108 protein-coding genes, 3 pseudogenes and 1 other annotated feature (2 of these 112 running past the window's edge) are annotated in these 115,343 nt (G+C 38.7%); of the genes and pseudogenes, 105 read left to right on the top strand and 6 right to left on the bottom strand.

The features are described from left to right. The 36 genes from spoVE to J2S74_RS05600 form a co-directional block, all read left to right on the top strand. Positions 1 to 206, top strand: partial view of a stage V sporulation protein E gene (spoVE, locus tag J2S74_RS05775; protein WP_307322961.1) — the final stretch only. The gene continues 895 nt to the left of window position 1, outside the view; 206 of the gene's 1,101 nt are visible here — the last part of the coding sequence; its start codon lies beyond the left edge, outside the window; its stop codon occupies positions 204 to 206. Between the two features lie 260 nt (positions 207 to 466). Next, entirely contained in the window at positions 467 to 1,567 is a 1,101-nt protein-coding gene (murG, locus tag J2S74_RS05770) for an undecaprenyldiphospho-muramoylpentapeptide beta-N-acetylglucosaminyltransferase (RefSeq protein ID WP_307322958.1), read from the top strand. Between the two features lie 16 nt (positions 1,568 to 1,583). Further along, entirely contained in the window at positions 1,584 to 2,498 is a 915-nt protein-coding gene (gene murB / locus J2S74_RS05765; RefSeq protein ID WP_307322955.1) for a UDP-N-acetylmuramate dehydrogenase, read from the top strand. 228 nt (positions 2,499 to 2,726) lie between these two features. Then, on the top strand, positions 2,727 to 3,506 hold the full coding sequence (locus J2S74_RS05760; protein WP_307322952.1) for a cell division protein FtsQ/DivIB: 780 nt from the start codon (positions 2,727 to 2,729) through the stop codon (positions 3,504 to 3,506). Then, positions 3,490 to 4,191, top strand: a complete 702-nt coding sequence (locus tag J2S74_RS05755; RefSeq protein WP_307322950.1) for a DUF881 domain-containing protein — start codon at positions 3,490 to 3,492, stop codon at positions 4,189 to 4,191. The genes J2S74_RS05760 and J2S74_RS05755 overlap by 17 nt, the downstream gene beginning before the upstream one ends. A gap of 5 nt (positions 4,192 to 4,196) precedes the next feature. After that, positions 4,197 to 4,895, top strand: coding sequence for a DUF881 domain-containing protein (locus J2S74_RS05750; RefSeq protein ID WP_307322947.1), 699 nt, complete (start codon positions 4,197 to 4,199; stop codon positions 4,893 to 4,895). Then, entirely contained in the window at positions 4,896 to 5,267 is a 372-nt protein-coding gene (locus J2S74_RS05745) for a small basic family protein (protein WP_307322945.1), read from the top strand. Positions 5,268 to 5,410: 143 nt separating this feature from the next. Next, a complete protein-coding gene (ftsA, locus tag J2S74_RS05740) occupies positions 5,411 to 6,706 on the top strand; it encodes a cell division protein FtsA (RefSeq protein ID WP_307322944.1) in 1,296 nt (431 codons plus the stop codon). A 43-nt stretch (positions 6,707 to 6,749) separates the two neighbouring features. Further along, positions 6,750 to 7,892: a cell division protein FtsZ gene (gene ftsZ / locus J2S74_RS05735; protein ID WP_307322941.1), complete on the top strand. Its 1,143-nt coding sequence runs from the start codon at positions 6,750 to 6,752 to the stop codon at positions 7,890 to 7,892. A 150-nt stretch (positions 7,893 to 8,042) separates the two neighbouring features. Continuing rightward, positions 8,043 to 9,029: a sigma-E processing peptidase SpoIIGA gene (spoIIGA, locus tag J2S74_RS05730; RefSeq protein WP_307322938.1), complete on the top strand. Its 987-nt coding sequence runs from the start codon at positions 8,043 to 8,045 to the stop codon at positions 9,027 to 9,029. A gap of 34 nt (positions 9,030 to 9,063) precedes the next feature. Continuing rightward, complete coding sequence (sigE, locus tag J2S74_RS05725; protein ID WP_307322937.1) at positions 9,064 to 9,783, top strand: RNA polymerase sporulation sigma factor SigE; 720 nt, start codon at positions 9,064 to 9,066, stop codon at positions 9,781 to 9,783. 88 nt (positions 9,784 to 9,871) lie between these two features. Continuing rightward, on the top strand, positions 9,872 to 10,699 hold the full coding sequence (sigG, locus tag J2S74_RS05720; RefSeq protein ID WP_370875974.1) for an RNA polymerase sporulation sigma factor SigG: 828 nt from the start codon (positions 9,872 to 9,874) through the stop codon (positions 10,697 to 10,699). A 99-nt stretch (positions 10,700 to 10,798) separates the two neighbouring features. Next, entirely contained in the window at positions 10,799 to 11,074 is a 276-nt protein-coding gene (locus J2S74_RS05715) for a YlmC/YmxH family sporulation protein (protein ID WP_307322931.1), read from the top strand. A 309-nt stretch (positions 11,075 to 11,383) separates the two neighbouring features. Continuing rightward, positions 11,384 to 12,064: a YggS family pyridoxal phosphate-dependent enzyme gene (locus J2S74_RS05710; protein WP_307322929.1), complete on the top strand. Its 681-nt coding sequence runs from the start codon at positions 11,384 to 11,386 to the stop codon at positions 12,062 to 12,064. Positions 12,065 to 12,268: 204 nt separating this feature from the next. Next, a complete protein-coding gene (locus tag J2S74_RS05705; protein WP_307322927.1) occupies positions 12,269 to 12,676 on the top strand; it encodes a cell division protein SepF in 408 nt (135 codons plus the stop codon). A gap of 26 nt (positions 12,677 to 12,702) precedes the next feature. Next, on the top strand, positions 12,703 to 12,969 hold the full coding sequence (locus tag J2S74_RS05700; protein ID WP_307322925.1) for a YggT family protein: 267 nt from the start codon (positions 12,703 to 12,705) through the stop codon (positions 12,967 to 12,969). Between the two features lie 28 nt (positions 12,970 to 12,997). After that, on the top strand, positions 12,998 to 13,771 hold the full coding sequence (locus J2S74_RS05695; protein ID WP_307322922.1) for a YlmH family RNA-binding protein: 774 nt from the start codon (positions 12,998 to 13,000) through the stop codon (positions 13,769 to 13,771). Between the two features lie 111 nt (positions 13,772 to 13,882). Beyond that, positions 13,883 to 14,386, top strand: a complete 504-nt coding sequence (locus tag J2S74_RS05690) for a DivIVA domain-containing protein (protein ID WP_307322920.1) — start codon at positions 13,883 to 13,885, stop codon at positions 14,384 to 14,386. A 107-nt stretch (positions 14,387 to 14,493) separates the two neighbouring features. Further along, positions 14,494 to 14,732: a binding site (T-box leader), on the top strand. A gap of 117 nt (positions 14,733 to 14,849) precedes the next feature. Next, positions 14,850 to 17,612, top strand: coding sequence for an isoleucine--tRNA ligase (ileS, locus tag J2S74_RS05685; protein WP_307322918.1), 2,763 nt, complete (start codon positions 14,850 to 14,852; stop codon positions 17,610 to 17,612). 328 nt (positions 17,613 to 17,940) lie between these two features. Further along, positions 17,941 to 18,402, top strand: coding sequence for a signal peptidase II (lspA, locus tag J2S74_RS05680; RefSeq protein WP_307322915.1), 462 nt, complete (start codon positions 17,941 to 17,943; stop codon positions 18,400 to 18,402). Position 18,403: 1 nt separating this feature from the next. Next, positions 18,404 to 19,321: an RluA family pseudouridine synthase gene (locus tag J2S74_RS05675; protein WP_307322912.1), complete on the top strand. Its 918-nt coding sequence runs from the start codon at positions 18,404 to 18,406 to the stop codon at positions 19,319 to 19,321. A gap of 243 nt (positions 19,322 to 19,564) precedes the next feature. Continuing rightward, positions 19,565 to 20,110, top strand: a complete 546-nt coding sequence (gene pyrR, locus J2S74_RS05670; protein WP_307322909.1) for a bifunctional pyr operon transcriptional regulator/uracil phosphoribosyltransferase PyrR — start codon at positions 19,565 to 19,567, stop codon at positions 20,108 to 20,110. Positions 20,111 to 20,254: 144 nt separating this feature from the next. Further along, the gene (locus J2S74_RS05665; RefSeq protein WP_307322907.1) at positions 20,255 to 21,574 is read left to right on the top strand and encodes a solute carrier family 23 protein; all 1,320 of its coding nucleotides are present in this window, start codon (positions 20,255 to 20,257) and stop codon (positions 21,572 to 21,574) included. 442 nt (positions 21,575 to 22,016) lie between these two features. Further along, positions 22,017 to 22,928 carry an aspartate carbamoyltransferase catalytic subunit gene (locus J2S74_RS05660; RefSeq protein WP_307322905.1) on the top strand — a complete coding sequence of 304 codons (912 nt, stop codon included), beginning with the start codon at positions 22,017 to 22,019 and terminating at the stop codon, positions 22,926 to 22,928. Beyond that, positions 22,912 to 24,213 (top strand): dihydroorotase, encoded by a 1,302-nt coding sequence (gene pyrC, locus J2S74_RS05655; protein ID WP_307322903.1) that lies wholly within the window; start codon positions 22,912 to 22,914, stop codon positions 24,211 to 24,213. Before J2S74_RS05660 ends, pyrC begins: the two co-directional genes overlap by 17 nt. Beyond that, complete coding sequence (locus J2S74_RS05650; RefSeq protein ID WP_307322901.1) at positions 24,210 to 25,298, top strand: carbamoyl phosphate synthase small subunit; 1,089 nt, start codon at positions 24,210 to 24,212, stop codon at positions 25,296 to 25,298. The genes pyrC and J2S74_RS05650 overlap by 4 nt, the downstream gene beginning before the upstream one ends. Then, positions 25,291 to 28,503: a carbamoyl-phosphate synthase large subunit gene (carB, locus tag J2S74_RS05645; protein ID WP_307322899.1), complete on the top strand. Its 3,213-nt coding sequence runs from the start codon at positions 25,291 to 25,293 to the stop codon at positions 28,501 to 28,503. Before J2S74_RS05650 ends, carB begins: the two co-directional genes overlap by 8 nt. Continuing rightward, the gene (locus J2S74_RS05640) at positions 28,500 to 29,276 is read left to right on the top strand and encodes a dihydroorotate dehydrogenase electron transfer subunit (RefSeq protein WP_307322898.1); all 777 of its coding nucleotides are present in this window, start codon (positions 28,500 to 28,502) and stop codon (positions 29,274 to 29,276) included. The genes carB and J2S74_RS05640 overlap by 4 nt, the downstream gene beginning before the upstream one ends. Then, positions 29,273 to 30,184 (top strand): dihydroorotate dehydrogenase, encoded by a 912-nt coding sequence (locus J2S74_RS05635; RefSeq protein ID WP_307322896.1) that lies wholly within the window; start codon positions 29,273 to 29,275, stop codon positions 30,182 to 30,184. Before J2S74_RS05640 ends, J2S74_RS05635 begins: the two co-directional genes overlap by 4 nt. Further along, positions 30,181 to 30,897, top strand: coding sequence for an orotidine-5'-phosphate decarboxylase (gene pyrF / locus J2S74_RS05630; protein WP_307322893.1), 717 nt, complete (start codon positions 30,181 to 30,183; stop codon positions 30,895 to 30,897). The genes J2S74_RS05635 and pyrF overlap by 4 nt, the downstream gene beginning before the upstream one ends. Next, positions 30,894 to 31,523, top strand: a complete 630-nt coding sequence (pyrE, locus tag J2S74_RS05625) for an orotate phosphoribosyltransferase (RefSeq protein WP_307322890.1) — start codon at positions 30,894 to 30,896, stop codon at positions 31,521 to 31,523. The genes pyrF and pyrE overlap by 4 nt, the downstream gene beginning before the upstream one ends. Before the next feature lie 5 nt (positions 31,524 to 31,528). Then, positions 31,529 to 32,191: a class I SAM-dependent methyltransferase gene (locus tag J2S74_RS05620; RefSeq protein ID WP_307322888.1), complete on the top strand. Its 663-nt coding sequence runs from the start codon at positions 31,529 to 31,531 to the stop codon at positions 32,189 to 32,191. Next, positions 32,172 to 32,360 (top strand): hypothetical protein, encoded by a 189-nt coding sequence (locus tag J2S74_RS05615; RefSeq protein WP_307322886.1) that lies wholly within the window; start codon positions 32,172 to 32,174, stop codon positions 32,358 to 32,360. The genes J2S74_RS05620 and J2S74_RS05615 overlap by 20 nt, the downstream gene beginning before the upstream one ends. Positions 32,361 to 32,721: 361 nt before the next feature. Beyond that, entirely contained in the window at positions 32,722 to 34,473 is a 1,752-nt protein-coding gene (locus J2S74_RS05610; RefSeq protein WP_307322883.1) for an ABC transporter ATP-binding protein, read from the top strand. Positions 34,474 to 34,485: 12 nt separating this feature from the next. Continuing rightward, positions 34,486 to 36,318 (top strand): ABC transporter ATP-binding protein, encoded by a 1,833-nt coding sequence (locus J2S74_RS05605; protein ID WP_307322881.1) that lies wholly within the window; start codon positions 34,486 to 34,488, stop codon positions 36,316 to 36,318. A gap of 117 nt (positions 36,319 to 36,435) precedes the next feature. Beyond that, positions 36,436 to 36,585, top strand: coding sequence for a hypothetical protein (locus J2S74_RS05600; RefSeq protein WP_307322879.1), 150 nt, complete (start codon positions 36,436 to 36,438; stop codon positions 36,583 to 36,585). Positions 36,586 to 36,851: 266 nt separating this feature from the next. Here the strand turns inward: J2S74_RS05600 and J2S74_RS05595 are convergent, their stop codons facing one another. Then, a complete protein-coding gene (locus tag J2S74_RS05595; RefSeq protein WP_307322876.1) occupies positions 36,852 to 38,567 on the bottom strand; it encodes an Rqc2 family fibronectin-binding protein in 1,716 nt (571 codons plus the stop codon). Positions 38,568 to 38,890: 323 nt separating this feature from the next. Between J2S74_RS05595 and J2S74_RS05590 the strand changes: the two genes are divergently transcribed. The 14 genes from J2S74_RS05590 to spoVM all read left to right on the top strand — a co-directional run bounded on the left by J2S74_RS05590 (position 38,891) and on the right by spoVM (position 54,162). After that, positions 38,891 to 39,772 (top strand): YicC/YloC family endoribonuclease, encoded by an 882-nt coding sequence (locus tag J2S74_RS05590; protein WP_307322873.1) that lies wholly within the window; start codon positions 38,891 to 38,893, stop codon positions 39,770 to 39,772. Between the two features lie 76 nt (positions 39,773 to 39,848). Beyond that, on the top strand, positions 39,849 to 40,112 hold the full coding sequence (gene remA, locus J2S74_RS05585) for an extracellular matrix/biofilm regulator RemA (RefSeq protein WP_307322871.1): 264 nt from the start codon (positions 39,849 to 39,851) through the stop codon (positions 40,110 to 40,112). Between the two features lie 775 nt (positions 40,113 to 40,887). Beyond that, positions 40,888 to 41,499, top strand: coding sequence for a guanylate kinase (gmk, locus tag J2S74_RS05580; RefSeq protein ID WP_307322868.1), 612 nt, complete (start codon positions 40,888 to 40,890; stop codon positions 41,497 to 41,499). A gap of 7 nt (positions 41,500 to 41,506) precedes the next feature. After that, positions 41,507 to 41,716, top strand: coding sequence for a DNA-directed RNA polymerase subunit omega (gene rpoZ / locus J2S74_RS05575; RefSeq protein WP_307322866.1), 210 nt, complete (start codon positions 41,507 to 41,509; stop codon positions 41,714 to 41,716). A 110-nt stretch (positions 41,717 to 41,826) separates the two neighbouring features. Then, entirely contained in the window at positions 41,827 to 43,038 is a 1,212-nt protein-coding gene (gene coaBC, locus J2S74_RS05570) for a bifunctional phosphopantothenoylcysteine decarboxylase/phosphopantothenate--cysteine ligase CoaBC (protein ID WP_307322864.1), read from the top strand. Next, a complete protein-coding gene (priA, locus tag J2S74_RS05565; RefSeq protein ID WP_307322863.1) occupies positions 43,035 to 45,464 on the top strand; it encodes a primosomal protein N' in 2,430 nt (809 codons plus the stop codon). The genes coaBC and priA overlap by 4 nt, the downstream gene beginning before the upstream one ends. Positions 45,465 to 45,634: 170 nt before the next feature. After that, complete coding sequence (gene fmt, locus J2S74_RS05560) at positions 45,635 to 46,576, top strand: methionyl-tRNA formyltransferase (protein WP_307322861.1); 942 nt, start codon at positions 45,635 to 45,637, stop codon at positions 46,574 to 46,576. A gap of 1 nt (position 46,577) precedes the next feature. Then, positions 46,578 to 47,927, top strand: coding sequence for a 16S rRNA (cytosine(967)-C(5))-methyltransferase RsmB (gene rsmB, locus J2S74_RS05555; protein ID WP_307322858.1), 1,350 nt, complete (start codon positions 46,578 to 46,580; stop codon positions 47,925 to 47,927). Positions 47,928 to 47,966: 39 nt separating this feature from the next. Beyond that, the gene (gene rlmN / locus J2S74_RS05550; RefSeq protein WP_307322857.1) at positions 47,967 to 49,055 is read left to right on the top strand and encodes a dual-specificity RNA methyltransferase RlmN; all 1,089 of its coding nucleotides are present in this window, start codon (positions 47,967 to 47,969) and stop codon (positions 49,053 to 49,055) included. Positions 49,056 to 49,060: 5 nt separating this feature from the next. Continuing rightward, positions 49,061 to 49,816, top strand: coding sequence for a Stp1/IreP family PP2C-type Ser/Thr phosphatase (locus J2S74_RS05545; protein WP_307322855.1), 756 nt, complete (start codon positions 49,061 to 49,063; stop codon positions 49,814 to 49,816). Further along, positions 49,809 to 51,821 (top strand): Stk1 family PASTA domain-containing Ser/Thr kinase, encoded by a 2,013-nt coding sequence (pknB, locus tag J2S74_RS05540; protein WP_307322853.1) that lies wholly within the window; start codon positions 49,809 to 49,811, stop codon positions 51,819 to 51,821. Before J2S74_RS05545 ends, pknB begins: the two co-directional genes overlap by 8 nt. A 160-nt stretch (positions 51,822 to 51,981) precedes the next feature. Beyond that, entirely contained in the window at positions 51,982 to 52,866 is an 885-nt protein-coding gene (gene rsgA / locus J2S74_RS05535; protein WP_307322851.1) for a ribosome small subunit-dependent GTPase A, read from the top strand. Position 52,867: 1 nt separating this feature from the next. Next, on the top strand, positions 52,868 to 53,518 hold the full coding sequence (gene rpe / locus J2S74_RS05530; RefSeq protein WP_307322848.1) for a ribulose-phosphate 3-epimerase: 651 nt from the start codon (positions 52,868 to 52,870) through the stop codon (positions 53,516 to 53,518). 563 nt (positions 53,519 to 54,081) lie between these two features. Beyond that, positions 54,082 to 54,162 (top strand): stage V sporulation protein SpoVM, encoded by an 81-nt coding sequence (gene spoVM / locus J2S74_RS05525; RefSeq protein ID WP_307323171.1) that lies wholly within the window; start codon positions 54,082 to 54,084, stop codon positions 54,160 to 54,162. A gap of 614 nt (positions 54,163 to 54,776) precedes the next feature. Here spoVM and rpmB read toward each other — a convergent pair. Further along, positions 54,777 to 54,965, bottom strand: a complete 189-nt coding sequence (gene rpmB, locus J2S74_RS05520) for a 50S ribosomal protein L28 (protein ID WP_217066652.1) — start codon at positions 54,963 to 54,965, stop codon at positions 54,777 to 54,779. A 250-nt stretch (positions 54,966 to 55,215) separates the two neighbouring features. Here rpmB and J2S74_RS05515 point away from each other — a divergent pair, with 250 nt between their 5' ends. The 13 genes and pseudogenes from J2S74_RS05515 to J2S74_RS05455 all read left to right on the top strand — a co-directional run bounded on the left by J2S74_RS05515 (position 55,216) and on the right by J2S74_RS05455 (position 67,995). Continuing rightward, complete coding sequence (locus J2S74_RS05515; RefSeq protein WP_307322845.1) at positions 55,216 to 55,581, top strand: Asp23/Gls24 family envelope stress response protein; 366 nt, start codon at positions 55,216 to 55,218, stop codon at positions 55,579 to 55,581. A gap of 19 nt (positions 55,582 to 55,600) precedes the next feature. Next, a pseudogene (locus tag J2S74_RS05510) lies at positions 55,601 to 57,290 on the top strand (DAK2 domain-containing protein). A 31-nt stretch (positions 57,291 to 57,321) separates the two neighbouring features. Continuing rightward, positions 57,322 to 58,179, top strand: coding sequence for a DegV family protein (locus J2S74_RS05505; protein WP_307322842.1), 858 nt, complete (start codon positions 57,322 to 57,324; stop codon positions 58,177 to 58,179). Between the two features lie 300 nt (positions 58,180 to 58,479). After that, a complete protein-coding gene (gene sdaAB, locus J2S74_RS05500) occupies positions 58,480 to 59,142 on the top strand; it encodes an L-serine ammonia-lyase, iron-sulfur-dependent subunit beta (RefSeq protein WP_307322839.1) in 663 nt (220 codons plus the stop codon). A gap of 27 nt (positions 59,143 to 59,169) precedes the next feature. Further along, the gene (sdaAA, locus tag J2S74_RS05495) at positions 59,170 to 60,057 is read left to right on the top strand and encodes an L-serine ammonia-lyase, iron-sulfur-dependent, subunit alpha (RefSeq protein WP_307323169.1); all 888 of its coding nucleotides are present in this window, start codon (positions 59,170 to 59,172) and stop codon (positions 60,055 to 60,057) included. 8 nt (positions 60,058 to 60,065) lie between these two features. After that, positions 60,066 to 62,099 carry an ATP-dependent DNA helicase RecG gene (recG, locus tag J2S74_RS05490; protein ID WP_307322837.1) on the top strand — a complete coding sequence of 678 codons (2,034 nt, stop codon included), beginning with the start codon at positions 60,066 to 60,068 and terminating at the stop codon, positions 62,097 to 62,099. Positions 62,100 to 62,117: 18 nt separating this feature from the next. After that, the gene (gene fapR, locus J2S74_RS05485; RefSeq protein WP_370875970.1) at positions 62,118 to 62,735 is read left to right on the top strand and encodes a transcription factor FapR; all 618 of its coding nucleotides are present in this window, start codon (positions 62,118 to 62,120) and stop codon (positions 62,733 to 62,735) included. A 19-nt stretch (positions 62,736 to 62,754) separates the two neighbouring features. Continuing rightward, positions 62,755 to 63,768, top strand: coding sequence for a phosphate acyltransferase PlsX (plsX, locus tag J2S74_RS05480; protein ID WP_307322835.1), 1,014 nt, complete (start codon positions 62,755 to 62,757; stop codon positions 63,766 to 63,768). A gap of 2 nt (positions 63,769 to 63,770) precedes the next feature. Beyond that, positions 63,771 to 64,712 carry an ACP S-malonyltransferase gene (fabD, locus tag J2S74_RS05475; RefSeq protein WP_307322832.1) on the top strand — a complete coding sequence of 314 codons (942 nt, stop codon included), beginning with the start codon at positions 63,771 to 63,773 and terminating at the stop codon, positions 64,710 to 64,712. Between the two features lie 7 nt (positions 64,713 to 64,719). Beyond that, positions 64,720 to 65,457 carry a 3-oxoacyl-[acyl-carrier-protein] reductase gene (gene fabG / locus J2S74_RS05470; RefSeq protein ID WP_307322831.1) on the top strand — a complete coding sequence of 246 codons (738 nt, stop codon included), beginning with the start codon at positions 64,720 to 64,722 and terminating at the stop codon, positions 65,455 to 65,457. Positions 65,458 to 65,518: 61 nt separating this feature from the next. After that, positions 65,519 to 65,749, top strand: a complete 231-nt coding sequence (gene acpP, locus J2S74_RS05465) for an acyl carrier protein (protein WP_307322829.1) — start codon at positions 65,519 to 65,521, stop codon at positions 65,747 to 65,749. Positions 65,750 to 66,110: 361 nt separating this feature from the next. Continuing rightward, positions 66,111 to 66,761, top strand: a pseudogene (gene rnc, locus J2S74_RS05460) (ribonuclease III); the annotation flags it as partial. A 352-nt stretch (positions 66,762 to 67,113) separates the two neighbouring features. Next, entirely contained in the window at positions 67,114 to 67,995 is an 882-nt protein-coding gene (locus J2S74_RS05455; RefSeq protein WP_307322824.1) for a GNAT family N-acetyltransferase, read from the top strand. A 145-nt stretch (positions 67,996 to 68,140) separates the two neighbouring features. Here the strand turns inward: J2S74_RS05455 and J2S74_RS05450 are convergent, their stop codons facing one another. Then, on the bottom strand, positions 68,141 to 70,189 hold the full coding sequence (locus J2S74_RS05450) for a peptidoglycan D,D-transpeptidase FtsI family protein (RefSeq protein ID WP_307322822.1): 2,049 nt from the start codon (positions 70,187 to 70,189) through the stop codon (positions 68,141 to 68,143). 257 nt (positions 70,190 to 70,446) lie between these two features. On the opposite strand from J2S74_RS05450, the gene J2S74_RS05445 reads away from it, so the two are divergent. Next, positions 70,447 to 70,896 carry a hypothetical protein gene (locus J2S74_RS05445; RefSeq protein WP_307322820.1) on the top strand — a complete coding sequence of 150 codons (450 nt, stop codon included), beginning with the start codon at positions 70,447 to 70,449 and terminating at the stop codon, positions 70,894 to 70,896. 157 nt (positions 70,897 to 71,053) lie between these two features. Further along, a complete protein-coding gene (locus J2S74_RS05440; protein WP_307322818.1) occupies positions 71,054 to 71,773 on the top strand; it encodes a YebC/PmpR family DNA-binding transcriptional regulator in 720 nt (239 codons plus the stop codon). 41 nt (positions 71,774 to 71,814) lie between these two features. Here J2S74_RS05440 and J2S74_RS05435 read toward each other — a convergent pair whose 3' ends face one another. Together J2S74_RS05435 and J2S74_RS05430 are read right to left on the bottom strand one after the other, a co-directional pair. Beyond that, positions 71,815 to 72,420 (bottom strand): CBO0543 family protein, encoded by a 606-nt coding sequence (locus J2S74_RS05435; protein WP_307322816.1) that lies wholly within the window; start codon positions 72,418 to 72,420, stop codon positions 71,815 to 71,817. 154 nt (positions 72,421 to 72,574) lie between these two features. Further along, positions 72,575 to 77,224 (bottom strand): right-handed parallel beta-helix repeat-containing protein, encoded by a 4,650-nt coding sequence (locus tag J2S74_RS05430; RefSeq protein ID WP_307322815.1) that lies wholly within the window; start codon positions 77,222 to 77,224, stop codon positions 72,575 to 72,577. 651 nt (positions 77,225 to 77,875) lie between these two features. On the opposite strand from J2S74_RS05430, the pseudogene J2S74_RS27390 reads away from it, so the two are divergent. Continuing rightward, a pseudogene (locus J2S74_RS27390) lies at positions 77,876 to 78,423 on the top strand (transposase). Positions 78,424 to 78,697: 274 nt separating this feature from the next. Here the strand turns inward: J2S74_RS27390 and J2S74_RS05415 are convergent. Next, positions 78,698 to 78,925: a DUF1128 domain-containing protein gene (locus J2S74_RS05415; RefSeq protein WP_307322809.1), complete on the bottom strand. Its 228-nt coding sequence runs from the start codon at positions 78,923 to 78,925 to the stop codon at positions 78,698 to 78,700. 190 nt (positions 78,926 to 79,115) lie between these two features. Here J2S74_RS05415 and smc point away from each other — a divergent pair, with 190 nt between their 5' ends. The 39 genes from smc to J2S74_RS05220 form a co-directional block, all read left to right on the top strand. Continuing rightward, positions 79,116 to 82,685, top strand: a complete 3,570-nt coding sequence (smc, locus tag J2S74_RS05410) for a chromosome segregation protein SMC (protein ID WP_307322806.1) — start codon at positions 79,116 to 79,118, stop codon at positions 82,683 to 82,685. A gap of 38 nt (positions 82,686 to 82,723) precedes the next feature. Next, complete coding sequence (gene ftsY / locus J2S74_RS05405) at positions 82,724 to 83,722, top strand: signal recognition particle-docking protein FtsY (RefSeq protein WP_307322802.1); 999 nt, start codon at positions 82,724 to 82,726, stop codon at positions 83,720 to 83,722. An 84-nt stretch (positions 83,723 to 83,806) separates the two neighbouring features. After that, positions 83,807 to 84,136: a putative DNA-binding protein gene (locus tag J2S74_RS05400; RefSeq protein WP_307322800.1), complete on the top strand. Its 330-nt coding sequence runs from the start codon at positions 83,807 to 83,809 to the stop codon at positions 84,134 to 84,136. Positions 84,137 to 84,147: 11 nt separating this feature from the next. Further along, positions 84,148 to 85,497 (top strand): signal recognition particle protein, encoded by a 1,350-nt coding sequence (gene ffh, locus J2S74_RS05395; protein ID WP_307322798.1) that lies wholly within the window; start codon positions 84,148 to 84,150, stop codon positions 85,495 to 85,497. 100 nt (positions 85,498 to 85,597) lie between these two features. Further along, on the top strand, positions 85,598 to 85,870 hold the full coding sequence (rpsP, locus tag J2S74_RS05390) for a 30S ribosomal protein S16 (RefSeq protein WP_307322795.1): 273 nt from the start codon (positions 85,598 to 85,600) through the stop codon (positions 85,868 to 85,870). Positions 85,871 to 85,908: 38 nt separating this feature from the next. Continuing rightward, a complete protein-coding gene (locus tag J2S74_RS05385; protein ID WP_013489117.1) occupies positions 85,909 to 86,136 on the top strand; it encodes a KH domain-containing protein in 228 nt (75 codons plus the stop codon). A 670-nt stretch (positions 86,137 to 86,806) separates the two neighbouring features. Further along, entirely contained in the window at positions 86,807 to 87,223 is a 417-nt protein-coding gene (locus J2S74_RS05380) for a YlqD family protein (protein ID WP_307322788.1), read from the top strand. After that, positions 87,216 to 87,740, top strand: coding sequence for a ribosome maturation factor RimM (gene rimM, locus J2S74_RS05375; RefSeq protein WP_307322785.1), 525 nt, complete (start codon positions 87,216 to 87,218; stop codon positions 87,738 to 87,740). Before J2S74_RS05380 ends, rimM begins: the two co-directional genes overlap by 8 nt. Next, a complete protein-coding gene (trmD, locus tag J2S74_RS05370; protein ID WP_307322783.1) occupies positions 87,737 to 88,486 on the top strand; it encodes a tRNA (guanosine(37)-N1)-methyltransferase TrmD in 750 nt (249 codons plus the stop codon). The genes rimM and trmD overlap by 4 nt, the downstream gene beginning before the upstream one ends. Before the next feature lie 109 nt (positions 88,487 to 88,595). Beyond that, entirely contained in the window at positions 88,596 to 88,946 is a 351-nt protein-coding gene (gene rplS, locus J2S74_RS05365; RefSeq protein WP_307322780.1) for a 50S ribosomal protein L19, read from the top strand. A 305-nt stretch (positions 88,947 to 89,251) separates the two neighbouring features. Next, on the top strand, positions 89,252 to 89,797 hold the full coding sequence (lepB, locus tag J2S74_RS05360) for a signal peptidase I (protein ID WP_307322777.1): 546 nt from the start codon (positions 89,252 to 89,254) through the stop codon (positions 89,795 to 89,797). Positions 89,798 to 89,813: 16 nt separating this feature from the next. Next, entirely contained in the window at positions 89,814 to 90,659 is an 846-nt protein-coding gene (gene ylqF / locus J2S74_RS05355; protein ID WP_307322775.1) for a ribosome biogenesis GTPase YlqF, read from the top strand. A 149-nt stretch (positions 90,660 to 90,808) separates the two neighbouring features. After that, a complete protein-coding gene (rnhB, locus tag J2S74_RS05350) occupies positions 90,809 to 91,585 on the top strand; it encodes a ribonuclease HII (protein WP_307322772.1) in 777 nt (258 codons plus the stop codon). 21 nt (positions 91,586 to 91,606) lie between these two features. After that, the gene (locus J2S74_RS05345; protein ID WP_307322770.1) at positions 91,607 to 92,893 is read left to right on the top strand and encodes a hypothetical protein; all 1,287 of its coding nucleotides are present in this window, start codon (positions 91,607 to 91,609) and stop codon (positions 92,891 to 92,893) included. Further along, the gene (locus J2S74_RS05340; protein WP_307322767.1) at positions 92,890 to 93,180 is read left to right on the top strand and encodes an EscU/YscU/HrcU family type III secretion system export apparatus switch protein; all 291 of its coding nucleotides are present in this window, start codon (positions 92,890 to 92,892) and stop codon (positions 93,178 to 93,180) included. Before J2S74_RS05345 ends, J2S74_RS05340 begins: the two co-directional genes overlap by 4 nt. Positions 93,181 to 93,228: 48 nt before the next feature. Next, positions 93,229 to 93,405: an alpha/beta-type small acid-soluble spore protein gene (locus J2S74_RS05335; protein WP_307322765.1), complete on the top strand. Its 177-nt coding sequence runs from the start codon at positions 93,229 to 93,231 to the stop codon at positions 93,403 to 93,405. Positions 93,406 to 93,409: 4 nt separating this feature from the next. Beyond that, positions 93,410 to 93,673, top strand: a complete 264-nt coding sequence (locus J2S74_RS05330; protein ID WP_307322762.1) for a DUF3905 domain-containing protein — start codon at positions 93,410 to 93,412, stop codon at positions 93,671 to 93,673. 299 nt (positions 93,674 to 93,972) lie between these two features. Next, positions 93,973 to 95,136, top strand: coding sequence for an ADP-forming succinate--CoA ligase subunit beta (gene sucC, locus J2S74_RS05325; protein ID WP_307322760.1), 1,164 nt, complete (start codon positions 93,973 to 93,975; stop codon positions 95,134 to 95,136). A gap of 59 nt (positions 95,137 to 95,195) precedes the next feature. Continuing rightward, complete coding sequence (sucD, locus tag J2S74_RS05320; RefSeq protein WP_307322758.1) at positions 95,196 to 96,104, top strand: succinate--CoA ligase subunit alpha; 909 nt, start codon at positions 95,196 to 95,198, stop codon at positions 96,102 to 96,104. 110 nt (positions 96,105 to 96,214) lie between these two features. Next, positions 96,215 to 97,102 carry a DNA-processing protein DprA gene (gene dprA, locus J2S74_RS05315; protein ID WP_307322755.1) on the top strand — a complete coding sequence of 296 codons (888 nt, stop codon included), beginning with the start codon at positions 96,215 to 96,217 and terminating at the stop codon, positions 97,100 to 97,102. Positions 97,103 to 97,507: 405 nt separating this feature from the next. After that, on the top strand, positions 97,508 to 99,580 hold the full coding sequence (topA, locus tag J2S74_RS05310) for a type I DNA topoisomerase (RefSeq protein ID WP_307322752.1): 2,073 nt from the start codon (positions 97,508 to 97,510) through the stop codon (positions 99,578 to 99,580). A 235-nt stretch (positions 99,581 to 99,815) separates the two neighbouring features. After that, the gene (trmFO, locus tag J2S74_RS05305) at positions 99,816 to 101,120 is read left to right on the top strand and encodes an FADH(2)-oxidizing methylenetetrahydrofolate--tRNA-(uracil(54)-C(5))-methyltransferase TrmFO (RefSeq protein ID WP_307322749.1); all 1,305 of its coding nucleotides are present in this window, start codon (positions 99,816 to 99,818) and stop codon (positions 101,118 to 101,120) included. A 297-nt stretch (positions 101,121 to 101,417) separates the two neighbouring features. Further along, the gene (gene hslV, locus J2S74_RS05300) at positions 101,418 to 101,963 is read left to right on the top strand and encodes an ATP-dependent protease subunit HslV (protein ID WP_307322747.1); all 546 of its coding nucleotides are present in this window, start codon (positions 101,418 to 101,420) and stop codon (positions 101,961 to 101,963) included. Between the two features lie 41 nt (positions 101,964 to 102,004). Continuing rightward, complete coding sequence (gene hslU / locus J2S74_RS05295; protein WP_307322744.1) at positions 102,005 to 103,408, top strand: ATP-dependent protease ATPase subunit HslU; 1,404 nt, start codon at positions 102,005 to 102,007, stop codon at positions 103,406 to 103,408. A gap of 18 nt (positions 103,409 to 103,426) precedes the next feature. Next, the gene (gene codY / locus J2S74_RS05290; RefSeq protein ID WP_307322742.1) at positions 103,427 to 104,206 is read left to right on the top strand and encodes a GTP-sensing pleiotropic transcriptional regulator CodY; all 780 of its coding nucleotides are present in this window, start codon (positions 103,427 to 103,429) and stop codon (positions 104,204 to 104,206) included. A 463-nt stretch (positions 104,207 to 104,669) separates the two neighbouring features. Next, positions 104,670 to 105,074: a flagellar basal body rod protein FlgB gene (flgB, locus tag J2S74_RS05285; RefSeq protein WP_307322740.1), complete on the top strand. Its 405-nt coding sequence runs from the start codon at positions 104,670 to 104,672 to the stop codon at positions 105,072 to 105,074. Positions 105,075 to 105,078: 4 nt separating this feature from the next. Further along, positions 105,079 to 105,531 carry a flagellar basal body rod protein FlgC gene (gene flgC, locus J2S74_RS05280; protein WP_307322737.1) on the top strand — a complete coding sequence of 151 codons (453 nt, stop codon included), beginning with the start codon at positions 105,079 to 105,081 and terminating at the stop codon, positions 105,529 to 105,531. 30 nt (positions 105,532 to 105,561) lie between these two features. After that, entirely contained in the window at positions 105,562 to 105,867 is a 306-nt protein-coding gene (gene fliE / locus J2S74_RS05275) for a flagellar hook-basal body complex protein FliE (RefSeq protein WP_307322735.1), read from the top strand. Positions 105,868 to 106,112: 245 nt separating this feature from the next. Beyond that, complete coding sequence (gene fliF, locus J2S74_RS05270) at positions 106,113 to 107,696, top strand: flagellar basal-body MS-ring/collar protein FliF (RefSeq protein WP_307322732.1); 1,584 nt, start codon at positions 106,113 to 106,115, stop codon at positions 107,694 to 107,696. Positions 107,697 to 107,711: 15 nt separating this feature from the next. Then, positions 107,712 to 108,722, top strand: coding sequence for a flagellar motor switch protein FliG (gene fliG, locus J2S74_RS05265; RefSeq protein ID WP_307322728.1), 1,011 nt, complete (start codon positions 107,712 to 107,714; stop codon positions 108,720 to 108,722). Further along, a complete protein-coding gene (gene fliH / locus J2S74_RS05260) occupies positions 108,715 to 109,527 on the top strand; it encodes a flagellar assembly protein FliH (RefSeq protein WP_307322726.1) in 813 nt (270 codons plus the stop codon). Before fliG ends, fliH begins: the two co-directional genes overlap by 8 nt. Next, positions 109,502 to 110,827: a flagellar protein export ATPase FliI gene (fliI, locus tag J2S74_RS05255; protein ID WP_307322723.1), complete on the top strand. Its 1,326-nt coding sequence runs from the start codon at positions 109,502 to 109,504 to the stop codon at positions 110,825 to 110,827. The genes fliH and fliI overlap by 26 nt, the downstream gene beginning before the upstream one ends. Continuing rightward, complete coding sequence (fliJ, locus tag J2S74_RS05250) at positions 110,824 to 111,264, top strand: flagellar export protein FliJ (protein WP_307322721.1); 441 nt, start codon at positions 110,824 to 110,826, stop codon at positions 111,262 to 111,264. Before fliI ends, fliJ begins: the two co-directional genes overlap by 4 nt. A 12-nt stretch (positions 111,265 to 111,276) precedes the next feature. Further along, positions 111,277 to 111,837, top strand: a complete 561-nt coding sequence (locus tag J2S74_RS05245) for a MotE family protein (protein WP_307322719.1) — start codon at positions 111,277 to 111,279, stop codon at positions 111,835 to 111,837. A gap of 35 nt (positions 111,838 to 111,872) precedes the next feature. Then, a complete protein-coding gene (locus tag J2S74_RS05240) occupies positions 111,873 to 113,048 on the top strand; it encodes a flagellar hook-length control protein FliK (protein ID WP_307322718.1) in 1,176 nt (391 codons plus the stop codon). Positions 113,049 to 113,061: 13 nt separating this feature from the next. Further along, positions 113,062 to 113,517: a flagellar hook assembly protein FlgD gene (gene flgD, locus J2S74_RS05235; RefSeq protein WP_307322716.1), complete on the top strand. Its 456-nt coding sequence runs from the start codon at positions 113,062 to 113,064 to the stop codon at positions 113,515 to 113,517. A 13-nt stretch (positions 113,518 to 113,530) separates the two neighbouring features. Then, positions 113,531 to 113,917 carry a TIGR02530 family flagellar biosynthesis protein gene (locus tag J2S74_RS05230; protein WP_307322714.1) on the top strand — a complete coding sequence of 129 codons (387 nt, stop codon included), beginning with the start codon at positions 113,531 to 113,533 and terminating at the stop codon, positions 113,915 to 113,917. Positions 113,918 to 114,027: 110 nt separating this feature from the next. Beyond that, positions 114,028 to 115,245 (top strand): flagellar hook protein FlgE, encoded by a 1,218-nt coding sequence (locus J2S74_RS05225; protein ID WP_307322712.1) that lies wholly within the window; start codon positions 114,028 to 114,030, stop codon positions 115,243 to 115,245. Between the two features lie 86 nt (positions 115,246 to 115,331). Beyond that, positions 115,332 to 115,343 carry the start of a flagellar FlbD family protein gene (locus J2S74_RS05220; RefSeq protein ID WP_307322710.1) on the top strand. 210 nt of this gene lie beyond the right edge of the window, so the window shows 12 of its 222 coding nt (coding positions 1–12); it begins with the start codon at positions 115,332 to 115,334; its stop codon lies off the right edge, out of view.

Below are 115,343 nucleotides of genomic sequence, written 5' to 3'. Positions count from 1 at the left end.
ATGCACCTGATTTATATGGTACCCTACTTGCCACAGGAATCATTGGGATGATCGCAATTCAAGTAATGATTAATATTGGTGTTGTGATTGGCTTGATGCCAGTTACTGGAATTACTTTACCGTTTTTGAGCTATGGAGGTTCATCATTAACACTTATGTTAACTTCCGTTGGTGTTTTATTAAATATAAGTCGACATATGCGTTAGACAGACGGATAATGGGCGCATGAGGAATGTCTTAAGGGGTGAGTGACCTTAAACATATCCTTGTGCGTATTTTTTATTTCATTTTCATATGCATTTTTTTCATTTTTAAATGAAATCCTTTATAATTAACGGTATTGGATGTTTACTAAAATTTGGAGATATATTTCCTTAAAAAAATCCTTATTATTGTAATCATCAAGACATACATTTTTACGATATAATATAAAAGATAGGAAAAAGCTTTATGCTGGAGGTAAAAAATGAAGGTATTAGTTACAGGAGGGGGAACAGGAGGACATATTTATCCTGCCCTAGCATTAATTCGTGCAATCCGAAAACATAATGAAAAAGCAGAATACTTATATATTGGTACGGAAAAGGGACTAGAGTCCAAAATCGTACCTAAAGAAAATATTCCATTTAAAACGGTCAAAATAACAGGATTTAAGCGAAGTATATCCGTAGAAAATGTAAAAACTGTTATGCGATTTTTAAAGGCAGTTAACGTTGCTAAAAAGTATATTCAGGATTTTAAGCCTGATGTGGTAATTGGGACCGGGGGGTATGTATGCGGGCCGGTTGTTTATGCTGCAGCTAAAAGAGGAATTCCTACTATTATTCATGAACAAAACAGTGTCCCTGGTTTAACGAATAAATTTTTAAGTAGATATGTGGATAAAATTGCAATCTCTTTTGAGAGTTCAAGACCATTTTTTCCAGAAAATAAAATTGTCTTTACAGGAAATCCCCGTGCCCAAGAAGTGGTAGAAGCGGCGAAGTCAACTAATGAGGATAGCTTAACATCCCTTGGTCTATCACCTGATAAAAGAACTGTATTAGTAGTGGGAGGCAGCAGGGGAGCGAGACCTATTAATGAAGCTATCATAGGTACATTAGATCAATGGGAGAATAAAGAGTATCAATGTTTGTATGTAACGGGTGAGGTTCATTATGAAAGAGTTAAAGAAGAAATGGAAAAGCAAGGTGCTGTTGAAAATGTAGTTTGTGTTCCTTATATTCACGACATGCCGAAAGTTCTCAGCAAAGTAGATTTAATTGTTGCTAGGGCTGGAGCCACAACCTTATCGGAGATTACAGCGTTGGGCCTACCTTCTATTTTGATTCCTAGCCCATATGTTACAAATAATCACCAAGAAAAAAATGCCCGGTCATTAGAACAAGCAAAAGCAGCAATAGTTATTCTTGAAAAGGAGATGTCTCCTGAGCGTCTCTTTACGGAAATGGATACTGTATTATCAAGTCCCTTTGTGTGGGAAGAAATGCACAAAGGTGCATTAAGTATTGGGAAGCAAGATGCGGGGGATGAACTCTATCGGTTGATCACACAACTTGTGAAATAAAATGATGGAGGTTAATATGGATCATTTAAAAGCAAAATTAGAAGAACTTAATATTGGAAATATAGTGGAGAACGAGCCTTTAAAAAACCATACAACATGGAAAATTGGCGGTCCTGCTAAATTGTTTTTTGAACCGTTTTCGATAGAGGGTTTACAAAAGGCAATAAAGGAAATCGTTAATGCCAATGTAACTTGGTTTGTGATAGGAAGGGGCTCTAACCTCCTTGTCTCTGATAAAGGAATAAATGGGGTAGTAATTAAGCTTGGCGAAGATTTAGCCCATTTAGAAGAAGAGGGAGAAGTTATAAGGGTTGGAGCAGGCTATTCTTTAATCAAGCTTGCTACCATCATCAGCAAAAAGGGTCTCTCTGGTTTAGAATTTGCAGGTGGTATACCAGGGACTGTTGGTGGCGCAGTCTTTATGAATGCTGGCGCCCATGGTTCCGATATATCACATATTTTAAGAAGGGCCCACGTTCTTCTTCCGGATGGAACTTTTACATGGTATTCCAATGAGGAAATGAATTTTTCTTATCGGACTTCCCGACTTCAAAAAGAACGGGGGATTTGTTTAGAAGCGGAATTCCAGTTAAAGGCGGGAGACAAGGAAAAAATAACAAAGGAAATGCAAAAAAATAAAGATTATCGAAGGGAATCGCAGCCTTGGAAATCCCCAACCTGCGGCAGTGTTTTTCGAAACCCGCTCCCTCAGCATGCAGGTAAACTTATTGAAGATGCAGGGTTGAAAGGTTTTTCTATTGGTGATGCTCAAATATCTGAAATGCACGCAAATTTTATTGTTAATAAAGGCAACGCTACTGCTCAGAATGTGTTAGACTTAATTAATCATGTCCAACAAACCATATATATTAAATTTGGAGTTAAAATGGAAACCGAGGTTGAATTGGTTGGGGAAACGAGTATTAAATAGCGGAATAAATAAATTCAGGATCTTCCAAAAGGGCAGGGTTCCTCCTGCCTTTTCAATATTCCTCGAAATATCGACTTAGGTTGTAACCGTCAGAAGTGTGACTATCGATGGAAGTAGAAAAGACTAGAGGAAAGTATCAGTTACACAGGTATTTTGTCTCTTTTTGGAGATTAAAGTAAAAATTTGTTTTCTCATTTGATCCCTTGCTATACAATGGAGGAAAGGCCTATGAGTCAAAAAAAGATCATAGAAATTGAGGAGAGAATCCCTACTCTTAAAGAACGGCGCCGACAACGTACTAATCGCAGACTAATTATTTATATTTCCGTGTTTTTTTTATTAATGACAGTGGTGGCCTATTTCCAATCGTCCTTTAGTCATATCAAACATGTAGAAGTACATGGAAATAATAATGTTACCGAAAGCTGGGTCATTGAGAATTCAGGGCTTTTCCCTGATGTAAGTATGTGGCTTTACAGAGGAGAAGATGTACAAGCTACTCTTTTAGAGCATCCGGAAGTTGCTGATGTAACAGTTACAAGACAATGGCCTAATACAATTTCTATAACGATAGAGGAGTATCAAAGAATTGCCTATATAGAGGAAGAAGGGAGATATATTCCCCTTCTTAGTAACGGATATACATTAAAAGAAGCAGATAATACTTTTGTTCCTTATGATGCACCTATATTGGTAGGTTTTTATGACAGTGATGTAAAAGCGGAGATTGCTAAAGAACTAATGGAAGTAAGTTCATCTTTAAGACTTCGTATGTCTGAGATATATCTTTCCCCGGTAGATAACGACCACCAAAGGTTAACTATTTACATGAATGATGGATTTATTGTAAGCTCCACTGTTCGCAGATTTGCAGAAAGAATCGCCCCTTATCCTTCCGTCGTGGAACAATTAGATCCAAGTGTAGAAGGCATTGTTCATATGAGAATGAACCCGTATTTTGAACGTTTCGAATCTGAGGAGGAAGAAGCAGGTGAGAGTGAAGGGTAGTCATGTCATTTTTTCATTTGTGCTATTAGTCACAGGCTTTATTATTGCCTTGAGCTATCAATTTACCAATGAAAATAATCCGGGGAATCAACTTTCAAATTCCCAGTGGAGAGCGGAAGATGAACTTAGAAATCAAGTGCTCATGGAACAAGCCGTCAACAGGAGTTTGGCAGAGGAACTCCGAGAGATACAAAATCAGATCAATGAAATTGAAGAAGTTGTGGCAAACGATGAGCGCCTTTATTTTAACTTAATCGAAGATTTGGACCGTCTAAGGATGGTTACTGGTTCCGTAAGGGTTAAAGGTGAAGGTATAAGTGTTACCTTAAGGGATGCGGAGTATGTCCAGGAAGGGGAAAATCCTAATAATTATATTGTTCACGAGCAGCATATTCAAAAGGTTGTAGATGAATTACTCGTAACTGGGGCGGAGGCGATTGCAATTAATGGTCACAGAATTAATCATCAATCTTATATTCATTGTATCGGCCCAGTAATTGAGATTGATGGTCATGTTTCCTTTGCACCGTTTGAGATAACAGCTATAGGGGATAGTGAAACCCTTAATGGTGCTCTAAATATGTTTGGTGGAGTTGTGGATCAACTTTTAAGTGACAATATTGAAGTAAGAATTGAAAAGAGAAATGAAATTGTATTAGATCCTTATTTTTCTGAAAGAGGGTGACGGCCATGAAGGATCGTATGATCATTTTTACATGTGTTACGACGATCATAGGGTTTATGGTCGCCATTCAGTTCCAGTCAACAAAAGAGCCAGAAATTCGTGATACTAGAAATATACATGAGTTGCGGCAAGCACTTACCTTTGAAAAGGAAAGACAAAAGGAATTGAATGAAGAATTGGAAAACCAGGCGGAAATGCTCTATCAGCTCCAACAAACAGAGGACCTTGAACCTATTATGACAGATGCAATAGAAGAATTAAAGGTTAGGGCAGGGTTAACGGAAGTTAGTGGACAAGGCATCATCATAGAAGTTTCTCCAATATTTGAAGAAGATTACGGTGGAGGTGCTATCAGATCGGTCCCACCTTATTTACTCCGAATGCTACTGAATGAATTAAATATTTATGGAGCGAAGGAAATTGCAGTAGCTAATCAACGGATTATTTCCACAACACCAATACGGGAAGCTAATGGCGTTACCCTTATTAATAGCAATAGAGTGACCCAGTTTCCTTTGAAAATAAGAGTACTTTCAGATGACCCAGAATCATTGCACCATGCAGTGATGGCTTCTAGGGCAAGGGAGTATTTTTCTTACGAGAATTTATCTATTAATTCCACACCAATTAATTATATTACGTTACCACCCTATGATAGAACTTTACGGGTACGTCATATGGAGATTGTAAAGGAGGAGTCATAAATGTGGCTTCCAGTTATGGGGTTACTGATTGGGATCCTCCTTGGTCTCTCAACAGAATTCCGAATTCCAGAAGCTTATTCCAGTTATTTATCTATTGCTGTATTAGCAGCTCTAGATACTTTATTTGGAGGAATAAGGGCTCATTTAGAAAATGTGTTCGAAGAAAAGGTATTTTTAACAGGGTTTTTTACAAATATTGCTTTAGCTGCGGGTTTAGCTTTTCTAGGTGTCCATCTTGGTGTAGACTTATACTTAGCAGCAGTTTTTGCATTTGGTGTGCGCTTGTTTCACAATATAGCAGTAATTAGAAGGTTTTTAATTGAGAAATGGGTTAACAACCGAAAAAAGGATAGAGATATGATCGAAGAATAAAAAAATATTTCATTTCTTTTAAATTCTTTTAAAAAAAAAGGGAATAGCAGCTTTATGTTGAATACATTTCATATCTCCCTAAATTTTTATTTTCGACTTAACAAATAGGAAAAGGGTGCATGATTTTAAGGAGGTGCCAACAAATGAACAACCATGATACTTACGTCACATTAGATATCGGCACATCGCATGTTCGCGTTATAATTGGAGAAATGAACAATGGTACGCTGAACATCATTGGCGTGGGAGAAACCCATTCTGAAGGAATTAAAAAAGGCTCCATTGTTGACATAGATGAAACAGTAAAGTCCATTAGAACGGCTGTTGAAAAAGCAGAAAGAATGATTGGACTCTCCATTCAGAGTGTCATTGTTGGAGTGACAGGAAACCATATTCAGTTACAACCTTGCCATGGTGTCGTTGCTGTTTCTAGTGATGATAGAGAAATTGGTGATGAAGATATCACTCGTGTTATTGATGCTGCACAAGTAGTTTCTATTCCACCAGAGCGGGAAATCATCGATGTAATTCCGCGACAATTTATAGTTGATGGTTTAGATGAAATAAATGATCCTAGAGGAATGATTGGTGTCCGCCTTGAAATGCAGGGTACCATAATTACGGGGTCTCGCTCTATGCTACATAATATATTACGATGTGTTGACAAAGCTGGTTTACAAGTTGCAGATATTGCGTTGCAGCCATTGGCTGCTGGTACAATAGCTTTATCTAAGGATGAAAAAAGCTTAGGAGTGGCTTTAATTGATATGGGTGGTGGATCCACAACCGTATCTGTTTTTGAAAATGGGGTTTTACAGGGAACTAAGCAAATTCCTGTAGGTGGAGATCATATTACTAATGATATATCGGTAGGATTTAGAACCTCTACGGAAGAAGCAGAACGAGTGAAAATAGAACATGGACATGCCTATATAGATCATGCCTCCGATGATGAAACTTTCCAAGTTTCGGAGATTGGCAGTGATCAAAAACAAGAGTTTTCACAGTGGCAATTAGCCAATATTATTGAGCCTCGTATTGAAGAAATGTTTCAACTATCTTTTAAGGAAATACAAAGATTAGGGTATAACGAGTTACCTGGAGGATATGTTTTAACAGGTGGAACAGTAAAGATTCCTGGAGTTCTAGAATTAGCAAGAGAGGTACTTCAAAAGAATGTCCGTATTGCTATTCCCGATTACATAGGAGTTCGTGAACCACAGTATACGAATGGTGTAGGTTTAATAACCTTTGCACATCGGAATATGCGCATCCAGGGGAAGGAAGTTGCTGCAGGATTAAGTCCCGCTACGGAGGGACCTTATGAACGGAAAGAGCGGAAGGAAAAAGTAACAAAAGTAACAAAAGTAAAGACACCGAAGGAAGGTCCAGGTGTTAAGAAAAAAGTATCCAACTGGTTTAAAGTATTTTTTGAGTAGCAATAATTGAAGGTACGAGCCAAGATAGATTGGAGGATCAGAAATGTTAGAATTTGAAATGGACATGGAACAACTAGCAACGATAAAAGTCATTGGTGTAGGCGGCGGTGGAAGTAACGCCGTAAACCGAATGATAGAAAACGGCCTTCAAGGTGTAGATTTTATAGCAGTTAACACTGATGCACAGGCATTACACCTGTCGAAGGCAGAAATAAAACTCCAACTTGGAGGTAAACTAACAAGAGGCCTTGGAGCGGGAGCAAATCCAGAGGTAGGTAAAAAGGCTGCAGAAGAAAGTCGAGAACAGCTGGAAGAAATCCTTCAAGGTGCAGATATGGTATTTATTACAGCTGGAATGGGCGGAGGAACAGGAACAGGTGCTGCACCGGTTATTGCGGAAATCGCAAAGGAACTTGGTGCCCTAACTGTAGGTGTTGTAACACGTCCATTTACATTCGAAGGTAGAAAGAGAATGATGCAAGCAGGAGGCGGAATTGGTGCTTTAAAGGAAAAGGTAGACACATTAATTGTTATACCTAATGATCGTCTTTTAGAAATAGTAGACAAAAATACTCCAATGCTTGAAGCCTTCCGTGAAGCAGATAATGTTTTACGACAAGGTGTACAGGGTATTTCCGATTTAATCGCTGTTCCTGGTCTAATAAACTTAGATTTTGCTGATGTAAAAACAATCATGAGTGAAAAGGGCTCCGCATTAATGGGAATTGGGGTCGCTACAGGTGAAAATCGAGCTGCTGAGGCTGCAAAAAAAGCAATTTCTTCTCCTTTATTAGAAACTAGCATTGATGGTGCACAAGGTGTTTTAATGAATATCACTGGTGGATCAAACTTAAGCTTATTCGAAGTACATGAAGCAGCAGAAATCGTTTCTACAGCTTCAGATAGCGAAGTAAATATGATCTTCGGTTCGGTTATAAACGAAGACTTAAAGGATGAAATTGTTGTTACAGTTATTGCTACAGGCTTTGATGATCAGCAGCCTGATAAAAACGTAAATGGAAATGGAAGGTCTTCCTTAAATCAACGAACTAAACCTGTTTCGAGAGTGGAAGGAGTACAAAAGGAAACTGTCCAGCAGCAATCCACACAAAATACCTCTTCAGAGGAAGACGTAGATACTTTAGATATTCCTACTTTCTTGAGAAATAGAAGAAAGCGTACGTAATCATTACACCAGCAATAATTATAGTTTTTAAGATTATTAAATATCTAAAGGGTGTGCCGAAATGGCACACCCTTTTTTATTCTATTCTGTAGGGGTTTTAGTAATGTATGACAATAAAATTGAAAACCTGTCAAAATAAGTACTTGAGTAATGGCAAAAAGTGACACAATTAAAAACTCTCATAAGATATACTATGTTCAAAATCCAATTCGGATGGTGGCTATTTTGCAAATCTATTTAGATGTAATTTGGTTGTTAAATTTTCTAGTTGATTTTCTTTTACTTTCATTAACTTCCATCGTTTTGAAAAGGAATGTAAAAAGACTTCGATTACTATTAGGTGCATTTATAGCTTCCTTATATGTCTTTTTTTTATTCACACCATACGATTGGATTGCGATTCACCCGGTGGTTAAAAGTATTTATTCTATCCTGATTATTTTTGCCACCTTTGGATTTTACCGGTTTCGGTTATTTATTCAAGCGTGGTTAACCTTTTTCTTCGTAAATTTTGCCGTAGGAGGTGGATTGTTAGGGCTACATTTTTTCCTGGAAACAGATACAAGCTTTATTAATGGAACTTTCGCAACTCAAACTAGCGGGTTCGGAAGCCCAATAAGCTGGTTGTTTGTTCTAATAGGTTTTCCAGTTATGTATTGGTATTCCAAGCAGAATCTTGCAAATATAGAAACTGAGAAAATAAGATATGATCAAATATATCCAGTACTGGTAAAAGTAGCGGGAATACATTTACATCTAAAGGGATTTGTAGATAGTGGAAATCGCTTGGAAGATCCCTTTACAAGAAAAGCTGTCATGATTATAGATATGACAGATGTAGGGGATCAATTCCCTGATTCCGTTGTCCAATTTACAAAAAAACCAATGTTTTCGGACGGAACGCTTCCAGAACGGTTTGAAGGAAAACTAACGATGGTGCCTTTTCGTACTGTAGGAGAAAAACAACAGTTTTTATGGGCCATAAGACCAGATGAAGTTGTTGTATATGATAAAGAACAGTCTCATAAATGTGGTCACGTTCTATTGGGGCTCAGCTATATACCGCTTTCTGATCGTCAAGATTACAATTGTCTACTACACCCTAAGATGATGCAGCAGAAAAAGCAAACTTCATAATTAGCGAACAAAACTCAAAAGGGGGCCGACTAACATGACTAGGTTTAAAATGAAAATTAAACTATTATGGTTAAAGCTATTAAAAAAGATTGGGATTAAGGCAGATGAAGTATTCTATATAGGTGGAAGTGAGGCATTGCCGCCTCCATTAACGAAAGAAGAAGAAGCTTATCTATTAGAAAAACTACCTTCTGGCGATGAATCTGTCCGCTCAGTACTGATAGAACGAAACCTTCGATTAGTTGTATATATAGCTAGAAAATTTGAAAATACAGGAATAAACATCGAAGATTTGATTAGTATCGGAACAATTGGGTTAATTAAAGCAGTAAATACATTTGACCCTGAGAAGAAAATTAAACTTGCAACATACGCTTCCCGGTGTATCGAAAATGAAATTTTAATGTATTTACGTCGAAATAATAAAATTCGTTCCGAGGTTTCCTTTGATGAACCGCTAAATATTGATTGGGATGGGAATGAGTTATTATTATCTGACGTGCTGGGTACAGAAGAGGATATAATAACAAAGGGAATAGAGGACAAAGTCGATCGAAAATTGCTTGTAAAAGCCCTCGAGGCCTTAAACGATCGTGAGAAGCAGATAATGGAGCTCCGTTTTGGTTTAGCTGGAGGAGAAGAAAAAACCCAAAAGGATGTAGCTGACATGTTAGGTATTTCACAGTCTTATATCTCACGTTTAGAAAAAAGAATTATAAAAAGACTTAGAAAAGAATTTAATAAAATGTTATAAATTTTTTTTAGCAAGTAATGACAAGGCTTGGAGGTGATTCAAGCCTTTTTTTGGATGGAAGCCCTGCATAAATTTCCCTCCCTGGGAGATACTGTTTCTTGTACAACAGCTCCTGTTGGGAGGGAAGACATTGACTCGTAATAAAGTAGAAATTTGTGGAGTAGACACATCAAAGCTACCAGTGCTTAAAAACAAGGAAATGAGAATCCTCTTTGAAGAAATGCAGAATGGGGATGAATCCGCAAGGGAGAAACTTGTAAATGGAAATTTACGTCTTGTATTAAGCGTGATTCAGAGGTTTAATAACCGTGGTGAGTATGTGGATGATTTGTTCCAAGTAGGCTGTATTGGGCTAATGAAATCCATTGATAATTTCGATTTAAGTCAGAACGTAAAGTTTTCTACTTATGCGGTTCCCATGATTATAGGGGAAATCAGAAGGTATTTGAGGGATAATAATCCTATACGTGTCTCCAGATCATTACGTGATATTGCTTATAAAGCACTTCAAGTAAGGGATAATTTAATGAGTGAGAAAAGTCGTGAACGGGAGCCAACAGTTCAAGAAATTGCTAAGGTGCTGGACGTACCGAAAGAGGATATTGTATTTGCTTTAGATGCAATTCAAGACCCTGTAAGCCTTTTTGAGCCAATCTACAATGATGGCGGTGACCCAATCTATGTAATGGATCAGATTAGTGATGATAAACACAAGGATATACAGTGGATTGAAGAAATTGCATTGAAGGAAGCAATGATACGTTTAAATGAACGTGAAAAAATGATACTTAATATGCGCTTTTTCCAAGGAAAAACCCAAATGGAAGTTGCCGATGAAATAGGAATATCTCAAGCACAGGTTTCCCGATTGGAAAAAGCAGCAATTCAACAAATGAATAAACATGCTAAGGAGTAGACCTGCTAATAAGCAGGTTTTTTCTTTGTTTTAACTTCATGGAAATAATTAAACAAGTTGTGCATACAATGTAAGGAACAAAAGGGGAGGGGACGAAGAATGCTAAAAATATCGGACATTCAAGCTAAGGATATTGTAAATTTAGCAGATGGGCGCTTATTAGGTCATATTTCAGATTTAGATATAAACTTAGAGACGGGAAAAGTGGATGCCATCATCATTGGTGGTGGGGGAAGAATGATGAACTTATTTAATCGAGAGGAAGAACTGATTATCCCCTGGAAAAATATAGTGAAAATAGGATCTGATGTTGTTCTTGTTAGGCATCATGGTCCCGGGCAAAAGAGCTCATCAGATGACGACGATGACAATTAAACCTCAACCTTTGGCTGGGGTTTTTTACACTTTTAAAAACAAGACAAGCTTCGATGCTGTTCAAAACTGCCATGTCTTTATAGACACAACGATATATGAAAACTAATTTGGCTGTTTCTTAATATTGAAGTTGATTTACGCTTCAATCAACTTCGTTTGAAAATAAACAATGTAATAAAACATAGTTTTCACACAAAAAGGTATCCTTTTTAAATAGCATCTTTAAGATAATCGTTGCTAGTTAAAGAAAGATTCATTATGATAATAATATGGAAAAAAATGATGTAAATTGTGGAAGGAGCAGCTTTTGTGTCGGTAAAGGATCGTTTACAAGAAATACAGGGTTTGATTGAAGATGCTTGTGCAAGGGCAAACAGAGAATCAAAGGATATAAATATTGTTGCTGTGACAAAATATGTCTCCATTGACAGAGCGTCGGAAGCATTAAATGCGGGGATCGTACATATTGGAGAAAATCGTCTAGAAGAAGGCTTAAATAAATGGAAAGCCATAGGGGACAAAGCAGTATGGCATTTTATTGGAAACCTACAGTCTCGTAAAGTAAAGGATATGATCGATAAGTTTGATTACATTCATTCTTTAGATAGAAAATCCCTTGCGAAGGAAATCAACAAACGGGCCCCTGTGAATAAGAAAATGAAATGCTTTGTACAAGTAAATGTATCCGGGGAAGAATCTAAATCTGGTGTGGAACCAGAGGAAGTAATCCCCTTTATTAAAGACATGGCCAACTATCCAGCCATAGAGGTTGTCGGGCTAATGACAATGGCACCATTTATTGAAGCAGAAGAAGTTCGACCATACTTTAGAAGGTTGAGGGAACTGAAGGAAGAAGTGGAATCTTTACAGTTATCCCATGCACCTTGTAAAGAGCTTTCCATGGGTATGTCCAATGATTTTGTTGTTGCTATTGAAGAAGGGGCTACCTTTGTACGAATAGGCTCCTCCTTAGTTGGCAAGGAGAAATAAAGCAGACAGTTGTCTTCATGCAACGAGCAAACAAAGTGGTACTGGAGTACTGTTTTGAAATGCAATTTTCACAAACTTTGTTTCTTCCTTAAACAGCTTGGAGTAGCGGAAAGCGTCCGCCTGTAGCGTATCCAAGCTATACTATATTAACATAAAAACAACAATTTTTTAGAACAGCATTTTATAAAAAATGAGGTGATTGAAATGACTATGAAACAAAAATTCAAACGTTTTTTTGAATTAGAGGATGACTATGATGTTAAAGGAGAGCCTGAATACGAGGCAGAACCGACTGTGAGTCATCGTTCTGAGCGGGAAAATAATAATGTAGTGAGTCTAAAGACAATTCAGCATCAGGCAAAGGTTATTCTCGTAGAGCCTCATAGCTATGATGAAGTACAGGACATTGCAGATCATTTAAAAAACAGGAAATGTGTTGTTATTAACTTACAACGGTTACCTAATGAGCAGGCGAAACGGGTAGTGGATTTCATCAGTGGAACAGTATATGCTATTGGTGGGGACATTCAAAAGCTTGGTTCTAATATCTTTTTAACAACTCCAGATAATGTGGATGTTACAGGATCTATTTCAGAAATGCTACAAGAATAGTTTTAATAGAGGAAGGTGAATATTTTATGGTATTACTTCACGATCTAATTCAACAATTACTATCCATTTATATGATAGTGGTAATAATTTACATCTTTATGTCATGGTTTCCTAATGCAAGGGAAAGCTCCTTTGGTCAAATTATTGGAAAACTAGTGGAACCTTATTTACAACCATTTAGACAAATTATTCCTCCATTAGGAATGATTGATATATCTCCGATCGTTGCCATTCTTGCTTTACGTATGGCAAGCTCGGGCGTAACCTTTTTATTTAATCTTATCTTAAACTAATTTAATTTTGGAGTGGAATATATTTATTATGAGTGTTTATGAGCATTATCGAAAGGAAGAGCACTCTTTCGTTGATCAAGTTATGGAATGGAAAGGGATAGTTATAGAGGAATATCGATGGAAGCTTACTGATTTCCTTGATCCCCGACAGCAAGAAATTGTTCGTTCTATAATTGGTCAAAATGAAGATGTAAAATATGCATTTTGGGGTGGACATGAACATGCTGAAAGACAGCGTTGTCTTTTATACCCACCCTATTTAGACCCTTCAGAAGATGATTTTGAGGTAACTGTATTTGACCTTGAATATCCTTCAAAGTTTGTCCAGATTGAACACAGGCAAATATTAGGTGCACTTATGAATGTCGGTTTGAAGAGGGAGAAGTTCGGTGATATCTTAACAGATGGTGAGCGGTTCCAAGTGGTTCTCAGCTCAGAAGTTTCTGATTTTATTACGTGGAACCTTACCTCTGTAGGAAAAGCAAAAGTTTCCTTGAAAGGGATTCCCACTAGCGATGTAATCTCGGTGGAACAGGATTATTCTTATTTAGGTGTAACGGTATCCTCACTCCGGCTGGATACTGTTATTTCCGAAGTGTACAAGCTGTCAAGATCGAAGGCTAAGCCTTTAATTGAAGGCGGTTATGTAAAAGTGAACTGGAAAGTAGTGGATGACCCAAGTTTTTCCCTCGAAGTAAAGGATGTTATTTCTGTTCGTGGAAAAGGTCGTTCTGTATTAATGGCAAACGATGGGCAAACAAAAAAGGGGAAGATCAGATTAACATTTGGAATTCCAAAATGATTTGTCGTAGCAGCAGGAATAAAAGATGTGTGTGTCGAAATTAATACATAATAAGATTAAATAGCAGGAGGATTTATTTCCTTAAAATACGATTTTGGAGGTGGCTTCGGGATGCCATTGACCCCCTTAGATATTCACAATAAAGAGTTTACACGTGGTTTTAGAGGTTATGATGAGGATGAAGTTAACGAGTTTTTGGATCAGGTTATTAAAGATTATGAATTAGTGATTCGAGAGAAAAAAGAATTGTTTGATCGTGTAAATGAGCTTGAGGAAAAGCTCGGCCATTTCTCAAATATAGAGACAACTTTAAATAAATCAATTTTGATTGCTCAAGAAACAGCAGAGGATGTAAAGCGCAATGCGGAGAAGGAAGCAAAGCTGATTATTAAGGAGTCGGAAAAAAATGCAGACCGCATTATTAACGAAGCTTTATCAAAATCAAGAAAAATAGCATTGGAAATTGAAGAATTAAAGAAACAGGCGTCTGTTTATCGAACTCGTTTCAGAATGTTGTTACAAGCTCAGTTAGAAATGCTTGAAACAGATGAATGGGATGACTTAGGGAAGCACGCAGAAGAAGATTTAGAGCTTACGGATTCTTCAAAAATATAAAAAGCTTGCTTGACGCTTGATTTGGAATTATCATATACTTTAATAAGATTTTATGAAGATAGTTCAAGTAGGATGATTGAAAATTTAAAAGCTTGACCAAAATGTTAGTAAAAACGATGACAGGGACAGTACATTTGTTTCTTTAGCAAAGCGAATCAGGGATGGTGTGAGCCTGGTCTAAAATACAAATGGAAGATCACCCTCGAGTTGCATACTGAACAGACTTCTGTCTTAATAAGCTATGCCGGAAATTTCCCGTTACGAAATTAAAGTGAATTAGGTTCTATTTTCAGAAAGAGCCTCGTTTATTAGGGTGGTACCGCGGGTAATCCTTCTCGTCCCTTTGTGGATGAGGAGGTTTTTTTATTTTCCTCACTTTACATGGAGGGCAGCTGCAATTGTTTTTCAATATAACATGTTTTTTGAACTGTTTAAAAATAACTAAATTAAGGAGGTAGGGCACGTGGATTATAAAGATACACTACTTATGCCAAAAACGGATTTCCCTATGCGCGGAAATCTCCCAAATCGCGAACCTGCTATGCAAGAAGAATGGGACAATCAAAATATATATGCCAAGGTTCAAGAACGAACTGCAGGAAGACCATTATTCATTTTACATGATGGGCCTCCATATGCTAATGGAGACATCCATATGGGTCACGCATTAAACAAAATTTTAAAGGACTTTATTGTCCGCTATAAGTCTATGACAGGTTTCCATGCTCCGTATGTACCTGGTTGGGATACCCATGGATTACCGATTGAAACAGCCTTAACGAAAAAAGGGAAAGTTGACCGTAAAAAATTGACGGTTGCGGAATTCCGTAAAAAATGTGAGGAATATGCACTTGGTCAAATTGACAGCCAGCGACAGCAATTTAAACGCCTAGGGGTACGTGGGGATTGGGAAAATCCTTATGTAACCTTAAGTCATGGATACGAAGCGCAGCAAATTAAAGTATTCGGTGAAATGGCAAAGAAAGGATATATTTATAAGGGTAAAAAACCAGTATACTGGTCCCCATCCTCTGAATCTGCCTTAGCAGAAGCGGAAATTGAATATCATGACAAGCGTTCTCCGTCAATTTATGTAACCTTTGATGTGGTTGATGGAAAGGGAGTCCTTAATGGCGACGAAAAATATGTTATTTGGACAACAACACCATGGACTATTCCTGCAAATTTAGGGATCACTCTTCACCCTGAACTTGACTATGTTGTCGTTCAATTAGAGGGTACTAAGTATATTGTTGCTAAAGGATTATTAGAGCACCTAGAAAATGAATTAGGTTGGTCCGACTACGAAATCACAAAAACAGTAAAGGGTACAGATCTAGAGAATACTCGAGCAAAGCATCCGTTCTATGATCGTGAATCTTTAGTTATGGTAGGAGAACACGTAACGTTAGATGCTGGTACAGGGTGTGTTCATACGGCACCAGGGCACGGGGAAGACGACTATATTGTAGGTCAAAAATACGGTTTAGATGTTCTATGTCCCGTAGATGATAAAGGGGTAATGACAGAAGAAGCCCCAATGTTTGAAGGGTTATTCTATGATGAAGCAAATAAGCCAATAACGGAAAAGCTTAAGGAAGCAGGGGCTCTACTTGGATTGTCCTTTATCACTCACTCTTACGCACACGATTGGAGAACGAAAAAACCTGTTATTTATCGTGCAACACCACAATGGTTTGCTTCTATTAAGGATTTCCGAGAAGATCTTTTACGTGAAATTAAAGAAGTTAACTGGGTACCACATTGGGGAGAAACAAGATTATACAATATGGTAAGAGACCGTGGTGACTGGTGTATTTCCCGTCAACGAGCTTGGGGGGTTCCGATTCCAGTTTTCTATGGCGAAAATGGTGAGCCAATTATCACTGATGAAACGATTGACCATGTATCCAACTTATTCCGTGAACATGGATCAAATATTTGGTTTGAATGGGATACGAAGGATTTGCTACCTGAAGGATTCACTTCAGAGCATAGTCCAAATGGTACATTTACGAAGGAAACAGACATTATGGATGTTTGGTTTGACTCAGGATCCTCTCATCAATCCGTCTTAGAAGAACGTGATGACCTGCAACGCCCAGCAGATATGTATTTAGAAGGTTCCGACCAATACCGAGGCTGGTTTAACTCTTCCTTATCTACTGCAGTTGCTGTTACTGGGAAAGCACCTTATAAAACAGTATTGAGTCACGGCTTCACATTAGATGGTGAAGGCCGCAAAATGAGTAAATCCATCGGTAACGTAGTGATTCCTGATAAGGTTATGAAGCAGTTAGGTGCAGATATCCTTCGTCTATGGGTAGCATCTGTTGATTATCAGGCGGACGTTCGCGTTTCCGACGACATTCTAAAGCAAGTAGCTGAGGTTTATCGTAAGATCCGTAACACCTTCCGATTCATGCTTGGAAACCTTCATGACTTTGATCCAAGTAAAGATGCTGTTACCTTTGAAAACATGTCTGAGTTAGATCAGTTTATGATGATTAAATTGAACAATTTAATTGGGGACGTACGAAAGGCTTATGATGATTATCAGTTTGGAACAGTATATAACAAGGTGCATAACTACTGTACCATTGAGTTAAGTTCTTTCTACATGGATATTGCTAAGGATACCCTTTATATCCAATATGCTGACCATCCAGAAAGACGTGGTATTCAAACGGTTATGTATGAAACGTTAAAGGCATTAACGCAATTAATGGCACCAGTACTTGCCCATACTACGGATGAAGTATGGAAGGAAATCCCTGGTCTAACGGAAGAAAGTGTTCAATTAACGGACATTCCAGATGCAGTAGAGTATCCTAATTCTGAATCTTTAGTTGCTAAGTGGGATCGTTTTATGGACCTTCGTGATGATGTATTGAAGGCCCTAGAGGAAGCACGTAAGGAAAAGGGGATTAAGAAGAGTCTAGAAGCTGCTCTTGAGATTTATGCAGATGGTGAAGATCGTGAGCTACTTGAGGGAATTGCAAGCTTAAATAAATTATTTATTACTTCAAAAGCAGTAGTAGCAGGTGGAAAAGCGGATGCTCCTACTGATGTAAAAGAGTACGAATTCCTAAAAGTTGTCGTTGATTTTGCAGAAGGGGAGAAATGTGAGCGTTGCTGGGTAGTTGCCCCTTCATTAGGTAAAAATGAAAACCATCCAGGGTTGTGTGACAGCTGTACAGATATAGTGGTGAAACACTACGAATAAAAAGGATCAAATTGTTGCGGGACTGCACTTCTTCGTAAGTGCAGTCTTTTTTTTGAGGACGCGAAGCTTTGTCCGGGAGAGGGTTGTCCGTGACAAGGTAGCCCAGGTACAAATTAAGAGCAAGCAAGAGGATGAAGGAGTCCCAAGTAGGTCGGTTTGCCCACCCCCACCTCACCCTACTTCAAATCCAAACTTTCAACGGGAATGACTGCCCTTCAACTAGGTTAAAATAATAACACAGCCAACTTTTCCACAAATAAATTGTTTGTACTACCTAGCTATGCTAAAATTCATTAGGTATAGATACAAATGACTGGGGGAGAAGTTCGTGATATATTACATCATTGCACTAGTTATTATTATTATTGACCAGTGGACAAAGTGGCTAGTTGTTCAATATATGGAATTAAGGGAGAGTATCCCCATCATTGAAGGTGTATTCCATTTAACGTCCCATCGTAATGCGGGAGCAGCCTTTGGGATTTTACAAGGACAAATGTGGCTTTTTTTTATTGCTACAGTGATCGTTATCGGAGTGGTTATATATTACATACAGACGGAAGGGAAAAAACACCGGTGGTTCGGCTGGGCATTAGGTCTTGTTCTAGGTGGAGCCATTGGGAACTTCATCGATCGAGTTTTACATGGGGAAGTTGTCGATTTTCTTGACGTCTATATTTTCACATACAATTACCCTATTTTTAACGTGGCAGATATGGCCCTGGTGGTTGGGGTAATTATGCTAATTATTCATGTGTTAAAAGAAGAAAAAAACCAAAGGAAGTCATAAAATGGAAACTTATTTATTAACAACAGAAGAAAAGGGAATTCGAATTGATAAATATATCTCAGATAAATTCCCCCAATGGTCAAGGAGTCAAGTACAATCGTGGCTTAAGGAAGGGAATATTGAAGTAAATGGAGAGCCTGTTAAGAGCAATTATAAAATTGCTGTAGGGGATGAGATTGAAATAAATGAACCGGACCCTGTTCCTTTAAATGTGGAAGCGGAACCGATGGATTTAGATATTATTTATGAAGATTCCGATGTTCTCGTGGTAAATAAACCAAGGGGAATGGTTGTACACCCTGCACCAGGGAATTATAGTGGCACATTAGTTAATGGGTTAATGTATCACTGTAAGGATCTTTCAGGTATTAATGGAGTATTAAGGCCTGGGATCGTTCATCGAATTGATAAGGATACCTCTGGATTATTAATGGTTGCAAAAAATGATATGGCCCATGAATCTTTAGTGGAGCAATTGAAGAACAAGACAACTAAACGAAGGTACTTAGCTATTGTTATTGGTGTTGTTCCGCACGATAAGGGAACTATCGATGCTCCCATTGGAAGAAATCCTGAGGATCGTCAAAGCATGGTTGTAACGGATAAAAATAGCAGAGATGCCGTTACTCATTTTCAGGTTGTGGAGCGATTTCAGCATCATACACTTGTTTCATGTGAATTGGAAACGGGACGAACCCATCAAATTAGAGTTCATATGAAGTACATCGGCTTCCCAATAATTAATGATCCAAAGTATGGACTAAGAAAAAAACAAGATTTTCCTATTGATGGTCAAGCACTTCATGCGGAATTACTAGGATTTGTTCATCCGAGAACAAAGGAACTTGTCACATTCCAGGCTCCACTACCTGAAGATATGGAAGCATGTTTAGAACAATTAAGAAAAAGTGAAAAATGATCGTTGACAAACTACGACATGAGTGACATAATTACAGAAGAATTAAATACGGATTACCTTTAACATCAGTCCTGTGAGGCTGTGAAGGGAGACACATTTTCAAGTGGAAAATGTATTTTAAGGGATACGTGTATCTACATTTATTCTGCCCTCTCACTGCCTAGTGAGAGGGTTTTTTCATAGAAAAAACTAGAATACTGTTAATGTAATCCGGCATCTTGCTTAGGAAGGGGGATGAAATTAATGACAAAGGGGATTTTAGACGAACAGGCAATTAGAAGAGCCTTAACTCGAATTGCCCATGAAATCATTGAACGAAACAAAGGGATAAAAGATTGCTTACTAGTAGGGATTAAGACCAGGGGAATTTATCTAGCTCAACGTTTGGCTGAACGGATAGAACAAATTGAAGGGGAAAAAATTGATGTTGGCGAAGTGGATATCACCCTTTATCGTGATGATCTTACCTTAAAAACGAAAACAGAAGACCCTGAAATAAAAGGAACAGATATAACCGTAGATATTACAAATAAAACGGTCATTCTTGTGGATGATGTCCTCTATACAGGTCGAACTGTTAGAGCAGCACTAGATGCTTTAATTGATTTAGGAAGGCCATCGCAGATACAACTTGCAGTGCTCATTGATAGGGGGCACCGTGAACTGCCTATCAGACCTGATTTTGTTGGGAAAAATGTTCCTACTTCCAAACAAGAAATAGTAGAGGCAAAATTAAAAGAAATAGATGAAATAGATGAAGTAGTAATTAAACAAAAAACCTCCCTTTAAAACAGTCCAGAGAGACTGCTAAGGGGTATACTCCTCGCCTGATGAATACAAATGAGCTATTTGTACTCATACTAGGTTTGTGAAGATACCTCTTTGGGAATCAAAGAGGTTTTTGTTTTAATTCTCATTAGAGGAGGATTTATAATGTCACAGGAAAAAGCGGTTGGAATTAGAGAAGTACCAAGGTATGATCGATGGTTAGCCTTTAGTATTCAACATCTGTTTGCAATGTTTGGTGCAACCATTTTAGTACCATATTTAGTGGGCATTAGTCCTGCAGTTGCCCTTGTATCAAGTGGCCTTGGTACATTAGCTTATTTACTTATTACAAGAGGACAAATACCAGCTTATTTAGGTTCATCATTCGCATTTATTACCCCAATGATTACAGCCATTTCCATTGGTGGAATAGAAGGTATGCTAATCGGAAGCTTCTTTGCTGGTATTGTTTATGGATTAGTAGCATTATTAATTAAAACAAGTGGGGTACGTTGGTTAATAAATCTACTGCCTCCGATTGTTGTTGGCCCAGTAATCATGGTTATCGGTTTAGGTTTAGCTCCAGTGGCAGTGGATATGGCCATGAATATACCGGGAACAGGAATTTATGACGGAACACTATTTACAGTAGCACTAATAACTTTATTCATAACGATTTTAGCATCGATCTTCTTTCGAGGATTTTTTGGACTCATTCCAATTTTAATAGGGATAGTTGGGGGATATGTAGTAGCTTACTTCTTAGGAATTATAGATCTTACTCCTGTAAGAGAAGCAGCTTGGATTGCAGCACCAGATTTCGTTGTGCCATTTGTTACACATACACCAACCATATCATGGACGATTATTGCAATTATGGTTCCAGTCGCAGTTGTAACTTTATCTGAACACATTGGTGATCAGATGGTATTAAGTAAAGTGGTTGGTAAAAATTTCGTTAAAAAGCCAGGTTTACACCGTTCCATTTTAGGGGATGGGGTAGCAACTATAATAAGCTCTGTTCTAGGTGGACCACCTAACACAACTTATGGTGAAAATATTGGAGTAGTTGCCTTAACAAGAGTGTTTAGCGTATTTGTTATCGGTGGTGCAGCCGTATTAGCTATCATCTTCGGATTTATAGGTAAAGTAGCAGCATTAATAGAAACCATTCCAACAGCTGTTATGGGCGGGGTTTCCATTCTCCTATTCGGTATCATTGCATCAAGTGGTTTAAGAATGTTAATTGATAATAGAGTAAACATAGGAGAAAAAAGAAACCTAATCATTTCTTCCGTAATCTTAGTAATCGGTATTGGCGGAGCGTTTATTCAAGTAACAGATGAAATTCAAGTACCTGGTATGGCTTTAGCAGCTATTGTAGGTATTGTATTAAACTTAATCCTTCCAGGTAGGCCGATAATCAAAAACTCAGAAGAAATGTTTCAAGACTTAAATGTAGAAATGGATAAAGAAAAACAATAAAAATTTCATCCTTTAAAAAGTCCAGAGAGGCTTACAAGGGTGGCACATTAGAGAATAGAAATAAGGGGAAGTGTATCCTGTATCCTATTACCCCTCTTCTATCTCTACTCTATGGATAAATAGAGATGTGAGCACCCAACATATATGTTAGGGTGCTTTTTTATGCCGTAGTTCTCACTACAGCACCCAACCCTAACACATTAATTTTATAAGGAATTTTTTCTGTAGATTGCTGTTTTTCGGTAACTCGAAGGAGTGAAAGGCGGCGACTCCAGCGGGAAAAGCAACGGATGAAGACCCCGCAGGGACGAGGAGACTGAAGCGTTGCCCGCGGAAAGCGTCCGCCTGTAACGGATTCGAGCGATAATAAATCTTATAAAAAGCTATTATTTTTTATAAAACAGCCTTTTGTAAAACAAGGGGTATGAAGGAGTGGTGAGTAATGAAACAGTTACGAACATTAGAAGATCTTACGATAGAACAACTACAAACAATTTTGTTCCATGCAAACCAAATGGATGACATGGTGGTTAAAAAATATAACCCTCCAATTACTGTAGCAAACTTATTTTTTGAAGCTAGTACAAGGACAAAATGCAGCTTTGAAATGGCTGAAAAGGAATTAGGCCTGCATACGCTTCATTTTGATGTGGGATCTTCCAGTGTACAAAAGGGGGAGACCCTTTATGATACGGTGAAAACGTTAGAAATGATTGGTTGTAAAGCAGTTGTTATCCGCCATCCGGAGAAGGCTTATTATAAAGAATTAGAAAATATTAATATTCCTGTCATCAATGCAGGGGATGGAGCAGGAGATCACCCTACACAATCACTTCTTGATTTACTTACCATCCAACAGGAGTTCGTCCTATTTCAAGGACTTCATGTCGTTATATGTGGAGATATCCGACATAGTAGAGTAGCAAGAACAAATGCAAATATTTTACGAAAGCTTGGAGCAAAGGTGTCCTTCGCAGGTCCAAAGGAATGGATGGACCCGGACATAACACTAGGTAATGTTATTTCAATGGATGAGGCAGTAAAAACAGCAGATGTCATGATGATGCTCCGAATTCAAACAGAACGGCACGAAAGGGGTTCGAAAGGATGGACAAAAGAATCGTATCATCGTGAATTCGGTTTAACTCTAGAAAGGGAAAAGGTGATGGGGGAACATGCGATCATTATGCACCCAGCACCAGTGAACCGGGGAGTAGAAATTGCAAGCGAGCTTGTTGAATGCAGTCGCTCTAGAATTTTTAAGCAAATAAAAAATGGGGTACTCGTAAGGAAAGCAGTTCTTGCCTATGTACTTAATTTAATGGAGGTAAAAAAATATGAGCGTGTTATATAAAAATGGTTGGACGTTGAATAAGGACGGAGAAAAAGAACAGATTTCCATTGTGGTAAATACAGACTCAGGGAAGATTGAAAAAGTTACAGCAGAAACACTTGACGAAATAAACTATGAGGAAGTTATAGATGTAAATGGAAAGCTTATTACTCCAGGATTTGTAGACTTACATGTTCATCTTCGTGAGCCAGGTGGAGAAAAGAAGGAAACAATCGAAACAGGAACACTAGCGGCAGCTAAGGGTGGCTTCACAACTATCGCGGCTATGCCAAATACACGTCCTGTACCAGATACACCTGAGAACTTCAGTAATATTCATAAAGCGATGAAGGAAAAGGGGCATGTTCGTGTTCTGCCATACGCTTCCATTACAGAGAGACAGTTAGGTAAGGACTTGACGGATATGGATAAGTTGGCTGAGCTTGGCGCATTTGCTTTTACAGATGATGGTGTTGGTATTCAAGAAGCAGGGAAAATGTACGAAGCGATGGTTGCAGCAGCAAAGGTAAACAAAGCTATTGTAGCTCACTGTGAAGATAATAGCCTGCTCTATGGTGGGGCTGTTCATGCAGGAAGCTTCGCAAAAAAGTTTAATGTCCTTGGTATTTTATCTGCTGCTGAGTCCGTTCACATTGCAAGGGACGTTCTCTTAGCGGAAACTGCAGGAACCCATTATCACGTGTGTCACGTTAGTACAAAGGAGTCCGTTCGTGTTATTCGAGATGCAAAGCGTGCGGGGATTAAAGTAACGGCTGAAGTTACTCCGCATCACCTCATCCTTTGTGATGAAGATATTCCGGGAATTGATACGAATTATAAGATGAACCCACCGCTTCGTGGGGCTGAAGATCGTCAAGCATTAATTGAAGGCTTACTCGATGGAACAATTGACTTTATTGCAACGGATCATGCACCACATACAAAAGAGGAAAAAGAGCTTCCGATAGAAGAAGCACCCTTTGGAATTGTTGGGTTGGAAACGGCGTTCCCTCTTTTATATACAAAATTTGTTCAAACAGGAATCTTTACATTAAAACAATTAATTGACTGGATGACCATAATACCAGCTAAAACGTTTGATTTACCTTACGGACGTTTAGAGGAAGGAAGCTTCGCGGACTTTACGGTTGTTGACCTTGATTTAAAAGCAACAGTAGATGTGGACTCTTTCGTTTCTAAAGGTAAAAATACACCTTTTGGTAAGGAAGTACTTACAGGGTGGCCTATTCAAACAATAGCATCAGGGAAAACAGCTTGGAAATACGAGGAGGTCCTATCTAAATGAAGCGATTATTAGTTCTAGAAAACGGTGAAATTTTTGTTGGAAAAGGAATTGGCAGTGAAAGGGAACGGGATGGAGAAGTCGTTTTCAATACAGGAATGACTGGGTACCAAGAAGTAATGTCTGATCCGTCTTACTGTGGTCAAATTGTAACAATGACTTATCCATTAATCGGGAACTACGGAATTAACCGTGATGATTTTGAAAGTATTATCCCAAACATTCACGGATTAATTGTAAAGGAAGCATCAGCATATCCAAGTCACTTCCGTTCTAATCTTTCCCTTGATCAATGGTTAAAGCATTTTGATATTCCAGGGATCGAAGGAATTGACACAAGAAAACTCACAAGAATGATCCGTGAAAATGGAACGTTGAAGGGACGAATTTGTTCTGCTGACGTTAATACGGATGAAGTGATTGAACATTTAAGAAGTACTCTATTCCCAACAGACCAAGTTGCCACAGTTTCTACAAAAACTAGATTTGTAAACCCTGGTACGAAGGAACGGGTTGTGTTGATCGACTATGGAGTTAAAAAAGGAATTGTAAAAAACCTTGTTGCAGAAGGTTATGAAGTAATGGTTGTCCCTCACGATACGACAGCAGATGAAATTCGTCTTTTTCAACCGGATGGAATTGTATTAAGTAACGGACCTGGAGATCCGAAGGACGTTAAAGAGTGTATTGAAACGGTAAAAGAGCTGGTCGGAGAAGTTCCTATTTTCGGTATTTGCCTAGGCCATCAGCTATTAGCACTTGCTTGTGGAGCCGAGACAGTAAAAATGAAATTTGGACACCGTGGGAGCAATCACCCTGTTAAGGATCTCCGAACGGGTCAAATTACTATTACGGCACAAAATCACGGATATACTGTGGATCCTGACAGCATAGCTGGTACAAATTTAGAAGTAACTCATGTGAATGTAAACGATGGTTCCATTGAAGGGATTCGCCATAAAGAAGAATTAGCATTCAGTGTGCAATACCACCCGGAAGCATCACCAGGTCCTGAGGATGCCCAAGGATTATTCAAAGAATTTAAAGAGATGCTAGAAGCAGCTAGAAAGGGGATTACTCATGCCTAAACGTACAGACATACACAAAATTCTCGTTATTGGATCTGGTCCTATAATAATCGGTCAAGCAGCAGAGTTTGATTATGCAGGAACCCAAGCCTGCCAAGCCCTAATGGAGGAAGGGTATGAGGTTATTTTAATTAATTCAAACCCAGCAACGATCATGACTGACGAATCAGTGGCAGATAGAGTCTATATTGAACCGCTTACGTTGGAATTTGTAAGCAGAGTAATTCGCCAAGAGCAGCCTGATGGTATTTTAGCTACATTAGGAGGACAAACGGGACTCAATTTAGCTGTAGATCTATCAGAATCAGGTATACTTGATGAATATGGTGTGGAGCTGTTAGGTACTGACTTAAATGCAATCCAGAAAGCAGAAGACCGTGAGCTATTCCGTACCTTAATGAATGAGCTAAATGAACCAGTTCCTCCAAGTGAAATTGTTCAATCATTAGAGGGGGCATTTACGTTTGTAGAGGAAATTGGTTATCCAGTCATTGTTCGCCCTGCCTATACATTAGGTGGTACTGGCGGTGGCCTTGTTTATAATGATGAGCAATTAAAAGAGATTGTTTCAGGTGGCTTACACCAAAGTCCAGTGAATCAATGCTTAATTGAAAAGAGTATCGCTGGCTATAAAGAAGTGGAATATGAAGTAATGCGCGATGCAAACAATCAAGCTATTGTCGTATGTAATATGGAAAACATAGATCCAGTCGGTATTCATACTGGGGACTCTATCGTCGTTGCACCATCTCAAACATTAACAGATCGTGAATATCAAATTTTAAGAAATTCATCCTTGAAAATTATCCGTGCCTTAGGAATTCAAGGGGGATGTAACGTACAATTTGCATTAGACCCATATAGTGAAAATTACTTCATCATCGAAGTAAATCCAAGGGTAAGCCGGTCTTCAGCATTAGCATCGAAGGCGACAGGTTATCCAATTGCAAAGCTTTCTGCAAAAATTGCCGTAGGTTACCATTTAGATGAATGTAAAAACCCGATAACACACACAACTTATGCAAGCTTCGAGCCAGCTTTGGATTATGTTGTAACGAAAATTCCAAGATGGCCATTCGATAAATTTGATGCAGCAAACCGCAAGCTTGGAACACAAATGAAAGCAACTGGTGAAGTGATGGCTATAGGACGAAACTTGCCAGAGTCCCTTTTGAAAGCTATCCGCTCTACAGAGGTGGATCTAAACCATATCCGCTTCAATAAGAAATTAGATATCTCCCATGAAGAGTTAAGAACGAGATTGGTACATGCTGATGATGAACGTCTTATTCTTGTAGCAGAAGCGTTCCGCTTAGGTTATGACATGGAAGAACTCTTTGCCATGACGAAAATTGACCGCTTCTTCTTGTATCAAATAAAACGAATCATTGATATGGAAAATGAAATCGTTGAAAAGAAGTGGGACGTTAATATTATTCGTGAAGCGAAGGCGCTAGGTTTCTCCGATGAGGAATTGGCCCGTCTTTTAGAAACGGATGTAATGGAAGTAGAAGTATTCCGCAAAGAAAATAATATTTACCCTGTTTATAAAATGGTAGATACATGTGCTGCTGAGTTCTCCTCAGAAACTCCGTACTATTATGGAACGTATGAAGAAGAAAATGAATCAAAGCAAACAGAAAAGGAATCTGTCTTAGTATTAGGGTCAGGTCCAATTCGAATTGGTCAAGGTATCGAGTTTGATTATGCAACGGTTCATACTGTTAAGGCTATTCAAGAAGCAGGGTATGAAGCAATTATCGTTAATAATAACCCGGAGACTGTGTCAACAGACTTCCAGATTTCTGATAAGCTTTATTTCGAGCCATTGACAGTAGAAGATGTTATGCATGTCATTAATCAAGAAAATCCTATTGGGGTCATTGTTCAATTCGGCGGGCAAACAGCGTTAAACCTAGCTTCTGATTTAGAAGAAAGGGGAGTTAAGCTTCTAGGAACGTCCTTAGAGAACATGGACCGAGCAGAGAACAGAGATAAATTTGAACAAACTTTAATGGAGCTTGGAATACCACAGCCAGAAGGTAAAACAGCCACCTCCGTATCAGAAGCGGTGACCATTGCTAATGGTATCGGATACCCAGTGTTGGTTCGTCCTTCCTATGTTCTCGGGGGACGTGCCATGGAGATTGTTTACAACGAGCATGATTTATTAAAATATATGGATCGTGCCGTTAAAGTAAATGAAAAGCACCCAGTATTAATTGATAGATATTTAACAGGTAAGGAAGTTGAAGTAGACGCTATTTCTGATGGTGAGACAGTGGTTATTCCAGGAATTATGGAGCATATTGAACGTGCTGGTGTTCACTCAGGGGATTCCATTGCCGTCTATCCAACACAAAACATTAGCAAGGATTTAAAAGAGCAGCTAGTTGACTATACTGTACGCTTAGCAAAGGGCTTTAACATTATTGGGTTATTAAACATTCAATTCGTTATTCACCGCAATGAAATTTATGTATTGGAGGTTAACCCACGTTCTAGCCGAACAGTACCATTCCTAAGTAAAATTACCGGTGTAAACATGGCAAATACAGCTACGAAAGCTATTTTAGGACAAAACTTAACGGATCAAGGCTTCCAAACTGGATGTTTACCAGAGCCGGAATTGGTATCTGTAAAAGTGCCAGTATTCTCCTTTGCAAAACTTAGAAGTGTAGATATTACCCTTGGACCTGAAATGAAATCTACAGGTGAGGTTATGGGTCGCGACTATACGTTGGAAAAGGCACTGTACAAAGGATTAATTGCATCTGGTATGAAAATTCCAACTCACGGTTCCGTATTATTCACTATTGCTGATAAAGATAAGGACGAAGCAATGGACCTAGCGAAGCGATTCCACCGTATTGGATACCACTTGTTAGCAACGGAAGGAACGGCTAAGAGCATTCAAGAACATAACATCCCTGTTACAGTTGTTTCAAAAATCGGTGGAGAAACTCCAAACATGTTAGATGTTATTGAAGGCGGGCAAGTGCAATACATTATCAATACATTAACAAAGGGTAAACAGGTAGCTAGAGACGGTTTCCGCATCCGGCGTGAAGCAGTAGAACATGGAATCGTTTGTTTAACGTCTATGGATACGGCAGAAGCGCTTCTAAGGGTTATGGAACTGATTACCTTCTCTGCGGAGGCAATGGGTCAAGAAAGACCGATGAAAAAGGGGCAACTCGTATGATAATGGATAACATGACCATTAAAAACCAGGAGGAAATTGCCCCGAAGATCTATCGAATTGAGGTAACGGGTCCTTTAACACAACAAATGAAAAATCCAGGTCAATTTGTTAACCTTCGTGTTAGTAAAGGTATCGATCCAACGTTACGAAGGCCCATAAGCATATGCGATGTGGATGTGGAGAAGGAAACACTGACGATGATTTATCGTGTAGAAGGGAAAGGAACGAAACTGCTCGCTGAAAAAGTCGTTGGGGATGAAGTAAATATTTTGGGTCCTTTAGGTCAAGGATTTCCAGTTGAAGCAGCAAAACCTAATGATGTCTGTGTGTTAATTGGTGGGGGAGTAGGTATTCCCCCCCTCTACTACTTAGGAAAGCAGCTTGTTGCTGCAGGGGCAAAGGTCATTACCATTTTAGGCTTCCGAACAGACAAAGATATATTCTTAGAAGAGGAATTCCAAGAGCTTGGTGAATTAATTATTACTACAGAGGACGGTTCCAAGGGTGTGAAAGGCTTTGTTACAGATGCCCTGAAAGAGTTAAAGGCTTATGATCTTTACTATACATGTGGACCAAAGCCTATGCTGAAAGCGGTGGAACAAACAGCCAGCACACATGGGTTTATATCCTTAGAAGAGAGAATGGGCTGTGGAGTAGGTGCTTGTTTAGCCTGTGTATGTGATTTAAAGGAGCGAGATAAAACAACAGGAAAAGCTTATGCAAAAATTTGCAGTGATGGTCCCGTATTTTTATCAGGAGAGGTGATATTATGAGCAGAATAGCAGTGAACCTCCCTGGTTTACACATGAAAAATCCTGTCATGCCTGCGTCAGGTTGCTTTGCTTTCGGCCAGGAATATGGAAAACTATATGATTTAAACCGTTTAGGAGCTATCTGTGTAAAAGCAGTAACTGTTGAGGAAAGAAGGGGAAACCCTACACCGCGAGTAGCAGAAACTCCTGGTGGTATGCTAAACGCCATTGGACTACAAAACCCTGGATTGAAGCATGTTCTTGAGCACGAACTTCCTTGGTTAGAAAAGTATGATACTCCTATAGTAGTAAACATTGCTGGGTATTCAGTAGAGGACTACATGGAAGTGGCTAGAGAAATTTCTAAAGTGCACAATGTAAGTGCTATTGAATTAAACATATCTTGTCCTAACGTAAAGGAGGGTGGGATAACATTTGGAACGGATGCAGGTACAGCAGCCCATTTAACGGACAAAGTAAAATCTGTTTCTGATGTTCCCGTATACGTAAAGCTTTCACCAAACGTAACAGATATTGTGGAAATAGCTACAGCTGTAGAAGGGGCAGGGGCAGATGGGTTAAGTATGATAAATACACTTTTAGGTATGCGAATCGATCTAAAGACAGGTAAGCCTATCCTAGCCAATCGTACCGGTGGATTATCTGGTGCTGCTATAAAACCCGTGGCTATCCGAATGATTCATGATGTACGACAAAAGGTGGACATTCCAATAATCGGTATGGGCGGTATTTATGAAGTAGACGATATATTAGAATTCATGATGGCTGGAGCGAATGCTGTAGCAGTTGGAACAGCAAACTTTATTGATCCCTTTGTGTGTCCAAATTTGATTGATCAATTAGAGGATAGAATGGATGAACTCGGAATCGAAACCTTGAGTTCTATTGTAGGGAGGAGTTCCTTATGACTCAACGACCATTAATTGTAGCTCTAGACTTTCCTGATCGTGAAGAAGCATTGGAATTTCTGACAACATTTAAGAACAAAAAGCTTTTTGTAAAGGTGGGTATGGAGCTTTTTTATAAAGAGGGAAGAGCCTTCATTTATGATTTAAAGGAACAGGGTCATCATATTTTCTTGGATTTAAAGTTACATGATATTCCCACAACGGTGAAGCGTGCCATGAAGCAGCTAGCCTCCCTTGAAGTGGATCTTGTTAATGTCCATGCTATGGGGGGAGTAGAAATGATGCGTGCGGCAAAAGAAGGCTTGATGGAAGGAACTCCAGCCAATGGTTCCATCCCAACATGCATTGCCGTTACCCAATTAACTAGTACGTCAGAGGAAGTAATGCAAAAGGAATTGAAAATTGCCGGCACGTTAAACGATCATGTCATACATTTATGTCACCGAGTAAAAGATGCAGGACTAGATGGAGTGGTTTGCTCTGCACAGGAGGTACAACTCATTCGTAAGCACATCCCCTCTCCCTTTTATACTGTTACACCCGGAATAAGAAGAAATGAGGATGCATCAGATGACCAGCAACGTGTAGTAACTCCTCAGTTAGCTTCTCACTATGGCTCTGATGCCATTGTTGTGGGTAGGGGAATTACAAGAGCAGAAGATCCGTTAGCTGCTTACGAACAATATGAAAAAGAATGGAGACAAGGTATATGAATATTGCAAAATCTTTATTAACGATCGGTGCCGTTTCTTTACAGCCTAATGATCCATTTACTTGGAGTTCAGGATTAAAATCACCCATTTACTGTGATAATCGCCTTACAATGTCTTTTCCAGAAGTACGGAAGGGAATTGCTCAACAATTTGCAGATAAAATTAGGGAACAATATCCTCATGCAGAAGTGATTGCAGGTACAGCAACTGCCGGCATTCCACATGCAGCTTGGGTAGCAGACCTTATGGAGCTTCCGATGATTTATATTCGCTCTAAAGCTAAAGGTCATGGAAAGCAAAATATGATCGAAGGGGTCTTGGAAGAAGGTAAGAAGGTAGTAGTAATAGAAGACCTAATCTCTACTGGAGGATCCTCCATTCAAGCAGCTAATGGCGTAAGGGAAGCTGGTGGGAATGTCCTCGGGGTTTATTCCATTTTTACCTATGAATTTGATCTAGCGAGAGATGCCTTTGAAAAGGAAGGTCTAGCCTTTTCTTCATTGACTACTTATTCTTCCTTACTACATGAAGCTGTAAAAATGGGAAGCATTAAAGAGGATGATCTTCCACTTCTTGAAAAGTGGCGGGAAAATCCAAAAGAGTGGAAGACACCTGCTGAGGCATAATGGCCATGAGAAAGATTAAGGTGGAGGAATTTGACAGGCGAGTCGACTTTTTTGATCAAATGGCCCAAAGCTCTTGGTTATCTAAATTGCACGATGAATTAATCCAAAAAACAGGGTCATGGGCTACAAAGTACGTTTTAGATGTTGGTTGTGGAACGGGGCGGCTTTTGTTAAAGGGAGCTGACTCTTCAACCGCAATTACTGGTATCGATCTTTCAAAGGAAATGGTCAAACGTGCAAAAGAAAATGTAAGAACTACCCCTTTTCAGAAAGTACCCATTTTCCTTGAAGGGGACGCGGAGAAACTTCCATTTCAAGAGAATCAATTTGATATCGTCCTATCTACTTGTGTTGTATTTCTCCTTCCAGAGCCTTCGAAGGCGTTGAAGGAAATGTATCGTGTCTTAAAGTATGGAGGAAGCCTTGTTTTACTTAACCCAAGTAAACATTTAACGGAGAAATACGCGGAAGAGTTAAGTAAGCAATGGGGTCTCGAGGGGATGGAAAAGGAAACGTTATTGCAATGGGGGAGAATTTCTGAGAAACGCCACCAATACACAGAAGAAACGATGAACCAACTTCTAATAGAATGCCATTTTACACCAATAGAACATACATTCTCACTGGAACAAATTGCCTTATTAACCTTTGCTACAAAAAAATCCTGATGTTGATGAACATCAGGATTTTTTAACAGAGTTGATTGAAGCGGAAGGTGCGACACTCCTGCGGGAAAAGCAACAGCTGAAGACACCGCAGGGTGGTTTTCCCGAGGAGGCTGAAGCGTTGCCCGCGGAAAGGGAGCATCCTGAAGCGAAAATCAACATCAAAGTTTAACAGAGCATTTAAAAAAGGAAAAATAATTTAGTCATTTTATTGAGAATGAGGTAATAAACGTATAGAATGTGATGCACACTATTTAATTATTCTTTTAGTAGTAAATACATACAGACACTCTTTAAATCAGAGCAATTTAAAGAAAATATTGTGAGAATGGAAGATAATCCAACAGAAACAGTAGAAAATCCGTGAAAATGACCTCAGAGAGAGATTACTTGAGATAGAAAAATACTTCGGAAACCGATATATTAATAATGTTACCTTTTTAAGGAATTATTATTTTATTTCCATTCGTCAGAATCTTTTAAGTTTATTTACTTTTATTCAATCGTTTTAAAAGAATAGGGAGGTGTACTGATTGAATACATTTAAACGTTTAAAGGAGTTCTATTGGCCATATAAGCGGTACTTTATTGCATCTATACTAACATTATTAGTTGTAACAGGTATTACTGTGGTTTATCCTATTATTTTACAGATCACAATCGACGAAGTGGTTCGTGGAGGGAATTATCATCTCGTTCCGTACGTATCGATCGGGTTCTTGGTGCTTATGGCACTAAAAGGGGTCTTTGCTTACTATCATCAATATTTAGGAGACCTTTTTGGAATTCGATCTGTATACGGATTGCGAAATGCGTTATATCGAAAGTTGCAATTTTTACCTTTTCGATATTACGATAACGCTAGAACGGGGGACCTCATGTCACGACTAACGGCAGACGTTGAGGGATTCCGTTTCTTTTTGTCTTTCGGATGTGCTCAGTTAATTAACTTAGTAATGCTTGTGGGATTAAGTATGGGAATCATGTTTTACTACAGCCCATCCCTTGCCTTACTTACTTTAGCTGCAATGCCATTTTTAGTAGTGACTGTTTATCAGTTTGACAAAAAAGTTCACCCTGCATTTAAAAACATTCGTAAGTCCTTTGCCAGCATGACAACAAAGGTACAGGAAAACATTAGTGGGATGAACACTGTTAAATCTTTGTCAAAGGAAAACTATGAGATGGGTCGTTTTGATGAAAAGAACAATGATTATAAAGATAAGTTCATATATACATCAGGTATTTGGGCTAAATTCTTCCCAGTGATGGAGCTTATCGGAAACATTTGCGTTGTTGTTCTATTGGCATATGGAGGGATGTTAGTAATCAATGGTCAAATTGAACCAGGGGTATTAGTAGCCTTCTTCAGCTTAATCTGGTATATTATTGGACCTTTAATGGGCTTAGGTTTTATCGTTAACATGTTTTCTCAATCAAAGGCTTCAGGAGAACGATTGTTACAAGTTTTAGATGAAAAGGAAGATATTTTTGACGATAAGGATGCTTTGCAAGTAGATCGTTTAAAAGGCCATGTTCAATTTAACAATGTAACCCATCGCTATGACAGTGAAGATGAATTAGCGTTAAAAAATATTTCCTTTGATGCCCCTCCGGGAAAAACTATTGGTTTAATAGGGGCAACTGGTTCTGGAAAGACGTCTATTACTCAATTAATCTCCCGTTTCTATGAACCAAATCGTGGAGAAATCTTGATTGATGGTCATCCGTTAAATCGTTATACATTAAAATCTGTACGCCATAACATTGGAGTGGTTTTGCAGGAGTCTTTCCTTTTCTCCTCTTCCATAAAGGATAATATTTCCTATGGTGCACCAGAGGCAACGATGGAGCAAATCATTGATGCGGCAAAGAGAGCCCAAGCACATGACTTTATCATGGACCTACCTAAGGGCTATGACACTGTATTAGGTGAAAGGGGTATGGGGTTATCTGGTGGTCAGAAACAGCGTATTGCCATTGCTAGAGCCATTTGTATCGATCCGAGTATTTTGATTCTTGATGACGCAACAAGTGCCGTAGATATGGAAACAGAGGCAAAAATCCAAGCAGCATTTAAAGAGGTAATGAAAGGGAGGACGACTTTTATTATTGCCCACCGAATATCTTCCTTAATGCATGCGGATGAAATTATTGTTTTAGATAATGGGGAAATTGTAGAACGTGGTACACATGATGAGCTTGTTCATAATAATGGCCATTATCGTCGGATCTATGATATCCAATTCAAAGATAGAAATATGTTTTTAAAGGAAGCAAGGTAGGGGGTGAACAGCTTGACAGAAAAAGAAAGAAATAATTTAGTAAAGGAACGAACCTTAAAGAGGTTCCGTTATTCAACAGACCAGGCCATTGAAAAGCCATTTAACTGGAAACAAATGCTTAGGCTTTTTCGCTATATGAAGCCTTATGCCAAAACGTTATTACCTCTCGCTATTTTTGGGATGTTATTGGCCACAGCTGTCCGGCTGATTGCTCCAATGTTAATTGGTAGTTATGCTTTGGATAATATTATCGATTATCAGAATGTAAACTTTCTCTGGTTAATGGTTGGTATATTATCAGTATTGTATCTCTTCCATTGGCTAGGTAATGTTATTCGTATTTACTATATGAATAAAGTAGGGCAATATATTATTTTCGATTTGAGGAAGGCCTTATTTGACCATATTCAAAAGCTTTCCCATCGCTTTTTTGATCAGCGTTCTGCAGGTTCTATCCTTGTTCGAATTACAAACGATGTAAACTCGTTGCAGGACTTGTTTACAAACGGGGTAATTAACCTATTAATGGATCTTATCATGTTGTTCGGGATTATTGTCTTATTATTTATGATTAGTCCTGAACTTACATTGGCAATTATGGTCGTATTGCCGCTCATGTTCTTTATTTCTACCAAGCTACGTAGAAATATTCGTAGGTCTTGGCAGGATGTTCGTATTAAGCAATCCATGATTAACTCTCACTTGAACGAGAGTATTCAAGGGATTCGAGTTACACAATCGTATACGCAAGAGAAGGAAAATATCGGATTCTTTAAGAAGATGAACCAGGAAAACTTTGAAGCGTGGAGAAATGCTACACAGAAAAACGCTTTGTTCCGTCCATTTGTTGAGATGAGTGGGGCAATAGGTACCGCTGTCCTTTTATGGTACGGTGTATTCTTAATTCAAAGCGGATCTATCTCTATCGGGGACTTCGTAGCTTTCGCTATTTATATTGGAATGTTCTGGGAGCCTATTTCACGCCTAGGGCAAGTATATAACCAATTATTAGTAGGTATGGCCTCTTCAGAGCGTATTTTCGAGTTTTTAGATGAGCGCCCATCTGTTCCTGAAAAGGAAAAGGCGAAGCAGTTGAAGCATATTGACGGGAAAATCCAATTTGAGAATGTGGAATTCGCTTATGATGAAGAACGTAAAGCTTTAAAGGGAATTAACTTAACGATGGATGCCGGTTCCACCGTGGCCTTAGTTGGCCATACAGGTAGTGGTAAGACGACCATCGTAAACTTAATTACTCGATTCTATGACCCTACGAAAGGCCGCGTAACGATCGATGGACATGACCTTCGTGACATTACCCTTGATAGTTTACGAGAAAAGGTAAGTATCGTATTACAAGATACATTTATTTTCTCTGGTACAATTATGGATAATATCCGCTTTGGACGTCCGGATGCTACGAACGAAGAAGTAGTGGAAGCGGCTAAGACCGTTGGGGCACATAAATTTATTACGCAGCTGAAGAACGGTTACGATACTGAAGTGGAAGAGAGAGGAAATGTTTTATCTGTAGGAGAAAGACAATTGCTGTCTTTTGCTAGAGCGTTGTTGGCAGACCCACAAATTTTAATCTTAGACGAAGCTACAGCCTCTATTGATACGGAAACAGAGCAGGTCATTCAAGAGGCGCTGCGTCGTCTATTGCATGGTCGAACAGCGATTATGATTGCTCATCGACTTTCTACCATCCGTGAAGCGGACAATATAATCGTCTTAGAGCAAGGAAATATTATTGAGCAAGGTAATCATGATGAACTTATGAAACAAAAAGGAGAATACTATTCTCTTGTTAAAGCACAATTTAAAGTATTGGACGCAGGATAAATATAACGCGAGTTTCCTATCGGGAGCTCGCGTTTTTTTGGAAGGCTGCTAAAGCGTGGCCCGCTGAACCAGGACCGACAAGGGGAAGTTATATGGAAGCACGGAATTTATAATGGTGTGTTATTAAGTGGGAGAATGGATGAACTAAGTAGGTTTTTAGTAGATTTTCAATATGAGGCTACTATTTTTGAGATAGGTTATGAATTAAAAATATGGTACGCAATGACCAAGATAAAAGCTTCAACGAAAAAAGAGGCTGGGACATAACTAAAGTGTTTAATCGGAAATACGAACAATACACTACCTTAGCGGAGGAAATATACGTAGACTCCTCGAAAATGTTAGCACATTTTCTTCGTGCGTGGGCAATCTCAAGGATGTGTAGTCAGTGTCCTGCGGGAGCAGAGGCTCACCAGCCGCCCGCGGAAAGCGAAGTATATTTACGAAGCGGGTAGATTGCACCTACATCAAGTTTGTTCGGATTTTTTATTAGTAAAAATACGTTTGTCCCAGCCTCCAATAAAACCTTCGCCTTATTTTCTTAGCTTCCTTACTAAATCTTCATCTGGTGTCACATACAATGTTGTTTGATTGTCATATATAACATACCCCGGTTTCGCTCCGCTTGGCTTTTTTACATGACGAATTAACGTATAATCAACGGGTACCTGGCCAGATTGTCTACCTTTACTGAAATAAGCAGCTAAATTTGCCGCTTCCAATAAAGTAGCTTCACCAAACTCATCTACTCCAGCTCTAATAACAACATGGGATCCGGGGATATCTTTCGTATGAAGCCAAGTGTCATTTTGGCGGGCAAAACGGTTAGTTAAGTACTCGTTTTGTTTGTTATTTTTACCAACTAATATATCAATGCCTTCGGAAGAAATATATTGTTCTAAGACTGGCTTATCGTTCTTTTTCTTCTTTTGATTTTTTTGAGCTCGGCGTTTAATATACCCCTCTTCCGCAAGCTCCTCCCGGATGCCCTCAATATCTCGGGGAGAGGCTGTTTCCACCTGTTGTATTAGCTGCTCCAAATAATCCAGTTCTCCTTTTGCATGTTCAATTTGTTCTTTAACTACAACCACGGATTTTTTCAGCTTCTGGTATCTTCGGAAATAATGCTGGGCATTTTCAGATGGAGATTTTTGCGGATCCAAAGGAATGGTTACTGAACCTTGCTCTGGATCATAATAATCGGTCACAGTAACTTCCTTGTCACCTGCTTTAATAAGGTGCATGTGTGCTGTTAATAATTCCCCATATCGCTGCTCGCGCTGTGCCTTATCCGCATCACTTAATGTCTTTTCCAGCTTTTTAATTTTCTTTTTGTTTTTATTAAATTCATTTCGTAGAAACTTCTCTAAGTCATTCGCTTGCTGTTTTACACGGTCACGCTCTGCTTTACCGGAATAATAGCGATCCAGTAATTCATGGACACTATCAAAAACCGTAATATTACCTTTTTTATGGGTTAAATCCACGACAGAGAAAGCTTCCCCCAAATCGGAAACAATCATTTGTGGCCAATAGTGATGTTCCTTAACTGGGGCAAGGGTTTCAAGAAAGGCCTTTGGCAGTGTCTCTCGATTTGTAAGCTTCGCCCGAAATAGAATCTCTTTAATAACCTGTGGTGATAGCCCGCTAAAAGTATTCAATAATTGCTGGTCCATCTTTCCCTTATTAAAATCTAGCTTCTTCAGAAGATCCTCTTCTGTCACTTCTAGTGGATTTAATTTATCCTGGTGAGGTGGCTCCTTGTAAAGCTGACCTGGTAAAACAGTTCGAAAGCTGGAGAGTGATGGAGGGATATGTTTAATACTATCTATAATTTTATTATCATCCCTGTTTACAAAAAGAATATTACTGTGCCGTCCCATAAACTCCACAATTAAAGTTTTATAGGATACGTCCCCCAGTTCATTTTTTCCTTTAAAAGAAAAGGTTACTATACGTTCTAATCCCTTTTGCTCAATGTTTTCAACAATACTGCCCTCAAGGTGCTTTCTTAAGAGCATGCAAAACATTGGTGGTTCTTGGGGATTTTCGAATTTCTCTTTTGTTATATGAAGTCTAGCAAAGGAGGGGTTGGCTGAAATAAATAATGATTGATTACGTCCCCTTACTCTAATTGTTATAATAAGATCTGTTTTATATGGCTGATGTATTTTAACGATACGTCCTGTCAGGAGCTGTTCCTTTAGGTCATTCGTAACTGCACGGGTAACAATACCATCGAACGACATAATACCACCTCTATGTATTAAAAATACGTACAATAATGCATTCCCTTTATTATATCAATTAAAAGGCTAGCAGAAAAGATATACAGCTTCATCTAGTCACGATTAGCGAATATCCATCAAAATGACTTTAAGAGTCTATTCAAACAGCTCAAAAACCGACCTTTTTGAACAGACTCTTAAAGTTTATGTTGTATTATTTTCCAAAAACATGATTAAATTAAAGGGGAAAATACGGCAGAACCATTAATTTGGCAGTTCGAAGAATTGTTTCTCTTGTTGTAATCTATAAAAAAGTTTAGAATATACATGTGGATGTGATAGAAATGATAATAAGTATGACAGGATATGGACGCTCTCTGAAAGAAAACGGGGATTTCCACGTTACAGTGGAGATGAGGGCCGTAAATCACCGATTTTGCGAAATTAACATACGGATGCCCCGTCAATTTTTCTTTCTTGAAGATAAATTAAAAAAGCTCATATCTAGGTACGTACAGCGCGGTAAAGTAGATGTATTTATTAATCTTCAGGGAGAAGGGATTGTCAATAGATCCTTATCCGTTGATTGGAAATTATTTGATCAATACCTTACGACCTTCGAAAAAATGGCAGAAAAATATGTTACTTCCCAGACATTCCCTATCGATCAACTGCTTCTTCACGAGGATGTTGTTCATGTTCAGGAATCGGATGAGGTTTCAGAGGACATAGAGAAGATGGTATATTCAGCCACCGAAGAAGCCGTTCAACAATTGAAGGAAATGCGTAAAGTGGAAGGTAAACAATTATATGAAGATGTAAAAAAGCGTGTGGAGAGAATTGCTCAATCGGTGCAAGACCTTAAGGAATATGCACCTACAGTTCAGGAAAACTACCGTGAAAGACTAACAAAACGAGTTCAGGAGTTTGTTAGTGGTAAAATAGAAGTGGATGAATCTCGAATTTTAACAGAGGTTGCAGTTTATGCGGATAAGAGTGATGTCCAAGAGGAATTAACAAGAATGGAAAGTCACTTAAAACAGTTCCGTGAAATTTTACAGCAAAACGATGTTGTAGGAAGAAAATTAGATTTCCTTGTACAGGAAATTAATCGAGAAACGAACACTATTGGTTCAAAAGCAAATAATATCAATATTAGCCAGCGTGTGGTTGAGATGAAATCTGAATTAGAAAAGATCAGGGAACAAGTACAGAATATCGAATAAATTAAAATAAAAGATATAGCATTATTTATTGCTTTTCTTATTGTTTTATACTTAGACATAGTTAGGGGAAATGAAAATGGATATTAGACTGATTAACATTGGGTTTGGAAATATTGTTTCTGCCAATCGTATTATTTCAATCGTAAGTCCTGAGTCTGCTCCAATTAAACGTATTATTAATGAAGCAAGAGAAAGAAATATGCTCATTGATGCTACGTATGGAAGAAGGACACGTGCAGTGATCATAGCTGACAGCGATCATGTCATTTTATCTGCAGTTCAACCGGAAACTGTGGCACAAAGGGTGTTCAATAACAAAGATGAAGTATCTGAGGAATAACATAATTTCACTTAATCATGCCATCGGAATTTCCGATGGCATCAAACTTTGACAGCAAGGTGTAAATTTTTAGTGGAAACTCAATAGATAAAAATTACACTATGTAGTATAAACATGCATTAACCTTGTCTCTCGAATCCGTTACAGGCGTAATGTCGCCATCCTGGCTTCTGCGGGCAATGCTTCAGCCTCCTCGGGTTCCTGTCTCTTCCTCTTCTAGCTACGCGCTGTAGAAGCTGCGTCGAGACAACTCGAAGCTTATTCAAGAAGTAAACGCTCGTCGCTGGAGTCGCCGCCTTCCACTCCTTCGAGAGTGCGAACGACAACATGGATTTTGTATTTTCAGTAGACCTCCATGAATGATAATTCCCACCATGGAAAATGAAAATTTAAGTCTGCATTGGAATGAGCGAAGGTCCACGACACTCCAGCGGAAGAACGAGTAAGTCAAGACCACACAGGGCGAAGCCCGTGGGGGCTTGACAGGTCGTCCGCGGAAAGGGAGTGGACCGTAGCGAATGACAACCTGATTCGCCTTTGGAGGGTAGAATCCCTACAAATGAAAATTTCCATAAGTAGTATAAAAATTTGCATTATATATTTTAAATTAAATTAGTGAAAGACAGATTAAATGACTTTCTTTTTCCCGGTTCGCTATTTTTTACATAATAAATTAAGTTTATTCTCATCTTTTTTATAATTGACCTTGAATATTAGGGGAAAAGTATGGTAAAACATTGAGAGACGAGTCGGTAAATGAAAGCTGGAGGTATTTATGAAAAGAGATAAGGGATTACTTATAGTTCTTTCCGGCCCTTCTGGTGTTGGGAAAGGTACGGTATGCGGAGCTTTAAGAAAACATGATACACATATTCGATATTCCGTTTCAGCCACAACAAGAAACCCTCGTGAAGGGGAGATAGATGGTGTAAACTACTTCTTTAAGTCAAAAGAGGAGTTTGAATCCATGATAGAAAATAACGAGCTTTTAGAATGGGCAAAATATGTTGATAATTATTATGGTACACCGAGAAAATATGTAGAAGAAACGATTGCTGCCGGGCATGACGTAATTTTAGAAATTGAAGTGCAAGGGGCACTTCAAGTGAAGGAAACCTTCCCTGAAGGTGTCTTTATTTTTCTCATGCCTCCAAGCATAAAGGAGCTACGAAGCCGCTTGGAAGGCCGTGGTACAGAGACTCAAGATCTCATTGATAGTCGCATAACTGTAGCTAAAGATGAAATTGAATTAATGGATAAATATGATTATGTTGTTGAAAATGATGAGGTGGAGGCAGCTGTTGAACGAATTAAATCCATCGTCACAGCTGAGAATTGTAAAAAAGAGCGCCTTATTCATATATATAAAGAGCTTGTAAAGGAGTGAGTCAACTATGTTGCAGCCATCAATTGATTCTTTAATGACAAAAATAAATTCAAAGTATACGCTAGTTACCGTTTCCGCTCACCGAGCGAGACAATTAAGAGAAAACCCTGAGCTTTTTCAAAAAAGTGAAAAATCCAAGTCAGTGAATTTTGTTGGTATGGCTCTAGAAGAAATTGATGCAGAGAAATTAACTGCATCTAATCACTTAGAAGACTAATGGATCAAAAACAACCTTCTGAAGGTTGTTTTTTCTTTTGTCATTCTGAGATTTTTTAGGTATCGTGTAGATAGAAGTGTGAAAAGGGATATTTGTTGGAGGGACGAATAATGGAGAAGAAATTTAATGTTTTACTTTGTGTCTCAGGAGGTATTGCTGTCTTCAAAGCAGCAGCCTTGACAAGTAAGTTAATACAGAGCGGTTATAATGTTAAGGTGGCAATGACAAAATCGGCAACGGAATTTGTAACCCCTTTAACCTTTCAAGCATTGTCTAGAGATCGTGTTTATACGAATACCTTTGAGGAAAAGGATCCAGAAAAGATTGCTCATATAGATGTCGCTGACTGGGCAGACGTGGTCTTAGTTGCTCCTGCTACAGCCAATGTTATTGGGAAGTTCGCCAATGGAATAGCGGATGATATGGTGACTACGATTCTGTTAAAAACAACGGCCCCTGTTTATATAGCTCCAGCAATGAATGTACATATGTATGACCATCCTGCCGTTCAAAAGAATATGGAAATTCTAAAATCCTACGGCTATCAATTTGTGGAACCGAATGAAGGTTATTTAGCCTGTGGCTACGAAGGGAAAGGAAGAATGGCGGAACCAGAGGATCTTCTTATACTCATAAACAACCATTTTTCGAAAAAAATCAATCCTGAATGGCATGGGAAAAAGATCTTAGTTACTGCAGGACCAACTCGTGAGAACATCGATCCTGTCCGCTTTTTTACTAATCGTTCTTCTGGGAAAATGGGCTATGCTATTGCGGAGGAAGCAGCAGCACTAGGTGCTAATGTTATCCTCGTATCCGGTCCGACGAATCTTACACCGCCAAAGGGTGTAAAGTTTATACCTGTAGAATCGGCAGAGGAAATGTATCAAAAGGTCATGAGTAACTTTGAGGAAATGGATATAGTGATTAAGGCTGCAGCTGTAGCAGATTATCGTCCAAAATACACATATGACCAAAAGTTAAAGAAGAAGGATGGGGAACTAGTTATTGAAATGGAACGGACGAAGGATATATTAAAAACACTTGGGGAAAAGCGTGTTCATCAAACATTAATAGGGTTTGCTGCTGAATCGGAAAAGATTGAGCAGTACGCTCTTGGAAAACTAGAGAAAAAGCAAGTGGATATGATTGCAGCAAACTCTATTGTTGCGGAGGGGGCTGGCTTCCAAGGAGATACTAATGAACTGACATTGTATAGAAAACAGGGGGAGCCTGTTCACATTCCCATGACAACTAAGTCTGAAGCAGCAAAGCAATTATTGGAGGTAGCAATGAATCTGCATTTGGAGAAAAACAAATGATTGCTCGTGTCATTGTGGATGTTGCAACAAATCAAACGGACAGGCTTTTTGATTATCTTATTCCCGCCCCATTTATTGATACGATTCTACCTGGAATGAGGGTTGTAGTCCCCTTTGGTCCGAGGAAAGTACAAGGGTTTGTTTTGGAGATAGGAGAAACGAGTGAATTCGATATTAAAAAATTGAAGCCTATTGAAGAATTAATTGATGTAGAACCCCCTTTGACGAATGAACTGTTGGATCTTTCTTTTTGGGTAAAAGATCAGACATTATCCTTTCATATTGGTGTCCTTAAGGTCATGCTTCCAGCTGCCATGCGTGCTAAATACAAAAAAGAAGTTCATCCTCATCCAGACATAAGTATTGAAGATATGTCACCGCATCTAAAAACATTTTTTAAACAACATGACTCTGTTCTTGATTGGGATGAACTAATCAAAAAAGGGACAGATCTGGAGCGGAAGCTGTTAATGGAAGGGGTAAAGAAACAGGAGCTCAGGATTATTCCTATTGTTGGAACAGGGGAAACGAAGAAAAAAAGAAATGCTGTTCGCCCAGCCTTTTCGAAAAAAGAATTAGAACAATTTAAGTCTTCTTTGACCAGTCAGGCTAAAAAACAAATAGATTTAGTAGATTATTTTATAAGCAAACCAACGGAAATATCTGTTGTAGAATTAATGGAAACTACTCAAACCTCAAGGAGTACCATAAATACACTTGTACAAAAAGGAGTGTTAGTCCAAGAGGAAGTGGAGATAAGGAGAGACCCCTACGAGGGAAGGAAGTTTGAACGGACAGAAGCCCTTCCCTTAACGGAAGAACAGAGAGCGGCATTAAACCCTATTTTAAACAAGATGGATAAAGGTGAGCATGAAACATTTTTATTAAGAGGAGTTACAGGTAGTGGCAAAACGGAGGTTTATCTTCAAGCCATCGATAGAGCTTTGTCTCTAGGGAAAGAAGCCATAATGCTCGTTCCTGAAATATCTTTAACACCACAAATGGTAAAAAGGTTCAAAGAACGATTTGGTTCCGAGGTGGCAGTACTTCACAGTGCCCTTTCCAAAGGGGAAAAGTATGATGAATGGCGGAGAATAAGGGATAAGAAAGTACGGGTTGCTGTTGGAGCACGATCTGCTATTTTTGCTCCCTTTGAAAATATTGGAATGATCATTATTGATGAGGAGCATGAAACGAGTTATAAGCAGGAGGAAGCCCCCCGTTACCACGCTCGTGATGTGGCTATTAAAAGGGGAGGATATTATAAATGTCCAGTTATATTAGGAAGTGCTACTCCTTCTTTGGAAAGCTTTGCTAGGGCTCAAAAAGGTGTATATCATTTATTAACGATGGAAAAACGCGTAAACAATGTGCAGTTACCTGTGGTAAATATCATTGATATGCGAGAAGAGCTTAAAAAGGGAAACAGGTCCATGTTCTCTGAATCCTTAACGGAGGCAATGAGGAGTCGACTAGAAAAAAAGGAGCAAATGGTTTTATTTCTCAACCGTAGAGGGTATTCAACGTTTATCCTCTGTCGAGACTGTGGATATGTAGCTCAATGTCCACATTGTGATATATCGTTAACTTATCATCGCACAAATCAAACTTTACAATGCCATTATTGTAACCATATAGAAACACCACCAACTTTTTGCCCAAGCTGTGAAGGGGACTCTATTCGTTTCTTCGGTTCAGGGACGCAGAAGGTGGAGGAAGAACTACAAAAAGTTTTTCCGGACATACGAGTTATCCGAATGGATGTAGATACGACAAAGCGTAAAGGATCCCATGAAAAATTACTTGATAGGTTTGGAAGTGGAGAAGGGGATGTTCTCCTAGGGACACAAATGATTGCGAAAGGGTTGGACTTCCCGAACATAACATTGGTGGGAATCCTAGCTGCAGATTCCATGCTACATATTCCAGATTTCAGATCAAGTGAACGGACTTTTCAACTATTGACACAAGTAAGCGGCAGGGCAGGACGTCATGAAAAAGCAGGGGAAGTTATCGTTCAGACATATACACCGGATCACTATAGTATTGTAGATGTAAAACAGCATGATTATGTTTCTTTTTATCAAAGGGAGATGCAATTACGAAAGCAAGCAGCTTATCCGCCCTATTATTTTTTAACATTGATCCATGTAAGTGATACGGACTTAACGAATGCTATACGAGTTACAGAAAAAATATGCCATTATTTACGTGAGAATCTTTCACCAACCACCTTAATATTTGGACCAGCTGCCTCATCCATTCCAAGGATCAAAGATAGATATCGTTATCAATGCATGATAAAATACAAAGTTGAACCTAAGATGATCAAAGTACTTCAAGAAATAATTAAAACATACCAAGGGGAAATGGCCCGAACAGACCTATCCGTACTAATAGACACAAACCCATACATGATGATGTAATTGGAATTGTCCTGTCTCAACAGGAGAAGACACCGCAGTGAGCATGCCGGTGCGAAGCGAGGAGGCTGATTGCCTGCGGGCAGCCTTTAGTCGTAATTGGTCCGCCTGAAATGGATCCGACCAATAATCTTTTTGAGAAATAAGCCTTAAATAGAAATGGAGGAACGGCAATGAAAGTAGTATTTATGGGGACACCTGACTTCGCAGTACCTATATTAGATGCTTTAGTTGAAAATGAATATGATGTTCAATTAGTAGTCACTCAACCCGACAGGCCAAAGGGCAGGAAACGACAACTAACTCCGCCACCAGTTAAAGTAGCTGCGGAAAAGCATGGTATTCCAGTATTCCAACCTGAAAAAATAAAAAAAGCAGAGGAATGGCAAAAGGTTGCTGAAATTCAACCGGACATACTAATAACAGCAGCATTTGGACAAATCTTACCTAAAGGACTTCTCGATGTACCCCCATTAGGGTGTATTAATGTTCATGCTTCCTTACTTCCGAAATATCGCGGAGGTGCCCCGATTCATCAAGCTATCATTGATGGGGAGAAAGAAACGGGGATCACCATTATGTATATGGTGGAAAAGTTGGATGCAGGGGCAATGCTTTCCCAGAGTGCTATCCCGATTGAAGAGACGGATACAACGGGAACAATGCATGATAAGTTAAGTAAGTTAGGAGCTTCACTACTTCTAGAAACTCTTCCTGAAATTATGGAAGGGTCTATTACGGCGGTGGAACAAGATGAATCAGAGGTAAGCTATGCTCCCAATATAACGAAAGATAAAGAAATTATTAATTGGAACAGGACAGCTAGGGAAATATATAATCAAGTCCGTGGATTGGTACCTTGGCCTGTGGCATATACTACTTTTGATAACAGCCGGTTAAAAATATGGTGGACAGAAGTATCTACGGCGAAAATAAACGAAGATCCAGGTACAGTCATTCAGATTGATCAAAATAGCTTTTCTGTAGCCTGCGGAGAAGGAACGGTACTAAATATAACGGAGCTTCAACCTTCCGGAAAGAAAAGAATGGATACAAAAACTTTTTTACTAGGGGCAGGGAAGGACTGGACAACTGGTCTTAAGCTAGGAGAATAAGATGAAACAAGGTAATGTAAGAGAGTCTGCATTAGAAGTACTTTTGAAAATTGAAAAAAACCAAGCCTATAGCCATTTGTTATTAAACGAGACCATTAAAAAAGCAAAGCTGAATCCTAAGGATGTTCCTTTACTAACAGAGGTTGTCTATGGAACAATTCAGTTTCAAAAAACGATCGATTATTATTTAACACCATTTTCGAAGCGGCCTTTACATAAATTAGAAAAATGGGTGTTAATTCTTTTACGATTAACTCTCTATCAAATGGTGTACCTAGACAGGATTCCTGATCATGCTGCCATAAATGAAGCCGTTCAGATTGCCAAAAAAAGGGGACATCAAGGGATTGCTGGAATGGTGAATGGGATATTACGGTCCATTCAGCGTGGAGAACTCCCAAATCCTGAAGCAATTGAAGATCCTATGGAACAACTCGCTGTAAAGACAAGCCATCCAGTCTGGTTAATTTCCCGTTGGAGTAATCAATACGGTACTGAAAAAACAGCTAAGATGGCTGAAGCAAATCTGTTACATCCCATTCATACTGTAAGGTTAAATACACTAAAAGCTTCAAAGGCTGAAGTTATTCAATCCTTACAGAATGATGGTATTGAAGCAAAGGAAAGTAAGAATATACCAGAAAGTCTCGTTATTCTGAAAGGGTCAGTTATTCCGACAAAAGCATATAAAAAAGGCTGGATTACTATTCAAGACGAAGGTTCCATGTTAGTTGCATACGCCTTAGACCCTAAAGAAAATGAACGAGTCCTTGACGCATGTGCAGCACCAGGCGGGAAATCTACCCATATAGCTGAAAGAATGGGCAATAGGGGGGAAGTAGTCTCTCTTGATATCCACAAGCACAAAGTGGGACTTATTGAACAACAAGCTCAAAGGCTCCAACTAACAAATATACATGTACAAACTATGGATGCAAGGGGCGCTGAAGAACATTTTGAACGAGAGAGCTTTGATCGCATTTTAGTCGATGCACCATGCTCTGGATTAGGGGTTATCCAAAGAAAACCTGATTTAAAATGGACTAAAAGTATCGAAGATATTCATCATCTGTCAACAGTTCAGCGAGATATATTAGATTCAGTGTGGCCATTGTTAAAAGCAGGTGGACGTTTAGTTTACAGTACATGTACGATAGACAAAGAAGAGAATAATAAGGTCATTACATCATTTGTTGAAGAGAGACAAGATGCTTATTTCGATGAAACACTGATGGATAGACTACCTGAGTCTTTCCGTGATTGTAGTGGAACAGAACTAGGTATGTTACAGCTTTTTCCTGGTGAAAAAGGAACCGATGGATTTTTTATTTCATCTATAATGAAAAAATAATTGTGTGAAAGGAAAAATCACACTCAAAGGTGGGTCACCATGTTATCGCAAGCAAAAAATACAGGTTTAAATACGGAAGTTAAAGACTCTTTATATTCTTTAACCTATGATGAATTAATTGACTGGTTAAAAGAAAAAGGGGAGCCGGCATTCCGGGGAAAACAAATTTATGACTGGTTATATGTAAAACGTGTAGAAAGTTTTGAAAAGATGACGAATTTGTCAAAGGATTTAAGAGGTGCCTTGGCGAATGAGTATTCATTGACTACGTTAAAAACAATTACTGAACAAACCTCAAAGGATGGTACAATTAAATTTTTATTTGAGCTAAATGATGGTTATTCCATTGAGACTGTTGTGATGCGGCATAACTATGGTAACAGTGTTTGTGTTACTACCCAAGTTGGCTGCCGCCTTGGATGTACCTTCTGTGCTTCCACACTTGGGGGTTTAAAAAGAAATCTAGAGGCGGGTGAAATCGTAGCTCAAGTTTTAATGGCACAGAAATTTTTAGACGAAAAAGGTGAAAGAGTGGATTCCATTGTAGTCATGGGGATCGGCGAGCCTTTTGATAATTACGATGAGCTCATCCGTTTTATAAAGACAGTGAATCATGATTACGGTCTAAATATTGGTGCTAGACATATAACTGTATCAACAAGTGGTGTCGTTCCGAAAATCTATCAATTTGCCGATGAAGGAATGCAAGTCAATTTTGCCATCTCCCTGCATGCCGCAAATACAGAAATCCGCTCAAAGTTAATGCCAATTAACCGAGCATTCCCATTGGAAAAGCTAATGGATTCCATTCGCTATTATATAGAAAAAACCGGGCGGAGAATTTCCTTTGAATATGGATTATTTGGGGGTGTTAACGATTCCGTTGCGGATGCGGAAGAGTTGGCAAATCTAATAAAAGGAATAAAATGTCATGTGAATTTAATACCGGTTAACAATGTTTTGGAGAGGGATTATGTGCGAACACCAAAGGAGCAAATATTTGCTTTTGAACGCACCTTAAAAAATAGAGGAGTTAACGTGACTATTCGAAGAGAACAAGGGCATGACATAGATGCTGCCTGCGGTCAACTTCGGGCAAAGGAGCGGAAAGAAGAAACGAGGGGATAAATGTTATGAAAGCTGTATTTCGAACAGATGTGGGTCAATTAAGACCTCACAATGAGGATGATGGAGCTTATTTAATGGATGACCAAGGCCAGCTTCTAGCACTCGTGGCTGACGGGATGGGCGGTCACCAAGCTGGTGATGTGGCAAGTAAAATGACAAAAGAAATTATGTTAAATAAGTGGGAAGAAAATAAAGAGAAATTCAGTCCTAAAAATGCAGAGAAGTGGTTAGAAGAAACGATTCATGATATAAATAGGCATCTGTTTGAGCATGCCCAGAATAATCCTCAGTGTGATGGTATGGGTACAACGTTAGTTGCTGCAATTTGTACTGACCAGTTTATTTCTGTGGCGAATGTTGGAGATTCCAGGGTTTATTTAAAGACTCAAGATGAATTAAAACAAATAACAGATGATCATTCTTTAGTAGGTGAATTAGTTCGTTCTGGTCAAATTACGGAAGATGAAGCAATGTACCATCCCCGAAGAAATGTGTTGTTGAGGGCATTAGGTACAGAGTTAAAACTTAAGATAGATATTGATACAATCAACTGGGATTTAGGCTCTCATCTGTTACTTTGTTCCGATGGGTTAACGAATAAGGTCCTTGATAAAGATATTAGTGAACAATTAAATTTTGAAAGAACGTTAGACGAAATTGCAGAAAACTTAATCAAAATGGCAAATGAACGCGGTGGCGAGGATAACGTTACTATAGCCATTGTTCGTCACACTTCAGAAGGAAGTGAAGACGATGAATAAAAGAATAAATGACCGTTATGAACTGCTGAAGCCCATCGGCGGTGGGGGAATGGCAAATGTCTATTTGGCTAAAGACATTATCTTAGATAGGGAAGTAGCCATTAAAGTTCTAAAACCACAGTTTTCTGAGGATGAGGAGTTTATCAGAAGATTTAGAAGGGAAGCTCAAGCGGCCACAAGTTTGTCCCATCCTAATGTTGTAAATATTTATGATGTTGGGGAAGAGGATAAAATTTATTATATAGTCATGGAATACGTCCGTGGTAATACGTTAAAGGATTATATTCAACAAAAGGGGAAGCTTCATGTACAAGAAGCAGTGCAAATTATGGAGCAAATTACCTCGGCAATTGAGCATGCCCATGAAAATCATATTATTCATCGGGATATCAAACCCCACAATATTTTACTTAGTACTGAGGGAATTGCTAAAGTAACAGACTTCGGAATTGCCAGAGCCATTAGTGATGCCACCATTACACATACTAATTCCGTATTAGGATCTGTTCATTACTTATCACCAGAACAGGCTAGAGGTGGGAATGTAACTTATAAATCTGATATTTATTCACTTGGTGTTGTTATGTATGAAATGCTGACTGGTGAAGTGCCTTTTAACGGGGATACCGCTGTATCCGTAGCCATTAAGCATTTACAAGAACCGTTGCCTTTTTTAAGGGATATTGATCCATCTATTCCCCAAAGTGTCGAAAATGTAGTGCTAAAGGCTACTATGAAGGATCCACTAGATCGTTTTCATTCTACAGATGAAATGCTTCATGATCTCATTACTGTATTTGATATAAGTCGTAAAGGGGAAAAAAGAGTTACAATTCCTGTGAAAGATGACGAAGCAACAAAAGCTGTCCCCATTATTGGGAATGATACTAATGATAATGAGCAAGTAACAATGGTTCATGGGAAGCCTAATGACGGACAAGCTAATCATATAAACACAGGGAATGGAAAGAATAAAAAAAATAAGAAGAAATCACTAAAGTTTTGGATTATAACATCATTATTTACCTTATTCTTTATTTTGGCTACGATGTATGTTGCATTTTCATTGATTCCTAGTTGGCTTCACGTGGAAGATGTAACAATCCCTGATGATTTAATAGGTATGGAATATGAAGAGGCATATGAAAAATTAACAGATTTAAAGCTAGAGGTAGAAAAGGAGCTTCGTTTTGATGAGGATGTAGAAGAAGGACATGTTATCAGCCATAATCCACGTGCTGGTTATACAGTGAAGGTTGGAGCTACGGTTAGATTAATTGTCAGTGAAGGAACGGAACCGGTGGAAATGGTAGATGTCATTGGAGAGTCACAGGAAAGGGCAGAGCGTATACTAGAAGATTACATGGATAGACAATATGAATATAGGGAATCAACGGAGCACGATGACGATATAGTCCTAGACCAATCCCCTGAACCTGGAGAACTTGTTATTCCAAAGGAAACGGTAGTCACCTTAACGTTAAGTAAACGCCCGACAGTTAACATGCCAAATCTTTACGGTATGACCCAGGATGAAGTGAATCGATTATTATCCGGAAATAATATGTTTAGTGAAATAGTGTTTAAAGAGGAACACCACCCAACAATGGAAGAGGGAAAAGCATTTGCACAAGACCCTCCAAGGAATGAAGAACTACGGGACAGAACAAGAGTAACGGTGACCTTTTCCCTTGGACCAGAGCCAGAGGAAGAACCAGAGGATCAACCTATTACAGCAACTGTTCCATTTAATGTTAATGTTCCTGAAGGTAATGGTGATGGTGAAGAAAAACCGACATACCGGATTAGAATCTCTGTTATTGATATGATGAATACAGCCCCTAAGATGGTTGTGGAAGAAGAAATTAGTGAGAGCAGGAGATTTCATGTACCATTAACTGTAGCACCAGGAGGAAGCGGATTCCTACTGTTATACGTAGATGGCGAGGAACATGAAAAATCACCATTTGAATATACGTACGAAGAATTGAGACAATATCAATAGAAAAGTAATGAATGCCCTAAGGTCATGGAGAAACGGTGATAGGGCATAGCAAGACATTTTTTTATTTCAGTGACATAAATTACTACATTATTATAAGTAAAACGCCTATAATAACAAAAAAAAAAGGAGCAATCTGAAGTGGGCATTTATGGAGGTACTAATGGGGCAAGGTAGAATAATTAAAGCACTAAGTGGTTTCTATTATGTTGAAAATAAGGATGGAGTATTCCAATGCCGTGGGCGGGGTAATTTTCGCAAAAGAAAGATCACTCCACTAGTTGGAGATTGGGTTGAGTTTGAGGCTGCCAATAAAACAGATGGGTATGTGTTAGAAGTTTATGAGCGAAAGAATGAATTAGTCCGCCCTCCAATTTGCAATGTAGATCAAGCAATTCTTGTTTTTTCTACAGAAGAACCTTCCTTTAGCTCTTTGCTGCTAGATCGATTCTTAGTTCATGTTGAGGCCAATGATATAGTGCCGATCATTTGTTTATCTAAAATTGATTTATTAGAAAAGGAGAAGGGCGAGGAAATTCAATCTTTTGAAAAGGAATATCGTCAACTGAATTATGAGGTGGTCAGTACATCCATTTATGTTGATGAAACGATTGAGGCACTACGTCCCTACTTAGTGAATAAAGTTTCTGTCTTTGCTGGCCAATCGGGTGTTGGCAAGTCATCCCTATTAAATGCCCTAAAGCCTGAATTAAATATTGAAACGGCCCCGATTTCTAAAAGTTTAGGGAGGGGAAAGCACACCACAAGACATGTAGAACTTATTCCATTTGACGGTGGAGGCTATGTTGCAGATACTCCAGGATTTAGCTCTTTAGATTTTGAGGGTATTGAAGTGGAGGACTTGACCTTTTGTTTTCCTGAAATGCGAGATCGTATGAGTGAATGTAAATTTCGAGGATGTACACATGTTAATGAGCCAAAATGTGCCGTAAAAGAAAGTGTTGCTTCCGGCGAAATACCTAATTATCGTTATGAGCACTATATTGACTTTATAAATGAGATAAAATCACAAAAACGGAGGTACTGAAATGATTAAAATTGCACCATCAATTTTGTCGGCAGATTTCTCCAGGCTTGGGGAAGAAATAGCTGATGTGGAACAGGGAGGCGCAGATTATATCCATGTGGATGTTATGGATGGTCATTTTGTACCTAATATAACGATAGGTCCATTAGTCGTAGACGCTATTCGACCTATAACAAAGCTTCCTTTAGATGTTCACTTAATGATTGAAGATCCGGATCGGTATATATCAGAGTTTTCAAAGGCTGGAGCAGATATTATTAGTGTACATGCTGAGGCTACTAGACATTTGCATAGGACGATTCATTTAATTAAGGAACATGGTGTCAAACCGGGTGTTGTCATTAATCCGGCAACACCTGTTTCAATGATTGAAAATATCATAGAGGATGTAGACTTAGTTTTGCTAATGACTGTGAACCCAGGGTTTGGAGGACAAGCATTTATTCCTTCTGTACTTCCTAAGATCACACAGGTTCGTAATTTAGTGAACCAAATTGGCAGATCCATTGATATAGAGGTGGATGGGGGAGTCAATCCAGACACCGCAAAACAATGTATTGAAGCGGGGGCAAATGTATTAGTTGCAGGGTCTGCAGTTTATAAAAGCCGTAATCGAAAACAGGCTATTGATTCCATTAGGGGAACATTATAAAAGGAGCGCATTGCGCTCCTTTTATAATTTAAAGGTTGTTTTTGCAAACGATGTTTTTTTAAAAGCTTGGAGAAGGGGAAAACGTCCGCCTGTAACGTGTATGCTAAAAAAACTTTACGCCGCCCACTCTATCGAATACCTATATAACGGAATCACAGTATAGGAGTATGCTGAATATGGTATAGAGAAAAGTGATTATTAATGTATCTCTTTCATAGCTATCAAGGGTGAATAGGAATTTCTGGAAGAATCGTTGTTATTCATTAAAGTGTATCTTAATCATATTTACATCTAGTTTTAATGTCGGAGATGCATTTAAATTTTGAAAGCTACTCTTTCTTTTAAAAAAAATACCATTAACTAAGAGGTAAATGTCTTATAACCCTTACTTAGCAGGAAACACCGAATAGAATTCTTAAAAAAAGTTTAGAAGGAGAAGGTTTTCTAAGAAAATAGGTACTATTTCCGACTCAATGAATATAATGGATAATAACGAAGCACGTTTATTTTAACTCAACATGTCCTTAATGTGGCAAGGGCAGCTCATTCGAGGAGGGGGAAAAATGAAGTTTTATACGATCAAATTACCTAAGTTCATCGGCGGGTTTGTAAAAGCGTGTTTAGGTGCATTTAAGAAAGGGTAGACCTTATACAAAACTACTACATTTCTTGTTTTAATAAGTTATTTAATAAGGTATTAGCGACCTTCTTTATGTCAGTGGCACGCTCCATGTTCCATGTCTCATCCCCTAAGTAAAGTTAGGAGTTCAGGGAGAGACATATTAAATGATAAACGGCGAAGTAATTCTCTTCGCTCGCCTATTATGGGTACCCCACTTATAATAGGCTTTTAGGAGTGGGTGACGATATGCTACAGGCTTTTAAAAAAAGACTGTTTTCGTAAAAGTTGTTGTTTTTTAGAAGCTTGGAAAAGCGAAAGGTGGCGACTCCAACGGAAAAAGCAACAGCTACGAGCGTTCCTTCACGAGTATGCTGAAGCGTTGCCCGCTGAACCAGGACGTGGGGTTGCTTTTAGGCGTAATTGATCCGCCTGTAGCGTATCCAAGCCAACTATCATAAAAACAACATATTTTTATACGTTGAGTAATCGCAAGAGCACAATTATAAAACAGCTTTTAAAAAAAGCAACATAGTTTCGAAATCAGCCTAATGAAAAAACGGCGCATAAGCGCCGTTTTTTAGTATAATTATAAGATTGTGATCAAATAAGTGATTTTGATCAGGGCAGTACATCTAATTAAACACGTTCTACTTTACCTGATTTAAGTGCTTTAGCAGAAACGTATACACGCTTTGGTTTACCGTCAACTAAAATACGGACCTTTTGTACGTTAGCACCCCAACGACGTTTTGTTGCATTTAAAGCGTGGGAACGCTTGTTACCAGAGCGTGGTCCTTTACCAGTAATTACGCATTTACGAGACATGATTTTCCCTCCTTCACATACACGAGCGGTTCAACTACATTGAACGATTCACTTTTAAAAACACTAAGTAATCTTAGCATAAGGATAAAAAGATTTCAAGTTAAAATGATGAAAGTTTCAAGGGGAAATGCTTGACAGTATGGTCTACATATAGAATTATTAATACATACGATGTTTTCTTTTAAAAAACAATTATATATAGTAAAATGACTTTAGCCAGTAAGGTAAAAGACCCAAAGGAGGCGTTTGCATGACCATCGAAATGAAAACGAACTATGGAAAAATTGACGTTTCAAAAGAAGTGGTGGCCGTGATAGCTGGAGGAGCAGCTATCGATTGCTATGGAATAGTGGGAATGGCATCTCAGAAACAATTAAAAGACGGTATCACTGACCTCTTAGGGAAAGAAAACTTGGGCAGGGGCGTTATTATTCGAGAATTAGAAGATGATGAAATCCACATTGATATGTATATTATTGTAAGCTACGGAACAAAAATTTCAGAAGTAGCTCATAATGTACAATCAAAGGTAAAATACCAATTAGAACAAATGCTTGGTTTAAAGGTGGATTCAGTTAATATTTTTGTACAAGGAGTACGCGTAACTAACCCTTAGCAGTTAGGAGGAACAGTCTGTGACTATTAAAATAATAGAAGGTGAAAAGTTTGCCCATATGCTAATAGAGGGGGCAAACAATTTATCTAACAATGCCAAAATAATTGATGCATTAAATGTGTTTCCGGTACCTGATGGGGATACGGGAACAAATTTGAATTTAACCATTACTTCCGGTGTAAAGGAAGTAAAGGGACAATCAACAGAACATGTGGGAAAAGTTGCCGGAGCATTTGCTAAAGGTCTTTTAATGGGGGCTAGAGGTAACTCTGGAGTAATTTTGTCCCAATTATTTCGAGGTTTTTCTAAGTCTGTGGAAGGAAAAGAAACAATTAACGCCAAAGATTTAAGTAAAGCCTTTGAATTTGGTGTGGAAATGGCTTATAAGGCAGTAATGAAGCCAGTTGAAGGGACGATCTTAACTGTCGCGAAGGATTCTGCAAAGAAAGCCGTCACATTTGCAAAAAAAAAATGACGACACTGTTGCATTGATGGAGGAAGTAGTTAAAGAAGCAAAGGCCTCTTTAGAAAGAACTCCAGATCTTTTACCTGTATTAAAAGAGGTGGGGGTCGTGGATTCCGGTGGACAAGGTCTTGTAACCATCTATGAGGGCTTCCTCGCAGTATTAAAAGGGGAGAAAATTGTTGATCTAGTACAAAAATCTCCAAGTATGACAGAACTTGTTCAAGTGGAACACCACCAATCTGCACAAAGCCATTTATCTACAGAGGATATTGAATTTGGCTATTGTACAGAAGTAATGGTTAAATTCGAATCGGATAAGGTTCAAGAAAATCCTTTTGATGAAGGGAAATTTAGAGAAGCATTAAGTGCTCATGGTGATTCTTTACTTGTTGTTTCGGACGAAGATTTACTAAAAATACATATTCATGCAGAATATCCTGGTAATGTCATTTCAGAAGCGCAAAAGTTTGGTTCATTAGTTAATGTGAAAATTGAAAACATGCGTGAACAACATTCAAGTATTTTAGAGCAGGAAAAAGGTGGAAGCGCTTCAATGCCACCTAAACCTGAGAAAAAAGATGAAAAAACGGAATATGCAATTATTACAGTAGCCATGGGTGACGGTATCGCAAAGCTGTTTAAAGGACTTGGAGCAAAACGGGTAATTGAAGGTGGACAAACAATGAATCCTTCTACAGAGGACTTTGTTAAAGCTATTAATGAAGCAAATGCGGACAAAATTATCCTATTACCTAACAATAGCAATATCATTATGGCTGCAGAACAAGCAGCTACTGTTTCCGACTTGGATGTAGTTGTAGTTCCGTCTAAATCCGTACCACAGGGGTTAGCTGCGTTACTAGCTTTTAACCCAATAGAGTCTCTTACAGATAATCAGGCAGAAATGACCACTTCTTTAGGGTCAGTAAAAACGGGAGAGGTTACTTATGCTGTTAGAGATACAAGCTTAAACGGTGTTCAAATTAAAAAAGGCGATTTCATGGGAATTCACGAAAAGGAAATCGTTTCTACTTTACCTAATGTACAAGAGGTTGCGAAGGAGCTTCTTTCCAAAATGGTGGACGAGGATAGTGAAATAGTCACTATTATTTATGGTGAAGATCGTACAGAACAAGAGGCAGATGAACTTGCAAGCTATCTTGAAGAGCAATACGAAGATATTGAAGTAGAAGTTCATATTGGAAATCAACCACTCTATTCTTACATCATCGCAGTAGAATAAATGTGGTTCAAATTATAAGGGGGTTGTGTTTATGGGGAAAGTACACATTGTCACAGATTCAACAGCGGATATTCCAAAGGAGTTACAAAAAGAACTAGATATTACTGTCGTACCATTGAAGGTTCATTTTGGTGAGGAAACATTTGAAGATGGTATTGACTTAACATCTGAACAGTTTTATAAAAAATTAACAGAATCGGGTCAAATTCCAACGACATCTCAGCCAACCCCACATCAATTTGAAACGGAATATCGTCGCATTACACAGGAAGACCCAGGCACAGATATAATTTCTATTCATTTATCATCAAAGCTTAGCGGCACATTTCAATCTGCATATATAGCTTCCCAAACACTTGGGGACGAAGTTTCATTAACTGTTGTAGATTCTAAAAGAGCTTCCTATGCCATTGGAATTATTGTTGTTGAGGTTGCTCGGTTAGCGAAAAATGGAGCTACAAAAGAGGAATGTTTAGGAAGGCTTAATGAACTACTAGAGGATACTTCCCTTTTCTTCTTGGTTGATACCCTTGAGTATTTAGAGAAAAATGGTCGTATCGGTAAGGCTTCTGCGGTGTTAGGTTCATTATTGAAAATAAAGCCGATCCTTTCCCTTAACGAAGATGGAGAAGTATACCCTTTTGAAAAAGTAAGGGGGCAGAAAAAAGCTATAGCAAGAATGGTTCAAGAGTTTGAGCAAAAATATGGTCAGGAATTAATAAATGTAGCTATTTCCCATGCAAATGTGGAAGACGAAGCAAAGCAATTGATAGAAATGATGAAAGAAAAATTTAATGTAAAAGAATCAGTAGTTACGGATATTGGGCCGGTAATTGGAACGCATGTTGGACCAGGTGCCATCGCAATAATCGCAACAAAAGCAAAATAATATTTCATTAGTATTAAACCAATATTATAGAAGAGGCTGGGACATAACTAAAGTGTTTAATCGGAAATACGAACAATACACTACCTTAGCGAAGTATATTTCCGAAGCGGGTAGATTGCACCTACATCTAGTTTGTTCGGATTTTTTATTAGTAAAAATACTTTTGTCCCAGCCTCTTTTTCATGTGTATTTTCGGAATGTATGCGGTTTTATAGCAGTTTAAGGACCATTTTGTTATTATATACATAGTTATAATAAAAGATTAATTGATATAGATTTCAGTGCCAGGAGGATTTATATATGAAATATCGCAGCGTTTTTGATATCATTGGACCAGTAATGATTGGACCATCAAGTTCCCATACTGCAGGAGCCGCGAGAATAGGACTCGTGGCGAGACAACTTTTTCAGAAGGAGCCTTCTTGGGTTTCCTTTCATTTATATGGTTCCTTTGCGAAAACGTACCAAGGTCACGGAACGGACGTAGCTTTAGTCGGTGGAGTTCTGGGTTTTGAAACCTTTGACACAAGGATTACAGAGTCCATGAAAATAGCGAAGGAAAGAGGATTAAACTACTCTTTTCATGAGGAAGAGGCACAGCTGGACCATCCCAATACAGTAAAAATTCGTATGGGTGATGACCATCAAGAAATGGAACTTGTCGGGGTGTCCATAGGTGGAGGAAAGGTTGAAATTAAGGAATTAAATGGTTTCGAGCTTCGCCTAAGTGGAAATCACCCGGCTATTTTAGTTGTTCATAATGACAGGTTTGGAGCAATTGCTTCTGTGTCTACCATTTTAGCTAAGCATCAAATAAATATTGGACATATGCAGGTTTCCCGTAAGGAAGTTGGAAAAGAAGCCTTAATGGTTATAGAGGTAGACCAAAATATTGGTCCGGATATATTACAGGAAGTAGAAGCATTAGACCACGTAGAGAAAGTAACAAAAATACACGAATAACATGCTTCTAGGAGGTATTTGAAAATGATGTTTCGTAATGTACAAGAACTAGTTTCTTTAGCTGAAAAAGAAGGAATACCTATTTCAGAAATAATGATTCGTCAGGAAATGGAATACCACGAACGAACACGGGAAGAAATATTTGCTCAAATGGAACGAAATTTAAATGTAATGGAAAAAGCAGTGGAACGTGGTATTACAGAAGATGTTAAATCAGTTTCAGGTCTCACTGGTGGAGACGGGAAGAAGCTTTTTGAATATATGCAATCAAAAGAAACGTTAGCAGGAAATCAGCTGTTAGAGGCTGTTGCAAAGGCAATGGCAACAAATGAAGTTAATGCAGCCATGGGAACTATTTGTGCCACACCTACAGCAGGATCAGCTGGAGTAGTTCCAGGTGTATTATTTTCTACGAAAAATAAATTAAATCCAACCCGTGAGCAAATGATCCGCTTTTTGTTTACTAGTGGAGCATTTGGTTTTGTTGTGGCGAATAATGCCTCTATATCAGGGGCAGCGGGTGGGTGTCAAGCAGAGGTTGGATCCGCAACGGGAATGGCAGCAGCAGCATTAGTTGAAATGGCTGGGGGTACACCAAAACAGTGTGCAGAAGCGATGGCAATGGCTTTAAAAGGAATGTTAGGATTAGTATGTGATCCTGTAGCAGGTTTAGTAGAGGTGCCATGTGTTAAAAGGAATGCTTTTGGTTCTTCTAATGCCATTGTGGCAGCGGACTTAGCTTTGGCTGGGATTGAAAGCCGAATTCCTTGTGATGAAGTAATTGATGCCATGTACCGTATTGGTGAAGCAATGCCATCAGCTTTCAAAGAGACAGCAGAAGGGGGCTTAGCAGCAACCCCTACAGGTAGAAAATATCAAGAGCAAATTTTTGGAGCTTCTGTAAAAAAGGTGTGAAATAAGAGATGAATCATCCAGTTTCTGAAATTCAAGGTATTGGTCCTCGTATGATGGAACAGTTAGAATCAATGGGAATTACTACTGTTCAAGACCTATTAGAGCACTTTCCATTCCGTTATGAAGACCATGCTGTACGTCCTATTATAGAAGCTCAGCATGAAGAAAGAATTACTGTGAGAGGAACGGTTCACAGTGAACCGAGCCTTGGTTTCTATGGAAGGAATAAATCTCGTTTGACCGTTCGCGTACTCGTGGACGGTCTATTAGTGCAGGCTGTCTTTTTTAATCAACCGTACTTGAAAAGGCAAATCCATTTAGGGGATGTCATTACTATCAATGGAAAACTGGACAAGCACAGGTTGATGATAAGTGGTGGCACATTAAAAACGAAGAAAGATTCTGTTCAAGAAGGTCTTGAGCCGGTGTATTCCGTCAAAGGGGAAGTAAAGATCAACACCTTAAGGAAGTTTATCCGACAAGCTATTCAACAATTTGGTAATCAAGTGGAAGAGATCTTACCTCCACAATTACTTAACACCTACCGTTTAATGGATAGAGCTGAGACAATAAAGCAATTACATTTTCCAAGTAATCCTGAAAAGCTTAAACAAGCTAAAAGAAGAATGATTTATGAGGAGTTACTCCTCTTTCAGCTAAAAATGCAGATGTTCCGGAAAATAGAGAGGGAGGCAGAAGAGGGACAACAGAAGAATTTCACTAAAGAAGCTGTTCATGAGTTTATGGAAAAACTTCCCTTTCCCCTTACAAATGCCCAAAATCGCGTCCTAAAGGAGATTCTGACTGATCTCGGTAGCGAATATCGTATGAACCGCTTATTACAGGGAGATGTGGGTTCCGGAAAAACAGTCATTGCTGGAGCTGCCCTCTATGTTAATGCAAAAGCAGGCTTTCAAGGGGCATTAATGGTTCCTACAGAAATTCTCGCTGAACAGCATAAGGAATCGTTGAAAGCTTTACTAGATCCATTTGATTTAAGGGTAGAACTCCTTTCTGGTTCTGCAAAGGTAAAAGAACGTCGTGAAATACTAGAAGGGCTAAAAATAGGAAAAATCCATGTCTTAATTGGAACTCATGCCCTTATTCAAGAGGGAGTAGATTTTCACAAACTAGGACTTGTTATTACTGATGAGCAGCATCGTTTTGGAGTGGAGCAACGCCGGATATTAAGAAAGAAAGGAGTAAGACCAGACGTCCTGTTTATGACAGCAACACCTATTCCTCGTACATTAGCCATTACTGCCTTTGGGGATATGGATGTATCGATTATTGATGAAATGCCGAAAGGAAGAAAGCCAGTTGATACCCGTTGGGCAAAACCAAATATGCTGCCGAGGATAATCGAATTTTTGGAAAAGCAATTAACAAAAGGTCATCAAGCTTACGTGATCTGTCCCCTTATTGAAGAGTCAGAAAAATTAGATGTCCAAAATGCCATTGATGTACATACTCAACTGACACAGGCATTACCACATTTTAATATCGGGCTCATGCACGGACGGTTACACGCTGATGAAAAAGAGCATGTTATGAATGAGTTTGCCGAAAATCGTGTTCATTTACTTGTTTCTACTACAGTGGTAGAGGTGGGAGTTAATGTACCGAATGCAACGGTTATGGTTATTTATGATGCTGAGAGGTTCGGTTTAGCTCAACTACATCAACTTCGGGGGCGAGTAGGGAGGGGAGAAGCACAATCTTATTGTATCCTGTTAGCCGATCCAAAGTCCGATGTGGGAAAAGAACGGATGCAAATTATGACAGATACAACGGACGGGTTTGAACTATCGGAACGAGATTTGGAATTAAGGGGCCCTGGAGACTTTTTCGGGTCAAAACAAAGTGGTCTTCCTAACTTCAAAGTAGCAGATATTGTGGAGGATTATCGTGTATTAGAAGTGGCTAGGCAGGATTCTGTTAAATTAATTCAAGCAGAAGCTTTCTGGAAAGGGGAAGCATACGAAAAGCTTAGGGAATACTTGAAAAAACAAGTAGTGCTTAATGAGGAAAAATTAGATTAACAATATTCATGGTTGAAAATGGGTGACTTCAACTATATACTACTATTAGTACCTAGTCATATTAGTGTGGATGTGATTATTGTGAAAATATCAAAAAAACAACGGCAACCGTTATTAAAAGAAAAAATCGCAGAAAATCCTTTTATAACGGATGAAGCTTTAGCAGAATTTTTTCAGGTTAGTGTCCAAACGGTTCGATTAGATCGTTTAGAGTTAAATATTCCCGAGGTGAGGGAGCGGATTAAGCACGTTGCCCGCCAGCAATATGATACAGTTAAAGCCTTACCTATTGAAGAGGTTATTGGAGAAATTATCGACTTAGAGCTAGACAAGCATGCCATATCCATCTTAGATATTCGTGAAGAGCATGTTTTCTCTAGAACTGGTATAGCCCGTGGCCATCATATTTTTGCTCAAGCTAATTCCTTAGCTGTTGCCATTATTGATGATGAGCTAGCATTAACCACAAATGCGAATGTCTCCTTCAATAGACAGGTAAAGGTTGGGGAGCGTGTTGTAGCGAAGGCTAGTGTGAAAGAAATTGGTGAAATGAGAACCACTGTGGAAGTAAGCAGCTTCGTTGATCAGGAGCTTGTATTCTACGGTGAGTTTGCCATGTATCGTCAAGAAAAATAAAATTGAGGATGGTGTAATAATGAAGTTAGCTATTGATGCGATGGGGGGAGATCATGCCCCAGAAAGTGTCATTAGGGGGTGTGAAATAGCCCTTGAGACTTATGAAGATTTAAAAGTTACTTTAGTTGGTAACGAAGCTGACATAAAAAAATACATTCAACCATCGGATAGAGTAGAAATTTTACATACAGAAGTTACGATTGAAGGAGAAGATTCTCCTGTAAAGGCCGTAAGGAGAAAAAAAGATTCGTCCATGGTATTGGCAATACAGCAAGTAAAGGAAGGAAAGGCAGATGCGGCTATTTCAGCTGGTAACACTGGTGCATTAATGACTGCGGGCCTCCTAGTTGTAGGGCGAATTAAAGGAATTGAACGTCCGGCCTTATCCCCAATGTTACCGACTCTCGGTGGAGAAGGATTCCTTCTATTGGATGTTGGGGCAAACATGGATTCTAAGGCATCTCACCTTTATCAGTATGCGGTTATGGGTGATGTATACATGAAAAAGGTTCGCAAGGTTGTCAAACCACGGATTGGGTTATTAAATGTTGGAACAGAAGCAGGAAAAGGGACGGAACTGACGAAGGAAGTATTTGAGCTTCTAGAAAACAGCTCCATGGAATTCGTTGGAAATGTGGAAGCTAGGGATTTATTAGAAGGTGTTGCCGATGTGGTTGTATGTGATGGATTCTCGGGAAATCTCGTACTGAAATCCATTGAGGGAACAGCCCTTTCCTTATTCTCAATATTGAAAAGGGAACTAACCTCTACCTTTAAAAACAAATTGGCTGCGGGAATACTGAAGCCAGCATTTAAACAAGTGAAAAAGCAAATGGATTATTCCGAATATGGGGGAGCGGGTCTTTTTGGATTGAATGCTCCTATTATTAAAGCACACGGTTCTTCAAATGACCGGGCGTTTTTCAATGCTATTCGTCAAGCAAAAACAATGCATGATGAGAATGTTGTTGCTACCATTCGTCAGGAATTAGTAAAAAATGAAAACGATACTGAACAAAAGAAGGAGTTATAAACATGGGGAAAATTGCCTTACTTTTTCCAGGACAAGGCTCACAGCAAGTGGGTATGGGAAAAGAAATCGCGGAAAAATATGAGATTAGTAAGCGTGTATTTAATGAAGCTGATACGGTACTAGGTGAAGAGCTTTCCAATTTAATTTTTGCAGGGGAAGAAGAAGATTTAAAAAGAACAGAAAATACGCAGCCGGCATTATTAACTACAAGTATTGCCATTTGGGAGATTTTAAAGGAAAAGGGTATTCACGCAGATTATGCAGCAGGGCATAGCCTAGGGGAGTATTCTGCACTTGTAGCAAGTGGTGCCATATCCTTTGCGGATGCTTGTCAAGCCGTTCGTAAACGTGGACAGTGGATGGAAGAAGCTGTACCAAAAGGAAAAGGAACGATGGCAGCTGTACTAGGAATGGAAAGGGAAGCGTTAGTGGAAGTAACGGAGACAGCTACAGCCAATGCGGGTGTAGTGGAGCCTGCTAACTTTAACTCTCCTGGGCAAATTGTTATTTCTGGAACAGTAGAAGGAGTACAAGCGGCTTCGGAATTGGCAAAGGAAAAGGGAGCCAAGCGAGTTATTCCATTGTCCGTTAGTGGTCCATTCCATTCTTCATTAATGAAGCCAGCGGCAGAAAAAATGAAAGATCATTTAGCTGAAGTGTCTATTACCACTCCGTCTATGGCGGTTGTCGCAAATGTAACAGCAGAGCCTGTTAAAGATGGTGAGGAAATTCGTGAGCTTTTATATAAGCAAATATATTCCCCAGTATTATGGGAGGACACAGTAAAAAAATTGATTGATGAAGGTGTAGAAACATTTATTGAAGTAGGTCCTGGTAAGGTATTAAGCGGTCTTGTGAAAAAGGTGTCACGCCGTGCAAAAGTACTGCCAGTTTATGATGAGGAAACATTGCAAAATACATTAGAAGCATTAAGGGAGGAGTAGACGGCGTATGAAAGGACAAAATACACTCGTTACAGGTGGTTCTAGAGGTATAGGACGGGAAATTTGTTTAACATTGGCAAAGCAAGGTGTTAACGTTGCGGTAAACTATTCTGGGAGTCAGGAAAAGGCAGAAGCAGTAGCGGAAGAATGCCGCAGTCACGGAGTAAAGGCAATGGCGATCCAAGCTAATGTCGCTGACTCAGAATCGGTAAATAGCATGGTTAAAACAGTTCTTGATGAATTTGGCTCCATTGAAATTCTTGTTAACAACGCAGGTATTACCAAAGATAATTTGATCATGCGCATGAAGGAAGAGGATTTCGATGCAGTTATCAATACAAACTTAAAAGGGGTATTCAACTGCTCTAAGGCTGTTACTCGTCCAATGATGAAGCAACGTTACGGAAGAATTATTAATATTTCCTCAGTAGTTGGTGTATTAGGGAATCCTGGACAAGCTAACTATGTGGCAAGTAAAGCTGGTGTTATTGGGTTAACAAAATCGATGGCAAGGGAACTTGCTAATCGAAACATCCTTGTAAATGCCATTGCCCCAGGCTTTATTGAAACGGATATGACAGAATCCCTTTCAGAGGAATTAGTAGAAGGAATGCTAAAACAAATTCCTCTCGGAAAATTAGGAAGCCCAGAGCAAGTAGCTGCAGTTGTAGCGTTTCTAGCAAGTAATGCATCTGCTTACATGACCGGGCAAACCCTCCATGTAGATGGCGGAATGGTAATGTAATGAAATCAAACTAGTATTTTCTAGCATAATATCCTATAATTACTGAGAGGAGGTGAACTACATGGCAGTATTAGATCGCATTGCAAAAATCGTATCAGAACGTCTTGGTGTAGACGAATCAGAAGTAAAACCTGAAGCAACTTTTAAAGATGATTTAGGTGCAGACTCCTTGGATGTAGTTGAACTAGTTATGGAACTTGAAGACGAGTTTGACTTAGAAATTTCCGACGAAGATGCTGAAAAAATCGCAACTGTAGGTGACGTTGTAGAATACATAGAACGTCAGCAATAGTTATAAAAACCCAAGCCCTTTTTAAGGGCTTGGGCTTTCAAACCTAAATTAACTCTTGTTAGGGTATGTTGATTTTTATCGGTATGGGTTTAATACCATGTTACTAGGAAGAATGAAGGCGACTTGATAGACATCAATTTGCTCCGAAAAATAGAGGAGCCGAAATAGCAAATATTAAAATGACGAAAATCAACAAATCACTTTTAACATAGGGAAAATATTAAATCTATTGAGAGAAACGATGGGGGATCTCATGCAACAATCAAGAAAGATTAGAAGGGGAATTAACAAACAACCGAAAAAGCTGCAAATGCCACCCGCCCAAAAAGAAAAATATCGTAAATTCTTATCCTCGATAAATGTAAACTTTGAAAACGAAGAATTATTTATCCAAGCCTTTACCCATTCATCATACGTGAACGAACATCGAATTCGACCTCATGATGACAACGAACGGCTTGAATTTTTAGGCGATGCAGTTTTGGAATTGGCCATCTCACAATACTTGTTTAAGAATTATGAAAACATGAGTGAAGGAGAGATGACCAAACTCAGAGCTTCCATCGTATGTGAACCATCCTTAGCGAAAATCGCTGATGAGTTGAGTTTCGGTGACTATGTATTGCTAGGAAAAGGGGAAGAAATGACAGGAGGCAGACGCCGTCCAGCATTGCTAGCGGACGTCTTTGAATCCTTCGTAGGAGCACTTTATTTAGACAGAGGAATGGAATCTGTCTACTCCTTCCTAGAAGCCTATGTATATCCAAAAATCGCCGGAGGAGCCTTCTCCGACATGATGGATTACAAAAGCCAATTACAAGAGCTAATTCAAAGAGAAGGACAAGGACACATCCAATACCGAATCGTCCAAGAAAAAGGCCCAGCCCACGCCAGAGAATTCGTCTCCGAAGTCTGGCTAGAAAACAACCAATTAGGCAAAGGCACCGGAAGATCAAAAAAAGAAGCAGAGCAAATGGCTGCCCAAAAAGCACTACAAAAACTCGATAATTAACCAATTAAAAATCGTTTCGACGACTAAGCCAGGTGCGGAGAATGCTGTGATGAATTCATTCATCTAAAGCATTCTCCGCACCTGGCTTTTTTTTGCGCGCCAGCGCAAAAAGCGGGGCGCAAGCCCCGCAGGAGCAAATTTTTGTTTCTGGACTAGGCAGGAAAGGTACGCCTTTCAGAGAGAATTTATGAAACGCGAAAGGAAGAAGAAAAGGGAAATACGCGTTTCAAAGAGCGAACCCATAATCAAATACCATAAAAATACCAACCAATAACATTTATAATAACATTAATAATGTATAATAAACAATTATGCTTCTATAATACCGATTGAATTAGGAGGTAACAAAACATTGAATAAATATATAAGAATGTTAAACACCGATGATTTGGTAAATTTCGAGGAGATGGATACAGGAATTGAGGATGATTATGTTGAACGTATTTTTCATAGACTCAGCACAGGAAATCATCGGTTGTATGGGCTATTCTTAGATAATCAGATGGTAAGTATGGGGGGATATACTATTTTTGCTGACCACTTTGCTATGTTAGGTAGATTGCGTAGTGATCGCCTGTTTAGAGGAAACAACTTTGCTACTGAACTGATATCCTACATTATAGAAGAAGCTCTCCAACTAACTAAAATTCAATGGATAGGAGCAAATACACAAATGGATAACTTACCTGCACGGCGGGTTTTGGAAAAGCTAGGTTTAATCCCTCACGAACCCTTGCATGGAGCAATTACGAAGGATACATCAGCACTTGAAACTGGATCGAAACCATGGACCCCCATTCATTCATTAGAACGAAAAAAGTTTTGGCTTAATCAAAAATATTTAAATTCTTTTTCCTTATTTCCATATGAAGTCTACTACTCTTTTCCTGCTTCTAAAAATCTTTTTCAGGAGCATGATTTAATGAATTGGTCTTTCTATGAAAACGAAGATCAAACTCGATTCCTTATTACTAAAAAGGATAGGAAGGGGGATCATTATTTACATATCGTTTATCCTTGGAGTGATATATCTTCTCAAAAGGGGTTATGGGAAACAATTTCTACTGACTTTCGACATCTAACGGAAAAATCGGAAGGAGATACTTACATATGGATGGATTTATCAGTGGAAGCAGCCAAAACCCTACCTTCAAATCACAATTTTGAACTGTCATCACCATGGGTTTTATACGAAGTAGATAGGAACATGTGGGATAAGAATGAGGATTTATAAAATAGGAAAAAGTAACCTCAAAAGTGCTTCGAAAAAGAAGCACTGTTATTAATAGCTATTATAAGGGAAACTATGTAAAAGAAATCACATAAACTTTAGATTCGACTCCCCAGTCTAATTAGACCTGGGGAGTGTTTTCTTAATATTACTCTTCCTCATTCTCTCCTTCTTCTTCATGTTCTCCATCTTCTATAGGACTCCATTCTAAAGGTCCTTGTCTTATTTCTTTTAAATGAAAGTAAACATCGAGAATCTCTGCAGCCATCGAGTTTGCTACGCCGCTTTGTTGTATACTTACTCCTGGAACAACAACGGAAATGGCCACTTCAGGATTATCGTACGGTGCATAACCCGCAAAGGTTTGGTTGTTAACATTTATGCCATTGACTCTGTCTTGTGCTGTACCTGTTTTGCCAGCAGGATTATAAGGTTTACCGGCAAAAAATCGAGTGGCAGTCCCATTTGCTCCATTTGTTACTAGCCAAAGTCCCTTTTGTACTTCTTCCAAATAATTGTCGCTTATATCAAGTTTATTTAAAACTTTAGGCTCTATTTGCTGTGATATACGACCTAATTTACTCCTTTCCGTTTCGGGTTCACGAATTTCCTTTACTACTCTTGGAGCAATACGATAACCGTTATTTGCAATTGTAGATATATACTGTGCCAATTGTAAGGGAGTATAAGTATCAAGCTGCCCGAAGGTAAGGAATAGTAATCGCCCTGGTTCACTTAACTTTCCACCGTCAATACCAATCGATTCATTAGGTAAGTCCAATCCTGTTTGAACTCCTAACCCAAATTGGGCATAATAATCTCTAAGAATATCATAACCTTTATAATAATTACCCCAATTTGTACCTGAGACCCCAGGGACATAGCCAACTAATCTCATGGCAACGTAAATCATATAAATATTGGAAGAGCGTTCTAGTGCAGATAAGTGGTTAACACTTCCAAGTGTCCTCCATGAACTTATAGGTTGAGCACCTGGTAAATTTAATGTTCGGTCTAATATCGTTTCATAAGGCTGTATTACCCCCGTATCAAACCCTGCTAAAACAGTGGCTCCCTTAATGGCAGACCCCATTTCATAAGCATGTGTAAATGTACCGATTTCTCGAACTTGGCTGTTATGGCCGGCCATGGCTAATATATCTCCAGTATGTGGCTCCATAACTACAACATATGCATCGGGCTGATCTATAAAAGAAGAAGCATAAGTTTCCATGTAAGAATCAATTATATGCTCCACATGCTGTTGAAGTTCCATATCGAATGTTAAAATTAAGTCATTCCCACGACTTCCAAGGTGTGCTTCTGGGCTTTTTAGGAAATTTCCGTGAGGGTCCATGTAATTCTCTAATCGTCCTTTACGCCCCCTCAATACCGCCTCGTACTGCGCTTCTATATATCTAGTACCTACCTGTTCATTTCTTGCATACCCATTGGCTAGATAAAAGTCAATATCATCACGATGGATAGAGCCTACAGTACCTATAACTCTTCTAAGGGTGTCACCGAATATAAAATAACGTTGAGAGTCCCGTATGATATCAACTCCAGGAAGTATTTCTAAATTTTCCATTATTAAAGCTGACTCCTCATAAGAAAGACCTATTTTTACTTTATGTGGAATATTATTATAGCCAGCATTAAATTCTCTCCAAAGTGCGAAAACTTCCTTGTCTTCATCCGAAAACCAGTCTAATTCTTCATCTGTAATTTTATTAAGTCTTTCTAAATGGGCTTGGCTATCTGTTAATCCTAATTCCCTCGCTTCTGCTAAAGATAATTTTTCGCTGTATTCTTCAGGAAAAAGAATGCTCCAATACTCCCGAAGGTCGCGATCATTGATTCTTGTAGGTTCAAGGGTAATGAATTTGTTTAACTGTCTTGCTGTTTCTAGCATTTCACTTTGAGATGTTCTCCTATTTGTATAGGTCACTGTAAATAGTCTTTCATTATCTAGCATGAGGTTACCGAACCGGTCATACATTAGTCCCCTTGGAGCTTCTGTAGGGATACTAATATTCACTGTTCTTTCAAGAACCCTTTGATACTCCTCTCCTTGAACAATTTGTACAACCCCTAACCTTAAAATTAGTGCAGAAAAAAGTATGAAGACAAGAAAGAACAAAATATTCAGACGAAAAGGAAGGTGATTACCCTTTATTATTTTTTCTTCCGCCATGCTGGTTATCCTCTCCATAACAATGTATTTTTACCTGAGCCAAAGCAAAAAATCTATTACATTATTATACTATATATTTCCACTATTCTGTTAATTCCTTCTTATTATATATATAAAAGCTATTGAATAAAAAATTTATTAAGGAAGTGTTTTCGGTGTTCTTCTCTATAATTATTTTTACTAAAAATGTTACACTATCTATGGATATGATTTATTAATTTAGAGAGTACTTAATCATGCAAAGCAAGGAGAAAAAAATGAAGAAAATCTTTTTAATCATTTCATTAGTTATTTTACTGATAATAGGAATAGTAGGAATTTGGGAGCAGTATTTAAAGTCTCCTCACCAAACTATTGCGGAAGATGCCATTGTTTTTGTTTTCGGAGATCAAATAAAAGATGATCATAATAGTTATTCAATGAAAGTTACTGCCGAAGAAAATAGGAATATTATAGAGTGGTTTAATGAGGCTTCGAATGTACGTAAAATGAATTCCGACAGCTTTCCTATGGTTACGGAGGGTATTTATATTGATTTTCCTCCAGATGGAGCACAGGAAGATCAGTCCGTGAGTGAAGTGAAAAGGGGAGAACTAATCTGGCTAACAAACTATGGAGAAGATGTTTTTGTTGCCAGAGGTGAAGGGAATTATTATTTAATAGAGCAAGCAGAGTTACATCAATTTATTGAGGAGATAAGCAGCTAATATGCGATTGAGAATTGATGTTGACCTGCAAAAGAATTGTGACAATAGACGATACCATTTGGTAAAATAATATTAGAGTTTTTTCCACAGGAAACCCCATAATTATTGGGTTTCTTGTACTTGCAGATACAAAAAGGAAAGAGAGAGTGGAAACTTTATGGGGCGTAAATGGAATAATATTAAAGAGAAAAAAGCGGCAAAGGATAAAAATACGAGCCGTATTTATGCAAAATTTGGCCGTGAATTATATGTGGCTGCAAAGCAAGGGGAACCTGATCCGGAGTTAAACGTGGCATTGAAGGTAGTTGTGGAGCGAGCAAAAACATACAATGTACCAAGACATATCATTGACCGTGCCATCGAAAAGGCAAAGGGTGGTGCTGAAGAAAATTATGATGAACTTCGCTATGAAGGATTTGGGCCAAATGGATCCATGCTAATTGTTGATACATTAACGAATAATGTTAACCGTACTGCTGCTGAAGTGCGGTCTGCCTTCAAAAAAAATGGTGGGAACATGGGAGTAAATGGTTCAGTAGATTACATGTTCGATGCCACTGCGGTTATTGGAGTAGAAGGAAAATCTGAAGAGGAAGTATTAGAAATTTTATTAGAAGCAGACGTAGATGCACGTGATATCGTCCAAGAAGATGACGCAGTAATTGTTTATGCCGAGCCAGATCAATTCCACGAAGTACAACAGGCATTTAGAAATGCAGGAATTTCAGAATTCTCCGTTGCAGAGCTAACGATGCTGGCACAAAATGATATCACCCTAACAGAAGATGCACAAGAACAGTTTGAAAAGCTTGTTGACGCATTAGAAGACTTAGAGGATGTTCAGCAAGTTTACCATAATGTTGATTTTGGGGATTAACCTTAGAAAGAGTCCATTCAAGTGTAAAAAAATGGACTCTTTTAATTATAGGGTAATGTTTTTTTATTCTTCTTTTCCATTTCTTTTACCTTAATCATTCCCCATCTAACTAGTACTCCCATAGCAATATAGATAGGAAATGAATAGATGTACTTCCAATGATATATTTCATATATCCCCAACCATACGGTAAGTGGTTCAAAAATAAAGGAAAAAATAAAAGCAGAAATTGTTGTGCCTAATAAATAAGATTTCCATTTATTAAGGAATTGATAATTGATCATATAAACGATTGGAAGATGGAATTTATGGATTTCAAGAATTGGCGGCACAATAGGGATTATTTTATAAGGATAGGACCATAATACAAGTGTAACACCTACCGTATCTAAGACGAAGGCTATTGTACCAATGAAGAGACCAACTACACTAATTTCAATAATTCTTTTTTTATCTAAGACAATAAGCCAGATAATAAAAAAGATTATTGTAGAAACTAAAAGGAACCACCAATTGAAAGAAAATAAGCTTTCCCTAAGCCAATATTCAAACAACATGTCCCTCATGAGGGTACGTAATTCAATTATTTCATCCCAATTGATAGTTAATACTGATACAACTGTTAGTAAGTCCAATAAAGAAGGCATTAAATAATTTCCCCTATATTATTATAAAACGTCTACTTATTTTTAACTATTTTCCAAGAATTATTACGAAATCCACATAGGAAACGAAATAGAGAAAGAAGGCATACTAAAAAGACAGGCACTCCAATGGAGTACCTGTCTTATTATGATTTTCTTATGGTAAAGGGTGTGGATTCCTTGGAAGGAGCTCATCCATTAGTCTTCTTTTTTCATCCTTATCTTTGTTGCCTTGTCTATTTAATTCACGCATAATGTGACCAATACCGTTTCCTGGATGAGTGTCCTTCTCATATTGTTCCATAAATTCGAAATACACATCCCATACACCTAGCCAGTCGATGTTTCCGTCTGTATCTCTTTTAAATTCTGTAATCTTTCCGATTGCATCGATGAGATCCGATGGCAATCCTTCTCCTGATGCATTTAACGTTTGTGATCCATCATATAAGAAGTTTTTATCAGATTTTAACTCAGCTGGATATCTGTCTCTTCCATTTCCTTCTTCAGTATGGAAAGAAATAAACCCATCGATAGTAAAATCAGGTGTGATATTAGAATAGGTTGTGAAATCTAAATTTCCTTCAAGGTTATTAAAGGAAATATTATTTTCAGCGATAACTCCTGGATTACTGTTGCTGGAGAAGCCAACTTTTCCATTGCCCCATGCAATACTGTTTCTGATAACATGTGGTACATGAATTCCTTCTCCACCAAGTTTAAAGCCATTCTTGTCACCGCCACCAACCGTTCCATCGGTTAGTGTACCATTATTAAAGGCAAGGCTATCCTCGATTACAACAGTTCCAATTGCCCCTGTACCAACTTTGGCATACAAATCAAAACCGTCATCTACGTTGTTATGAGCAATTGTACCTCTTAGGACATTCCCTTCTCCAACAGTAAGCTTAATGGCGAAACCATCGGCATTGTTTTCTGCAGGATCCCGGTTATCAAAGGCTACACTGTTTAAAATAAGGTTATTGGATGGCCAATCCTCGAAATTATCTAATGTTGTGTCAATACGACTAATTTGCAGACCGGAATCACCATTTTCATAGAAACGGGAATTCTCAATAATGTTATGGTGTCCGCCGATGTGGTAACCTTTTCTATTTCCTCCTGCACGGGTAAAGTCCAATCCTTTTACATGCCAGTAGTTTCCTTCATGGAGCATTCCATCATGTCTTCTGTCGAAATCAAATACAGGACGCTCGCCAGGTGCTGCAACAAGGTACTTCATAGCATCTGGTGTACCATCGTTATACCTTCTAATACGAAGTGGTGCATCACGTAAATATGTGCCGCCACCAACAATAATTTTTTGACCTGGCAATACAAAATCAATAGCTGTATCAATATCTAATGGATCATCAATAGACCCTGTACCAGCACTCGTACCGTTTACGGTTACATAAATATCCCCATCTTCTTGGAAAATTTTGTTTGTGACGGTAAAGTTACGGATGATACGATCATAGGATGTCAAATACTGCGTATCGTCTGGTAAAAACGAAATACTAAAGTTTGTATTACTATTTGCATTAAGGTTGGTAGGTAAGGAGAAAACTTCCCCTTGTTCTATTCGTTGATGTCGGGCAATAAATTCTGTACCTTGTCTAACGGAAACAGTTCCATCAGCATTGGCTCTCATTTTTAAGTCATAGTTTTCTAAAGGTGTTTTCTCTAATGACAAAATTTCTAAATTTGGAGTAATCGGTTCTGCAGGTGGTTCCACTCTTGGTGCATCCGTTTTGGCTGCAGAAACAGTAAGTTCTATATTGCTTACTTCAATTGTTGCTTCCCTGGCAACGTAAAAGCCAACATACATTTTGTCGTCTTGAACATTTAAAATCTCTGGTTCGAAGATAATGTCTTCATGAATTCCACTTCCATCATCCAGTTTTCCAGTAAATCCACTGTTTGTTTTCGCAAGAGTGAGTCGGTAAGTCTGGTTAGGATACGTATTATCGATGGAAGGTCTTTCTTGTTTCAGCATTTTCTTTTGAATACCTTCACTACCTTCACCATCTGGAGCTAACACCCCTGTTCTTACAAAAAGCTGGGTTCCATTAAGTTCCCGTGTACCGCCGGCAAATCCTCCAACTGCTGCAATATTACTGGAAAATACTCCGGAATCTCCATGTGTTCCAATAGCATCTCTTGCCATAATACCGAAGGACTCTTGACCATCATGAGGTGTTTTGGCATAATGCTCTACTTTAATATCAGCGGACAACTCAAAGTTATCTTCGTTTGCATCAAGAACAGTGTAGTAGAACACGATACCGTCATGATCCCCTGTAATTTTTCCAGCATTATGGGCTGCAAATGCTTCTAATCTGATGGCACCGTCATCTGTTATGCTCCAGTCATTTCTGTTTTCTGAAGTAGATTGACCGAACATTATAAAATCAAAATCATATTCCTTAGCTTCTCGAACTGTAACCTGATAGGAAATTGCTTCAATATCCGTAGTACCAGGTACAATCTGGATGTTATAGATTCCTTCTTGTGTATTATCAAATGCATCAGATTTTACTGTATAATTGTCTGCTACAAATACTTCTTTATCCCCGTTATCATAAACCTTAGATACTTCTAGACCGATAGAATTAAAGTCTTCTCCAATAAGGAAAGTTGTTTGAGGGTAGCTAGTTACCTCAAGAGTTTGTAATTCCCTTTCCTTTACATTGAGTTTTAATACTACTTCTTTTCCTTTATGGGAAATGACTACTTCTTTATCCCCAGGAGTAGAAGTATCGAGATCAGAAACTTCATATTCATTAGCAGTTAGCCTGACTTCTGACCCATCACCATATACGGCATAAACAACCATTCCTGAAAGATCAAGCTCATCACCAATGAAATACTGCATTTTAGCAGGGTTTGTTCTTATTTCTAATTCCGTAATTTCCGTATCTGCTACCATTACATCAAAGGAAGTGGTTACCTCAGGAGAGTTAGTAGAGATTATTGTAACTGTTTTTGTACCTGGGCTAGTGAATACATAAGATTCATCTACATCTTCACCTGAAATAGAAAAATGAAATTGATCCCTTGATAAGGTTTCGTATGCGTATCCATCATTATACTCTCCAACAACCTCTAAGCCTTCTGGATCAAATCTGTCTCCCATGAAATACTCCGTTTTAGCAGGTAGATATTGTATTTCTAAGTCGGTAATAGTTAAATCAACGATTTCAAGATCAACGGTAGCTGTAGCTCCACCAAAATTGATGGTTATCGTATTTGTACCTACTTGTGTACTGTTAAAACCCGTAACGATATAGTCATTTTCAGAGAGTACAGAAGTTCCACCATCCGAAAATACCGCAGTAACAACTAAGCCACTTAAATCAAGGCTCTCGCCAACTAAATACTCCGTTTTCATATTGCTAGAATCCACTTGTAATTCTGCTACCGTTCTTGCATCCACATTAATACTAAAATCACTGAAAGTTACCTCGGCATCACGGGCTACATAGAAGCCTGCAAAAACATTATCTGTGAATAGTCCGTCAGCTTCGATCGTTTCACTGAAACCATTAGCTGTAACAACATATGTGTTTCCAGATTTTCTAATTGTTAAATCATATACTTCATTTGCAGCTGGGAAATTAAGCTCTGCAAATGGAGAAAGTCTTTGGAGTGTACCTGTACCAGGTTGCCCATTTTCCGTACCCGTTTTATAAAACCCTTTTATGCCAGCAATACTGTCATTAGCAATATCAAGAGCACCTAATGCAACGAAATTAGACGTTTGCGTACTTGTATCTCCATGCTCTCCGATTTCATCCCTTAACATTAACCCAAATGATTTTTGATTTGGAGTACTTATACTACTATCACTGTTAAAGCTTCTTACGGTTGCCGTTGTGTTAATTTCAAAATTTGCATCAGCAGGAACTTCTTTAAAATAATAAGATATCCCTTCGTCTGCATTAGCGATCTTCCCACCGCTCGCAAAAAGTGTCACTGAACCATCTTCATGTAAAGTAGGATCAGGATTTCTAGGAGGGTCATTTGTAATATTTACATTACCGCCAAATGCACTGAAATCCCAGTCTCCTAATTCCACTTCACCTTCAATGCTAAGGTTTACATCACTATACGTTACAGTAACATTTCTAGCAGCAAAAAGTCCGGCATAATTAATTTCCCCAGTGTAATCTTCTATTCTATGTTCTTCGTCACCAATTTTAAGGATATAGATATTTCCAGATTTCTGAAGGCTAATCTCATATTCCTGACCCGCTGCAGGATCTATCGTACTTTCGAAAACCCAATCGTTCTTCTGAACACTTGAATCTTCGTACTTATAGAAGCCTTTCATAACTTGATCAAGGGCACCCACAGCTACATAATCACCAGTAAAATCAGGATCCCTTTCATTTTCTAAAACATTACCACGCAGCATAATCCCAAACCCAACTTGGTTATTTGCAGTCCAAGAATCTACGTGGGCAGTTGCTGTAAGGGTATAGTTGGCGTTTGGATCAACCTCTTTAAAATAATAGGCTAATCCTTCGTCACTACTTGCAATTTTCCCACGATTATTAGAAACTCGCATTGTCACTGTATCATCATCGTTTTCCGTAATTTGAAAGTTTTCATATGTAATATCGTTTGTACCGATATCACCCATGATGCTTCCGCGCCAATCACTGGAAATACTAATCATTTCATTTTCTTCGGCATCATCATCAGGTTGACCTTCTCCTTCAGCAAATACCATTAAATTGAAATTAGAGAATAATAGTAGGAATGACATAAGCAATGCAATATGTTTTCTTCTTTTTCTCATCAAATCCCTCCCTGTGCAGTTTGGTTTATTTGTGCGAAATGATTGGTATAAACTATAAACCCTCCTTTCAAGCATAATTATATTGTCTCTCGAAAAAATTCGAGTTGAGACCTTTAAAATTAGGAAGTGTTTAGAATGGAAGTTCCAGAAAATAACAACGTTGTTATTCTTAGGTGAAAAAAGCTAGAAATTTGAGTTATTGGGTAGTGGACTTAATTTTATTAAAAGAGACTATTTCAAAGCGTTATAAAATATAAATCTAATAAACTATAATTACACCCATCATTAACAACGTTGTAATTCAAAAATAGTGTAACCGCTTTCAATGAAACTGTCAATACAGAATATTCCGACAACTGCCTATTATAATTGACAAATAGTGTAGAAGTATGATGGAAAATGTAAAAATAAACTATATTCGGAGCCACAAAGAACTATAAATAGTTCGGTAGAATTCCTATAAGAGGTACAATAGTAGCGGGGTATAATAGGAGGGAAGTACCGTTTTTATTTATTTTATATAAATGAATGAATTTCATAAATCTCGGCCCTTATGGGCCAAGGGTTCTAAAGCATGAAAAAAGGAGTACCTCCCCAAATATCGAATTTAGTAAGTAACCAGCAAACTAATTCGAAGGGGGAAAGACTCCTATGTCTATTGTACGACAAGAAAGTCTTTTTAGCATGCAAATTTTATTTGATTTAGAACCTACCCAACGTTACGATGAGATTTTTTCCGCTATTGATATCAATCCAATCCTTACTACCGTAGCGAAAAAAATAATTTAGGTAGGCCTGTTGAACTAAACTATCCTACAATGATTCAAGCACTTGTGGTTAGGATAGTTGAAAGAATCCCTGAAATACAACCCTTAGTTGAACGTTTAAACACTGATCTTAAATTTATGGTTGACTGTGGTTTCTTAATATCTGATCCAGTCCCTTCTGAAGCTTCATTTTCAAGGATGATTACAAAAGTTTGGTTCCATCGCCTGGAAAAAGCGATTCAAGGAACGTAGTTCCGTTGAAAGAGTCATTGCATACCTCAAAGAATTCTTTCAGTTGAACAATGTAAGATATCGGACAGGAAAACGAGCAAAGTCCATTTTGATTTAGTAACCATGGTGTACAATGGCATGAAATTAGCTAGCATGAGACTTGCTCAAAAACAATCTTCATCGAATTTAGCTGCAGCTTAATTTTTGATAAAATACAATGTTGATTTTAGTGTTGATTGTAGTGAAAGGAGCGAGACTCCTGCGGGAAAAGCAACAAGTCTTTTCTTGCGACGAGCAAACGAAGTGGCGAAGGAGCATCCTAAAGCGAAAATCAACATCAAAGTTAATAGAGCAAATTTTTTAAAGGTATAACTGTTAATCTGAGAGTGTATGCTTTTTTTAAAGTGAATTATGAAATTGATTCAAAGAAGGAAAAAACAGGTCCTGAGTGTGACCTGTTTTTCTCATAACACTTTTAATTTTTATCCCTCAAGCTCCCTAACTCGGATACAATAGCATCCATTTCGCTAACGCTAAAGTTCGACTTCTTCATTACCATTGTATAAAGCTCTTCCACATCATCAAAACGATCTAAAGAATAATGTTCTGCTTTCATTGCACCAGCATTAACAATTCGAAGCTTTGTTTTAATTTCCTCAATCATTGCGGTTAAATTCTCTCTCGTTTTTTCTTGTGTACTCATCGGGACATCCTTTCTATATGGAACCGTAATAATTTATTTTTTATTATTGTACCATTTTTAATAGAAAACTCTCCAGTGAATCTCATAATCCGTTTAACCACAAGTCCCTGTTTGTGGTAAAATGGACAAGTTAAGGTGATCGTTATATCGATTTATATTATAAAGAACGTAAAAATAGAGGTGAGTAGTATTGTTCCTAAAACGATTGGAACTCGTTGGATTTAAATCATTTGCTGACAGACTATCCATTGACTTTGTACAAGGGGTAACGGCAGTTGTTGGACCAAATGGCAGCGGAAAAAGTAATATTTCCGATGCAATCCGATGGGTACTTGGTGAACAATCAGCAAGAAATCTCCGTGGTGCAAAAATGGAGGATATTATTTTTTCAGGAAGTGATGGCCGGAAGCCTTTAAATATGGCCGAAATTACACTGATATTAGACAATGAAGACCAACATCTATCCATTGATTATAGTGAGGTTGCCGTTACTCGTCGTGTGTATCGTTCAGGAGAAAGTGAATATTTAATTAATAAACAGCCTTGCCGCTTAAAGGATATCGTCGACTTATTTATGGACTCAGGTTTAGGGAAAGAAGCTTTTTCTATTATTGGACAAGGGCGAGTAGAAGAAATTCTTAGCAGTAAATCAGAAGAAAGACGGACGATCTTTGAAGAGGCCGCAGGAGTTTTAAAATATAAAAACCGTAAGCTGAAGTCTGAAAAGAAGCTAGATGAAACACAAGATAATTTAAATCGTGTGAAAGACATCATTTACGAGTTAGAATCCCAAGTAGAGCCGTTAAAGGAGCAAGCTTCCATCGCCAAAGAATATTTGGAGAAAAAAGCAGAATTAAAAGAGTTCGAAGTGGGAGTGTTAGTGAAAGAGATTGAACAGCTCCACGAAAAGTGGACAGAGGAGAAGCAACAATTAGAATCTTTACAAGATCGTGAAGGTAGTATTCAAGGGACTGTTAAGCAATACGAAGCCAATCTCGAGCGCTATCGTGCGGACATGCAGACGATGGATGAGTCCATTAATGAGCTTCAGGAAATTTTACTATCCACTAGTGAAGAATTGGAAAAACAAGAAGGTCAAAAGGAAGTTTGGAAAGAACGAAAGAAGAATTTCGCACAGCATCGCGATCAGTTTATTGAGGAAATGTCCCAACTAAAAAAACAAAAGGAACAACTTCAAGAGGATATACGTAAACAAGAGTTTCAGCTTTCTGAATACAAGGTAAAGGCCGAGACTACGCGTCAGGAGCTTAAGGAGCAAGAAACAAGAATGGTTGCATTAGAACAAAATACGATGGAACGTATCGAGGAGTTAAAGGCTGACTATATTGAATGGCTCAACGAAAAAGCGTCCCATAATAACGAAATGCGCTATCTTAAGGATCAACTGCAAAAGCAAAAAGATAAACAAATTCGATTGGAGCAAGATAACTCTGATTTAGTTGCCAAGAGAGAAAATATTCAATCCAAATTAAAGGAAGCCTCCGTACAATGGGAGGAACAAAAGCAATTAATTCAAGAGAAGCTTACTGTCTATCAACAGAAAAAGCTAGAATTAGAAAAGGGAGAAAGGGAGTATGAAAAAAAGGAATCCCTTTTATACGAGGCCTTTCGCCATCTTCAGCAGTTAAAATCCCGTAAAGAGGTCTTGGAGGAAATGCAAAATGAATATACAGGCTTTTTCCAAGGGGTTAAGGAAATATTAAAGGAGCGAGATCGTGAATTTACAGGTATTAAAGGGGCTATTGCGGAGTTAATAAAAGTATCTTCCGATCATCAAACGGCTATTGACATTGCTTTAGGTGCTGCACAACAACATGTTGTTGTGGTAAATGGAGAAACGGGTCGCAGGGCGATACAGTTTTTAAAGCAGCGTAGATTAGGCAGGGCAACCTTTTTACCGATGGATGTAATAAAACCGAGAAATATTCAGAGTCAAGATATTTATGCAGCAGAACAACTTCCAGGGTTTGTGGGTGTAGCAAAGGATTTAGTTCAATTTGAAGCACAATATAATAATATCATTTCCCACTTGCTAGGTAATATTATTATCTCTACAGATATGAAGGCTGCTAACAGTATCGCAAGAGCCGTCCGTTATCGCTATCGAATTGTTACCCTTGAAGGGGATGTTATTAACCCAGGGGGGGCAATGACTGGTGGTAGTATTCATCAAAAACAAAGCCAGATTTTAGGCCGCCAGCAAGAATTAGAACGGGTAACTAGTAAATTAGATCAATTAGAGAGGGATAGCTCTATCTTGCAGCAGGAAGTTAAGCGATGGAAAGAACGACTGTCTTCATTACAAATGGAAATGAAGACATTACAAGAAGATGGTGAAGTAATTCGCGAGGAAGAGCAAGCAAAGAAATCTAAACTAAGGGAATTAGAGCTTTCTGAGCAAAATATTAATGAACGTTTGAAAATTTATGATTTAGAAAAGAATGATTTTGAGAAAGATCAGGAAGAGAAAAAGGCAAGGCTTATCACTTTAGAAAACTCTATTCTAAAGTGCGAAGAGACGATTAGAGACTTAAATGAAGAAATTGAGCAGCTGACGAAGCAGCAAGAGGAAGAAAAAACAACAAAGGAAACATTGACTTCCGAAATGACAGAAACGAAAATTAAACTGGCAAAAGAAGAGGAACAACTCCATTATGCAGAGGAGACCTATACTCGATTAAGGGAGTCCTATGATCAAATTTCGGAGAACTTATCAGTAAAGGAAAATGAATTTATTCAGTTAGAGCAGGAAATGTCCTCTCAATCAGATAGCGCAGATACATTAGAAGAGGTCATTGCGCAACGGAGGACAGAGAAGGACAGGACAATTCAACTCATTTCAAAGCGTCGTTCTGAACGCTTAAGCCTTCAGCAAGAACATGACGATGGAGAAAGGGAGCTTAAGGAGCATAAACGTCAATTGAAATTTATATCCAGCACGCTCCATGAAACGGAGGTCCGTGTTAACCGTTTAGATGTTGACTTGGACAATCGTTTGAATAAGCTTGAGGGTGAGTACGAACTTTCCTTTGATGGGGCAAAGGGCCAATATCCATTGTCTATTGAATTAGAGGAAGCGAAGAAAAAAGTGAAATTAATCAAGATGGCTATTGAAGAATTAGGTTCCGTAAACGTTGGTGCCATTGAAGAGTATGACCGAGTGAAAGAACGATACGAGTTTCTACTGGAGCAAAAGGAAGATTTAGAAGATGCAAAACAAACGCTTCATCAAGTTATTAACGAAATGGACGAAGAGATGACTAGAAGGTTTAAAGAAACCTTTGATCAAATACAATCCCATTTCCATGAAGTGTTTAAGGAACTTTTTGGTGGTGGACAAGCGGATCTTCGGTTAACAGATCCGGAGGATTTACTGAATACAGGGGTAGATATTGTTGCTCAACCACCTGGGAAAAAACTGCAGCATCTTGCTTTACTATCTGGTGGTGAAAGGGCACTAACGGCTATTGCCCTTTTATTTGCCATATTGAAGGTACGACCGGTACCTTTCTGTGTTCTCGATGAGGTTGAGGCAGCCTTAGATGAGGCGAATGTAGTTCGTTTTGCACAGTACTTAAAGGATTTTAGTCACGAAACGCAGTTTATCGTTGTTACCCACCGGAAGGGAACGATGGAAGAGGCAGATGTTTTATATGGTGTAACGATGCAGGAATCGGGAGTTTCGAAGCTAATGTCAGTAAGACTAGAGGAAAGTGAAGCGTTAGTTGGAGCAAAATAGTAGAATTAGTAGAATTAATAAGCTATGGAGGAATTACAATGAGCTTTTTTAAGAAATTGAAGGAAAAGATTACAGGACAAACGGAAAGTGTTACAGAGAAATTTAAAGATGGTTTAACAAAAACGAGGGACTCCTTTGTAGGAAAAATGAATGACCTTGTTAAAAATTATCGTAAGGTGGATGAAGAGTTTTTTGAAGAACTAGAGGATATCTTAATTTCCGCTGATGTAGGTGTCCATACCGTTATGGACTTGATTGATGAGTTAAAGGATGAAGCCCGTTCTCGAAATATAAGCGAGGCTGTAGATATTCAGCCGGTTATTTCTGAAAAATTAGCAGAACTTCTTCAAAAGTCAGAGGAAGAAACAAAGCTAAATATTAAAGAAAATGATTTAACCGTTATTTTATTCGTAGGTGTAAATGGTGTAGGAAAAACCACTACCATCGGTAAAATGGCTCACAAATTTAAGGAAGAAGGGAAAAATGTCCTCCTAGCAGCAGGGGATACGTTCCGTGCCGGAGCTATTGAGCAGTTAGAGGTATGGGGAGAGCGTGTAGGCGTTGATGTTATTAAGCAGCAAGCGGGCTCTGATCCAGCTGCAGTTATGTTTGATGCCATTCAAGCGGCAAAATCTCGTCAAGCAGATATATTACTTTGTGATACAGCAGGAAGATTACAAAATAAAGTAAATCTAATGAATGAATTAGCCAAGGTAAAAAAGGTTATTACAAGGGAAATTCCTGATGCGCCACATGAGGTGCTTCTTGTATTAGATGCTACCACAGGACAAAATGCCATGAGTCAAGCGAAGACATTTGGAGAAGCGACAGATGTCTCTGGAATTGTTCTGACGAAGCTTGACGGTACGGCAAAAGGGGGGATTGTCCTTGCTATCCGACATGAGTTGGATATACCAGTGAAGTTTGTAGGACTCGGGGAAGGAATGGACGATCTTCAGGAGTTCCAAGCGGATCAGTATGTTCACGGTTTATTCGCTGATGTTTTAGAGCAAGGGGAGAAGGCAGCTGAAGAGTAAATCACTTTATTATTTGACAGTACACCTATATCTCTTGTAATATTGTTTGTAAAGTAAAATTCCTTAACAAGGGCGGTGGGATTCTTGATCGAAAAGACTATCCGCATGAATTACTTGTACGATTTTTATCAAGCCCTTTTAACAGAAAAGCAAAACCAGTACATGACAATGTATTATTTAGATGATTGGTCCCTAGGGGAAATTGCTGACCACTTTGAAGTAAGTCGGCAAGCAGTCTATGATAATATTAAACGTACAGAGGCTTTGTTAGAGGAGTATGAAGATAAGCTGATGTTGCTGCAAAGGTATGAGGAGCGGCAGCAGTTGATAAATAAGTTAAAATCAGTAGTACAAAAAAAGGGGAGTCCCGATACAATGATCGAGATCATTGAATCTCTCGAGAATCTGGAATAGGGGGCAAAATAATGGCATTTGAAGGTTTAGCAGAGCGCCTGCAAGGAACCTTAAACAGGATCCGAGGTAAAGGTAAAGTCTCGGAAGTAGATGTAAAGGAAATGATGCGTGAAGTTCGTCTGGCATTACTGGAAGCAGACGTAAACTTCAAGGTTGTAAAAGAGTTTATCTCTAAAGTAAAGGAACGGGCTGTTGGTCAGGAAGTACTGCAAAGTCTAACTCCAGGACAACAGATTATTAAGGTTGTAAATGAAGAGTTAACTGCACTAATGGGTGGAGAACAAAGCAAAATTGCTGTAGCATCAAAGCCTCCGACAGTTGTAATGATGGTTGGTTTACAAGGGGCAGGGAAAACGACCACCACTGGTAAACTTGCAAATCATTTAAGGAAAAAACATAACCGTAAACCGTTAATGGTTGCAGCAGATATATATCGTCCCGCTGCTATAAAGCAGCTAGAGACATTAGGGAAACAACTGGATATGCCTGTATTTTCCATGGGGGATAAGGTGAGCCCTGTGGAAATTGCAAAGAATGCTTTGGAAAAGGCAAAGGAAGATCATCATGATTACGTTCTTATCGATACAGCTGGGCGTTTACATGTGGATGAAGAATTAATGGGTGAATTGGATCAAATAAAAGAGTTGACTTCACCTGATGAAATTCTCCTTGTGGTAGATGCCATGACAGGGCAGGATGCAGTGAATGTTGCGGAGAGTTTTAACGATCGTCTCGGTATTACGGGGGTTGTCCTTACAAAATTAGATGGGGATACACGTGGTGGTGCGGCCCTTTCTGTAAAGGCTGTAACGGACACGCCGATTAAGTTTGCAGGTATGGGGGAAAAGGTAGATGCCTTGGAACCGTTCCACCCTGAACGTATGGCTTCCCGTATTCTTGGTATGGGAGATGTCCTTACGCTTATTGAAAAGGCACAAGCCAATGTGGATGAGCAAAAGGCAAAAGAGCTTGAACGAAAGATGCGTACAGCGGATATCACCTTTGATGACTTTCTTGAGCAACTAAACCAAGTGAAAAGTATGGGCCCATTAGATGAGCTTTTAAGTATGATGCCTGGTGCTGGGAAAATGAAAGGTCTTAAAAATGTTCAAGTGGATGATAAACAACTTGGGCATATTGAAGCGATCGTTCAATCCATGACAAAAGCAGAGAAGCAAGATCCATCCTTGTTGAATGCCAGTCGCCGTCGCCGTATTGCAAAAGGAAGCGGAACTTCTATTCAAGAGGTGAATCGTCTCATTAAGCAGTTCGGTGAAATGAAGAAAATGATGAAGCAAATGGCTGGTATGCAAAAGGGAAAAGGGAAGAAAAAAGGTGGATTTAAGTTCCCATTTATGTAAAAATAGGGTGTAAAGTTTTTTTACTTTACTAAGGGTTGCCCTAGGGATAACTTTATGGTAATATACTTAATTGTGTGAATGATATTTGGAGGTGAAACACATGGCAGTTAAAATTCGTTTAAAAAGAATGGGAGCTAAAAAAGCACCTTTCTATCGCGTAGTAGTAGCTAACTCTCGTTCTCCACGTGATGGTCGTTTTATCGAAGAGATTGGAACATACAATCCTTTGAAAAACCCAGTGGAGTTTAACGTAGATGAAGATAAAGCGTTAAAATGGATGTTAGACGGAGCAAAACCATCTGACACTGTTCGCAACTTGTTCTCTGGCGCAGGTTTAATGGAAAAACTTCACAATGCGAAGAACACAAAGTAATGTCCTTCGTGTGGAAATAATCCTTAAAGGTGAGTGACATGAAAGAACTAGTGGAATCAATTGCAAAGGCCCTTGTAGATCATCCAGATGATGTCCGTGTTACTGAAGTTGAAAACGGTCGATCACTCACACTGAAGTTAGAAGTTCATGCGGACGACATGGGTAAGGTAATTGGAAAACAAGGCCGAATAGCAAAAGCGATTCGATCTGTAGTGAATGCGGCAGGGACGAATCAAAACAAACGTATCAATTTAGAAATCGGGTAAAGGGTGAGGTGTGTCCTCTCCCTTTTTCCGTATGAAGAAAAGTGGAAGAAGGAAATTAAGGTAAACCACTTTAACGTTCGAAGAATTTTAAACTTTAAGCTAGCCTGAAAATACAAATCAGGTTGTCATTCGCTACGGTCCGCTCGCTTTCCGTGGGTGACCTGCCAATCCTCCTCGCGACTACGTCGCTGTGGGGTCTCGGCTAGGCCATTTTCCCACAGGAGTCTCACGGACCTTCGCTCATTCCAATGCTGACTAAAATATTCATACTCCATGGTGCAAAATTTCACTTCCATGGAGGTCTACTCTAAAAAACGAGTTCTGTGTTGTCGTTTGTCACTCTCAAAGGAGTGAAACAGAGGGACTTTTAAAAATAGTCTGTTTTTGCAAACTAAGGGTGGTTTTCCCGAGGGGGCTGAAGCGTTGCCCGTGGAACCAGGACGGTGACATTACGCCGTTGTGCACAAGCGGGACCTGAGACGCTTCCTCGAGTAGTTTGCGTCGAGTAATCGCAGACGCAGGACGTGGGCTGCCTTTTAGGCGTAATTGATCCGCCTGTAGGGTATCCAAGCAAAAATATATGCTTAAAAACAACCCTCTATACGAAAAGAGCTTTAAATAAAATCTTTTTTATAAACTAACTGTTTTATTTTATGCGGAGGTGAGTGTAGTGGAAATTATTAAGAAGGTAACGGTTAAACAGATCCTTACAGAGAAGAGTAAGACAAGATTAAAGGAACAGTTCTTGAGTAGGCAGTACCAATTGAATAAGGAAATCCAACAACTAGAATTTGTTTTACATAAAAAGCTGAAAGAAAATAAAAATAACTTAAAATATCAAACATCCCTGAAGGAAAGCTTTAGCCGGGAGGTTCAAAAAAGAAAGGACCGTATTCGGCAAACGGAATTTAAACTTGGTCAACTTGATGAATTAGAACTGGGTTCGGAGCTTCGTGAAGGAACAATTCAAATGATTGAAAGGATTGCCGAAGGGGATAATTGGGAAGAAATAATGAAGGGAACAGAAATTGTCATTAAAGACGGTATCGTCCATGAAATTCGTCAAGGAGGATTAGCCGATGACTGATTGGCTTAACGTCGGGAAAATTGTAAATACCCACGGGATTAGGGGAGAAGTCAGGGTTATCTCCCGGACCGATTTTCCGGAAAAAAGGTATGCCACAGGTAATAGATTATCTATCCAAAATGAACGTGGTGAGAGGACTACTGTTACTGTAACATCGTGGCGAAGGCATAAGCAGTTTGATTTATTAACCTTCGAAGGCTTTGAAAATGTTAATGATGTGGAGAAATTTAAAGGCTCCTTACTACAAATACATCAAGATGCCTTAGACGATGAATTACAAGAGGGAGAATTCTATTATCATGAAATCATTGGGGCACAGGTTTATACCGAGTCAGGGGAAGAGTTGGGTAAAATTAAAGAAATATTATCTCCTGGTGCAAACGATGTTTGGGTAGTCCAAAGGAAAGGCCCTGGTAAGGATATTTTAATTCCTTATATTGATGAAGTTGTTAAACAAGTTAATATCTCTGAAAATAAAGTGATAATTCATCCGATGGAAGGATTGCTAGACGAATGAAATTTTCCATTTTAACCTTATTTCCTGATATGTTCACCGGAGTTTTTCAACAATCTATTCTAAAGCAGGCTCAAGAAAAAGGGATTGTGGAGTACAATGTAATTAACTTTCGTGACTATACAAAGGATAAACACAATCGTGTAGATGATTACCCATATGGAGGGGGAGGGGGAATGGTTTTAACCCCACAGCCCCTTTTTGATGCTGTTGAATCAGCTAAGAGAGGGGAAGAAGGCTCTACTCCCAGAGTAATTCTTCTATGTCCTCAAGGAGAGCGTTACAGTCAAAGAAAAGCAGAAGAGCTATCCAAAGAAGAACATATCGTCCTCTTATGTGGTCATTATGAGGGCTATGATGAAAGGATACGGGAGCACCTTGTTACGGACGAGATTTCTATTGGTGATTACGTTTTAACAGGGGGGGAAATCGGGGCGATGGTCATTGCGGATAGTGTCACAAGACTGTTACCGGGTGTGTTAGGAAATGAAACCTCTGCTATAACCGATTCACATAGCACGGGTCTCCTTGAATACCCTCACTATACTCGTCCTGCCTCTTATTTGGGGCATGATGTACCGGAAGTACTTTTATCTGGGCATCATGAAAAAATCGCTAGGTGGCGCAGAGAGCAATCATTAAAGAGAACATATGAAAGAAGACCTGAGTTGTTAGAGGAGATTGAACTTTCAAAGGAAGATAGACAATTTTTACAGAAATTAAAGGAATCACATGATAAAGAGTTGTGATCAGGATTGAGCTGTGGTATTATAGTTTTTGTGGCTTTCAGCCATTCATCAAGATGTTCCGCTGTCATTTTTTGGACATGAATGTCTGGAGGGAAAGGAGGCGAACAGAATGGAACAAATTATTCGTGACATTACGAAAGATCAATTGAAAACTGATCTACCAGAATTCCGTCCTGGGGATACTCTCCGTGTACACGTTAAGGTTGTTGAGGGTACTCGTGAGCGTATTCAGGTATTTGAAGGTGTTGTAATTAAACTAAAAGGATCTGGAATCAGTGAAACATTCACTGTTCGTAAGATTTCTTACGGTGTAGGTGTGGAGCGTACATTCCCTGTACATTCACCTCGTATCGATAAGATCGAAGTTACTCGCCGTGGTAGAGTACGTCGTGCGAAGCTATATTACCTACGTGAACTTCGTGGTAAAGCAGCTCGTATTAAAGAAAAAGCTCGTAAATAAAGACGTATTAAAGAAGTATAAATGTAGAGGGAGTCTTAAAGGTTTGGTTTTGACCTTTGAGGCTCCCTCTAAGTATTTGCGTAGCCGTCGCAATCTTTTTACAGCCCACTACGAGTGGTTTTCTCGTAGCGGTCGAACGACGAGCGAAGTAAATACGACACTCTACTTAAGGGTCTTTTTTACTTTGAAAAAAACAGAAATGGAAGTATTCCCTGCTGTAATGTGTTAAAATGGAAAAAGATGAATTGAATTACATAAGGAAATTAGCACTTTATAGAGATTATTTTGGAGGATGAAAAAATAATATGGCTAAATCAGAATCGTGGGAATGGATTAAGGCAGTTGCTGTTGCACTTATATTAGCAATAGTCATACGATACTTCTTTTTCGCTCCAATTGTAGTGGATGGGCAATCAATGATGCCAACACTTGAACATAATGACCGTATGATTGTAAATAAAATTGGTTATACAATAGGAGAGCCAGAACGGTTTGATATCATTGTTTTTCATGCACCGCAAAATAAAGATTATATTAAGCGAGTAATTGGCTTACCTGGTGACACATTATATTATAAAGATGATGTATTATATATAAATGGTGAGCCTGTAGAAGAGCCTTATTTAGATGAATTTAAAGCTACAGCAACAAGGCTTCCTTATACTGGTGATTTTACCTTAAAAGAGGAAACAGGCTACGACCGCGTACCTGAGGGGCATGTATTCGTATTAGGTGATAATCGTCAACATAGTAAAGACTCAAGACATATAGGTGTTATACCATATGAAGAGGTAGTAGGTAAGGCTAACCTTGTTTTCTGGCCCTTCTCAGAAATGCGAATTGTAGACTAGCAGGAGGGATATAAACATGTCCATACAGTGGTTTCCTGGGCATATGGCAAAGGCCAAACGAGAGGCTCAGGAAAAGCTTAAAATAATTGATGTTGTGATTGAATTAGTGGATGCAAGAATTCCACTATCATCAAGAAATCCAGTTATTGATGAACTAGCAAAAAATAAACCTAGACTTATGCTTTTGAATAAAGCGGATTTGGCGGACCCAAAACGAACGGAACAATGGATGAGTTATTTTAAAGAGAAGGGGTTTGCAGTATTAGAAATTAATGCACAAAAGGGGACAGGAGTGAGAAAGGTTCCAGAGGTAGTTCTTGATCTAGCGCAGCCCCTTATCGAAAAGATGAAAAGAAAAGGAATGAATCCACGTGCTGTACGAGCCCTTATTTTAGGCATACCTAATGTAGGTAAGTCCACTATCATTAATCGATTAGCAAAGAAGAAAATAGCTAAAATCGGTGATAAACCTGGTGTGACTAAGGCTCAACAATGGATAAAGGTTGGGCAGGAAATGGAACTACTCGATACACCTGGAATACTATGGCCGAAGTTTAATGATGAAGCCGTAGGGTTTCGATTAGCTTTAACAGGTGCCATCAAAGAAGAAATCTTTGACTTTCAAGAGACGACCGTTTTTCTATTGAAATTCTTAAAAGAAAATTATCCTGAACGATTGATGGAAAGATATGGTCTTGAAGATATACCTGAGGAAATGGTCCAGCTTTATGACCAAATTGGAAGGAAGAGGGGCTGCCTGATGGGGGGCGGTCTCATTGATTATGATCGTGTGGCTGAAATTTTATTCCGGGAGTTCCGTTCAGGAATGCTAGGTAGGATTTCGTTAGAAGCACCGAATTAAGCATAATCTAATTGTGGTGAGTCAAAAGGTATGTATTTAACCCTTTGGCTCACCCTTTTTCAATTACATAATAAATCACTATGGAAACTTGGTAAATTGATACCGATATTAAATAAAAGATGAATAGTTTTAACAGTGGGGGAATTAGTATGGCTGAAAACACCATTCAACAAATAAAATCGAAGTTAGCTAGTATTCAAAGGGCGGATGATCCTTTTCTAGAAGAAGTAAAGGAAGACTCTAGAAAAGGTGTTCAGAAATTATATGAAGCCTGGAAGAAACAATACAATAGAACAGAACAGGAAAAGGAAATATTTTTTAAAATGAGGAAACATGAAGAGCATTTATGGGAACAGGGCTTCCAATTGATTGGGGGAGTAGACGAGGTTGGCCGAGGACCTTTGGCTGGACCAGTGGTTGCTTGTTGTGTGATTTTGTCACCTGAATTTTTCTTGCCCGGGCTTACGGATTCCAAGAAGCTCTCCAAGCAAAAACGGGAGGAATATTTTCATAGAATTCAAGAAGAAGCACAAGCCATTGGAGTGGGAATGGCAACGGCTGAGGAAATTGATCAATTAAATATTTATGAAGCAACAAAAGTGGCAATGAATCGAGCAATACGAAAGCTGGAGCAAATTCCTGATTTTTTATTATTGGATGCAATGAAATTAACAATAAATATTCCCCAAACGTCTTTAATTAAAGGGGACTCGAAAAGTATAAGTATTGCTGCGAGCTCCGTCATTGCAAAGGTAACAAGGGATCGGTATATGGAGGACCTTGCCAAGGTTTATCCGGAGTATGGTTTTGAAAGGCATATGGGTTATGGAACTGGTGAACACCTTGAAGCATTAAAACAACATGGGATTACAAAAGAACACCGTCGATCCTTTTCGCCTGTACAGGACGCAATGTCACTTTTTTAGGGGGAAGGAGGAGATTAATCTATGTTTCATTCCGCACCATTGCAGAACCTTATTAATGGAATAGACCCCATTCATACAAAGTCCATTCAGTTACGGTCAGGTCAGTTATTTCAAGGGAGAATTACACAAATCTATCCGAACGACCTTGCTCAATTAAGGCTTGGAGGGTTAACTTTAACTGCTAAGCTAGAGGCCAAAATAGAAAAGGGAAGATCCTATTGGTTCCAGGTACTTGATGGGGATAATGGTATACCGAAATTAAGGGTACTTGAGGAAGTACCTGTATTTCCAACAAAACAAGGAAAAAATGCAATAATAAAGCAACTTGGAATCCCTTTAGGAAGCCATCATGAACAATTGTTACATAAGCTCATCAAAGAGAATATTCCTTTTACTAGGGAAAACCTGCGCCAAGGAGGGGATATTCTTCAAGGAATAAGTTTACAGAGGGAAACTATGGAGGAGGCGGTGGTGCAATTATTAAGGAGAAATTTTCCTATTACAAAGGACACTATTCTCAGTTTACAATCCCTACAAGCCAATGAAACAATAGGGGGTGCACTAACCAAATTAGAAAGGGCATTGAGGGGAGAATTGCAGTATCGTTATCCCCAGTTATTTGAAATAATATCTCTCCTCCTTCAAAAAAGTGATTGGGACGCAGTCAATTCCAGTGGACTGAGAGGTTCCATGCTGCTTAAGGACCTCTTCCTCATGTTAGGCTTAAACCATGAATCTCAACTTAACCATGCACTGGCAAACAATGAGATGAAGAAAATGGAAACATTAAAATCCCTCCTTCTAGAAATGAAACCATGGGATCTTCCAAAATCGATAACTAATTTAAGGGAATTTTTATTACATCGGATAACAGCATCCCAAATATTATCCACACCAAATGAAGGGCCAGTTCAGCAAGTAGTCGTTCAATTTCCCGTGAAATTCTCAAAACACTACAGGGATGTAACAGTACAATGGGAAGGAAGAACGTTGAAAAATGGTCAAATTGATGAAAAACACTGCCGGATTTTATTTTACATGGAATTAGATCATTTACTAGAGACGATTGTAGATGTTCAGATCCAAAATCGTATAGTCTCCTTAACTATTTATAATGAACATCCTAAACCAGTATCCATTAATAATCAATGGCACGATATTTTGAGGGGAAAGATGAGAAATCTGAACTATCAATTTTCCACTGTGAAATGGATCCAAAGTAAAGGAAATGAAACTAACACAAGTTCAACTCCTGCACTTTATGGAGAAAGACATGTTAATTACAGAGGGGTGGATGTGAGAATATGAAGGGTCAAAATTCCATAACTGGAAAGCGTGCTGTTGCCCTAAGCTATAATTCAGAAGTAGACATTGCCCCAGTAATTAAAGCTAAAGGCAAAGGATATGTAGCGGAAGAAATAATCGCTCGTGCAAAAAGTAATAATATTCCCTTACAAGAAGACAAGTCATTGGTGGAATTGCTCGCACAAATGGAAGTAAATGATCGAATCCCGGCTGATTTATATGGGGTAGTTGCTGAAGTATTTTCATTTGTTTACCAATTAGATAAAAGTCAAGAAGGAAAAAATTCCTAACTTACTTTTTCCTTTCCCGGATATCCTATAAATAAAGGAGGGATAGCCATGGCGAAGAGAAATCGCTTAGTGGTTGAGGGGACAGATGAATTTATGAATTCTTTCAATGAGGAAATTGCTCAGGAATTTGGAATATACCATACTACTACCCAAGCGGAGCACAAGGCGAACATTAGTCACGCAGCTAAAAAAATTATAGATAAAAAGTGCAAGGATACTAAATGAAAAGATGAAAAAAAAGAGAGAATTCGAACCAAATCCTGAGACCCCATTGGAACATTGGAGCGACAATATAGATCCGGCAATTATGTCTGGTGATCATTGGGTGGAAGAAGAGGAAGCACCATTAGCAGAAGAGGAAAACACTAAGATTGTATTAGATACAAGAACGAAACAGAGAAACTTATATGATGAAAGATTTATGCACCCAACTCACCAAGTAGGAGAAAAGAAATGGAATGAAGACAACTCCCCTTCACTAGAAAAAAATTAAACTAAAAACCAACAAATATAATGGCTCGGCAACTGCCGAGTTTTTTTATAAAAAATTAGAGCATTTATTCACAAAATTGTCGAAAAGTATAGTAAAATAAATCTTGTGTGACAAAATGAATATGAAACTTTACTTTCATGTTTCTTTTGTCATATTTTGGGGAATTATTCCCTTTTTTAAAAAAAGGATTTGTGAAGTATTTAGCGAATCCACGTTATGATTGGAGTATAATTAACAATCATAACAAAAAATATTATTGTGATAGAATCACATTAAATTACTCAGCAAGGAGGATGGCTATGAATATCCATGAGTATCAAGGTAAAGAAATTCTAAGAAGCTACGGTGTTGCTGTTCCTAATGGTAAAGTTGCTTATTCTGTTGACGAAGCAGTAGAAGCAGCGAAATCTTTAGGTACGGCTGTAACCGTTGTCAAGGCTCAAATTCACGCAGGTGGACGAGGGAAAGCTGGCGGGGTTAAAGTAGCGAAGAATTTAGAGGAGGTACGTACATACGCCGACGAAATTCTCGGGAAAACGCTTGTGACACATCAAACAGGTCCAGAAGGTAAAGAAGTAAAAAGGCTTCTAATTGAAGAAGGCTGTGATATTCAAAGTGAATATTACATTGGGCTTGTAGTGGATCGTGCTGCAGACCGCATCGTTATGATGGGATCTGAAGAAGGGGGAACAGAAATCGAAGAGGTTGCTGAAAAGACCCCTGAAAAGATCTTTAAAGAGGTTGTTGATCCAGTTGTAGGCTTAATGCCATATCAGGCACGTCGTTTAGCTTTCAACATTAACATTCCAAAAGATCTTGTTAGAGAAGCTGTTAAATTTATGATGGGTCTATATCAAGTATTTGTTGATAAAGATTGTTCCATCGCAGAAATCAACCCACTAGTAACAACTGGTGATGGAAAGGTAATGGCACTAGATGCGAAGCTTAACTTTGATTCTAATGCCCTTTATCGTCAAAAAGATGTTTTAGAATATCGTGACTTAGATGAGGAAGATCCAAAGGAGATTGAGGCATCCAAGTTTGATCTCAGCTATATTTCACTAGATGGAAATATTGGGTGTATGGTTAATGGTGCCGGTCTTGCTATGGCTACAATGGATATTATTAAGCATTATAATGGAGACCCAGCTAATTTCCTTGATGTAGGAGGCGGAGCTACAAAAGAAAAGGTAACGGAAGCATTTAAAATAATTCTTTCCGATGAAAACGTAAAGGGTATTTACGTTAATATTTTCGGTGGAATTATGAAGTGTGACGTTATTGCTGAAGGTGTTGTAGCAGCAACCAAGGAAGTAGGTCTTGAAATTCCACTTGTCGTTCGTTTAGAGGGAACTAACGTGGATCTTGGTAAGAAAATATTAGAGGAATCCGGTTTAGATATTACAGCTGCTGATTCAATGGCTGACGGAGCAGAGAAAATCGTTTCTCTAGTAAAAGCATAATTTGAAGAGATTACGTGACTTTAAACGTCCACTTAAAGCGTAGGAAAGGCGGGAAAAAAATGAGTATTTTGATCAATAAAGATACAAAGGTCATTGTTCAAGGTATTACTGGGGCCACTGGTCTATTCCATACAAAACAAGCCGTAGAATACGGAACAAACATCGTTGGTGGTGTTACTCCTGGAAAAGGGGGAACAGAAGTTGAAGGAATTCCAGTTTTCGATACTGTTACAGATGCAGTTGCAAAAACTGGTGCTAATGCCTCTGTTATTTATGTTCCACCACCATTTGCAGCAGATGCTATTATGGAAGCTGCAGATGCAGGAATTGAGCTTGTCATTACGATTACAGAAGGTATTCCTGTAACAGATATGATTAAGGTAAAACGTTACTTAGAAGGGAAGCAAACTCGTCTAATTGGACCAAACTGTCCAGGGGTTATTACACCAGAAGAATGCAAAATTGGTATCATGCCTGGGTATATTCATAAAAAAGGTCATGTTGGTGTTGTTTCCCGTTCAGGTACATTAACTTATGAAGCTGTACATCAATTATCAACAGAAGGTATTGGACAATCTACTGCCGTTGGTATTGGTGGAGACCCAGTAAATGGTACAAACTTCATCGATGTATTAAAACTATTTAATGAAGATGAAGATACGTATGCCGTTATAATGATTGGTGAAATCGGCGGAACAGCGGAAGAAGAAGCTGCTGAATGGATTAAAGCAAATATGAAAAAACCTGTTGTAGGCTTTATTGGTGGTCAAACTGCACCTCCAGGAAAGCGTATGGGCCACGCTGGTGCGATTATTTCTGGCGGTAAGGGTACGGCTGCAGAAAAGATCAAAACGCTTCAAAATTGCGGTGTAAAGGTAGCAGAAACTCCTGCAGTAATGGGAGAAACGTTAATTTCCGTTTTAAAAGAACAGGGAATTTACGAAAAATGTGTTACACATAAAAAGTAATATGATTTATAAGCCCTCGAAACGTTGTTTTCGAGGGCATATCCCCAATCCAACTTCTCCGTCCAACTCTCAATTATCCAAAACTCCAAACTAGAAAGGGAGAAACCCTATTGAAAAATCGAATAGATAACCTTTTAAAGCTACATTATTGTTGTAGGGGAGATTATCAACTAGTCAAAAAGTTGTCCACCTTAGATCCTCAATTTTCTTCTATTGACATATTTACCAAAGATCTCCTAACAAACCAGCTTCATATACCTCCTAAGCAATCATCACAGATAATTCATTCATTTCAATCAGTTAAAATAGAAAAACTTAAGGCATATTATGAAGAAAAAAGAATTCAATACTTCACCGTATTTGATAAAGAGTACCCCTCTCTATTGAAAAGTATTTATGATCCACCATGGGTTTTATATTACCAGGGGGACAAAAGTCTATTGAAAGCCTCCAACCGCTTTTTAAGTGTTGTAGGGACTAGACATCCGAGTGACTATGTTTACAATGAATTAAAAGATATACTTTCACCTGTTATTGAATCTGGGCTTGTTATTGTAAGTGGACTCGCTTTAGGAATAGATCGTATGGCCCATGAATTAGCAATAGAGAAGATGGGAAAAACGATAGCGGTTTTAGGTTATGGACATGATTTTGTGTATCCAAAATCAAATGAAACACTATTTCATTATTTAAAGGAAAATCAACTTGTTATAAGTGAATATCCTCCTTTTGTACGCCCGCAAAAATGGTTTTTTCCTCAAAGAAACAGAATCATAAGTGGGCTTTCAGAAGCCACCTTTGTAGTGGAAGCAAAAGAAAAAAGCGGTTCATTAATTACTAGTGATCTTGCAATCCAACAAGGTCGAGATGTTTTTGCTTTGCCTGGAAGGATATCTAATGTAGAATCAAAGGGCACCAATCAACTCATTCAAGAAGGGGCAAAAATGGTTTTATCTCCAAATGATATATTAGAGGAATATTTATCCTTAATCCGTTAAAACACTAATATTAAAAGTAAAAATAATGCTGTTGGTTCTAAAAATTCAAAAAATATTTATCCTTTGTAAATACTGGTATTACTACTAGTCCGACTCATTTTTTTACTATTTTTTCACAGTTCATGTTTGACAAATTACAAAAGAGTGTTTAATAATAGGGAAGATTTTAATTTACTTAGAGGTAAAACAGTTAAAGTTTTTGTTTTTTTAAGTTGTCTAGCTTCAGCGCCCTATCGACGGTGAGCAACTTCCCTCACCTCGTCTACGATAAGTCTAAGTCCGGTTATCACGTCGGAAGTCAGGATGACGACATTGCGCCGTTCCCCACAGGACGTGGGTAGCAGTAAGGCGTAATTGGGGGCGCTTACGCTTTTCTTATTACCTCTGAAGGGGAGGAACTTGGGTATGTCCGATTACTTAGTGATCGTGGAGTCGCCCGCTAAAGCGAAAACGATTGGAAAATACTTAGGGAAGAAATATGCTGTTAAAGCATCCATGGGACATGTTATTGACTTGCCAAAAAGTCAAATGGGAGTGGATGTGGAGCAGGGTTATACCCCAAAATATATAACGATACGTGGTAAGGGTCCGATTTTAAAGGATTTAAAAGCTGCTGCTAAAAAAGCAAAAAGGGTTTATCTGGCAGCTGACCCCGATCGTGAAGGGGAAGCTATTGCATGGCACCTAGCTCACAGTTTAAATATTGATGAGAAATCAGAGTGCAGGGTTGTTTTTAATGAAATAACAAAACAAGCCATTAAAGATTCTTTTAAAAAGCCCCGCACCATCGATATGAACTTAGTTGATGCGCAGCAGGCCCGTCGCGTTTTAGATCGTCTCGTAGGGTACAATATTAGTCCACTCTTATGGAAGAAAGTGAAAAAAGGCTTAAGTGCAGGTCGTGTTCAATCGGTTGCAGTTAAGATGATTATTGACCGTGAAAAGGAAATCAAAGAGTTTGAACCAGTAGAATACTGGTCCATTGCAGCCAGCTTCAAAAAAGATGGTGAAGAATTTGAAGCTAAATTTTTTGCTGTAGATGGGGAAAAGAGGGAGCTTTCTTCGGAAAGTGATGTAAACGAAGTATTAAATAAGCTTTCTGGTGACAGCTTTAAGATTGACCAAGTAAAAAAACGTGAGCGAAAGAGGAATCCAGTTGCACCATTTACTACATCATCATTGCAGCAAGAAGCAGCAAGAAAGCTGAACTTCCGTGCGAAAAAAACGATGATGTTAGCTCAGCAATTATATGAAGGGATTGACCTAGGAAAAGAAGGAACAGTCGGTTTGATTACGTATATGCGTACAGACTCTACAAGGCTGTCGGAAACGGCAAAAAAGGAAGCGGAAGAATATATTGAGACTAATTATGGAAAGGAATACGTTAACAAAACGGTAGCCAAATCTAAGCAAAATAATAATGCACAGGATGCCCATGAGGCTATTCGTCCTACTTCTGTTATATTAGATCCCAAATCTGTTAAATCCTATTTAAGTAGAGACCAACTCCGTTTATACAAGCTTATTTGGGAGCGTATGGTAGCTAGTCAAATGGCGCCGGCAATTTTAGATACTATGTCTGTTGATCTTGTTAACAATGGTGTAACCTTCAGAGCAACAGGTTCTAAATTAAAATTTCAAGGGTTTATGAAGGTATATATTGAAGGGAATGACGATGGTAAGAAGGAAGAGGACCGCTTATTACCGGAACTAAACGAGGGGGAAACTGCGAAAGCAGAAAATATTGACCCAAATCAACACTTTACACAGCCACCGCCTCGTTATACGGAAGCGCGGTTGGTAAAAACGATGGAAGAACTGGGGATAGGTCGTCCATCTACTTATGCACCTACACTAGATACCATTCAACGTCGAGGTTATGTTGCCTTAGAAGATAAACGTTTTGTACCAACAGAGCTTGGAGAGATTGTCCTTGAACTCATTGAAGAATTTTTCCCTGAAATTTTAAATGTGGATTTCACTGCTAAAATGGAAGGGGATCTAGACGCAATTGAGGATGGGGAAGAGCAATGGGTAAAAGTTATTGATCAATTTTATCAAGACTTTGAAAAACGCCTGAAAAAGGCTGAAGAGGAAATGAAAGAAGTTGAAATTCGTGACGAGCCAGCAGGTGAAGATTGTGAAAAGTGCGGTCACGAAATGGTATATAAAATGGGAAGATACGGTAAGTTTATGGCTTGCTCTAACTTTCCAGAATGCCGTAATACAAAGGCAATCATAAAAGAGATTGGTGTTAGCTGTCCTGACTGTAAGGATGGAAGCATTGTTGAAAGAAAGAGTAAGAAGCGTCGAATCTTTTTTGGTTGTAATCGTTTCCCAGAATGTGAATTCCTTTCTTGGGATAAACCAATTGCAAGAACCTGTCCTAAATGTAATGAAATGCTAGTGGAGAAGAAAACGAAAAAAGGCGTACATGTACAATGCTCAAAATGTGATTATAAGGAAGAAAGCAATTAAAAAAGTTGAAATTTCTATTTTAATATTGTATAGTTGCCAACGGATAGTTCACTTCAATGAACATTAGTTTGGCTGTTTTCGCAAACTTTGTTACATTTGTTTAAAAAGCTTGGAGAAACGAAAGGCGGCGACTCCAGCGACGAGTAATCGCAGGAGCAGATGCAGATCTATGCGAAAAGAGCCTTGTAGTTACTAGCTGTTATTAAACAGCTGTTTAGATTAAGGAGGAATTCCGTTGATTCAACATGTTAATGTCATCGGTGCAGGTTTAGCCGGCAGTGAAGCTGCGTGGCAGCTTGCAAAAAGAGGCATACCTGTAAAACTTTACGAAATGCGCCCGAAAAAACAAACCCCAGCGCATCATACTGATAAATTCGCCGAGCTCGTTTGCAGCAACTCCTTACGAGCAAATTCACTGACAAATGCTGTTGGTGTTTTGAAAGAGGAAATGAGGATCCTTGATTCTGTCATTATTCGATCTGCTGATGATTGCTCCGTCCCAGCTGGAGGAGCCCTTGCAGTAGACCGTCATGAATTCGCCGCCCTTGTGACAGAAAGGGTAAAAAATCATGAATTAGTTACGGTTATCGGGGATGAAGTAACAGAGATTCCGGAGGGGCCAACAGTAATTTGTACCGGTCCCTTAACCTCTGAAAGCTTATCCAATCAATTAAAGAATTTAACAGGTGAAGAGTATTTATACTTTTATGATGCAGCTGCCCCAATTATTGAAGCTGACTCTATTGATATGGATAAAGTGTATTTAAAATCCCGTTACGATAAAGGGGAAGCAGCCTATTTAAATTGTCCAATGACGGAAGAGGAATTTGACCGCTTTTATAATGCACTGATAGAAGCCGAGACAGTTCCATTAAAAGAGTTTGAGAAGGAAATGTTCTTCGAGGGCTGTATGCCCATTGAAGTCATGGCCAAGCGTGGAAGAAAGACAATGTTATTTGGTCCAATGAAACCCGTTGGGTTAGAAGATCCAAAAACGGGGAAACGCCCATTTGCCGTTGTTCAGCTTCGTCAGGATAACAGTTCTGGTACCCTATATAATATTGTTGGATTTCAAACACATTTAAAATGGGGACCGCAGAAAGAGGTTCTACAGCTCATTCCAGGATTAGAAAAGGCTGAAATTGTTCGTTATGGGGTAATGCACAGAAATACGTTCATAAATTCTCCCAACCTCCTATCTCCAACATATCAATACAAGGATAGGAATGACTTATTCTTTGCTGGTCAAATGACAGGAGTGGAAGGCTATGTAGAATCCGCCGCAGCTGGCTTAGTTGCAGGTATTAATGCATCCAGGTTAGTAAAAGGGGACGAGCCATTAGTTTTTCCAACTGAAACGGTTATTGGATCTATGGCACAATACATTACAAATGCAAATCCTAAGAATTTTCAACCGATGAATGCTAATTTTGGTTTGTTGCCTCCATTTGAACAGCGAATCAAGAATAAGCAAGAACGAAACGAGAAACATGCTGACCGAGCATTGACAACAATTCAGAATTTTGTGAAAAAAATGTAAACATTATTGAAAGAGCTACTAAATTGTGTTACTATTTAGTAGCTCTAAATTTTTGCTAACGTATAGGTATAAATGCTTAAAGAATGGATAAAAAAGATTATACGGTATATTATTGCATGTGAACTTCTTTACATAAGTTCAAACGCCAATGGAAGAAAAAAAGACGATAATAACAACAGGATTAACTTTCATATAATATAGCAGTAACAATTCAAAGTATTCTCCATTAACATAAGATAAATTCTTATGCCTATACAAAATACAATTCGACACTATTCGGGTGGTGACAGGCACTTTATGGAACAAATTCGAGGAACAACGATTTTTGCTGTAAAGCATAAAGGAAAGAGTGCTATTGCAGGGGATGGCCAAGTAACCTTTGGGAATGCAGTTGTGATGAAACATACTGCGAGGAAAGTACGTAAACTCTATCGTGGGAAAGTGGTAGCGGGCTTTGCTGGATCTGTAGCTGACGCATTTACACTTTTTGAAAAGTTTGAACAGAAACTGGAGGAGTTTAGTGGAAATCTTCAGCGAGCAGCAGTGGAATTAGCGAAGGATTGGAGAAGTGATCGAGTTCTCCGTAAGCTGGAAGCCATGCTAATCGTTATGGATAAAACGAATCTATATCTAATTGCTGGTACAGGTGAAGTGATCGAACCAGACGATGGGATTTTAGCTATTGGATCTGGTGGGCACTATGCATTAGCCGCAGGAAGAGCATTGAAAGAGCATGCTCAGCATCTTTCAGCAAAAGAAATGGCCCATGCAGCTTTAAAGACAGCTGCAGATATTTGTGTGTATACAAACAGTGAAATTGTTGTGGAAGAGCTTGATGATTAAATGAATAACTACTGGACCAATCGTATGAAGGAGGAATGTACGTGAGTGAAACATTGACTCCCCGTCAAATTGTAGAAAGACTTAACCAATATATTGTTGGTCAAGATAAAGCGAAAAAATCAGTTGCTGTCGCTTTACGTAACCGCTACCGAAGAAATCAATTAGAGGAATCCCTGCGTGAGGAAATAACCCCAAAGAATATTTTAATGATAGGTCCCACGGGCGTTGGTAAAACGGAAATTGCAAGAAGGTTAGCAAAGCTTGTAGGTGCTCCCTTTGTAAAAGTGGAAGCAACCAAATTTACGGAAGTGGGCTATGTTGGTAGAGATGTGGAATCCATGGTTCGTGACTTAGTCGAGACTTCTATTCGCCTAGTGAAGGAAGAAAAAATGACAAAGGTGAAGGTTCAGGCGGAAGACAACGCTAACCATCGTTTAGTTCAATTATTAGTACCGTCAAAAAAGAAAGAACAGAACTACCGAAATCCTTTCGAGATGCTGTTCCAAGGAAATGACGATGCTGACGATCAGGGGCAAGAAACTACAGTGGAAGAAGACTCTATTAGGGACCGGAGAAGACGTACTGCACAAAGGTTAGCAGCGGGAGAATTAGAGGATCAACTAGTCACTATTGAAGTAGATGAGCAGCAAGCCTCCAATTTTCTTGACATGTTCCAGGGATCTGGTATGGAACAAATGGGGATGAATATGCAAGAAATGCTTGGTGGTATGATGCCAAAGCGAAAGAAAAAGAGAAAAGTTACGGTGAAGGAAGCGAGGAAGCTTTTAACCGTTGACGAAGCTCAGAAGCTCATTGATATGGATGAAGTAACCCAAGATGCTGTTTTAAGAGCGGAACAGCTGGGTATTATCTTTATTGATGAAATTGATAAGGTAGCAGGGAAAAATCAACAGCAGTCAGCTGATGTATCAAGGGAAGGTGTACAAAGGGATATTTTACCTATAGTAGAAGGTTCAACGGTCATGACGAAGTATGGGCCAGTAAAAACGGATCATGTATTATTCGTTGCTGCAGGGGCCTTTCATTTTTCTAAACCTTCGGATTTAATACCAGAGCTTCAAGGTCGTTTTCCTATCAGAGTCGAATTATCCAGTTTAACTGTAGATGATTTTGTGCGGATATTAGTGGACCCTGATAATGCATTAGTTAAACAATATCAAGCACTTTTAGAAACTGAAGGAATAAAATTAAAATTTTCTGACGATGCTATTCATAAAATTGCCTTGATCGCAGCTGAAGTAAATGAAGAAACAGAAAACATTGGAGCTAGAAGACTTCACACCATTTTAGAAAAGCTATTAGAGGATTTATCCTTCGAAGCATCAGAAATTAATCTTGAGGAAATTGTTATTACCCCAGATTATGTTGATGAAAAATTACAGGACGTAGTAAAAAATCGCGATTTAAGTCAATACATTTTATAACCCTTAGGAGGAGAAATAATGGATCTACTATCAAGAACTAGAAAAATCAATGAACTATTACAAAAAAGTGCTGGGCAATCAGTTAATTTTAGAGATATGGCTGTTACACTACGGGATATTATTGGGGCCAATATCTTTATTGTAAGCCGTAGAGGTAAGCTATTAGGCTATTCCATTAAACAAGAGATTGAGAACCCTAGAATGAAGCAAATGTTAGAAGAGCGTCAATTTCCAGAGGAGTATACTGCTGGATTATTTAAAATTGAAGAAACTTCTTCAAACCTTGATATTAACAGTGAATTTACAGCATTTCCTGTTGAAAATAAAGATTTATTTGCCAATGGCCTAACAACAGTTGTCCCTATTTCTGGGGGAGGTCAACGTTTAGGAACGCTGATCCTTGCTAGATTAGAGCAATCCTTTGATGACGACGATCTTCTCCTTGCTGAATACGGTGCAACAGTTGTTGGAATGGAGATCCTTCACGAAAAAACAGAAGAAATTGAACAGGAAGCACGAAGTAAAGCCGTTGTACAAATGGCCATTAGCTCATTATCCTACAGCGAATTAGAAGCTGTTGAGCACATCTTTGAAGAATTGGAAGGAAACGAAGGCCTTCTTGTAGCTAGTAAAATTGCCGATCGTGTTGGGATTACTCGATCAGTTATCGTAAACGCTTTACGAAAATTAGAAAGTGCTGGTGTAATTGAGTCCCGCTCTTTAGGAATGAAGGGAACGTACATTAAAGTATTAAATAATAAATTCTTGAATGAATTAGATAAATTAAAAAATGGTTAAGAAAAACTCCGCATTATGCGGAGTTTTTTTTCTTTGAATATAGAGCCAAAAGTAACCCTAATTTACCATTTTGTAGTGAGAAAGACCCATTCGATTTATTGTATATGGGAAAAGTGTAGGATAGATTTATATGTTTTTAATAATTCGCGTAAAAACGACAATAAATGACTTTGTTCGATTATAATTATTGTGGCGTTTACTTAGGAGCAGTTAAATACTACTTAAACAAATAATATTCGATCGATTATTAACCTTTATGGGTGTACAATATGACTTTATTCTCACATTCATGTTAGGTCTTTTATATTAAACTAAGGACAACCCCATACTTCTTAAGGGTTTTGTTGTATTATAGAATAAAATGACGCTATTGGTTGACTTACATCAAACCTTGTAGAATTTTATCGGATTCTATATTTTTTTGTGAAGTAGCAAAGTAGTGAAAATAAATAGGGGTGTTTTTATGGACCTGTTAAATAATTCTACTAATACATTAATTCAATCAGCTTTATCAGCATCCACCATGAGACAAAATACAATATCTGAAAATATTGCTAATGTTGATACACCAAATTATAAAGCCAAAAAAACAATCTTCAACCATGAATTACATAAGGCTATAAATAATAGCTTATCAGCGAAACGTACAGATAATAGACATGTTGAATTTGGAGGTCAAGGACTAAACGGGATGCCCGCACAAATCATCAAACGGAGTAATACGCAAATGAACCATAATGGAAACAACGTAGATATAGATTTAGAAATGGCAGAGTTAGCTAAGAATCAAATTTATTATAATGCATTGATTGATCGATTAAACGGAAGATATAACAGTATCAGAACTGTTTTGGGACAGGGGAGGTAATTAGATGACTATATTTAACGGTATGAATATTTCGGCTTCAGCTTTAACTGCACAACGTTTGAGAATGGATGTAGTCTCGTCCAATATGGCGAACGCTGATACTACAAGAGCAAGATTAGTAGATGGCGAATGGGAGCCTTATAGAAGGAAAATGGTCGTAATGGAGCCCAACTCCAATTCGTTCACCTCTCATTTGCAAAGGGCGATGGGGAATAATGGTGCAAATAATCCAGGAGTAAAAATTTCAAGAATTATGGAAGATCAAACTCCTTTTGATCTTGTATATCGGCCTGACCACCCCGATGCAAATGATGAAGGGTATGTACGATTACCAAATGTGGACCCATTAAAGGAAATGATTGATCTAATGAGTGCCACAAGGTCCTACGAAGCAAATATTACAACGTTTGATGCACATAAAAATATGCTATTAAAGGCATTAGAAATAGGCAGGTAATTTTTTTTGTGAAAAATGGAGGGGAACGAAATGAACGTATCAGGACTACAGCATCTTCATTCCATAATGAAGCCAGCTCAGACAAATTCTTTACAAACGAAGCCGCACGAAGGGCAGGATGCCTTTAAGGACATGTTAAATAAAGCAATTAAAGATGTTAATAAAGCTCAAGTAGAATCAGCCTCCATGACAGAGCGATTTGTTCGAGGTGAAAATGTAGAGCTTCACGATGTGATGATAGCATCACAAAAGGCAAGTATTTCTTTACAAACTACAGTAGAGGTTCGTAACAAGGTAATAGAAGCCTACCAGGAAATAATGAGAATGCAAGTGTAATTTTATTTATGAACGAAGTTTTATTTTTAAAGTATAAGTAAGCATAAAATGATGGAATTTGAAAGGTGTCTAGCTCCATCGGCTCGAGGTCAAATTTTTTGCCCGAATAAAAAGTAAAAAACACTTTTTATCGGTGCCGATAGGCGGGCGCCTTGCGTTTTTCTTTATTATCGGATTGTTTTTGCAATTGTTTAATAACTTACTAAATTTTTTTCATCGGATAAAGGATCAATTGGGGAGGAAACATGAACGAAAAGCTGATTCACTATAAAAATAGAACAATAGAATTATGGCAGGGGAGAACGAAGAGGCAGCAAAACTTTCTAATCGTATTAGTCGTATTAATCCTGTTACTACTCCTTACGTTCATGTTCTTTGGTTCGCGGACGACTTACGTGCCCCTTTATTCCAACTTGACTGTTCAGGAAACAGGAGAGATCAAAAATACATTAGACGCGAGGGGGATTTCCTCAGAGATTAGCAATAATGGAACTGCTATTTCCGTTCCAGAAACAATGGTGGATGAGCTGAGAGTTTCCCTTGCCGCTGAAGGTATACCTCAAACGGGAAGAATTGATTACTCTACGTTTCGTGACAATATGGGATTTGGGACCACTGAAAATGAATTCAATCTGTTAGAGCGTGCTGCCTTGCAGACTTCTATAGAGGACTTAATTCGAAACGTAGATGGTGTTCAAAACGCCCAAGTTATGATTACCGTTCCGGAACCGAGCGTTTGGTTAACAGATATACAAGAACAGGCTACCGCATCCATTTTATTAAATTTGCAACCAGGCTATCGCTTAGACCAAAACCAAATAAGAGCATTATATCATTTGGTTTCCAAAAGTATTCCGAATCTCCCTGTGGAGAATATCGTTATTATGGATCAAAATTCCCAATTTCTAGAGTTGTATGATGATACTTCTACAGTTAATACAGCCTTAACATTATATGAACAACAACGAAGCATTCAAAGGGAAATTGAGAGGGATATTCAAAGGCAAGTTCAGCAAATGCTAGGCACTATAATGGGTCCAGATAAGGTTGTTGTTTCTGTTTCTACAGACATCGATTTTACTCAGGAGAATAGACAAGAACAATTAGTGACACCAGTAAACGAAGAGGACATGTCTGGTATAGCCGTTAGTGTTGAAAGGATCACGGAAACGTACACAGGGGACGATATCCCTGAAGGAGGGGTTCCAGGGACAGGGGAAACTGATATTCCAGGATATCCAGGAGTAATAGGCGGTGGCTCTGGAGACTATGAGCGTATGGAAGAACGGATAAATAATGATGTCAACCGAATTCAGCGGGAAATAGTAGAAAGCCCTTATAAAATTAGGGACATTGGTATCCAAGTTATGGTTGAGCCTCCTGACCCGGAGGATCCAGCATCTCTGCCAATAGAACGGTTAAATGATATTCAACAAATATTAGGTCAAATTGTCCGTACATCTATTGATAGAGAATATACTGCTGACTGGGAGCAAGAGGATATTAATGACAGGATCTTTGTTTCACAGCAACAGTTCTTTGGAAAAACACAATGGGAGGAGCCTCCATTAACGACACCCCTTACTAATTATTATGTTATAGGGGGACTTGTCCTTCTAATAATAATTCTATTAATTCTCCTCTTCCGTAAAAAATCAAAAACAGAAGAGATTGAGGAAGAAGAAATTGTTGTACGAAATGATGATATCCCTATAATGGAAGACCAAGATACAGAAGAAAATAATCGTCGTCGCCAGTTAGAAAAGCTTGCAAAAGAAAAACCAGAAGAGTTTTCCAAGCTTATTAGAACATGGTTATCTGAGGACTAACAGGGGGGAAGGCAGTTGGCGAAAAAAAAGAATCTGACCGGAAGAGAAAAGGCTGCTGTATTGCTTATCTCTTTAGGTCCTGACGTATCAGCAAGGGTATATAAACACCTTACTGAAGAAGAAATTGAAAAATTAACTCTTGAGATCGCAGGAGTTAGAAAAGTAGATACAGAGACAAAGGAAGAAGTTATCCAACAGTTTCATCAGCTTGCATTGGCTCAAGATTATATTACTCAGGGAGGGATAGGCTATGCAAAGGATGTTCTAGAAAAGGCGTTGGGTGAATCGGAGGCAATGGAAATCATTAACCGGTTAACCTCCAATCTCCAAGTTAGACCATTTGATTTTGCTAGAAAGGCAGACCCTAACCAGATACTAAACTTCATTCAAAATGAGCACCCGCAAACAATTGCTCTTATCCTCTCTTATTTAGAGAGTGAGCAGGCAGGCCAAATTCTTTCCGCTTTACCTCAGGAAGTACAAGCGAATGTGGCCAAACGAATTGCCTTAATGGACAGTACCTCGCCTGAAATAGTTAATGAGGTGGAAAACATTCTAGAGAGGAAACTGTCAGCCACAGTAACTCAGGACTACACGCAAGCTGGAGGAATCGAGTCTGTTGTTGAAGTTCTAAACAGTGTCGACAGAAGTACAGAAAGAACGATACTTGATGCGTTGGAAATTCAAGATCCGGAATTAGCGGAAGAAATCAAGAAGCGTATGTTTGTGTTTGAAGATATCGTGACTCTTGATAACCGATCTATTCAGCGCGTCATTAGAGACGTGGAAAATGAAGACTTGCAACTTGCATTAAAAGTATCCAGTGAAGAGGTGAAGGATATTGTCTTCAATAATATGTCTCAACGAATGGCAGAAACCTTCAAGGAAGAAATGGAGTTTATGGGACCTGTACGACTTCGAGATGTGGAAGAAGCACAAACGAGAATTGTTGCAGTTATTCGCCGCTTAGAAGAGTCTGGAGAAATCATCATTGCCCGCGGTGGAGGAGATGATATTATTGTCTAGATTAATTAGAGGGACTTACGAAACAAGTTTAAAAAAAGCCCCAAAGACAATTAACCTCCGTACCGTTGGTCAAAAGGAAAAAGGTTATGGATCCAGAGAAAGCACTCAAGAAAAGGTTAACGTAGAAGAAAGCGTTCACTATATTGAACAACGACTTGCGGAAGCGGAACTTGAAGCAAGTAAAATTATTGAAAAAGCTCGAAATCAAGCAGAAAAAATGCAGGAAGAATTACTTCAGCAGGAAGATGAGTTAAAAAAGGAATATGAGGCCCGTTTCCTTCAAGGAGAAATGGAAGGAAGAAAACAGGGATATGAAGCAGGATCGAATGAAGCAAAGCTTGCTTATGAAAACGAAATTAAGAAAGCAACGGAAATTGTAGAAAAAGCAAGAGAGGATTATTATAAGCATTTGGAATCATCCGAGCCAGTAATGATTGACCTGGCGATAGAGGTAGCTAAAAAAATAATTGGAACCACATTAAATGAAAAACATGAAGCTTGGTTACATCTGGTGAAGGATGCTGTAGCAGAAGTTAGGGGTCAAGAAGAGATTAAAATTTATATTCACCCTGATAACTATGAACTCACTTTACAACATCAAGAAGAATTAAGAAACATTGCTCTGCATACAAGGGAATTATTTATCTATCCCAATATAGAATTAAAGGAAACGGACTGTATTGTTGAAACACCTTTCGGTCAAGTGGAGGCAAGTGTAGACAGCCAATTAAGAGAGGTGAAATTAGCTCTCTTTAATATGCTTAGGGAAGGGAAATATCATGATGGTGAAGGAATTAATTCGTGAAGTAAAGACGTTAAATACCTTTAAACATTACGGCAAGGTAACCCAAGTGGTTGGTCTCATGATCGAATCAAAGGGTCCTCAAGTTTCTGTGGGAGAAATATGCTTCATTCATGTTGGCCCTTCTTCCTCCCGTAAAATTATGGTAGAGGTTGTAGGCTTCCGCGATGAAAAAGTACTCCTTATGCCATTTGATAGAATTCAAGAAATCTCACCGGGCTCTTTAGTGGAAGCAACTCATAAACCTTTAGAAGTAAAGCTTGGTACAAGTCTTATTGGACAAGTGTTGGATGGAATTGGAAGGCCCTTAGGAGGGCAAAAGCAGATAGTAACTGGCTTATCCTCTTTTCCAACAGAGAATGATCCACCAAATCCATTGGAGAGACCAAGAATAGAAGAGCCTTTAAGTCTAGGTGTAAAAGCAATTGATGGATTGTTTACGGTGGGAAAGGGTCAAAGGGTGGGGATATTCGCTGGAAGTGGTGTAGGAAAAAGTACATTAATGGCAATGATTGCGAAAAATTCTGATGCCCATATTAATGTTATTGCATTAATAGGTGAACGTGGACGAGAGGTAAGGGACTTTATTGAAAGGGACCTAGGTCCAGAAGGGCTAAAGAATACCATCGTAATTGCAGCAACCTCCGATCAACCGGCCCTTATGCGAATAAAAGGAGCTATGACCGCAACTGCTGTGGCAGAGTTTTTCCGAAACCAAGGTTTAAATGTAACCCTTATGATGGATTCCGTTACACGTGTAGCCATGGCCCAGCGGGAAATAGGACTGGCCATAGGGGAGCCTCCAACCACAAAAGGATATACACCTTCTGTCTTTTCTATTTTACCTAGATTACTAGAAAGAAGTGGGACGAATGAACATGGTTCAATAACTGCTTTTTATACAGTATTAGTTGATGGAGATGATATGTCAGAGCCAATTGCTGATACGGTACGGGGGATACTGGACGGCCACCTTGTATTGGATCGAAAGCTCGCAAATAGAGGGCAATTTCCTGCTATCAATATTTTAAAAAGTATCAGCAGGGTAATGAACGAGATTGTTTCCTCTTCACACAAAAGGGCTGCGGACCGGGTAAGAAGCTTGATGGCGCTCTATGAGGACTCGGAAGATCTAATAAGCATTGGAGCCTATAAAAGGGGGACAAATAGAGAGTTAGATACGGCTGTCCAGCAGTATCCCGAAATCATTGCTTTTATTAAGCAGCAACTCGATGAAAGAATTCCTTTAGAAAATACGATTTATGAGTTGAATGCTAAGTTTGGAGAAGGGGAGTCGTCATGAGTTTCCAATTTACACTGCAAAAAGTACTAGAAGTAAAGGAGAATGAACGATCTGAAGCCCAGGCTGCCTACAAAAGTTCTCTTAAGAAGTTTGAAGAAATAGCCACAAAGCTATATCACATTTTAAAAAAAAAGGAAGATTTACTGGCAACTTATGAAGATAGTTTAAATAAAGGGGTATCTATTAATCATATCCAGCAAACACAAGGAACCTTACAGTATCTTCAGCAGGAAATCGACCATCTTCAAAGGGAAACGCAAAATGCCCGAGCGTATATGAATGAAAAGCAAAGAATGCTTACAGTTACCAATATTGAATTGAAAAAATATGAAAAAATGAAAGAACATAAACTAGAAAAATATAAAATTCAGCAAAAAGTTGCTGAAAATAAATTTTTAGATGAGATCTCCGTACAACGATATAGGAAGCTGACATAGGGGAAGGGTAGCATGAGTAAAGAAAAATCGGAAAACAAGTGGCAATGGTTTCTTATGGTAATCTTGATACCGGCAGTTTTTGCCGTAATTCTTGCCGTAGTCCTACTATATTATATGGGATTTAATGTAGGGGAACGTATTGAGCAATCGGCATCCTTCCTCCCTTTTGTGGAGAGTCAAGAAGACGAGGAAAATGAAAATGAAATCCTTAGGGAACAACTCATTCAATTAGAGGACGAACTAACTTCCTACCAATCGATAATAAGCGAGCTAGAGTATGAGAATAATCAAAAGGATCAACAACTTGCTGCTTTGGAAGAACAGCTTAGTATCGCCAATGAAAATGTAAGGGAAGCAGATGAGCAACCAGAAGAGGTTCGAACAGATTTGAGTGATATCGTACGGACATTAGAAGGGATGTCAGCATCAAGAGCAGCAAATATATTCTCTGAAATGGAACAGGAAGAGGCGGTTATATATTTACGTTTGATGAAGGTAGATAACCGTTCGCAAATTTTAAGTCGAATGGATCCAGCCCTCGCTGCCCAATTAGTGAGTTTACTATCCAATTAATTACTTTTAAGTATTTGAAGGGAGGTGAAAATGAGATGAATAGTACCGCACTTAGTTCTTTATTTGCTTTACCAACTAAAACACCTTCGGACTCACTACATAACAGAGGTTCTGAAGAAAGAGGGAGTGGGAGCTTCTTTGACTTACTTCTTATGGAACAGAAGTCTGGATTACTTAATGATGAAGTGAATGATTTCCACATGGATCACTTTGAGAAATCGGATGACACGATGATTCGTTTAGACAGCTTCCTATCCTTTCTCCAAGAAATGGGAGAAACGTTAGATATAGAAATGATCGAGGAGAAGTTTTCTCTAGAAATATTTCCAATTCTGTCTGATGAAATGGTAGAAGAAGTGATTACATTATTTGAGCAAGGTCATAGGCTAATAGATTTAGCACCGAGTCAAAATGTAAGCCACCTACTAGCAGTAATGATGGCAGCAAGCTACTACGAAAAACAACAGCCATTAACTGGAGCTTCATTGGATAGGGAAATAATGCCACCATCTAGGGAAATCCTTGACTTATTAAGGTCCAGTTTTCAAGATAAACCCGTTCTGGAATCGAGCTCATCAACTGCAAAGGACCTTCTTCAAAAGTTATTTTTGTTGAAAAAAGAGGCTCAAACAGCATCTACTGTTAACCGTTCAAGTGAAATAAGTGATAAACGATTACCAACCGTTTTCCATGTAGATATGAGCAATAGTCATATGGCGAAACTTCAGCAGTTAAGTATTCACGGTGGAGAGAAGGAAGTGGACAAACCTTCGGAACAGCAATTATTACGACAGATTCAACAAATCTTAGCTAGAAGTCAACTACAGCAGTTGGGTAATGGAGTCCAGCAATTAACGGTAAAACTTCATCCTCAATCTTTAGGAAGGTTAGATATAACAATTCAACAAGTTAATGGTGTAATGGTTGCGAAGATGATGACAACTACTTCCATTGCAAAGGATTTAATTGAAGGACAACTTTCCCAGTTAAGACAAGCTTTTGCAGGTCAGCAAATCCATGTAGATCGGATTGAAGTTACTCAGCAACAGCAGGGTAATCTCCCTTTCCACAAACAATCTGAGGATGGCAGCAGTAACCAACAAGAGGAATCTCAATCAAAAGATAACTCTCCTTTGGATGAAGAGGAAGATGGAGGAGAAGAAGAAAGCTTTTCTGACTTCTTACAGGCAACAATAAATACACAGGTGTAGAGGTGGAGGATCAATGCCTAATACAATTACAGACAGTTTGTACTTGTCAGAGTTTCAAAAACAACAACAGCTGCGACAGAGAAATGATTTAGATAAGGATGCTTTTTTGCGGATACTTATAACACAATTACAAAATCAGGATCCTTTAAACCCTATGGAAGATAAAGAATTTATTGCACAAATGGCTCAATTTACTTCCCTTGAGCAAATGACAAATATGAATAACAACTTAGAGAAATTTCTTGAACAACAACAGCAAAGTAGTCTCCTTTCCCATAGTGAGCTTATTGGTAAACAAGTGGGATGGGAAGTGGAGCGGAGAAATGAAAATGGAACTGTTCGAAAAGAATTACGTGAGGGAATGGTTACTTCCGTTAAATTTAAAAATGGTATAGCTGAGCTTGTTATTGATAATGAGTTTTTTATCCAAGGGAAGGATGTCCAAACGGTAAAGCTCCCTAGTGAATAGCGAGGTGATGAAGATGAACCAAAAAATAATGCCTCACCATATTCACCAGCCTACAGCCAAGCCCATTTCAAGGTCCGTGGCAATAACAAAAGATCCATCTATTTCCTTTAAGGAATTACTGAAGGATAAAATGAATGCACCTGGTGAATTAAAGGTAAGTAAACATGCGGAAAAAAGGCTTCAAGACAGAGGAATAGAAATAGCACCTGAAATGTGGAAAAAAATTCACACGAAGGTCTTAGAGGCTCGCAAAAAAGGGGTTACTGATTCCTTAGTTGTTACTAACAATGCTGCACTAGTAGTCAGTGCAAAAAATGAAACGGTAATCACTGCCATGGATAGGCAGGAAGCACAATCACAATTATTTACCAATATCAACGGTGCTATATTAATGGATTAAAAAGAAAATAAAAAATAATTATGTTTATATCGTGGCTGGACCGAAAGGAAGCCAAGAGCTGTTGAATGATGGAGACAGCATTTACGTAAACACGAGAGGAGCCATGCATTATGTTACGCGCAATGTATTCAGGAATCGGAGGAATGAATAATTTCCAAACCAAGCTAGATGTCATTGGAAATAATATATCAAACGTCAATACCTTTGGCTATAAGAAAGGGCGAACCACCTTTCAAGATTTAGTAAGTCAACAGCTATCTGGAGCTAGTACACCAACGGCTAACCGCGGTGGGACAAATCCTACACAAATAGGTTTGGGTTCCACAATGGCCTCTATTGATACTATTCATACTCAAGGTGCTTTACAAATGACCGGTAGAGCTTTAGATATGGCTATTACTGGAGATGGGTTCTTTATAGTAAATGAAGGAAATCAATCCTATTTTTCTCGTGCAGGGAACTTTTACTTAGATCAGCAGGGAAATTTAGTTACTTCAAACGGTTTATTTGTCCAAGGATATGGGGCAGATGCGAATGGTAATATTAATGAAGCTGCTGGTATCGGTAATTTAAGTATAGCTGCGGGTATGAACATACCACCCCAGGCAACCACGGAAGCGGTGATAAACGGAAATTTGAATTCAGCACTCGGAAACAATGAATCTCGCTTAGTTCAGTTTAATGTAGTGGACGAGATTGGCCGGTCTCACTTAATCCAAGTAAACTTTACAAAAACTGCTGATAACGAATGGGAGTATGCAATCACGTCAGACAGTGCTAATGTGGCAGGAGGAACTACTGGTACTTTAGAATTTACAGGTGGTAATTTAACGGATGATAACACGTTGGTTACGTTAGAATTTGGAGATGCCAATATTAATGATGTGACCTTTAACATTGATTTTTCACAAATGACACAGTATGAAAGAAACTCATCAGCAGAAATCTATTCCGTAAATGGTAATTTGGACGGTACATTAGAAGGTTACAATATTTCTCAAACGGGTGAGATTATAGGGGTATTTTCTAATGGTGAAGTTCGTTTATTAGGTCAACTAGCTTTAGCAACCTTCAATAATCCAAGTGGTTTAAGTAAATCAGGGGGGAATTTGTATCAAGCTTCCAATAACTCTGGGATGGCTCAAATTGGACTTGCAGGTGCTGGAGGGCGTGGTACATTAACGGGCGGCTCTTTGGAAATGTCAAATGTAGACTTGTCGGAAGAGTTTGTTGAAATGATCGTTGCTCAACGTGGTTTTCAAGCGAACACTAGAATGATTACCACATCAGATGAAATTCTCCAGGAACTTGTGAATTTAAAACGATAGTAGGAGGGGCTTAGCGTTTTTTAGCAGCGCTAGGCACCCACCTTTTGCTAAGGGGGGATAAGGCTGTCTATAAGTAGCCGGAAAAAATGATACAGCTA

Origin of the sequence: Evansella vedderi (assembly GCF_030813435.1) — a bacterium.
In the GTDB taxonomy this organism is placed as follows: domain Bacteria; phylum Bacillota; class Bacilli; order Bacillales; family Salisediminibacteriaceae; genus Evansella; species Evansella vedderi.
Note: the sequence above shows the minus strand (reverse complement) of the source record. Positions and strands in the feature narration are given on the sequence as shown.

What these genes read in the sequence shown, in the direction of transcription:
- murG (WP_307322958.1), top strand. Translation starts at nt 467, where the DNA reads ATGAAGGTATTAGTTACAGGAGGGGGAACAGGAGGACATATTTATCCT.
- murB (WP_307322955.1), top strand. Translation starts at nt 1,584, where the DNA reads ATGGATCATTTAAAAGCAAAATTAGAAGAACTTAATATTGGAAATATA.
- J2S74_RS05760 (WP_307322952.1), top strand. Translation starts at nt 2,727, where the DNA reads ATGAGTCAAAAAAAGATCATAGAAATTGAGGAGAGAATCCCTACTCTT.
- J2S74_RS05750 (WP_307322947.1), top strand. Translation starts at nt 4,197, where the DNA reads ATGAAGGATCGTATGATCATTTTTACATGTGTTACGACGATCATAGGG.
- J2S74_RS05745 (WP_307322945.1), top strand. Translation starts at nt 4,896, where the DNA reads ATGTGGCTTCCAGTTATGGGGTTACTGATTGGGATCCTCCTTGGTCTC.
- ftsA (WP_307322944.1), top strand. Translation starts at nt 5,411, where the DNA reads ATGAACAACCATGATACTTACGTCACATTAGATATCGGCACATCGCAT.
- ftsZ (WP_307322941.1), top strand. Translation starts at nt 6,750, where the DNA reads ATGTTAGAATTTGAAATGGACATGGAACAACTAGCAACGATAAAAGTC.
- spoIIGA (WP_307322938.1), top strand. Translation starts at nt 8,043, where the DNA reads ATGGCAAAAAGTGACACAATTAAAAACTCTCATAAGATATACTATGTT.
- sigE (WP_307322937.1), top strand. Translation starts at nt 9,064, where the DNA reads ATGACTAGGTTTAAAATGAAAATTAAACTATTATGGTTAAAGCTATTA.
- J2S74_RS05715 (WP_307322931.1), top strand. Translation starts at nt 10,799, where the DNA reads ATGCTAAAAATATCGGACATTCAAGCTAAGGATATTGTAAATTTAGCA.
- J2S74_RS05705 (WP_307322927.1), top strand. Translation starts at nt 12,269, where the DNA reads ATGACTATGAAACAAAAATTCAAACGTTTTTTTGAATTAGAGGATGAC.
- J2S74_RS05700 (WP_307322925.1), top strand. Translation starts at nt 12,703, where the DNA reads ATGGTATTACTTCACGATCTAATTCAACAATTACTATCCATTTATATG.
- J2S74_RS05695 (WP_307322922.1), top strand. Translation starts at nt 12,998, where the DNA reads ATGAGTGTTTATGAGCATTATCGAAAGGAAGAGCACTCTTTCGTTGAT.
- J2S74_RS05690 (WP_307322920.1), top strand. Translation starts at nt 13,883, where the DNA reads ATGCCATTGACCCCCTTAGATATTCACAATAAAGAGTTTACACGTGGT.
- J2S74_RS05675 (WP_307322912.1), top strand. Translation starts at nt 18,404, where the DNA reads ATGGAAACTTATTTATTAACAACAGAAGAAAAGGGAATTCGAATTGAT.
- pyrR (WP_307322909.1), top strand. Translation starts at nt 19,565, where the DNA reads ATGACAAAGGGGATTTTAGACGAACAGGCAATTAGAAGAGCCTTAACT.
- J2S74_RS05665 (WP_307322907.1), top strand. Translation starts at nt 20,255, where the DNA reads ATGTCACAGGAAAAAGCGGTTGGAATTAGAGAAGTACCAAGGTATGAT.
- J2S74_RS05660 (WP_307322905.1), top strand. Translation starts at nt 22,017, where the DNA reads ATGAAACAGTTACGAACATTAGAAGATCTTACGATAGAACAACTACAA.
- pyrC (WP_307322903.1), top strand. Translation starts at nt 22,912, where the DNA reads ATGAGCGTGTTATATAAAAATGGTTGGACGTTGAATAAGGACGGAGAA.
- J2S74_RS05650 (WP_307322901.1), top strand. Translation starts at nt 24,210, where the DNA reads ATGAAGCGATTATTAGTTCTAGAAAACGGTGAAATTTTTGTTGGAAAA.
- carB (WP_307322899.1), top strand. Translation starts at nt 25,291, where the DNA reads ATGCCTAAACGTACAGACATACACAAAATTCTCGTTATTGGATCTGGT.
- J2S74_RS05640 (WP_307322898.1), top strand. Translation starts at nt 28,500, where the DNA reads ATGATAATGGATAACATGACCATTAAAAACCAGGAGGAAATTGCCCCG.
- J2S74_RS05635 (WP_307322896.1), top strand. Translation starts at nt 29,273, where the DNA reads ATGAGCAGAATAGCAGTGAACCTCCCTGGTTTACACATGAAAAATCCT.
- pyrF (WP_307322893.1), top strand. Translation starts at nt 30,181, where the DNA reads ATGACTCAACGACCATTAATTGTAGCTCTAGACTTTCCTGATCGTGAA.
- pyrE (WP_307322890.1), top strand. Translation starts at nt 30,894, where the DNA reads ATGAATATTGCAAAATCTTTATTAACGATCGGTGCCGTTTCTTTACAG.
- J2S74_RS05620 (WP_307322888.1), top strand. Translation starts at nt 31,529, where the DNA reads ATGAGAAAGATTAAGGTGGAGGAATTTGACAGGCGAGTCGACTTTTTT.
- J2S74_RS05595 (WP_307322876.1), bottom strand. Translation starts at nt 38,567, where the DNA reads ATGTCGTTCGATGGTATTGTTACCCGTGCAGTTACGAATGACCTAAAG.
- J2S74_RS05590 (WP_307322873.1), top strand. Translation starts at nt 38,891, where the DNA reads ATGATAATAAGTATGACAGGATATGGACGCTCTCTGAAAGAAAACGGG.
- remA (WP_307322871.1), top strand. Translation starts at nt 39,849, where the DNA reads ATGGATATTAGACTGATTAACATTGGGTTTGGAAATATTGTTTCTGCC.
- gmk (WP_307322868.1), top strand. Translation starts at nt 40,888, where the DNA reads ATGAAAAGAGATAAGGGATTACTTATAGTTCTTTCCGGCCCTTCTGGT.
- rpoZ (WP_307322866.1), top strand. Translation starts at nt 41,507, where the DNA reads ATGTTGCAGCCATCAATTGATTCTTTAATGACAAAAATAAATTCAAAG.
- coaBC (WP_307322864.1), top strand. Translation starts at nt 41,827, where the DNA reads ATGGAGAAGAAATTTAATGTTTTACTTTGTGTCTCAGGAGGTATTGCT.
- priA (WP_307322863.1), top strand. Translation starts at nt 43,035, where the DNA reads ATGATTGCTCGTGTCATTGTGGATGTTGCAACAAATCAAACGGACAGG.
- fmt (WP_307322861.1), top strand. Translation starts at nt 45,635, where the DNA reads ATGAAAGTAGTATTTATGGGGACACCTGACTTCGCAGTACCTATATTA.
- rsmB (WP_307322858.1), top strand. Translation starts at nt 46,578, where the DNA reads ATGAAACAAGGTAATGTAAGAGAGTCTGCATTAGAAGTACTTTTGAAA.
- rlmN (WP_307322857.1), top strand. Translation starts at nt 47,967, where the DNA reads ATGTTATCGCAAGCAAAAAATACAGGTTTAAATACGGAAGTTAAAGAC.
- J2S74_RS05545 (WP_307322855.1), top strand. Translation starts at nt 49,061, where the DNA reads ATGAAAGCTGTATTTCGAACAGATGTGGGTCAATTAAGACCTCACAAT.
- pknB (WP_307322853.1), top strand. Translation starts at nt 49,809, where the DNA reads ATGAATAAAAGAATAAATGACCGTTATGAACTGCTGAAGCCCATCGGC.
- rsgA (WP_307322851.1), top strand. Translation starts at nt 51,982, where the DNA reads ATGGGGCAAGGTAGAATAATTAAAGCACTAAGTGGTTTCTATTATGTT.
- rpe (WP_307322848.1), top strand. Translation starts at nt 52,868, where the DNA reads ATGATTAAAATTGCACCATCAATTTTGTCGGCAGATTTCTCCAGGCTT.
- spoVM (WP_307323171.1), top strand. Translation starts at nt 54,082, where the DNA reads ATGAAGTTTTATACGATCAAATTACCTAAGTTCATCGGCGGGTTTGTA.
- rpmB (WP_217066652.1), bottom strand. Translation starts at nt 54,965, where the DNA reads ATGTCTCGTAAATGCGTAATTACTGGTAAAGGACCACGCTCTGGTAAC.
- J2S74_RS05515 (WP_307322845.1), top strand. Translation starts at nt 55,216, where the DNA reads ATGACCATCGAAATGAAAACGAACTATGGAAAAATTGACGTTTCAAAA.
- J2S74_RS05505 (WP_307322842.1), top strand. Translation starts at nt 57,322, where the DNA reads ATGGGGAAAGTACACATTGTCACAGATTCAACAGCGGATATTCCAAAG.
- sdaAB (WP_307322839.1), top strand. Translation starts at nt 58,480, where the DNA reads ATGAAATATCGCAGCGTTTTTGATATCATTGGACCAGTAATGATTGGA.
- sdaAA (WP_307323169.1), top strand. Translation starts at nt 59,170, where the DNA reads ATGTTTCGTAATGTACAAGAACTAGTTTCTTTAGCTGAAAAAGAAGGA.
- recG (WP_307322837.1), top strand. Translation starts at nt 60,066, where the DNA reads ATGAATCATCCAGTTTCTGAAATTCAAGGTATTGGTCCTCGTATGATG.
- fapR (WP_370875970.1), top strand. Translation starts at nt 62,118, where the DNA reads ATGGGTGACTTCAACTATATACTACTATTAGTACCTAGTCATATTAGT.
- plsX (WP_307322835.1), top strand. Translation starts at nt 62,755, where the DNA reads ATGAAGTTAGCTATTGATGCGATGGGGGGAGATCATGCCCCAGAAAGT.
- fabD (WP_307322832.1), top strand. Translation starts at nt 63,771, where the DNA reads ATGGGGAAAATTGCCTTACTTTTTCCAGGACAAGGCTCACAGCAAGTG.
- fabG (WP_307322831.1), top strand. Translation starts at nt 64,720, where the DNA reads ATGAAAGGACAAAATACACTCGTTACAGGTGGTTCTAGAGGTATAGGA.
- acpP (WP_307322829.1), top strand. Translation starts at nt 65,519, where the DNA reads ATGGCAGTATTAGATCGCATTGCAAAAATCGTATCAGAACGTCTTGGT.
- J2S74_RS05450 (WP_307322822.1), bottom strand. Translation starts at nt 70,189, where the DNA reads ATGGCGGAAGAAAAAATAATAAAGGGTAATCACCTTCCTTTTCGTCTG.
- J2S74_RS05445 (WP_307322820.1), top strand. Translation starts at nt 70,447, where the DNA reads ATGAAGAAAATCTTTTTAATCATTTCATTAGTTATTTTACTGATAATA.
- J2S74_RS05440 (WP_307322818.1), top strand. Translation starts at nt 71,054, where the DNA reads ATGGGGCGTAAATGGAATAATATTAAAGAGAAAAAAGCGGCAAAGGAT.
- J2S74_RS05435 (WP_307322816.1), bottom strand. Translation starts at nt 72,420, where the DNA reads ATGCCTTCTTTATTGGACTTACTAACAGTTGTATCAGTATTAACTATC.
- J2S74_RS05430 (WP_307322815.1), bottom strand. Translation starts at nt 77,224, where the DNA reads ATGAGAAAAAGAAGAAAACATATTGCATTGCTTATGTCATTCCTACTA.
- J2S74_RS05415 (WP_307322809.1), bottom strand. Translation starts at nt 78,925, where the DNA reads ATGAGTACACAAGAAAAAACGAGAGAGAATTTAACCGCAATGATTGAG.
- ftsY (WP_307322802.1), top strand. Translation starts at nt 82,724, where the DNA reads ATGAGCTTTTTTAAGAAATTGAAGGAAAAGATTACAGGACAAACGGAA.
- ffh (WP_307322798.1), top strand. Translation starts at nt 84,148, where the DNA reads ATGGCATTTGAAGGTTTAGCAGAGCGCCTGCAAGGAACCTTAAACAGG.
- rpsP (WP_307322795.1), top strand. Translation starts at nt 85,598, where the DNA reads ATGGCAGTTAAAATTCGTTTAAAAAGAATGGGAGCTAAAAAAGCACCT.
- J2S74_RS05385 (WP_013489117.1), top strand. Translation starts at nt 85,909, where the DNA reads ATGAAAGAACTAGTGGAATCAATTGCAAAGGCCCTTGTAGATCATCCA.
- rimM (WP_307322785.1), top strand. Translation starts at nt 87,216, where the DNA reads ATGACTGATTGGCTTAACGTCGGGAAAATTGTAAATACCCACGGGATT.
- trmD (WP_307322783.1), top strand. Translation starts at nt 87,737, where the DNA reads ATGAAATTTTCCATTTTAACCTTATTTCCTGATATGTTCACCGGAGTT.
- rplS (WP_307322780.1), top strand. Translation starts at nt 88,596, where the DNA reads ATGGAACAAATTATTCGTGACATTACGAAAGATCAATTGAAAACTGAT.
- lepB (WP_307322777.1), top strand. Translation starts at nt 89,252, where the DNA reads ATGGCTAAATCAGAATCGTGGGAATGGATTAAGGCAGTTGCTGTTGCA.
- ylqF (WP_307322775.1), top strand. Translation starts at nt 89,814, where the DNA reads ATGTCCATACAGTGGTTTCCTGGGCATATGGCAAAGGCCAAACGAGAG.
- rnhB (WP_307322772.1), top strand. Translation starts at nt 90,809, where the DNA reads ATGGCTGAAAACACCATTCAACAAATAAAATCGAAGTTAGCTAGTATT.
- J2S74_RS05345 (WP_307322770.1), top strand. Translation starts at nt 91,607, where the DNA reads ATGTTTCATTCCGCACCATTGCAGAACCTTATTAATGGAATAGACCCC.
- J2S74_RS05340 (WP_307322767.1), top strand. Translation starts at nt 92,890, where the DNA reads ATGAAGGGTCAAAATTCCATAACTGGAAAGCGTGCTGTTGCCCTAAGC.
- J2S74_RS05335 (WP_307322765.1), top strand. Translation starts at nt 93,229, where the DNA reads ATGGCGAAGAGAAATCGCTTAGTGGTTGAGGGGACAGATGAATTTATG.
- J2S74_RS05330 (WP_307322762.1), top strand. Translation starts at nt 93,410, where the DNA reads ATGAAAAAAAAGAGAGAATTCGAACCAAATCCTGAGACCCCATTGGAA.
- sucC (WP_307322760.1), top strand. Translation starts at nt 93,973, where the DNA reads ATGAATATCCATGAGTATCAAGGTAAAGAAATTCTAAGAAGCTACGGT.
- sucD (WP_307322758.1), top strand. Translation starts at nt 95,196, where the DNA reads ATGAGTATTTTGATCAATAAAGATACAAAGGTCATTGTTCAAGGTATT.
- topA (WP_307322752.1), top strand. Translation starts at nt 97,508, where the DNA reads ATGTCCGATTACTTAGTGATCGTGGAGTCGCCCGCTAAAGCGAAAACG.
- hslV (WP_307322747.1), top strand. Translation starts at nt 101,418, where the DNA reads ATGGAACAAATTCGAGGAACAACGATTTTTGCTGTAAAGCATAAAGGA.
- codY (WP_307322742.1), top strand. Translation starts at nt 103,427, where the DNA reads ATGGATCTACTATCAAGAACTAGAAAAATCAATGAACTATTACAAAAA.
- flgB (WP_307322740.1), top strand. Translation starts at nt 104,670, where the DNA reads ATGGACCTGTTAAATAATTCTACTAATACATTAATTCAATCAGCTTTA.
- flgC (WP_307322737.1), top strand. Translation starts at nt 105,079, where the DNA reads ATGACTATATTTAACGGTATGAATATTTCGGCTTCAGCTTTAACTGCA.
- fliE (WP_307322735.1), top strand. Translation starts at nt 105,562, where the DNA reads ATGAACGTATCAGGACTACAGCATCTTCATTCCATAATGAAGCCAGCT.
- fliF (WP_307322732.1), top strand. Translation starts at nt 106,113, where the DNA reads ATGAACGAAAAGCTGATTCACTATAAAAATAGAACAATAGAATTATGG.
- fliI (WP_307322723.1), top strand. Translation starts at nt 109,502, where the DNA reads ATGATGGTGAAGGAATTAATTCGTGAAGTAAAGACGTTAAATACCTTT.
- fliJ (WP_307322721.1), top strand. Translation starts at nt 110,824, where the DNA reads ATGAGTTTCCAATTTACACTGCAAAAAGTACTAGAAGTAAAGGAGAAT.
- J2S74_RS05245 (WP_307322719.1), top strand. Translation starts at nt 111,277, where the DNA reads ATGAGTAAAGAAAAATCGGAAAACAAGTGGCAATGGTTTCTTATGGTA.
- J2S74_RS05240 (WP_307322718.1), top strand. Translation starts at nt 111,873, where the DNA reads ATGAATAGTACCGCACTTAGTTCTTTATTTGCTTTACCAACTAAAACA.
- flgD (WP_307322716.1), top strand. Translation starts at nt 113,062, where the DNA reads ATGCCTAATACAATTACAGACAGTTTGTACTTGTCAGAGTTTCAAAAA.
- J2S74_RS05230 (WP_307322714.1), top strand. Translation starts at nt 113,531, where the DNA reads ATGAACCAAAAAATAATGCCTCACCATATTCACCAGCCTACAGCCAAG.
- J2S74_RS05225 (WP_307322712.1), top strand. Translation starts at nt 114,028, where the DNA reads ATGTTACGCGCAATGTATTCAGGAATCGGAGGAATGAATAATTTCCAA.